Annotated in this window: 102 protein-coding genes and 6 pseudogenes (1 of these 108 cut by a window edge); 48 read left to right on the forward strand and 60 right to left on the reverse strand. The window is 64.4% G+C overall.

Going from position 1 to position 110420, the window contains the following annotated elements:
• The 7 genes from ACFIMZ_RS34105 to ACFIMZ_RS34135 all read right to left on the reverse strand — a co-directional run.
• A protein-coding gene (locus ACFIMZ_RS34105; RefSeq protein ID WP_431823810.1) for a BON domain-containing protein crosses the window boundary here: on the reverse strand, positions 1 to 356 show its 5' portion. 28 nt of this gene lie to the left of the window's left edge; 356 of the gene's 384 nt are visible here — the first part of the coding sequence; its start codon is at positions 354 to 356; its stop codon lies off the left edge, out of view.
• 67 nt (positions 357 to 423) lie between these two features.
• Positions 424 to 1386 (reverse strand): NAD(P)H-dependent flavin oxidoreductase, encoded by a 963-nt coding sequence (locus tag ACFIMZ_RS34110; RefSeq protein ID WP_431823811.1) that lies wholly within the window; start codon positions 1384 to 1386, stop codon positions 424 to 426.
• 35 nt (positions 1387 to 1421) lie between these two features.
• Complete coding sequence (locus tag ACFIMZ_RS34115) at positions 1422 to 3008, reverse strand: class I adenylate-forming enzyme family protein (RefSeq protein ID WP_431825441.1); 1587 nt, start codon at positions 3006 to 3008, stop codon at positions 1422 to 1424.
• Between the two features lie 81 nt (positions 3009 to 3089).
• Positions 3090 to 3866 (reverse strand): SDR family NAD(P)-dependent oxidoreductase, encoded by a 777-nt coding sequence (locus ACFIMZ_RS34120; RefSeq protein WP_431823812.1) that lies wholly within the window; start codon positions 3864 to 3866, stop codon positions 3090 to 3092.
• A gap of 126 nt (positions 3867 to 3992) precedes the next feature.
• Positions 3993 to 5150, reverse strand: coding sequence for an acyl-CoA dehydrogenase family protein (locus ACFIMZ_RS34125; RefSeq protein WP_431823813.1), 1158 nt, complete (start codon positions 5148 to 5150; stop codon positions 3993 to 3995).
• Positions 5151 to 5160: 10 nt separating this feature from the next.
• Positions 5161 to 6402 carry a thiolase family protein gene (locus tag ACFIMZ_RS34130; RefSeq protein WP_431823814.1) on the reverse strand — a complete coding sequence of 414 codons (1242 nt, stop codon included), beginning with the start codon at positions 6400 to 6402 and terminating at the stop codon, positions 5161 to 5163.
• Positions 6403 to 6453: 51 nt separating this feature from the next.
• On the reverse strand, positions 6454 to 7239 hold the full coding sequence (locus tag ACFIMZ_RS34135) for an enoyl-CoA hydratase/isomerase family protein (protein WP_431823815.1): 786 nt from the start codon (positions 7237 to 7239) through the stop codon (positions 6454 to 6456).
• A 290-nt stretch (positions 7240 to 7529) separates the two neighbouring features.
• Between ACFIMZ_RS34135 and ACFIMZ_RS34140 the strand changes: the two genes are divergently transcribed.
• From ACFIMZ_RS34140 to ACFIMZ_RS34170, 7 genes are all read left to right on the forward strand, one after another.
• A complete protein-coding gene (locus tag ACFIMZ_RS34140) occupies positions 7530 to 8585 on the forward strand; it encodes an AraC family transcriptional regulator (protein WP_431823816.1) in 1056 nt (351 codons plus the stop codon).
• A gap of 299 nt (positions 8586 to 8884) precedes the next feature.
• Positions 8885 to 9865, forward strand: coding sequence for an AraC family transcriptional regulator (locus tag ACFIMZ_RS34145; protein ID WP_431823817.1), 981 nt, complete (start codon positions 8885 to 8887; stop codon positions 9863 to 9865).
• A 91-nt stretch (positions 9866 to 9956) separates the two neighbouring features.
• Positions 9957 to 10523 (forward strand): carboxymuconolactone decarboxylase family protein, encoded by a 567-nt coding sequence (locus ACFIMZ_RS34150; RefSeq protein WP_431825442.1) that lies wholly within the window; start codon positions 9957 to 9959, stop codon positions 10521 to 10523.
• A complete protein-coding gene (locus ACFIMZ_RS34155) occupies positions 10520 to 11599 on the forward strand; it encodes an acyl-CoA dehydrogenase family protein (RefSeq protein ID WP_431823818.1) in 1080 nt (359 codons plus the stop codon). Before ACFIMZ_RS34150 ends, ACFIMZ_RS34155 begins: the two co-directional genes overlap by 4 nt.
• A complete protein-coding gene (locus ACFIMZ_RS34160) occupies positions 11596 to 12360 on the forward strand; it encodes an ABC transporter ATP-binding protein (protein WP_431823819.1) in 765 nt (254 codons plus the stop codon). The genes ACFIMZ_RS34155 and ACFIMZ_RS34160 overlap by 4 nt, the downstream gene beginning before the upstream one ends.
• Before the next feature lie 28 nt (positions 12361 to 12388).
• A complete protein-coding gene (locus ACFIMZ_RS34165; RefSeq protein WP_431823820.1) occupies positions 12389 to 13579 on the forward strand; it encodes an ABC transporter substrate-binding protein in 1191 nt (396 codons plus the stop codon).
• Entirely contained in the window at positions 13572 to 14393 is an 822-nt protein-coding gene (locus ACFIMZ_RS34170) for an ABC transporter permease (protein ID WP_431823821.1), read from the forward strand. Before ACFIMZ_RS34165 ends, ACFIMZ_RS34170 begins: the two co-directional genes overlap by 8 nt.
• On the opposite strand, the pseudogene ACFIMZ_RS34175 reads toward ACFIMZ_RS34170, so the two are convergent.
• Together ACFIMZ_RS34175 and ACFIMZ_RS34180 are read right to left on the reverse strand one after the other, a co-directional pair.
• Positions 14360 to 14593, reverse strand: a pseudogene (locus ACFIMZ_RS34175) (IS256 family transposase); the annotation flags it as partial. The gene ACFIMZ_RS34170 and the pseudogene ACFIMZ_RS34175 sit on opposite strands and share 34 nt — an antisense overlap.
• Positions 14594 to 14662: 69 nt before the next feature.
• A pseudogene (locus ACFIMZ_RS34180) lies at positions 14663 to 15693 on the reverse strand (IS3 family transposase); the annotation flags it as partial.
• A gap of 31 nt (positions 15694 to 15724) precedes the next feature.
• Here ACFIMZ_RS34180 and ACFIMZ_RS34185 point away from each other — a divergent pair.
• Together ACFIMZ_RS34185 and ACFIMZ_RS34190 are read left to right on the forward strand one after the other, a co-directional pair.
• On the forward strand, positions 15725 to 16192 hold the full coding sequence (locus tag ACFIMZ_RS34185; protein ID WP_431823822.1) for a hypothetical protein: 468 nt from the start codon (positions 15725 to 15727) through the stop codon (positions 16190 to 16192).
• A 32-nt stretch (positions 16193 to 16224) separates the two neighbouring features.
• A complete protein-coding gene (locus ACFIMZ_RS34190; protein ID WP_431823823.1) occupies positions 16225 to 16806 on the forward strand; it encodes a TetR/AcrR family transcriptional regulator in 582 nt (193 codons plus the stop codon).
• Positions 16807 to 16812: 6 nt separating this feature from the next.
• Here ACFIMZ_RS34190 and ACFIMZ_RS34195 read toward each other — a convergent pair whose 3' ends face one another.
• The 9 genes from ACFIMZ_RS34195 to ACFIMZ_RS34235 form a co-directional block, all read right to left on the reverse strand.
• On the reverse strand, positions 16813 to 17940 hold the full coding sequence (locus ACFIMZ_RS34195) for an iron-containing redox enzyme family protein (RefSeq protein ID WP_431823824.1): 1128 nt from the start codon (positions 17938 to 17940) through the stop codon (positions 16813 to 16815).
• 217 nt (positions 17941 to 18157) lie between these two features.
• Positions 18158 to 19039 carry an FAH family protein gene (locus tag ACFIMZ_RS34200; protein WP_431823825.1) on the reverse strand — a complete coding sequence of 294 codons (882 nt, stop codon included), beginning with the start codon at positions 19037 to 19039 and terminating at the stop codon, positions 18158 to 18160.
• A gap of 49 nt (positions 19040 to 19088) precedes the next feature.
• Positions 19089 to 20825, reverse strand: a complete 1737-nt coding sequence (locus ACFIMZ_RS34205) for a thiamine pyrophosphate-binding protein (protein ID WP_431823826.1) — start codon at positions 20823 to 20825, stop codon at positions 19089 to 19091.
• A gap of 8 nt (positions 20826 to 20833) precedes the next feature.
• Complete coding sequence (locus ACFIMZ_RS34210; RefSeq protein WP_431823827.1) at positions 20834 to 22012, reverse strand: enolase C-terminal domain-like protein; 1179 nt, start codon at positions 22010 to 22012, stop codon at positions 20834 to 20836.
• A complete protein-coding gene (locus ACFIMZ_RS34215) occupies positions 22005 to 22883 on the reverse strand; it encodes an alpha/beta hydrolase (RefSeq protein WP_431823828.1) in 879 nt (292 codons plus the stop codon). Before ACFIMZ_RS34215 ends, ACFIMZ_RS34210 begins: the two co-directional genes overlap by 8 nt.
• Before the next feature lie 21 nt (positions 22884 to 22904).
• Entirely contained in the window at positions 22905 to 24572 is a 1668-nt protein-coding gene (locus ACFIMZ_RS34220) for a GH3 family domain-containing protein (RefSeq protein ID WP_431823829.1), read from the reverse strand.
• Positions 24573 to 24613: 41 nt separating this feature from the next.
• Positions 24614 to 26005 carry an MFS transporter gene (locus ACFIMZ_RS34225; RefSeq protein ID WP_431823830.1) on the reverse strand — a complete coding sequence of 464 codons (1392 nt, stop codon included), beginning with the start codon at positions 26003 to 26005 and terminating at the stop codon, positions 24614 to 24616.
• Positions 25998 to 26711, reverse strand: a complete 714-nt coding sequence (locus ACFIMZ_RS34230) for an SDR family oxidoreductase (protein ID WP_431825443.1) — start codon at positions 26709 to 26711, stop codon at positions 25998 to 26000. The genes ACFIMZ_RS34225 and ACFIMZ_RS34230 overlap by 8 nt, the downstream gene beginning before the upstream one ends.
• A 1-nt stretch (position 26712) precedes the next feature.
• The gene (locus ACFIMZ_RS34235) at positions 26713 to 28668 is read right to left on the reverse strand and encodes an FAD/NAD(P)-binding protein (RefSeq protein WP_431823831.1); all 1956 of its coding nucleotides are present in this window, start codon (positions 28666 to 28668) and stop codon (positions 26713 to 26715) included.
• Between the two features lie 1213 nt (positions 28669 to 29881).
• Here ACFIMZ_RS34235 and ACFIMZ_RS34240 point away from each other — a divergent pair.
• Positions 29882 to 30499, forward strand: coding sequence for a LysE family translocator (locus tag ACFIMZ_RS34240; RefSeq protein ID WP_431823832.1), 618 nt, complete (start codon positions 29882 to 29884; stop codon positions 30497 to 30499).
• A 108-nt stretch (positions 30500 to 30607) separates the two neighbouring features.
• On the forward strand, positions 30608 to 30856 hold the full coding sequence (locus ACFIMZ_RS34245; protein ID WP_010093371.1) for a hypothetical protein: 249 nt from the start codon (positions 30608 to 30610) through the stop codon (positions 30854 to 30856).
• 48 nt (positions 30857 to 30904) lie between these two features.
• On the opposite strand, the gene ACFIMZ_RS34250 is transcribed toward ACFIMZ_RS34245, so the two are convergent.
• The 7 genes from ACFIMZ_RS34250 to pobA form a co-directional block, all read right to left on the reverse strand.
• Complete coding sequence (locus ACFIMZ_RS34250; RefSeq protein WP_431823833.1) at positions 30905 to 32263, reverse strand: MFS transporter; 1359 nt, start codon at positions 32261 to 32263, stop codon at positions 30905 to 30907.
• A gap of 179 nt (positions 32264 to 32442) precedes the next feature.
• On the reverse strand, positions 32443 to 32829 hold the full coding sequence (gene pcaC, locus ACFIMZ_RS34255; protein WP_059655496.1) for a 4-carboxymuconolactone decarboxylase: 387 nt from the start codon (positions 32827 to 32829) through the stop codon (positions 32443 to 32445).
• A 10-nt stretch (positions 32830 to 32839) separates the two neighbouring features.
• Positions 32840 to 33625, reverse strand: a complete 786-nt coding sequence (pcaD, locus tag ACFIMZ_RS34260; RefSeq protein WP_431823834.1) for a 3-oxoadipate enol-lactonase — start codon at positions 33623 to 33625, stop codon at positions 32840 to 32842.
• Positions 33625 to 34998, reverse strand: a complete 1374-nt coding sequence (locus ACFIMZ_RS34265) for a 3-carboxy-cis,cis-muconate cycloisomerase (RefSeq protein WP_431823835.1) — start codon at positions 34996 to 34998, stop codon at positions 33625 to 33627. Before ACFIMZ_RS34265 ends, pcaD begins: the two co-directional genes overlap by 1 nt.
• A gap of 81 nt (positions 34999 to 35079) precedes the next feature.
• Positions 35080 to 35736: a 3-oxoacid CoA-transferase subunit B gene (locus tag ACFIMZ_RS34270; protein WP_431823836.1), complete on the reverse strand. Its 657-nt coding sequence runs from the start codon at positions 35734 to 35736 to the stop codon at positions 35080 to 35082.
• A gap of 16 nt (positions 35737 to 35752) precedes the next feature.
• On the reverse strand, positions 35753 to 36469 hold the full coding sequence (locus ACFIMZ_RS34275) for a 3-oxoacid CoA-transferase subunit A (protein WP_059613633.1): 717 nt from the start codon (positions 36467 to 36469) through the stop codon (positions 35753 to 35755).
• A 142-nt stretch (positions 36470 to 36611) separates the two neighbouring features.
• Positions 36612 to 37841 (reverse strand): 4-hydroxybenzoate 3-monooxygenase, encoded by a 1230-nt coding sequence (pobA, locus tag ACFIMZ_RS34280; RefSeq protein WP_431823837.1) that lies wholly within the window; start codon positions 37839 to 37841, stop codon positions 36612 to 36614.
• 116 nt (positions 37842 to 37957) lie between these two features.
• Here pobA and ACFIMZ_RS34285 point away from each other — a divergent pair, with 116 nt between their 5' ends.
• The 3 genes from ACFIMZ_RS34285 to ACFIMZ_RS34295 all read left to right on the forward strand — a co-directional run bounded on the left by ACFIMZ_RS34285 (position 37958) and on the right by ACFIMZ_RS34295 (position 40418).
• Positions 37958 to 38884 (forward strand): LysR family transcriptional regulator, encoded by a 927-nt coding sequence (locus tag ACFIMZ_RS34285; RefSeq protein WP_431823838.1) that lies wholly within the window; start codon positions 37958 to 37960, stop codon positions 38882 to 38884.
• Between the two features lie 100 nt (positions 38885 to 38984).
• Positions 38985 to 39614 (forward strand): GTP cyclohydrolase I FolE, encoded by a 630-nt coding sequence (folE, locus tag ACFIMZ_RS34290; RefSeq protein ID WP_084907093.1) that lies wholly within the window; start codon positions 38985 to 38987, stop codon positions 39612 to 39614.
• Positions 39615 to 40418, forward strand: coding sequence for an SDR family oxidoreductase (locus ACFIMZ_RS34295; RefSeq protein ID WP_431823839.1), 804 nt, complete (start codon positions 39615 to 39617; stop codon positions 40416 to 40418). It abuts the gene before it with no gap.
• A 73-nt stretch (positions 40419 to 40491) separates the two neighbouring features.
• Here ACFIMZ_RS34295 and epsC read toward each other — a convergent pair whose 3' ends face one another.
• Both epsC and ACFIMZ_RS34305 read right to left on the reverse strand, forming a co-directional pair.
• Positions 40492 to 41412, reverse strand: a complete 921-nt coding sequence (epsC, locus tag ACFIMZ_RS34300; RefSeq protein WP_431823840.1) for a serine O-acetyltransferase EpsC — start codon at positions 41410 to 41412, stop codon at positions 40492 to 40494.
• A gap of 94 nt (positions 41413 to 41506) precedes the next feature.
• A complete protein-coding gene (locus ACFIMZ_RS34305) occupies positions 41507 to 41740 on the reverse strand; it encodes a hypothetical protein (protein ID WP_042585026.1) in 234 nt (77 codons plus the stop codon).
• Between the two features lie 280 nt (positions 41741 to 42020).
• On the opposite strand from ACFIMZ_RS34305, the gene ACFIMZ_RS34310 reads away from it, so the two are divergent.
• The 3 genes from ACFIMZ_RS34310 (at position 42021) to fnr (ending at position 44422) form a co-directional block, all read left to right on the forward strand.
• Positions 42021 to 42431: a DUF3005 domain-containing protein gene (locus ACFIMZ_RS34310; protein ID WP_431823841.1), complete on the forward strand. Its 411-nt coding sequence runs from the start codon at positions 42021 to 42023 to the stop codon at positions 42429 to 42431.
• Between the two features lie 640 nt (positions 42432 to 43071).
• Positions 43072 to 43539, forward strand: coding sequence for a universal stress protein (locus tag ACFIMZ_RS34315; RefSeq protein WP_431823842.1), 468 nt, complete (start codon positions 43072 to 43074; stop codon positions 43537 to 43539).
• A 136-nt stretch (positions 43540 to 43675) separates the two neighbouring features.
• The gene (fnr, locus tag ACFIMZ_RS34320) at positions 43676 to 44422 is read left to right on the forward strand and encodes a fumarate/nitrate reduction transcriptional regulator Fnr (RefSeq protein WP_431823843.1); all 747 of its coding nucleotides are present in this window, start codon (positions 43676 to 43678) and stop codon (positions 44420 to 44422) included.
• 66 nt (positions 44423 to 44488) lie between these two features.
• Here the strand turns inward: fnr and ACFIMZ_RS34325 are convergent, their stop codons facing one another.
• Positions 44489 to 45382 (reverse strand): LysR family transcriptional regulator ArgP, encoded by an 894-nt coding sequence (locus tag ACFIMZ_RS34325; protein ID WP_431823844.1) that lies wholly within the window; start codon positions 45380 to 45382, stop codon positions 44489 to 44491.
• 100 nt (positions 45383 to 45482) lie between these two features.
• On the opposite strand from ACFIMZ_RS34325, the gene ACFIMZ_RS34330 reads away from it, so the two are divergent.
• The 9 genes and pseudogenes from ACFIMZ_RS34330 (at position 45483) to ACFIMZ_RS34370 (ending at position 52170) form a co-directional block, all read left to right on the forward strand.
• Complete coding sequence (locus ACFIMZ_RS34330; protein WP_045564219.1) at positions 45483 to 46103, forward strand: LysE/ArgO family amino acid transporter; 621 nt, start codon at positions 45483 to 45485, stop codon at positions 46101 to 46103.
• A gap of 1 nt (position 46104) precedes the next feature.
• Positions 46105 to 46734: pseudogene (locus tag ACFIMZ_RS34335) on the forward strand (SDR family NAD(P)-dependent oxidoreductase); the annotation flags it as partial.
• A gap of 56 nt (positions 46735 to 46790) precedes the next feature.
• Entirely contained in the window at positions 46791 to 46985 is a 195-nt protein-coding gene (locus tag ACFIMZ_RS34340) for a hypothetical protein (protein ID WP_431823845.1), read from the forward strand.
• Positions 46986 to 47055: 70 nt separating this feature from the next.
• A complete protein-coding gene (locus ACFIMZ_RS34345; protein WP_431823846.1) occupies positions 47056 to 47670 on the forward strand; it encodes a pyridoxamine 5'-phosphate oxidase family protein in 615 nt (204 codons plus the stop codon).
• Positions 47671 to 47761: 91 nt separating this feature from the next.
• Positions 47762 to 48265, forward strand: coding sequence for a NuoB/complex I 20 kDa subunit family protein (locus ACFIMZ_RS34350; RefSeq protein ID WP_431823847.1), 504 nt, complete (start codon positions 47762 to 47764; stop codon positions 48263 to 48265).
• Between the two features lie 205 nt (positions 48266 to 48470).
• Positions 48471 to 49868, forward strand: coding sequence for a sulfite oxidase (locus ACFIMZ_RS34355; protein ID WP_431823848.1), 1398 nt, complete (start codon positions 48471 to 48473; stop codon positions 49866 to 49868).
• A gap of 191 nt (positions 49869 to 50059) precedes the next feature.
• Entirely contained in the window at positions 50060 to 50512 is a 453-nt protein-coding gene (locus tag ACFIMZ_RS34360) for a MarR family winged helix-turn-helix transcriptional regulator (protein WP_431823849.1), read from the forward strand.
• A gap of 88 nt (positions 50513 to 50600) precedes the next feature.
• Positions 50601 to 51152 carry a glutathione peroxidase gene (locus ACFIMZ_RS34365; protein ID WP_431823850.1) on the forward strand — a complete coding sequence of 184 codons (552 nt, stop codon included), beginning with the start codon at positions 50601 to 50603 and terminating at the stop codon, positions 51150 to 51152.
• Between the two features lie 100 nt (positions 51153 to 51252).
• A complete protein-coding gene (locus tag ACFIMZ_RS34370; RefSeq protein ID WP_431823851.1) occupies positions 51253 to 52170 on the forward strand; it encodes a LysR family transcriptional regulator in 918 nt (305 codons plus the stop codon).
• Between the two features lie 81 nt (positions 52171 to 52251).
• Here ACFIMZ_RS34370 and ACFIMZ_RS34375 read toward each other — a convergent pair whose 3' ends face one another.
• Positions 52252 to 52485 (reverse strand): hypothetical protein, encoded by a 234-nt coding sequence (locus ACFIMZ_RS34375; protein ID WP_431823852.1) that lies wholly within the window; start codon positions 52483 to 52485, stop codon positions 52252 to 52254.
• Positions 52486 to 52512: 27 nt separating this feature from the next.
• Between ACFIMZ_RS34375 and ACFIMZ_RS34380 the strand changes: the two genes are divergently transcribed.
• From ACFIMZ_RS34380 to ACFIMZ_RS34390, 3 genes are all read left to right on the forward strand, one after another.
• Entirely contained in the window at positions 52513 to 54066 is a 1554-nt protein-coding gene (locus ACFIMZ_RS34380; protein WP_431823853.1) for a DHA2 family efflux MFS transporter permease subunit, read from the forward strand.
• An 80-nt stretch (positions 54067 to 54146) separates the two neighbouring features.
• Positions 54147 to 55535: a uracil-xanthine permease family protein gene (locus tag ACFIMZ_RS34385; protein WP_431823854.1), complete on the forward strand. Its 1389-nt coding sequence runs from the start codon at positions 54147 to 54149 to the stop codon at positions 55533 to 55535.
• A gap of 71 nt (positions 55536 to 55606) precedes the next feature.
• Entirely contained in the window at positions 55607 to 56242 is a 636-nt protein-coding gene (locus ACFIMZ_RS34390) for a LysE family translocator (RefSeq protein ID WP_431823855.1), read from the forward strand.
• Between the two features lie 205 nt (positions 56243 to 56447).
• On the opposite strand, the gene ACFIMZ_RS34395 is transcribed toward ACFIMZ_RS34390, so the two are convergent.
• The 7 genes from ACFIMZ_RS34395 to ACFIMZ_RS34425 all read right to left on the reverse strand — a co-directional run bounded on the left by ACFIMZ_RS34395 (position 56448) and on the right by ACFIMZ_RS34425 (position 68069).
• On the reverse strand, positions 56448 to 58580 hold the full coding sequence (locus ACFIMZ_RS34395; RefSeq protein ID WP_431823856.1) for a hypothetical protein: 2133 nt from the start codon (positions 58578 to 58580) through the stop codon (positions 56448 to 56450).
• An 11-nt stretch (positions 58581 to 58591) separates the two neighbouring features.
• Positions 58592 to 62434, reverse strand: a complete 3843-nt coding sequence (locus tag ACFIMZ_RS34400; RefSeq protein WP_431823857.1) for an AMP-binding protein — start codon at positions 62432 to 62434, stop codon at positions 58592 to 58594.
• Between the two features lie 89 nt (positions 62435 to 62523).
• Complete coding sequence (locus ACFIMZ_RS34405) at positions 62524 to 63420, reverse strand: MBL fold metallo-hydrolase (RefSeq protein WP_431823858.1); 897 nt, start codon at positions 63418 to 63420, stop codon at positions 62524 to 62526.
• A 5-nt stretch (positions 63421 to 63425) separates the two neighbouring features.
• Positions 63426 to 64424: a ketoacyl-ACP synthase III gene (locus ACFIMZ_RS34410; RefSeq protein WP_431823859.1), complete on the reverse strand. Its 999-nt coding sequence runs from the start codon at positions 64422 to 64424 to the stop codon at positions 63426 to 63428.
• Positions 64421 to 65530 carry a 3-oxoacyl-ACP synthase III family protein gene (locus ACFIMZ_RS34415; protein WP_431823860.1) on the reverse strand — a complete coding sequence of 370 codons (1110 nt, stop codon included), beginning with the start codon at positions 65528 to 65530 and terminating at the stop codon, positions 64421 to 64423. Before ACFIMZ_RS34415 ends, ACFIMZ_RS34410 begins: the two co-directional genes overlap by 4 nt.
• Entirely contained in the window at positions 65530 to 66417 is an 888-nt protein-coding gene (locus tag ACFIMZ_RS34420) for a hypothetical protein (protein WP_431823861.1), read from the reverse strand. The genes ACFIMZ_RS34415 and ACFIMZ_RS34420 overlap by 1 nt, the downstream gene beginning before the upstream one ends.
• Positions 66414 to 68069, reverse strand: coding sequence for an AMP-binding protein (locus ACFIMZ_RS34425; protein WP_431823862.1), 1656 nt, complete (start codon positions 68067 to 68069; stop codon positions 66414 to 66416). Before ACFIMZ_RS34425 ends, ACFIMZ_RS34420 begins: the two co-directional genes overlap by 4 nt.
• Positions 68070 to 68600: 531 nt before the next feature.
• Between ACFIMZ_RS34425 and ACFIMZ_RS34430 the strand changes: the two are divergent.
• Positions 68601 to 68708, forward strand: a pseudogene (locus tag ACFIMZ_RS34430) (RNA-guided endonuclease InsQ/TnpB family protein); the annotation flags it as partial.
• Between the two features lie 121 nt (positions 68709 to 68829).
• Positions 68830 to 69675 carry a helix-turn-helix transcriptional regulator gene (locus tag ACFIMZ_RS34435; RefSeq protein ID WP_431823863.1) on the forward strand — a complete coding sequence of 282 codons (846 nt, stop codon included), beginning with the start codon at positions 68830 to 68832 and terminating at the stop codon, positions 69673 to 69675.
• Positions 69676 to 69712: 37 nt separating this feature from the next.
• On the opposite strand, the gene ACFIMZ_RS34440 is transcribed toward ACFIMZ_RS34435, so the two are convergent.
• From ACFIMZ_RS34440 to ACFIMZ_RS34455, 4 genes are all read right to left on the reverse strand, one after another.
• Positions 69713 to 70924, reverse strand: coding sequence for an alpha/beta fold hydrolase (locus tag ACFIMZ_RS34440; RefSeq protein ID WP_431823864.1), 1212 nt, complete (start codon positions 70922 to 70924; stop codon positions 69713 to 69715).
• A gap of 148 nt (positions 70925 to 71072) precedes the next feature.
• Positions 71073 to 71906: a helix-turn-helix transcriptional regulator gene (locus tag ACFIMZ_RS34445; protein WP_431823865.1), complete on the reverse strand. Its 834-nt coding sequence runs from the start codon at positions 71904 to 71906 to the stop codon at positions 71073 to 71075.
• 141 nt (positions 71907 to 72047) lie between these two features.
• On the reverse strand, positions 72048 to 73937 hold the full coding sequence (locus ACFIMZ_RS34450) for an alpha/beta fold hydrolase (RefSeq protein ID WP_431823866.1): 1890 nt from the start codon (positions 73935 to 73937) through the stop codon (positions 72048 to 72050).
• 519 nt (positions 73938 to 74456) lie between these two features.
• Positions 74457 to 74669: a hypothetical protein gene (locus tag ACFIMZ_RS34455; protein WP_431823867.1), complete on the reverse strand. Its 213-nt coding sequence runs from the start codon at positions 74667 to 74669 to the stop codon at positions 74457 to 74459.
• A gap of 370 nt (positions 74670 to 75039) precedes the next feature.
• Between ACFIMZ_RS34455 and ACFIMZ_RS34460 the strand changes: the two genes are divergently transcribed.
• Positions 75040 to 76788 carry a cholesterol oxidase substrate-binding domain-containing protein gene (locus tag ACFIMZ_RS34460; protein ID WP_431823868.1) on the forward strand — a complete coding sequence of 583 codons (1749 nt, stop codon included), beginning with the start codon at positions 75040 to 75042 and terminating at the stop codon, positions 76786 to 76788.
• Positions 76789 to 76842: 54 nt separating this feature from the next.
• Here the strand turns inward: ACFIMZ_RS34460 and ACFIMZ_RS34465 are convergent, their stop codons facing one another.
• Positions 76843 to 77223: a winged helix-turn-helix transcriptional regulator gene (locus ACFIMZ_RS34465; RefSeq protein WP_431823869.1), complete on the reverse strand. Its 381-nt coding sequence runs from the start codon at positions 77221 to 77223 to the stop codon at positions 76843 to 76845.
• An 82-nt stretch (positions 77224 to 77305) separates the two neighbouring features.
• On the opposite strand from ACFIMZ_RS34465, the gene ACFIMZ_RS34470 reads away from it, so the two are divergent.
• Entirely contained in the window at positions 77306 to 77932 is a 627-nt protein-coding gene (locus ACFIMZ_RS34470; protein ID WP_431823870.1) for an NADPH-dependent F420 reductase, read from the forward strand.
• Positions 77933 to 78075: 143 nt separating this feature from the next.
• Here the strand turns inward: ACFIMZ_RS34470 and ACFIMZ_RS34475 are convergent, their stop codons facing one another.
• From ACFIMZ_RS34475 to ACFIMZ_RS34530, 12 genes and pseudogenes are all read right to left on the reverse strand, one after another.
• On the reverse strand, positions 78076 to 78654 hold the full coding sequence (locus ACFIMZ_RS34475; protein ID WP_431823871.1) for a TerD family protein: 579 nt from the start codon (positions 78652 to 78654) through the stop codon (positions 78076 to 78078).
• Between the two features lie 42 nt (positions 78655 to 78696).
• Entirely contained in the window at positions 78697 to 79272 is a 576-nt protein-coding gene (locus ACFIMZ_RS34480; protein ID WP_431823872.1) for a TerD family protein, read from the reverse strand.
• Positions 79273 to 79397: 125 nt separating this feature from the next.
• A complete protein-coding gene (locus ACFIMZ_RS34485; RefSeq protein WP_431823873.1) occupies positions 79398 to 79847 on the reverse strand; it encodes a tellurite resistance TerB family protein in 450 nt (149 codons plus the stop codon).
• A gap of 49 nt (positions 79848 to 79896) precedes the next feature.
• Positions 79897 to 81081 carry a TerD family protein gene (locus tag ACFIMZ_RS34490; protein WP_431823874.1) on the reverse strand — a complete coding sequence of 395 codons (1185 nt, stop codon included), beginning with the start codon at positions 81079 to 81081 and terminating at the stop codon, positions 79897 to 79899.
• Positions 81078 to 81671, reverse strand: coding sequence for a TerD family protein (locus tag ACFIMZ_RS34495; RefSeq protein WP_431823875.1), 594 nt, complete (start codon positions 81669 to 81671; stop codon positions 81078 to 81080). Before ACFIMZ_RS34495 ends, ACFIMZ_RS34490 begins: the two co-directional genes overlap by 4 nt.
• A gap of 124 nt (positions 81672 to 81795) precedes the next feature.
• Positions 81796 to 82743: an HpcH/HpaI aldolase/citrate lyase family protein gene (locus tag ACFIMZ_RS34500; protein WP_431823876.1), complete on the reverse strand. Its 948-nt coding sequence runs from the start codon at positions 82741 to 82743 to the stop codon at positions 81796 to 81798.
• Positions 82740 to 83837, reverse strand: coding sequence for a cysteine protease StiP domain-containing protein (locus ACFIMZ_RS34505; RefSeq protein ID WP_431823877.1), 1098 nt, complete (start codon positions 83835 to 83837; stop codon positions 82740 to 82742). Before ACFIMZ_RS34505 ends, ACFIMZ_RS34500 begins: the two co-directional genes overlap by 4 nt.
• Positions 83830 to 84588, reverse strand: a complete 759-nt coding sequence (locus ACFIMZ_RS34510; RefSeq protein WP_431823878.1) for a trehalose phosphatase — start codon at positions 84586 to 84588, stop codon at positions 83830 to 83832. The genes ACFIMZ_RS34505 and ACFIMZ_RS34510 overlap by 8 nt, the downstream gene beginning before the upstream one ends.
• Positions 84578 to 85705, reverse strand: a complete 1128-nt coding sequence (locus ACFIMZ_RS34515) for a phosphoribosyltransferase domain-containing protein (RefSeq protein ID WP_431823879.1) — start codon at positions 85703 to 85705, stop codon at positions 84578 to 84580. The genes ACFIMZ_RS34510 and ACFIMZ_RS34515 overlap by 11 nt, the downstream gene beginning before the upstream one ends.
• Before the next feature lie 70 nt (positions 85706 to 85775).
• A pseudogene (locus ACFIMZ_RS34520) lies at positions 85776 to 86937 on the reverse strand (trypsin-like peptidase domain-containing protein).
• 68 nt (positions 86938 to 87005) lie between these two features.
• A pseudogene (locus ACFIMZ_RS34525) lies at positions 87006 to 87221 on the reverse strand (transposase domain-containing protein); the annotation flags it as partial.
• A gap of 359 nt (positions 87222 to 87580) precedes the next feature.
• Complete coding sequence (locus tag ACFIMZ_RS34530; protein ID WP_431823880.1) at positions 87581 to 88198, reverse strand: HAD family hydrolase; 618 nt, start codon at positions 88196 to 88198, stop codon at positions 87581 to 87583.
• A gap of 433 nt (positions 88199 to 88631) precedes the next feature.
• On the opposite strand from ACFIMZ_RS34530, the gene ACFIMZ_RS34535 reads away from it, so the two are divergent.
• The 4 genes from ACFIMZ_RS34535 (at position 88632) to ACFIMZ_RS34550 (ending at position 91104) form a co-directional block, all read left to right on the forward strand.
• The gene (locus ACFIMZ_RS34535) at positions 88632 to 88937 is read left to right on the forward strand and encodes a hypothetical protein (RefSeq protein WP_431823881.1); all 306 of its coding nucleotides are present in this window, start codon (positions 88632 to 88634) and stop codon (positions 88935 to 88937) included.
• A 262-nt stretch (positions 88938 to 89199) separates the two neighbouring features.
• The gene (locus ACFIMZ_RS34540; RefSeq protein WP_431823882.1) at positions 89200 to 89904 is read left to right on the forward strand and encodes a PadR family transcriptional regulator; all 705 of its coding nucleotides are present in this window, start codon (positions 89200 to 89202) and stop codon (positions 89902 to 89904) included.
• 31 nt (positions 89905 to 89935) lie between these two features.
• On the forward strand, positions 89936 to 90754 hold the full coding sequence (locus ACFIMZ_RS34545) for a siderophore-interacting protein (RefSeq protein WP_431823883.1): 819 nt from the start codon (positions 89936 to 89938) through the stop codon (positions 90752 to 90754).
• A gap of 131 nt (positions 90755 to 90885) precedes the next feature.
• Complete coding sequence (locus ACFIMZ_RS34550) at positions 90886 to 91104, forward strand: hypothetical protein (protein WP_431823884.1); 219 nt, start codon at positions 90886 to 90888, stop codon at positions 91102 to 91104.
• Positions 91105 to 91127: 23 nt separating this feature from the next.
• Here ACFIMZ_RS34550 and ACFIMZ_RS34555 read toward each other — a convergent pair whose 3' ends face one another.
• Complete coding sequence (locus ACFIMZ_RS34555; RefSeq protein ID WP_431823885.1) at positions 91128 to 91709, reverse strand: undecaprenyl-diphosphatase; 582 nt, start codon at positions 91707 to 91709, stop codon at positions 91128 to 91130.
• Positions 91710 to 92154: 445 nt separating this feature from the next.
• On the opposite strand from ACFIMZ_RS34555, the gene ACFIMZ_RS34560 reads away from it, so the two are divergent.
• The 4 genes from ACFIMZ_RS34560 (at position 92155) to ACFIMZ_RS34575 (ending at position 95471) form a co-directional block, all read left to right on the forward strand.
• Positions 92155 to 92895 carry an acetoacetate decarboxylase gene (locus ACFIMZ_RS34560; RefSeq protein ID WP_431823886.1) on the forward strand — a complete coding sequence of 247 codons (741 nt, stop codon included), beginning with the start codon at positions 92155 to 92157 and terminating at the stop codon, positions 92893 to 92895.
• Positions 92896 to 92944: 49 nt separating this feature from the next.
• Positions 92945 to 93730, forward strand: coding sequence for a 3-hydroxybutyrate dehydrogenase (locus tag ACFIMZ_RS34565; protein WP_059488351.1), 786 nt, complete (start codon positions 92945 to 92947; stop codon positions 93728 to 93730).
• Positions 93727 to 94944 (forward strand): patatin-like phospholipase family protein, encoded by a 1218-nt coding sequence (locus ACFIMZ_RS34570; protein ID WP_431823887.1) that lies wholly within the window; start codon positions 93727 to 93729, stop codon positions 94942 to 94944. The genes ACFIMZ_RS34565 and ACFIMZ_RS34570 overlap by 4 nt, the downstream gene beginning before the upstream one ends.
• Positions 94945 to 95006: 62 nt before the next feature.
• Positions 95007 to 95471: a signal peptide protein gene (locus tag ACFIMZ_RS34575; RefSeq protein ID WP_431823888.1), complete on the forward strand. Its 465-nt coding sequence runs from the start codon at positions 95007 to 95009 to the stop codon at positions 95469 to 95471.
• 56 nt (positions 95472 to 95527) lie between these two features.
• Here ACFIMZ_RS34575 and ACFIMZ_RS34580 read toward each other — a convergent pair whose 3' ends face one another.
• The gene (locus ACFIMZ_RS34580) at positions 95528 to 96451 is read right to left on the reverse strand and encodes a LysR substrate-binding domain-containing protein (RefSeq protein WP_431823889.1); all 924 of its coding nucleotides are present in this window, start codon (positions 96449 to 96451) and stop codon (positions 95528 to 95530) included.
• A 124-nt stretch (positions 96452 to 96575) separates the two neighbouring features.
• Between ACFIMZ_RS34580 and ACFIMZ_RS34585 the strand changes: the two genes are divergently transcribed.
• Positions 96576 to 97661 (forward strand): tartrate dehydrogenase, encoded by a 1086-nt coding sequence (locus ACFIMZ_RS34585; protein ID WP_431823890.1) that lies wholly within the window; start codon positions 96576 to 96578, stop codon positions 97659 to 97661.
• 411 nt (positions 97662 to 98072) lie between these two features.
• Here the strand turns inward: ACFIMZ_RS34585 and ACFIMZ_RS34590 are convergent, their stop codons facing one another.
• A complete protein-coding gene (locus ACFIMZ_RS34590; RefSeq protein ID WP_431823891.1) occupies positions 98073 to 98552 on the reverse strand; it encodes a DUF1348 family protein in 480 nt (159 codons plus the stop codon).
• A gap of 47 nt (positions 98553 to 98599) precedes the next feature.
• The gene (locus ACFIMZ_RS34595; RefSeq protein WP_431823892.1) at positions 98600 to 99214 is read right to left on the reverse strand and encodes a TetR/AcrR family transcriptional regulator; all 615 of its coding nucleotides are present in this window, start codon (positions 99212 to 99214) and stop codon (positions 98600 to 98602) included.
• Between the two features lie 251 nt (positions 99215 to 99465).
• Between ACFIMZ_RS34595 and ACFIMZ_RS34600 the strand changes: the two genes are divergently transcribed.
• The 3 genes from ACFIMZ_RS34600 to kdpA are packed head-to-tail and all read left to right on the forward strand — an operon-like array spanning position 99466 to position 102406.
• On the forward strand, positions 99466 to 100104 hold the full coding sequence (locus ACFIMZ_RS34600; protein WP_431823893.1) for a GNAT family N-acetyltransferase: 639 nt from the start codon (positions 99466 to 99468) through the stop codon (positions 100102 to 100104).
• Complete coding sequence (locus tag ACFIMZ_RS34605) at positions 100101 to 100547, forward strand: hypothetical protein (RefSeq protein ID WP_431823894.1); 447 nt, start codon at positions 100101 to 100103, stop codon at positions 100545 to 100547. The genes ACFIMZ_RS34600 and ACFIMZ_RS34605 overlap by 4 nt, the downstream gene beginning before the upstream one ends.
• A 47-nt stretch (positions 100548 to 100594) precedes the next feature.
• Positions 100595 to 102406 carry a potassium-transporting ATPase subunit KdpA gene (gene kdpA / locus ACFIMZ_RS34610; RefSeq protein ID WP_431823895.1) on the forward strand — a complete coding sequence of 604 codons (1812 nt, stop codon included), beginning with the start codon at positions 100595 to 100597 and terminating at the stop codon, positions 102404 to 102406.
• A 64-nt stretch (positions 102407 to 102470) separates the two neighbouring features.
• Here the strand turns inward: kdpA and tdh are convergent, their stop codons facing one another.
• Positions 102471 to 103499: an L-threonine 3-dehydrogenase gene (gene tdh, locus ACFIMZ_RS34615; protein ID WP_431823896.1), complete on the reverse strand. Its 1029-nt coding sequence runs from the start codon at positions 103497 to 103499 to the stop codon at positions 102471 to 102473.
• Positions 103500 to 103511: 12 nt separating this feature from the next.
• Positions 103512 to 104711, reverse strand: coding sequence for a glycine C-acetyltransferase (locus tag ACFIMZ_RS34620; protein ID WP_431823897.1), 1200 nt, complete (start codon positions 104709 to 104711; stop codon positions 103512 to 103514).
• 160 nt (positions 104712 to 104871) lie between these two features.
• On the opposite strand from ACFIMZ_RS34620, the gene ACFIMZ_RS34625 reads away from it, so the two are divergent.
• The 3 genes from ACFIMZ_RS34625 to ACFIMZ_RS34635 all read left to right on the forward strand — a co-directional run bounded on the left by ACFIMZ_RS34625 (position 104872) and on the right by ACFIMZ_RS34635 (position 107245).
• Positions 104872 to 105483 (forward strand): helix-turn-helix domain-containing protein, encoded by a 612-nt coding sequence (locus ACFIMZ_RS34625; protein WP_431823898.1) that lies wholly within the window; start codon positions 104872 to 104874, stop codon positions 105481 to 105483.
• 198 nt (positions 105484 to 105681) lie between these two features.
• Positions 105682 to 106062, forward strand: coding sequence for a DUF2471 family protein (locus ACFIMZ_RS34630; protein WP_431823899.1), 381 nt, complete (start codon positions 105682 to 105684; stop codon positions 106060 to 106062).
• Between the two features lie 169 nt (positions 106063 to 106231).
• Positions 106232 to 107245 (forward strand): tyrosine-type recombinase/integrase, encoded by a 1014-nt coding sequence (locus ACFIMZ_RS34635; RefSeq protein WP_431823900.1) that lies wholly within the window; start codon positions 106232 to 106234, stop codon positions 107243 to 107245.
• Positions 107246 to 107384: 139 nt separating this feature from the next.
• On the opposite strand, the gene ACFIMZ_RS34640 is transcribed toward ACFIMZ_RS34635, so the two are convergent.
• Positions 107385 to 108566 carry a DNA-binding protein gene (locus tag ACFIMZ_RS34640; protein ID WP_431823901.1) on the reverse strand — a complete coding sequence of 394 codons (1182 nt, stop codon included), beginning with the start codon at positions 108564 to 108566 and terminating at the stop codon, positions 107385 to 107387.
• Between the last annotated feature and the right edge of the window lie 1854 nt (positions 108567 to 110420).

Raw genomic sequence — 110420 nt, forward strand, 5'->3', positions numbered from 1 at the left:
ATCAGCTTGTTGGTCACGGAGGTCACCCCCGGAACACCCTTCACGATCTCCGCAACCGCATTGACCTGCGAAGCGTCCGTGACCGTGCCGTTCAGCGTCACAGCACCACCTCTTGCGACGATGCTGATATTGCCGGCGCTGATCTCCTTGTGCTTGCCGATCGCGGCATATACCTGCCGGCGCAGCGCGTGATTGGCTTTCCTTGTGCTGACGGGAGCCGCTGGGCGTTCCGCAGCGGATGCAGCCGGCATACCGGCAGGTGCACTGGCCGCCTGGCCCGGCTGCGACCATGCGTTGCCGGACGCGGCCACAATCAATGCGGCAATCGCCAACGCGCGTGCCTGAATACTTTTCATCGAATACTCCGGGTGTGATGAAGGAGGGAATCAGAAGGTGTGGCGGATGCCAAATGCATTCGATGCGTCATTCCCGCTCCGAAGCGCAGGAAAAGCGCGCGATGAAATTGGATACAGCCTCATCGAACTCCGATTTCATGCGTGAAATCAGCTCGGACATTGGCAGAACATCCTTGATGGCCCCGACGCCCTGGCCCGCCGACCATACTTGCTTCCACGGCTGGGCTCCGAGTTCGGCCAATTCTTTTTCGACACTGACAGTCGCGCGGCCTGGAAGATTTCCGGGATCGAAACCGCAGGAGATCAGGGAAGCGTTCAAAAAATTCGCAGGAATACCCGAGATGGCCGGTGTGTAAGTGATATCGGCAGCATGGCTGTCGATGATCATTTGCTTGTATTCCGCAGGCGCAAGGCTCTCTTTGGTATTGATGAACCGGGTCCCGATGTAGGCAAAGTCGGCTTGCATCATGGTCGCCGCGGCGACGTCCGTTCCCGTCGAGAGACAGCCGGACAGAATGATGGCGCCTTTAAAAAACGCCCGCACTTCGTTCAGCAACGCGAACGGATTCTTGTCGCCGGCATGGCCGCCCGCGCCGGCTGTGACCAGGATCAGGCCGTCGACCCCGGCGGCCGCCGCTTTCCTTGCGTGATCCAGATTGATGACGTCGTGAAAGACCAGCCCGCCGTATCCGTGAATCCGGTCGACGACGTCGCGCGCCGCGCCAAGCGACGTGATGACCAGCGGCACCCGGTGACGGATCGTGACCTCGAGGTCGGCGGCCAACCTGGGGTTCGTCTTGTGAACGATGAGATTGACGGCATAGGGCGCGTCGTTCGGCCCCAGCCCCGCGTTGATCGTATCCAGCCAGTCCGAATAGCCTTCGGTGGTGCGATGATTCAATGCCGGCAGCGATCCGATCACACCGGCCCTGCAGGCCGCCAGCACGAGTTCCGGTCCTGAAACCAGAAACATCGGCGCGACGATCACCGGCAATTCGAGGTTCTTGTCGAGGGCGGATGGTATGGCCATGGGTCGACTCCTGTTTACATGTCAAATGGAACTGTCTAGCTGACCCTGCGCTTCATGTTTTGCCAGTACCTATCCTTGACCACGCGCCGCAGCACCTTGCCGACCACCGAGGTCGGCAATTGCTCGACGAACACCAGCGACTTCGGCGCCTTGTAGCTGCCGAGCTTTTCCTTGGCGTGCGCGATAAGTTCGTCGGCCTCGACCGACGCGCCGGGACGCAGCAGCACTTCCGCATGCACGGCCTCGCCCCACTCGGGATGGGGAATGCCGACCACGGCGCACATCATGACGGCCGGATGGGAGGCCAGCGCCGCTTCGACTTCGATCGCATAGACGTTGAAGCCGCCGCTGATGATCATGTCTTTCAGACGGTCGACGATGTGCAGGTAGCCGTCCTCGTCGAGGTAGCCGAGGTCGCCCGATTTCCAGGCTCCGTCGGCAAACTCGGCGGCCGTCGTTTCCGGATTGTTGTAATACCCCTTGATGACGGCTCGGCTGCGGATGCGGATTTCGCCGAATTGGCCTATTGGCAGCGGTTTGCCCCGCTCATCGGTCACGTAAACTTCGACGCCCGGCGTCGGCCGGCCTGCCGAAGACAGGCGATCGAAGCCACCCTCGGTCTTCTGACCGATCTCGTGCTCGGCCTTGTCGAGCGTCGACACGAGCATCGGGACTTCGGTGGCGGCATAGACCTGCGCGAAGATGGGGCCGAAGCACGCGATCAGTTCTTCGAGCTTGGCGGGACTCATCGGTGCGGCGCCGTAGATCAGGGTGTTCAGCGAAGAGAAATCGCGTGGGTTGGCGCGCTGTAGTTCGAGCAGACGGTACAGCACGGTCGGCACCAGGAACGAATGTGTCACGCGCTGCTGTTCGACCGTTTGCCGCCATTGCTCGAGATCGAGCTGATTGAGCGTCAGGTTGGCGCCGCCGGCATAGAAAGTCGGAATGAATGCGACCATCGTGCCATGCGAGAGCGGCGCCACGTGCAACATGCGCGTGCGGTCGTTGAAGCCGAAGTCCGGGTTGCTGAAACCGCCGTCGCGGCAAGCCATCAGATTGTCGATCGAGTACATCGCGCATTTGCCCTGGCCGGTCGTGCCGCCGGTGAAGCGCAACATGAAGATGTGCTCGTCGTCGTCCAGCTCCACGTCGGCATCGAGTTCGGAGGCGGCGTCGACCAGGCTCCAGAACGCGTGCACGCCGGGGCGCGCCGCCTGTTCCGCCGTTGGATCGTCCATGACGACGATCTCGCAGCCGGCCGCACGCAGCATGGCGTAGTAGCCATCGAGCAGGCGCGTTTCAATGAATACGACCTTCGGCTTGACCAGTTCGATCTGGCGCGCATGCTCTTCCGGCGCGTCGCGCAGGTTGGTCATGACCACCGTGCCCTCCTGCTTGAGGACGGTCGGCAGCATCATCAGGCTCAGGCTGTCGTTTTCCAGGATGAGCAGGAACGTGTCGCCTTTGCCGACCCCGAGCGCATTGCGCAGCGCATCGGCGATGCGGTTGGTCAGCAGGTGGTATTCGTGGTAGCTGTAACCGCGGCCGCGCTCCACATTGACGATCGCTTGCCGGTCGCGAAAGCGCAGCGTCATCAGGCGCATGATGCGGCAAAAGTTCATCTTCACGGATGTGTCTCCTCTGTTCTTTTGCCCTCCCTCTTTCTTGAGAGGAAGGGCGGCCCTGTCGCCGGTGCGGCGCGTTCAGCGCGCGCGCAGGCGTGACGCTGCGTCCAGGCGGATCGTGTGCGCGTTGAGGTAGGCGTTTTCGATGATGAAAGCGCAGCAGTGCGCGAACTCGCGCATGTCGCCAAGGCGCCTCGGGGCTTCGATCTGCGTCTTCAATGCAGCGACGATCTTTTCGTCGAGCGTCTGCACCATCGGCGTCAGGAACAGGCCGGGCGCGATGGCGTTGACACGGATGCCGACGTCACCGAGCTCCCGCGCCGCCGGCATGTTCATGCCGAGCAGCGCCGCCTTGGAGGCGGCATAGGCGACTTGACCGATCTGCGCCTCGTACGCGGCACCCGACGAGATGTTGATGACCACGCCGCGCTCCTCGCCGGCTTCCGGTTCGTTCCTGACCATCTGCTCGGCGCATTTCGACATGACGTTGAACACGCCGTTGACGTTGACCGCCGTCACCTGCGCGAATTTGGCCAGCGGCGTGGCCTTGCCTTCCTTGCCCAGCACCTTGCACGGCGTGGGCAGCGCCGCGCAATTGATGCAGACGTGAACCGTGCCGAAGCGGGCAGTCACGGCGGCCACCGCGTTCTGCACCGATTCCTCGCTGGCGACGTCGGTTTGCACGAACATCGCGTGTTCGGCGCCAACCTCCTCGACCGCCTTGGCGCCGGCCTCGGCGTTCAGATCGAAGATGGCGACGCGCGCGCCTTTTTCCTGTACCAGATAGCGCGCCGTGGCGAGGCCGAGACCCGAAGCACCGCCGGTAATGACAACGACTTTTCCTTCAATATGCATGATGTTTCCTGTGGCAATGGTTTAGAGAATGCTGCGCAACTACCGTGAGGTCGTGGCGACGCCTTGCCGTACTACTCATACCGGTTTCGTCGCCATGCATGACCACGCTAGACTCCGCTTAGCCTTCTAGAACGCCGGCACGCCGGTCAAGGCGCGGCCGATAATGAGTTGCTGAATCTGAGTCGTGCCTTCCGGAATCGGCGCGATGATCGCTTCGCGCGCGAGCTTCTCGACGAGGAACTCGGTCGTGACGCCGTTGCCCCCGTGGATCTGCACGGCGTCGCGGGCGATTTTCACGGCCGCCTCGCAGGCGAAATACTTGGCCATCGCCGCTTCCATCTCGGCCGGCACGCCGGCTTCGATCATCGACGCCGCGCGGTAGGTCAAGAGGCGCGCAGCGTCCACGTTGGTTGCCATCTCAGCCAGCATGGCCGCGATCAACTGGTGGCCCGCGATGACCTTGCCGTGCTGACGGCGCTCCTTGGCATAACGAACCGCTTCTTCAAGCGCGCGGCGGGCGATGCCCAATCCTTGGGCGGCGACGAATACGCGCGATCGTTCGAACAGCGAGAGCGTATTGCGCAGTCCCTCGCCTTCGTTGCCGATCATGTTGGAGGCCGGCACGCGCACATCGGTCAGGAAGATCTGCGCGGTGGACTGGCTGTTGAAGCCGATCTTGTGGATGCCGCGTACTTCGTAGGGATGTTCCTTGCGGTCGAGCAGGAAATGCGTGAGCCCCTTGCGCGGGTCATCGCTGGTTCGGCAGGTACAGATCAGGAAGTCCGAATACTCGCCATTGCTGATCCAGGTCTTTTCGCCGTTGATGATGAAATGGTCGCCATCGCGGCGCGCGCGCGTCCTGATCTCCAGCACGTTGGAGCCGACGTCGGGTTCCGAAATGCCCATCGAGACGAAACTGTCTCCGCTCAACAGGCCGGGAAGGTAGCGTTCACGCAAATGCGGGGGCGCGACCTTCTCGAGCAGCACGACGCCAAACGAGTTGATCAACACCGGCACCGACAGGTCGGCCGAGGTGGTCGCCACCTCCTCGAACAGCATCAGCGACGTCAGCCAATCCAGGCCCATGCCGCCGTTGGCTTCGCTCGCGATGCCCGACACCAGCCCGAATTCCGTCAGCCGGCGCATGATGTCGGCCATCTTGTCGCGTGGCACGAACTTGTCGCGGTATTGCTTGCTGAAGACCGGATCGATCTCGGCGTCGAGGAAGCGTTTCAGTCCATCGACGGCAGCCTGCTGCTCTTCGGTGCGGAATACGTGTCCCATATCGGCCTCCTTATTGTTTTCCCAGGATGTTGACGCCGACCACGGCCTCTTCGATGCCGTACAGGCCGCCGCCGTTTTCCTGGATTGCGATGCGTGCGTCTCGAACCTGGCGCTGTCCGGCTTCGCCGCGCAACTGCGTCACCAGTTCGTGAATCTGCCCGAGACCGGTCGCGCCGATCGGATGGCCTTTCGATTCGAGCCCCCCGGACGGGTTGATCGGGATGCGTCCGCCGACCGTAAAGTCGCCGCGTTCGGCCGCGGGGCCGCCTTCGCCGAAGGGCACCAGCATCAGCGATTCGGCGTTGAGGATCTCGCCGATCGCCGAGGCATCGTGCACTTCGGCAACGTCGACGTCCTGCGGCGTGACGCCGGCTTGTTCGTAGGCTTTCTTCGCCGCCAGGTGGGCGATGATCTTGTGCGGCTCGTCGATACTGCGCGTCATGCCGGTCTGAATGACGCTGGCCAGCACGCGCACTGCGCGGCCGGCATCGCCCTGCAGGCGCTTCAGGCCGGCGGCGGTGCAAAGCACGGCGGCGGCGGCGCCGTCGCTGATCGGCGAGCACATGGTCGTCGTCAGCGGGTAGGTGATCGGCGGCGATGCCAGCACCTCTTCGATCGTCATCGGCTGCTGGAATTGCGCCAGCGGGTTATGTACCGAGTGCTGGTGGTTCTTGGCCGCGACCGCGGCGATCTGGCGCTGCGTGGTGCCATAGCGCTTCATATGGTTGCGAGCGATGGCCGCGTAGACATCCATGAACACGCTGTAAGGGCGATCGGACATCGTGCCGGGCGGGGGCTCGACGCCTTCACCCAATGCCAGCAGCGTCTTCTTGTTTTCCTCGACGGTCGAGACGTCCCAGCCGCCATCGAACGCAGCAAACATCTTGGCCTTGTCGGCGATGTTCATCTTTTCGGCGCCGACGGCCAGCGCGACGTCGCAGGTCCCGGCCCGCAGCGCCTGCACAGCCAGGTTGAATGCCGAAGAGCCGGCGGCACAGGCGTTTTCGACGGTGAACACCGGAATGCCTGCGATGCCGAGTCGACGCATGGCGATCGGCCCGGGAATCGCGGTCTGCCCCTGGAACTGACCATTGGTCAGCGTCGCATAGAATGCCGAACCGATGTCGGCGGCCTCCGCGCCGGCGTCTTTCAATGCCAGGGCGACGGCCTCGCCGACCATGTCGTACACGCTGCGATCAAGCAGGCGTCCGAACGGCGTCATGCCGACACCGGCAACATAAATAGTGTTCATATAATTCCCGACAGAGGAATGAGATAGGCAGGATGAAGAAACTGGGCGGGCTCAACGGCCCTGGAATCGCGGCGCGCGCTTTTCGGCAAATGCCTGCAAGCCCTCCTGCAGGTCGAAGCTGCGCAGATGACGACGCAACATGACTTGCTCGTGCAGCAAGGCGTCGTCCCGGCTCTTGTCGGCAGAGGCGCGCGCGACTTCCTTCATGCGCCGCAACACGATGGGACTCTTTCCGGCAATCTGGCCGGCCAGCTTCATCGCAGCCTCGGCCAGTTCGCCATCGGGATGCACTTCAGATACGAAACCGTAAGCCTTCATCTCAGCCGCCGAAAGCGTCTTGCCGGTCAACAGCAGATACATGGCGATGTTCTGAGGAATCAGGCGCGGCAAGACCGCTGCGCCGCCGGCGCCGGGATAGACGCCGAAGTTGGCATGGGCGTCCCCGATGGCAGCGCTTTCCGCAGCGATGACGATGTCGGCGCACATGGCCAGTTCCAGGCCACCGGCCATGGTGACGCCGTTCAGTGCGGCGATCAGCGGTTTGGGGAAATTGCGCAGGCGCGCAAGCGTTGCGCTGGCGCAGTCGAGGAAATCGGCTTCGCCGGCCTCCGCCTTCTGACTGGCCAGCACCTCCTTCAAGTCCGCGCCGGCGCAGAATGCGGGGCCGGCGCCGGTCAAGACCAGCACGCGAATGTCATCGTCGGCGGCGATCTGCGCAAGCCGGCGGTCGAGTTCGGCCAGCAGCGCCATATTCATCGCGTTCATCGCCTTGGGGCGATTCAGCGTCAAGCGCGCAACCGCGCCAGTTGTTTCGAACAGCAATGCCTCTTCGGTCATGATGTCTCCGGGTTATCTGGGAATGTTGTCGTGGCGGAGAGGCACAGACCTGCCCGCGATAGGAACCGATCATAGGCAGGGAGAAATGACCGCGCGGCTCTTTGGAACGAAAAGTACATTCCGCAAAGCGATCCGCGGCGGTCATTTGTGGAACGCGCCGGTGAGCGGGACGAGTGGAAGGACGGCTGTCATTCCAGCACGGACGAAGGGCGGCCGCCGTGAGCGCGCCTTGAGCGATTCAGCGGCAGTGTAGAATCGACGGCATCACCGTCTGTCGACATCGCCGAGCCTTGAAATCCGACCGCCAACCATCCCTCGTCGCAGCGCAAGAAGCGACGACCATTGGGGGGTACTGCACGGCAATCGCCAAGACTCTGCAGGCCAGCGGAATGGACAGCGAGCGCATTTTTCGCTCCGTCGGCGTGCAACCCCATATGGTGAACGGCCCTATGGTCCGGCTGCCTGTCGCCACCCTGTCCAGGCTATACCGTGCCTGCGTGGCGGCCACCAACAATCCGTATTTCGGCTTGTCGGTCGCCCGGCACATCCATATCTCCAATTTGCATGCGCTCGGCTATGCGCTCGCCGCCAGCAGCACGCTGCTCGACTTCTGTCGCCGGCTGGAGCAGTACTTCCGGCTGGTGTCGCAGGCGGCAACCGTTCGTGTCATTGAAGAAGGCGACACAATCGCCCTGCGCGCCACCGATTTCAAGATCGAGGTCTGCGGCGAAACTGAAGACGCATTCGTCGGTTTCCTGGTGCAAACGATGCGCATGTTGTACAAACCGGGGTTCAACCCGCTGTCTGTGGAATTCCATCGTTCAATGCCGCGCGAAGGCGACGAGCCGTACCGCGCGTTGACGCGAGCACCGGTCAGTTTTTCGAATCAGGCCACGACGCTGACTTTCGACAGGCATGAGCTGATGCAGCCGCTCGGCGGAGCCTGCCCGGAATTGGCGCAAGTCAACGACCACATCGCGAATCAATATCTGGCACGGCTGGACAAGAGCGACGTGGTGACCGGCGTCACGCAGAAGATCATCGAATTGCTGCCCTCCGGCGACTGCAGCAGGGAGAAGGTAGCCGAAGCGCTATGCGTGAGCCCGGCTACTTTGCAGGTGCGGTTGGCGCAGCGCGGCACCAATTTCCTGCAGATCATGGACGACACGCGCCGGGAACTGGCTTGCAATTACATCCGGCAGCGAACAGGCTCCGTAACCGAAATCGCTTTCTTGCTCGGATTCACCAGCACCAGCAATTTCGCCCGCGCATTCAAGCGATGGACCGGCATATCACCTACGCAATTCCGCGATGACCCACCTGAGCAGGAGGCTTTGTCGCAGTAGCACAGATCAATCGATCCGATCGTAATCGTCCTTGATCGCTTGGGCACCCCTGATGTGGGCTCTCAGAAATGTTGTCATTGGCGCCCTAGATAAATCAAGGACTTGGACATCTCTTCTGAGACGAGCGCGATGAAACACACCGTCTGTTCGAAATCGGCGCGACGTAGAGCAAAAGCACCGACCTGTCGACACCAACGACCAGGGAGCACATATGCCGCGAACATATATGCTTTCCACGATCGGTTGTTTTACGACGCAACGGTACGACGCTAGGATCAACGTCCGCAGTCGACTTCCCAATGGCTTCGCTGCTTTCGCCCATCATGCCGACCTCCGCCGAACAGGCTGCCGACTGGCTGCTCTCCGGACTCGAACTGCGCAGCACCCTCTTCCACGTGGGTCGGTATTGCGGCGTATATCGTGCATCGACGGCCGGTCATCAGCAAGCGAGCTTCCATCTCGTGCTGGAAGGCGCATGCTGGCTGCACCTGCCCGCCAGGAACGGCCGTGCTGCGCAAAGCACGCGCCTCGTCGCGGGCGATGCGGTATTCCTGATGCACGACATGGCGCATTGCCTCACGCCCGACTCGAACGCCCCGTCCGATGACGAATACACCGTGCGTATCGGCGCAATGACGCCGCTCGCCGCGCACGACCCGTCACAAGATGGCGTCGCACTGGCGTGCGGTTTCTTTGAATTCCGTTCCGCTCTCGGCGATGCGATCACGAGTCTTCTGTCCGATCACATCGTCGCGCGGCACAACGACGTGAAGATGGCAGGCGCGCGCACACTGTTCGATCTGATCCGCGCCGAAGCGGCGCGTGCGCAAGACGCGCCGTCGCCGCTCGTCAACCGTCTGACGGATGCGCTGTTTTTCTACGCGTTGCGTGCGGTCGCGAGCGACGACGATTTTGCGCCTGGCCTGTGGTCAGTCATGCGTCGCGCCGAATTTACGCCACTCGTCAGCGCGATCATCGAGAAACCCGGCGACGACTGGACCACGCACACGATGGCGGCGTTTTGCCACATGTCCCGCGCGCGTTTCTGCAAGCAGTTTGCGCAAGCATGCGGACAGCCCCCCGCCCAGTTCCTGGCGCTGCTGCGCATGAAGGTCGCGGCGGAAATGTTGCGACACGGGGCATCGACGCTCAGCACCGCGGAGCATGTCGGTTATCAGTCGGAATCCGCCTTTGCACAGGCATTCAAACGCGTCACCGGCCTGCCGCCGGGCACATGCCGCCGCGAGCCGGAAAGCATCGGCGCAACACCCGTACATTGACTTGAGACAAACGCGCATGAAAGCGAGACGGCGGCGCATTGCCGGCTCGACCGACGCCAACAACAATGATGGCTTTCCGATCGAGAATGCCATGAGTCGTCTGCCGCTCCAAACCATCGAAAGCGCGCCTGAAGCCAGCCGTCCTTTTCTCCAGAAGTCGCAAGCCGCCAATGGTTTTTTGCCCAATCTGGTCGCTGCACTCGCCAATGCACCGGTTGCGATCGAAACGTACCTGACCGTCGGCGAAATCAATTCGCGCAGCGGTCTCACGCTGGCCGAGCGCGAAGTCGTGCAGATCACCGCCGCCGCGATTCACGGCTGCGGTTTCTGCGTCGCGGGTCATACGGCTGTCGCGCTGAAGAAGGCGCAATTGCCCGAAGCACTCGTCGATGAAATCCGCGCCCAGGGCGCGCTGTCCGATGTGCGCCTGAATGCCGTCGCCACCTTCACACGCGAAGTGATCGCGACGCGCGGCGCCGTGTCCGACGAAGCGCTCGCGGCGTTCAAATCCGCCGGTTACAGCGACGCCGGCGCGCTCGAAGTGATTCTCGGCGTCAGCCTCGCAACGCTTTGCAACTTCGCGAACAACCTGGCGCGCAACGCGTTGAATCCGCAGCTCGAAGCGTATCGCTGGGAGCCGAAGGCGCGGGCGGCATGAACGCGCCGGTGAGCTTCGAGGCGCTCGACGCCTGGCTCGACGCGAACGCCGAGGCACTCGACGTCGACCCGTCCCGCGCGACAGATGTCCTGCCGCAGCTGGTGCGCGCGCGCGCGGTCGCCGTCGGCGTGCCGGAAGCGTTGGGCGGCACGGGCGGCACGATCGCGGACGCGATCGACACGGTGGCCGCCGTCGCGCAACGCTCGTTGACAGCAGCCTTCGTGCTGTGGGGACATCGCACCTTCATCGAATACGTGTTGCAAAGCGACAACGAGGCGCTACGCGCACGCTGGCTGGCGCCACTGCTCAACGGCGAGATCGCGGGAGCCACGGGTCTTTCGAACGCGATGAAGTATCTGTCCGACATCGAGCCCTTGCAGATGCATGCGGCATGCAGGGGAACCGCGTTCGTGCTGAACGGCAGCCTGCCGTGGATCACGAACCTGCGGCGTGAAGGGTTCATCGCCGCGGCTGCGTTCGATCACGACGACGGCTCGCCGCCCTCCATCTTCGCTATACCGCACGACGCGCCAGGCGTCGAGCGCAGCGAAGATCTCGACCTGATCGGCCTGCGCGCGAGCAATACGGCCGCGCTGCGTGTGAGCAACACCGTCCTCGCCGAAACGTATCGCCTCGCGACCAACGCACCGGCCTGGCTTGCACGCTTGCGCCCGGCATTTCTCGGCCTGCAATGCGGGATGTCGATCGGACTCGCGCGACGTGCATTGCTGGCTACGCTGGAGGCGAGCGAGGCGTCGCGCGAATCGATCGGCGCGGAGATTCGCGAACTCGAGACGAAGCTCGCCGATCAGGCAGCGCAACTGAAGCGAGGCGTGCTCGACGGCACGTTCTTCAACTCGCCTGCGGCGATGTTCGAACTGCGCATCGCGCTCGTCGATACCGTCACGCACGCGGTCTCGCTCGAAGTACAGGTCACGGGGGGGCGCGGCTATCTGCGCGGCCAGAGCGGCGGTGCACGACGCGTGCGCGAGGCTTCGTTCATCCCCATCGTTACACCGAGCCTCGTCCAGTTGAAAACGCAGCTCGCGCGGCATCGACGAACGGCGGCGGCATGACGCAAGGCGCGCATATCGTCGCGAGCGACGTCACGCTGCGGTATGCATCGCGCGGCGTGCTGAACGGCGTCGACCTGTCGGTCGCTCCCGGTGAACTCGTTGCGTTGCTCGGGCCGAGCGGTTGCGGCAAGTCATCGCTATTGCGGGCCATCGCCGGTCTGACGCGAACCACATCCGGCACGATTCGCGTCGACGGCGAGACGGTCGACGGACCACGCCCCGAAGTCGCACTCGCGTTTCAGGACCCGTGTCTGCTGCCGTGGCTCACGGTCGAACGCAACGTGGGGTTCGGACTGAGCTTCGCGCGTCAACCTCGATTGACGCGCGCGCGCCGCAAGGAACGCGTGACGAACGCCCTGGCCGCTGTCGGGCTCGAACATGCGCGACACTCGCTGCCCTCGCAGCTTTCAGGCGGGATGGCGCAGCGCGCGGCACTGGCGCGCTGTCTGGCCCGGGAGCCGCGCGCCCTGCTGCTCGACGAACCGTTCGGCGCGCTCGACGAAGTGACCCGCGCCGACATGCAGCAGCTTCTGATCGCCGCGGTGCGAAACACGGGCGCGTCAGCGCTCTTTGTCACTCACGACATCGACGAAGCGCTGCTCGTCGCCGATCAGATCGTGCTGCTCGGCAATCGCGGCACGCTGGTCGGACGCTGGGCAGTCGAACTTCCGCAGCCGCGGCACACGCAGGTGCGCTCGCTCGGCGAGCTGCGCATATCCATTCTTCAAGCGCTGCAGAACTCGATATCAGAGGCGGCTTGAATCCGGCAGACACAAGCGGGGAATCTTCATGTGCAACGTACCTATGTCACGACGCGAATGGCTCAAGCTCGCGTCGCTCTTTACCGCCGCGGGTGCGGCGCCGCTTCTGAAATCGTTCGATGCGCGCGCGGCAGCCGATCCGAATGCGCCCGTGCGCATCGGCTATCTGCCGATCACCGATGCGGCGCCGCTGCTCGTGGCTCACAACAACGGCTATTTCGATGCGGCCGGCATTCAGGCGGAGAAGCCGACGCTCTTGCGAAGCTGGGCGCAACTCGTCGAGGCCTTCCTCTCGGGACAGGTCAACGTCGTGCATCTGCTGTCGCCGATGACCGTGTGGGCGCGCTACGGCAGCAAGGCGCCCGCGAAGGTCGTCGCATGGAATCACGTGAATGGATCGGCATTGACGGTTTCGCCCGACGTGAACACCGTGGCAAACCTCGGCGGCAAGACGGTTGCCGTACCGTTCTGGTATTCGATTCACAACGTCGTGCTGCAGGACATGCTGCGCGCGCAAGGTCTGACGCCCGTGCTCAAGCATTCGGGCTCGCCGGGGCCGAAGGAAGTCAACCTGATCGTGATGGCGCCGTCCGACATGCCGCCCGCGCTGGCCTCGAAAAAGATCGCGGGATATATCGTCGCCGAGCCGTTCAATGCGGCGGCCGAGCAACTGAACGTCGGCAAGATTCTCCGCTTCACGGGCGACGTGTGGCGCAACCACGCATGCTGCGTGATCTTCATGCACGAGCAGGACCTGACGCAACGCGCGGCATGGTCGCAGAAGGTCGTCGACGCGATCGTCAACGCGCAACTGTGGACGCGCGCCAATCCGCAAGAGGCGGCAAAACTGCTGTCGAAAGAAGGCCCGAATCGCTACACGCCGCATGCATCGCAACTGCTCGCACGCGTGCTCGCGCCGCAAGCCGCCGATCAGGGGCGCTATCTCGGCGATCGGGCGATCCAGCACGCGAACTGGGGCTCGAAGCGCATCGACTTTCAGCCGTATCCGTATCCGAGCTACACGGAAGAACTCGTGCGCCGGCTGAAAACGACACAAGTGGAAGGCGCGAGCCAGTTCCTCGCGTCGCTCGATCCGAAACGGGTCGCAAGCGATCTGGTCGATGACCGCTTCGTGAAGAAGAGCATGGACGCATTGGGGGGCTTGGCGGCGTTCGGTCTCGATACGGGTTATACGCGCAAGGAGACGATCGTTGTCTAGCGTGCTTGTCCGGGAAACGTCGTCGTCCGCGCGGCGCCGTGCGCCTGCGTCCACGCATTGGCGCAGCGTCGTGCTGGGGGGCGCGGGGTTGGCGGCCGCATTGGCGCTCTGGTGGCTCGCCGTCACGCTGCTCGCGGGCCACAATGCGATGGCCGCGCAGTTCGCCCCGCAACGGGCCTTTGAAGCCCTGCCCTCGCTCGTAGCCGAAGATCAGTTGCTCGTGCATGTGGCGACCAGTCTCAAGCGCATCGCTGTCGGGCTTGGGTGGGCGCTCGTGGTCGGCGTGCCGTTGGGATTCGCGCTCGGTCGTCTGCGCTGGCTCGAACGGACGCTCTCGCCGACGCTGCAGTTTCTCCGTATGATCTCGCCGCTTTCGTGGATGCCGCTTGCGGTGATGTCGCTCGGCGTCGGCGATCGTGCGGTGTATTTTCTGCTCGGGTTCGCCGCCGTCTGGCCACTCGTGATGAGCACGGCATCGGGCGTCGCGCATCTCGACCGGCGCTGGATCCAGCTTGGCGAAAGTCTTGCCGCCACGCGCGCGGAAATGCTGTGGCACATCTACGTGCCGGGCATCGCTGCGCATGTGCTCACCGGCGTGCGCCTCGCCATCGGCATCTTGTGGATCGTGCTGGTCCCGGCGGAAATGCTCGGCGTGAGCGCGGGACTCGGCTATCTGATTCTCGACACGCGTGACCGGCTGGCGTATTCGGAACTGACGGCCGTCATACTCGTGATCGGCGTACTGGGCTTTCTGCTGGACCTGGCAGCGCGCGCTATCGCTGCGCGCCTGTCGAGCGACGTGACCGTGCGGTGATTCGTGCTGCCAGCCGGCTTGACTTCGCCCTTCTCGTAGCCCAAGTGGTGGGTCAACTCACCGCCCAGTGCGCGTTCGAAGATCGCCTTCTTGAGCGCGGCAAGCTGCTCGTTGATCGTCGCCCGGTCCAGCGTCCCGGGCACCAGTTGCTTGATCAGTTCCGGGTCAAGGTTCAAGCCCTTGCCCGGTTCAATCGTCACTTCTTCCTTGCGTTTGCGTGGCATAAAGTGGCTCCTTGGCCATCAGTTTATGCCTCACACACAAAAGATCGGATAGGCTCCGTTATAGTACGTGCGCCAGTCGTCGATTTTGCTCTGCGCGTCGGCCAATGACAAGAACCAATGCGCGTTCAGGCATTCCTGCCGGAAGCGCCCGTTGAAGCTTTCGACCTTGGCATTGTCCATGGGCGTGCCCGGTCGGCTGAAATCCAGTTCAACGCCATGTTCATACGCCCAGCGATCCATGGCCTTCGAGATGAACTCGCTGCCATTGTCGACCTTGATCGTGGCAGGATGCCCGCGCATGGCGGTGATACGCGTCAGCGCTTCGACCACATGCTCCCCCTTCAGACTTTGTCCGACCTCGATCGCCAGGCATTCCCGTGTGTAGTTGTCGACGACCGTCAGTGTCCGAAGACGTCTCCCGTCGAACAGCGCGTCTGCAACGAAGTCCATGCTCCAGATCTCGTTGATCGTGGTCACGAGATGCTTGGGCTGTCGCAGCCGAGCCGACTTGTTGCGTCGTGGCCGCTTATGCCGCAGCGACAGGCCTTCCTCACGATACAGCCTGTAGACCCGCTTGCAATTGTCTCGCCAGCCTTCCCGTCGCAGGACCACGTGAACGCGTCGATACCCGTAGTGCACGCGCGTGGCGGTGATCTCCTTGATACGCATTAGCAGCGCCGAAGAATCGCGCGCGACTGACTGATACCGATACACCGAACGAGACATGCCAAACAACGCGCAGGTCTTCGTCAGACTCGTTCGATAGCGATCGCGCAATTCATCGATCAACATGCGCCGACGGGCAGGCTTCAGAGCTTTTTTGCGAGTACGTCCTGCAGCATGGCCTTGTCCAGGCTCAGGTCCGCCACGAGCCGCTTCAGCTTCGCGTTTTCCTCTTCGAGCTGGCGCAATCGGCGTAACTCAGAAGGCCCCAACCCTCCGAATTTCTTCTTCCAGTTGTAGAAGGTCGCCTCGCTTATTCCGAGCTTGCGGCAGATCTCGTCGACCTTCGTGCCCAGCTCCGCTTGCTTCAGTGCAAATGCGATCTGCTCTTCCGTAAACTTGCTCGTCTTCATGGCATGGCCTTCGTGTCCGCTTGGACACATCATGCCGAATTTCTCTACTTTTGAACCGGACTATTTCTTGGGTCAGCGTCACTCGCACCATCAGCAGCATACGTTGCAAACACCAACGGGACCGGCCCCGATGGTGACGGACGGCGTACCGATCGACATCCAAGGCTCATCACGTCGTGTTCCGGTGAGTGAACGGCGGGCATTTTCCCCTGTCGGCCCCGCGTCATCGACCGTGCCCGTCGTTTTCCCTGTACTGCCACCGAACAGGTCGTTGGTGGTGCTCTCGTTACATGTTCGCCTGTCGAGTGGAGTCGAATTTGACCTTGGCGAGGCGATTGTCGACGACTTGCCTACGGTGATCCAGATGTTCGGGAGGCTGACATGTTTCGGTTCGACGAAGGGGCTGAAGGCCTACCGTAAGCGGTCCGATAACAACACCACTCAACTGCTTGGGATAGTCAGAACCCACGCCCCATCGGATGGTCTCGCGCCGCTATAATCGTGAGACGATCAGGTTGGGGAAAGCATCGCATGGCCACAAGTTCAAAACGTCAGGCGATCGTCGATACGGCGACACGATTATTTACGCAATACGGCTACCACGCCGTCGGGATCGACAGAATCATCGAAGAAGCAGGAGTGGCGAAGATGACGCTATTCCGATACTTCTCGACCAAGAACGATTTGATCTCCGAGGTTCTGACTCAGCGCGCGCACAGTGCACTGGGTTCGATGGCCAGTGCAGTTGCTAGCCGGAACACACCGATTGAACGGTTAAGGGAAGTGTTTTCCTGGCACGATCGCTGGTTCAATGCACGCGACTTTGGGGGCTGCATGTTCACCAGTGCACTCTCGGAGTTTCACGCCGAACCATGCGAGATTATTCGCATCTCGACCAAACAGAAAGTTCAGCTCCGTCTCTTCATCCAGAACCTGTTGCGTGATCTTGTACCCGCAACGTCGATCGAATCGACGGCTCGCCAAGTCGTCATGTTGCTCGACGGCGCGACACTAGCCGCCGTGATCGGCGACAAGACCAATGCCGCCAACGAAGCATGGCAAGCAACGGAGTGTCTGCTGCACGCGGTCCAAGCCCCCGTCGCCATGCTATGACACGTATCAGGCAGCCATCGAAGCCTGCTCGCCCTCCTGTTGTTGCCCCATTTCGATCAACCGGGCCAGCAGCGCATCGTAATAGTCATTGCAGGTGGCCATTCTCAGCGACGCGCCCACCAGGATGTCCTTCGCCACGGTCGGCGTTTCGTCGACGATTGGAACAATGACGTTTGACAGCCATCCTTCCCCATGAATCACGTCAATCGTCACGTGCTCGTTGTAGTAGTCAAGCTCAGCGCCACGACCTAGCCCGACACGCCGGCACCCGCGCGCCAACTTTTCGTACTGTGACGGGTCAAGCAATTCGGTCATTGCCATAATGCCTAGCAGCTTGAAGTAATGCTGCCGATTCACGCTCGACAGCATGAACAGGTTGTAACCTGCCAATCCTTGCCACCCAAGTTCGCTGACATGGTCGTCGGGCGCGCTACTCGCTCCAACCGTGCTGAGCAAGCTCCGGAATAGCGTCACATGGCTGCGCGCGGCGTCGCCGCGTCCCGATTCGTCCCAGAAATTCTGCGCCAACTCGCGTCGCACTCCTTCACGCGATCCGATCATTGAATACACCAGCAGATCGAAAAAGCGAATATTGAGCGCACTGTCACTCTTGAAGAATGCGACGATCTGCTCGAGCGACGCGCTCCTTTCCAGATAATCGAACAACGGGTGCGAAGCGACCGGATGTTGTGCCCACAAGCGCTTGAGCCTTTGCGTAAGTGCTGAGCCGTCGAGATGCGCCGGGCATTCATCGCCGACGCGACGCATTTCATTGTCGAGCCACGCCCGCTCGATACACCGACGTACACGCGTCAGCGATGGATTGAACTGATTGGCGGCACGTGGCGACGTGCCGTCTACAACGTGTAGTTCATACAGCAGGAACAACGTTCGATGAACTGCATTTGCAGCGTCCGTGTCGCGCTCGATAAACGCACGCTCGAGCGTATCGCGTACACGCTGCAGGAAGACTTCCTCCCATTCCGGGTGCGATTCCGCTTGTTCCTCGAGCAGCATAGTGTCGAGCAATCCCGATACCGCCTGGTCCAGCGGGAGCGACAGTGAGGTCAGCAGAGGTACCGGCACTGCCGCTATGTCAGGGAAAGCATTCCTGATGTATTGCTCTTCGAGCATGTTGCTTCCTTTCTACTTGTGAAAAAGCGCTACTTCACGCGATGTAATAAAAATCAGGGTGGTCGAATAGTTCAACAAGCGCGCGCCTGCCAATCAACGGTGAAACAAATGCGAGCCCCGCTGGCAGAATCTCGATCGCCTCCCACCGAAGGCAACCAGACGAAAGCCGGTCGAACCTCTGTCCGGCTTCTCCGACATACTGCTACCTCGATGACAACTAGGCAAACTGAACCTGATTCGAAATAACAACGTCGTGGCTTGCGAAATTCAGAACAATTCGATCGCCTTCCTTGATGCTGAAGCCAGCATGAAAGCTGCTCCGATCGGCACCAATGAATACATAATGAATTCGCCCTGGATGGCTCAGCGTCGAGTAGGAAAACAAATGATCGACCATATCCGTCAAGCGGTAGCCGAGAGCATTCAGCCCCGTCTTGAAGCTCCCGTTCCAAGCGACCGTGCCGTCGCGCTCGATCGATACTTCACCCTGTACGCTTAGCGGTGGCGGGGCGATATGAAACCAACTGGAAACTGCAGCGTCACATAGCTTCGCATATGCGAGGTGGCCCGGGTTCCGTTTGAAGCGGCCGATATCCGTCAGGTCGTTCCCGAATGTGTAACCACAGTATTCCGGCCGCCCATCTTCGTTACTGCGGTAGACGAGGACGACCTCAGCTTCTTCGCACAACGCCAGAGCCTGCTTAGGTGCGCGCAGTGGTTGACCGGACAATTTCACGGATGACCCCAGCCCCTTGACAAACCAATTTGGCAACACAATCTCGCCATGGTCATCGCGCGCGGATTCGATCTTGACGTTGTGGGTCTGCATGAATCCGCTGGCCACCGCGTCCCCGGCCGCGTCGGGGAAGAGCGGCGGCAACGGCGAAAAGTCGATCATGTCTTGATCCGAAAATTTCGCCGACGACACGCTTTTCGACAGATACTCCTTTGCAACGACCGCGTCAGCCGTGCCGCCAGTCGCTTCGCACAGTTTTGCCAACGAGATTCGATAGAGCTCGTTCGGCAGTGTCACACCTGACTCGACAAATCCCACAAAACGCTCTCCGCGGAGTACGCCTTCCATAAACTTGATAGTCATTTCATAGCCTTTTTTCTGGATGATGATTTTTCGATTTCAGCCACGGGGCTTACTTCATCAGGATTTCGACTAGTGCAGGCTTGCGCTGAGTCACAACGTAATGTGCCGCCTCACCGACAATTTGCTCGATTTCGCTTGCTCGATCGATGCGAGGAAACGACTTGATTCCGAACCCTTCGGCGATCTTGACGAAATCGACTGGTGTTTCGAAGAAACTCGTCGCAACGTGTGACAGATCCTCAACGCGATTCCGGGCCTTCGCGATACGTTCAGCATGCTGTGTTGAATTCAGGTACAACCTGTTGTTCATAACGATGACCAGCAACGGAACGTCGTACGAACTCAATGTCCAGAGTGCACTGGGTGTATAAAGAAAATCGCCATCCGCCTGCAGGTCGATGCATAGGACATCATCGTTACGATGCGCGATTGCCGCCCCGATGGAAGCGCCCAGCCCGTATCCCAATCCGGCACCACCGTTCAGCCCAAGATAGGAACCCGGTCGTTCAATATCCCATAGCTTCTTGACCCAGCCATCGATGGTGAGACTCCCCGTATTCGCGAGTATCCAGTCTCTGTCTTTCACCACCTGGAATACCTCTCGCACTGCCGTCGCGACATGGATCTCGTTGTCTTCGACGCGAAGTTGCCGTGCGCCGGCGTCCCATTCCCTCCGCACGCGCTCGTGATGTACCGCCAATGCGCGAACTCTCTCTTCCCGTTCAGGACGAGCGCGTCTGCCGACGGTATCAGCTACGGAGCGTTCCAATGCTTCAACGGTTGTCCGAGTGTCGGCGATCGCGCCCTGGCTAACCGGGACAAACTGTTGATAGTCGGCAGCCCATTTGCTTGGCAACGTGTCGCTCGCGCTTAACGTAATCACGGTGACATCCTCAATAGAAGGCATACCGTCGGTTACGGGAAGAAACGCCCCCAAAGCACCGGCAAGGTCCTGGACTTCGATCGCTAACACCAGATCGGCCTCCTTAAGCATGTCCGGTGGTGCGTTGGACACATTCAACGGGTGAACATTGGGAAAATTGAATCGATTACCACGATCGATCACCGCCATCCCGACCCGTTCCGCCAACGAGATGAGCGGCGCGACGGTTGCCGGATCTCGCCCACTGAAATCAACGATCAGAACCGGCATGCGCGCCGACAGCAGCTTTTCCGTCAGATTCTCAATGAAGGGGGCATCGGCTGCCGGTAGCCTGCTAGGGGTGGTCGCGGTCGGCGGCAGCAGTTGCGCCGCACTTTCGACGTCCTGTTCCTGAACATCAAAGTCGACAGCCACGTAACACGGGGCATGCATCTCCGTGTTCATCAACTTGAAGGCTCGATAAAGTGACTCGACTGTTGCCCTCTGACTGGTTGGTTGATCGCACCATTTGACGAAATCCTTGACGGCCGCCTCAATGTTTTGCGACGTATGGATCCAGTCAATCCACGGTCGCCGCTTTGCGGCATCAATCGGCCCGTTACCACCAATCAGCAACAGTGGCACCCGGTCGCACCATGCATTAAAGATCGCCATTGATCCGTGCAGAAGCCCAACGTTCGCGTGCAAGAACACTGCCATATGTCGATTGCAGGCCTTGTAGTAGCCGTGCGCCATGGCTACCGCAATCTCCTCATGACATGCCATAAGGATCTCGGGAGAATCCTCTCGATGCACCAACGAGTCGTGGATTCCCCGGAAGGAGGCACCGGGGTTGAAGGCGACGTACTCGATTTCTTGTTGTTTGAGAAAGTCTACGATCAGATCCGAAAAATAGCGTTTCATGTCGAATGTCAAGCCTCGGTATAGTGGGATGTCGCGGTCCATTCATCTGTTGATCGGCTGTAGCCGAAAGCCAGATACTTGGAAATCTCCGTCGAATTCGATAGTCCCAACCCGAATCCGGCTGGTGGCGGAACCGTGCTTCTTGCCCTGTCAAAACTCGGCTCAGGAGAAACGATCATGCTGTCGAAGAAGCGATCGGCTTGCCCTCCCTCCACCGCAATTGCATCTCGGTGCAGGGAAGCAAGCAATCTTCCGGCCTGGATCAGCGGCCCGCACTCGGCGACCTGCACACCGATCTGGAACTGGATACCGAAGTTCTTGGCGAGCTCGATCATTTCGATGGACCGGAGTACCCCCCCGCATTTCGACACGCGTACATTCACCGCATCACAACTGTCGCTACCTATGGCGCGCCGCAGATCATCTAACGTTGAGATCGACTCATCGAGCATGATCGAGATCCCCGTCTGAACGCGCAGCTCATGCAATTCGGTCCAGGATCTCTTCGCGAATGGCTCTTCAACCATCGTCAATCCGGCTTCACGAAGCTTTCTCACGTGCTCGACAGCCTCGATAAGGCTCCAGCTCATATTGGCGTCTATGACGATCGGTGTGTCGCCCCCGATGGCCCTTCTGATCTCTGTCACGGTCTCGAGATCTTTCGCTCTATCACGATGAGCCTTGATCTTGACGAAATGAAACGGACCTCGCTCCCGCAAGAAATCCTTGACTGTCAGATTCTGATCAAGAACCTGCGATATCTTGATTGGCGCGCTGCTCTCGGCCAAAGAAGCACCGTTACGCAACATCGCATTCAATGAAGCCCGGGTCCGCTTGCCGATCCAGTCAAGAATCGCAAGCTCCACGATGCATACAACGTTGTTGGCTGCCGTGAAATCGAAGGCGGCCTCAATACCCAGCCGCCTGATGCGATAGAGAATGTCATTCGGCGACTCGCTCAGCAATTCGTCGATGATGCGCGCCAGCGGAAGACTCCTCAACGCATCACAAACAGTCACGCACGTCTCTCCCGTGACGTAACTTCGCGGCGCGCATTCGCCAAGACCCACGCAACCCGAGAGATCCAGTTCGAGCACCACACTTTCGGACGTCGTGCGTGTGGCTGCAGGGTGGCCGAACCCAACCCGCATGGGCTGCTGCACGTGATAGACGCGGACATCATGCATAGACTTCTCGAGCCTGAAGTAAAACGAACGCTGACGCCCAGTCAATCAGCTCACGCCTGACCTCGGTGTAGAAAAGGTAGTGCTTGTGGGTCGGCAACTTCAGAACCGACCCGCGAGATTGCGTCATCCTGAGGAAGGCGTTGTGGGCGCTCTCGAGGTCGATAATCGGATCAGATGTTCCAGACACATACGCCATCGGAACCGAAGGCAAATCCCCCTGAGCGTCAACGTACAGTCGCTCGATCTCAATCAGCGAACGCCTCGATCTCTTGGTGATCTCCCTGATCGCGAGATCATCCTCGTCGATGAATGCTTGATATTGTCGGGAGTCGGTGAAATCCGAAGAACGCAACCCTGCATCCCACATTTCATCGCTGCTTTCTGCCGCAATCTTCTCCAGCTCGCTTTCGGACAAGCTCGCATGCAACTTCCCAAGCCAAGTGGAACAAAATATGGCTGCATCGTACGGGACGTCGAATGACGGGTGATGCATCACGGCCGCCATGAACGACCCGCCGAGACAGTGGCCAAACAAGCAAAGAGGCGTATCGTCGCCGATGAATTCGCGGACCCATTTCAGGGCAGCAACATAGTCGGCTACGACCACTTCCGCCGGCGGAATGTCGCCTCGATCTCCGTCGCTTATCCCGCTCCCGCGCCTGTCCAGAACGAATACCGACACGTCGTTGTTTGCAAACTGGCGCCCGGCCTCCCACAGCCAGCCGGCATGGCTCTGCAACCCATGAAAGTAGAACACTGCTGCCTTGGGGTTTTCAGGCAGCCACGCGTGCATGGCGAGCTCCGTCTGGCCACGACGAATCTTCCTGATTTCCCTGCGCAGATTGGAGGGATGTGTCTTCAATTCGAGCATGATTTGATGTTCCGGTAGTCGTTACTGGCCTGACAGTTCGCCAAGAAATTCCGTATCTTTCTGGAACGGCTTGTACTTGTATTGGTTCGCGTTTCCTTTCTGGCGCTTTCTCTCGACAAACGCCTGAATGCTGTTCTCCGGAACCACATGAACCTCGATCGGCCCCAAGCGGTTCGACACGCGCTTGGATTCGTATTCGATGCTGATGTCTTGTAACGCACTTTCGACATGGCGCGAGAGGGTTGCACCAAGTGTGACATCGGCGCCGCGGGCCTCAGCCACGACGACATAGCTCGGCGGCTGCCCCCAACGTGGGCCGCACAGATAAAGACCAATCTGCCGGTCCGCTGCTGCAAAGCCCTGTCTCAACGCGGCCGTGACTTGGTGTTCGGTCAGCTTTTCACCAGTGAACGAATGAAATACGCCGTCGCGATGCAGGAAATGGATCCACGGCGTGCCATCCACGACGCGATCTACGTGGTAGATATCTCCGGTCCAAAGACGATAGAGCCCGTTGGCCTGAGACATGATCACGTGATAGTTCTTTCCCGCCGTCAGTTGGTGTGCCAGTAGCGTCTGCGGTTTCTCTCCACGCTCTACAAGTTCTCCCAAGGGTACGTCGTCTTCCACAAACTCAAAAAACGCCTGGTTGATCGCGAGCGGCTGGCTATATGCGTCTTCGCTGACCGGAATCGTAACCACCCCTTCCGTTCCGCAGCTCATGAACGGCAGCCGCGCGACGCCCGGAAAGATTTCTTCCAGTGCTTGTTGATACAAGCCAGCGGATGCCGACAACCAGCATGCGTACAAACCCAAGGTCGGCCAAATATCCTTCAACGTGAAGCCGGGGTTCGCAAGAACCTTCTCGAGCCGATCGGCCTCGTGCGAATCCGCGTTGCACAATGGCTGTCCATCGATCGTCCCATTCCTGACATCGGCAACCAGCTTCTCCTTACTGGCGTCGATGTGGTCTCGAAGCGAAAGCAACGTACTTGGATTAATGGCGTTGATGAAATACAGGTCCTTTCCCACGAGGTGCCGAACCCTGCAATACATCTTGTCTTCGAAAGAAACCGGAGCGTTTTCGCAAAACCAAGGCGCTTCGTACCACGGCGGATTCCAATCCATGCTGTTCATCCGTGGATGACGATTGCTGACCGCCTGGAACGGAACACCATGGATGTAGTCCTGCGCATTCTCGCGAACGGTCTGCGTATCGAGCGTCGCATAGGGATTGGACAAAAGCTCCGGGTGGAGCCGACTATAGGTTCCCCACATCGCTTTCATTGCCGGGATCCGGTAGTTCAGTACCCAATGCAGGGTATAGGGCACACGCTTCGGCGTACCAGTCGTCCCGCTTGTTTTGAGCCATCGCATCACCGGGCTGCAGGTCAGCACTCCACCTTTTGTACGAATCTCGCGATCGATGAGGGGGACGAAATCGTCGTAGCGCATGATCGGCAACGTGCTGCGATAGTCATCGACCCCCGACACGCTTGAGTATCCGCACTCTTGCCAATGCAACGAATCCTTACTTACGGAGATCACGTCTCGAAGCACGTCTTGTTGGGTGCCCTGAGGATGGCTGGCGGCCGTCTCGAATCGCTGCAACTCTGCGAGACATTCGGAAGCAAATGCGTCTTTCCGACTCTCCCAGTACTTCATCCATTCATTAGTAATGCTATTCATATTAATCAACCTCATCCAAGAAAATGGACAATTAGTTAAATTTACTTACGAATTCGCAAAGCGGTAACCAACAATGCGCCAGCAAACAGAACAGATGCAACCCCGAACGCCAGATGCATGCCATATTCGAAATTCGAGCTCAGTCCAATCAGACCTCCAAGGACAGCGATTCCCATCACACTACCGCTCTGACGGGCTGCGTTGATCACGCCGGATACGATACCGGCCTGTCCGGCTGGAGCCGCCGACATGCCCGCCGCAACAGTCGCCGGCGCAGTAAACGACATGCCGAAACCAACCGCGAGCATCGGTATCAGAACGGAAACGTATGAGCTATTTCCGTTTGCGAAGGTCAATCCGAATAGGCCGAGCGCACCGGCAAGCAGGCCGACTTTCATCGGGAAACCTGGCCCGGTTCGCGCCGTGACTCGTCCGCAATAAAAGGCGGTAAGTGAGCAAACAATCGCCTGAGGCAGAAGTGCCAAGCCCGTGTCCATCGTCGAGTATTTGCAGATCTGCTGAAAATACAGGCTCAGTACAAACAGCTGTCCGTAGAACCCGAAATTGATGATCATCCCCACAGTCGTCGCCGCCGAAAAGATTCGTGACCGGAAGATCCCTCGCGGCAACATCGGATTGGCAGAGAATCGTTCAATCGCAAGGAACAGGCACGTCGCAATTGCGAACGCGGCCGCCGCGATCTGCACATCGCGACTCGACCATCCATGTGCGCCGGCGGAAATGAACAGAAACGCGAGTGCGCCCAGTGCGACGGCGGAAAGCAACTGTGCCCCAAAGTTGATCCGGCGAGCCTCCCCCGGCATCTTCGGCAAATAGCGCGTTGAGAGGATCACGCCAAGGATGCCGAAAGGCACGTTGACCAGAAATACGGAGGGCCATCCGAACGTCGAGATGAGGAAACCACCGAGCACCGGACCGGCGGCCACTGCCACGCCACCGACCCCCCCCCAAACTCCGAACGCACGCGCGCGGTCAGCTGGTTCAACAAATATTTTCTGAAGAAGCGACAGCGACGTCGCGACAAGCAGGGCGGCCCCAACGCCTTGGAGAACGCGTGACGCAAGCAGTGCACTCAGACTTGTCGACAGCCCGCACAAGGCAGATGCCAACGAGAAAACGATCAGACCGACATTGAATACTTTCTTGGGCCCGAAGATATCGCCAAGCGCGCCAGCGCTTAGCAGCAGAGCTGCAAACGCCAGCGTGTAAGAGTCCACCGTCCACTGCAATCCGCTCAAACCAACGTGCAGGCTGAGGCGCAGGCTGTTCAACGCAACATTGACGACAGTGGCATCCAAGCTGACCATAAAGAAGCCAATGCAAACCGTGATCAGGGCACGCGACTTGACGATTTCTCGCGACTGAGCATCGGCTTCTTCGATCGTGGACGTAAAGAGACTATTGTCAGACAAGGGAACCTCCTCCATCGACGACCAATGTCGTACCCGTGATGTGCTTGTGATTCGCCAAGAATACAATTGCATCTGCTACAAGCTCTGGAGTGCCGATTTTCTCGACGGGGAGACGCGCACCAATACTTTTTCGTTCTTCCTCGTTCAGATGTACCAACATCGACGCATTGCCAAGTATTCCAGGCGACACCACGTTCACGCGAACAGGAGCCCGCTCGAGCGCCAACCCTTTTGCCAGGCTCTCCAATGCCGCGTTGATTGCTCCGATAAGCGCAGTAGTCTTCGTAGGCCTCGACGCAAGAATTCCCGACACGAACGTCAACGACCCGCCCTGATTGATTTTTACATCTCTGGCGATTCGATAAGCACCCCAGAATTTTGAGTTCATCGCACCATACGCTCGGTCGAGAGGAATCGACTTGATACTCCCTGTAGGAAGCGGCGTGGACGCAGTAGTAACTACTACATGATCGAACGCATCCAACGACGCGATCGCATCGGCAACGCTTTCATCATCGCAAACATCCACCACAGCGCCTGACGCATTGGCACCGATGATCGGAAGCGAACGATCAATACTCGCAGCCGATCTCGACATGACAGTAACGTCGGCACCACCCATGGCGAATGCCCGTGCAGCGGCCAGGCCGATTCCCGACGTTCCACCGACAACCAGAATTTTCTGCTTCTCGGCCCCGCTTTTCATCTCAGACATCGACATGCTCCTTTTCATTATCGGTAACGACCGGAGTATTTGTGGCGGCCAACGTATCCAGAAACGCAGCAATGACACTTTCGGCTACCGCGTCAGCATCCTTCGTAAACTGACCCCAAGGACCAGGTCGCCCAGACCCAAACTGCATGAGCCAACGTGTGTGCTCGACTGGAATCCCGATCACATGGATCGCGCTGTCCGGTCCTTCTTTCGACATTGCATTGAACGGTGCGCGCGTCACGGCCACACCGCCTGTATCGAATGTGTCTTGATCAAGCGAATTCGTAAAACTTGTCACGGTTCCAGACGCAAGCAAATTCCGAAATAGAGGTGAACTATCGGCGTGTACGTTCTGAGGAGGGATCCGTGCGTCGACTAACGTGCTCGCCCTAAACACATCACCCGATACCTGAGGTGACGACACGACGAACGCTTTCTCCGCGGCGGACACCGAAAATTCTGCCTTCGGCCCTGCAAAAGTCAGGATATTCGCGCGGATGAGTGCGAGGACTTGCTTCAATCGCACCGCCGGCGGTCCCGCCGACAGCATCGAATAGATCGCGACAAACGAACCGAGAAAATCGTGTTGGTGGGAAACAGGGGTCAGCCCGGCATAGTCGACTGCATATTTTAGGATCGGACGGATGTCTCTCAATACGTCAGTGGCTGCCTTGACGGCCCCTCTGACATTGCCTTTCCCCGCATTCTCGATATCGTTTCGAATCCATTTCTCCAGGTCATTCGAATATTCTTTCGCATTACGAAACAATCTGCCACCAAAAGGCCGAGACCATTTTTCCAGGTCTACTCCTTCGATTCCGTGAGCACCGAACGATTCGGCGGTCTTTCGGATGATGTCCTTCGGTAGGAGTGCATCGATATCCTCGCCGACGTTGTTCACGGCCTCATCGACAAATCCACTCGCGTGCACTCGACCTCGGGTCTCCCTGAGAATGCATGCGAAATAGACCAGTTGCATCTCGCCCTCGAGCCACGGCAGGACGTCCCGACGGAAATCCAGTTTGGTTGCCACTCGAGCCAGTCGAATCTGCTGCATTCTCGACTCGGTGAGCAACCGTGGCGTGTATTGATAGTCAGCGGCTTTTTCATTCGTGGCGCGAGCCGGAAACGGAACTCCGCTACGCGATCCGGCATGAATTCTCGGCTCCTTGCCGCTCGGAATGTAGACCAGATCACCATCAGCTGCAGTTTCGTACCGACCGCCACGCCCCTCGGTGAGGCTAGCCATAACGTCGTAGAACGCGAGGCCACAGCCAATGACGCCTACTCTCTCTCCCGGCTGAATCGCAGAAAGTTGCATATCCGCGGCCGAATTTCCTTCGATGTACCTCAAACCGGGATGCTGCCTTGCAAAGAGAGAAAACTCCAGCTGTGAGGCACTCAATTCCGGAACAGGATGACCAGTAGCGAGTACAACTTTGTCTGCATCAAATGTAGAACGATCGGAAAGCATGACAGTTCGCCTTCCATCGCTTTTTTGTACATCGATGACAGCATCCGTAATCACACGGACATCCGCATGACGCGACAGGTCATTTATTATTCGATCAAAGGCAAATTTAAGATATTTACCATATACGTATCGTGGTGCCAGGCCATTTGGCTCGGCATTATCAGAATCGACCTCAGCCCACCATTCAGCCAGTGATGGACCCGCCATCGGGCGAACGTCGCCGCCGTCCGGTGGACCGGAAAATATTGTTGTTTCCTTTGCTGGGGTGTTCATGAGTAACCAACTGGGCTGGTCCGGACGCCAAATGCGACCGCCACCGATTTCATGCGCGTCAACCACGTATATGCAAATATCGCCAATGACCGGCGAAGCATCGCGTTCATTCGCCAATCTCGCCGCAATCCGCTCCAAGACGGATATGCCACGAGGACCGCAGCCGATCACTGCAATTGTGAAAGGCACAGCTTTGCCCATGGATGGTGCACGACCCGTACTCATCACGTTTCTCTCAGAGGATTATGAATGATTTTATTGATACTGAACTGCATGGCGAGCGATTTACGCATTCCCGATTTCTCGCCGCAATATACAGATCTGTCTACCTGCGCAATCTACATGAGTTTTTGCGGCTCCGCAACAATGTGAATAAATAATGTTTTAGTAATAATTGTTTAGAAAACGTAATGATTGGCTGTTAAAAATAACAGGGGGAAACTCAGCATGATCAGTGTCCCGGCTAATCAGAAGCGACTGGCATTTCTCTGGCGCATGACCGGTCGCGACTGCTCGAGCGCATGGATCGAGACAAGGCGAGAAGCGGTTTTAGAGGGGGTCATATAGGGTTGTCAAATTTCGCCGCGAGTTGTTAGCAGGCATCGGAACAAGCGAGACGGAGGAGATGGGCACGCCGATCATCAAGGGGCAGTTGTGGGCAGCGATCGATCCGCTGCTGATGCCTGCCACGTTGCGCCGTGAGAAAAGCCCAGGTCGCCAGCTTGTTTCGAATCGCCTCGTGCCGACTAGCGTCGTGTTCACATTCGAGACCCTACTGTGCTGGCTCGACTTGCCCTCCAAAGTTGGATGCCCATGCGTGAAATGTTGGCTAGGGCTAGACAAATGGCAGGCTCCTGTTTTGTCGATCGCGAGAGGACGACCTTCTAGACGCGGAAAATTGTCGACACTCCCAACAGGGGTGTCCGGAACCTCAATGATTCAGCGGTTCGGGGCAATTACCTCCTCGAATAGCGAAACACTGCGCGAGGCAGTCAAAACGTAATTGCATGCTGCTCGGGGTTCGGTGTGCCGACGGAACATCAACTCCGCCGCAAGTTCACGCAGACGGACCTCAGGAGCGGATTGGCGGTTGAGTGCCGTCTAAGGCGGCCGACTGCGACAGGCATCCCTGGTCGAATATTGCCACGAACCAATTCATGGCAGCATTTTTACCGAATATTTCTCTAATCCAAGAGCAGAACGCATCAATTGAGCGAGAATCATTGCCTTTTATTCAAAGACAACTTATTGAGACTGCGGACATCTTTTCTGAGAGACAACAACCAGCACAACATCATCATCACCACGCCCCCTCTCCGTACCGGCATCCGTCAAACCAACTGTACCGGTACTGTACAGACAACTGTCGCTAGACTGCCTCCATCCCCCCGCCTCACCGATGGAGAGTCACGCAATGGAATTCCTCACCCTGAGCGCGCTGCCCGCCGGCATGCTGTTCGCGCTCGTCACGTCGATCACGCCCGGCCCGAACAACACGATGCTGCTCGCGTCCGGCGTCAATTTCGGCTTCCGCCGCACGATGCCGCATCTGTTCGGCATCAGCATCGGCGTCGCGATCCTGATGCTGTGCGTCGGCTTCGGTCTCGGCGAGGCGTTCAAGCGCGTCCCGACGCTGTACACGATCCTCGAGATCGCGAGCGTCGCGTACCTGCTGTATCTCGCGTGGCGGATCGGCACGTCCGGCGAGGTCAGCGCGCACGGCGGCAAGGCGCGGCCGATGACGTTCGTCGAAGCCGCCGCGTTCCAGTGGGTCAATCCGAAGGCATGGATGATGGTGCTGACCGCCGCGACGACGGTCCGGCTGTCCGCCGACTACGGGATGAACGCCGCGTGGATGGCCGTCGTGTTCATCCTGATCGGCTTTCCATGCATCTGCCTGTGGGCGGCGTTCGGCCAGGGCCTCCGACATTTCCTGTCGAACCCGCGCGCGCTGCGCATGTTCAACGTCACGATGGCCGTGCTGCTGATTCTGTCCCTGTATCCGCTCGTCGCGCACCTGCTGCCGCAATGAGCGGCAACAAGCGCGCTCGTTGAGATTCACGGCACGCTGGCGTACGCTTGGATTCCGGGCGTGCCAAACCGCTCCGCCGGTAGAGCCGCTGCTGTCGGGAGACAACCGATGAAGCCAACGCTGAGAGCAGGCGAGCACATAGAAGGAATGCACTGGGTCGCCGAATATCACCAGGAGACCCACCATATCCGGATTCTGCGCGAGGACATCGAGGTCGGCACGTATAGCGCGCCGCCGAGCCTGTTCGGCGAGGAGGACGACGTGGGCGCCCCCAACCTCGCAGATCATCGCAGCCGCGATGCCGCACTGCTCGCGTATCTGCGCAACTTCGTCAAGGAGCACGACGCGGAAGAATAGCGGCACTGCCCGGCGCTACCACCCGGCAGCGCCCCCGCTCTTCCTCGATCAATGCCCGAGCGGCTCCGCGTTGCCCGACGACGGCGCGGCCTCATACGGCCGCGCGGTCTGCTTGATCAGCAGCGCGACGCAGGACAGCACGCCTGCAACGGCGATCGTCGCGAACACGCCCGCGAACGTGAAGTGGCGGCGCGTCAGCTCGGCGACGAGAAACGAGCCGGCAATCCCGCCGAAGCGCCCGACGCCGAGCATCCACGCGACGCCGGTGCCGCGCCCCTCGGTCGGATAGAACGCCGCCGCCAGCGCGGGCATCGACGATTGCGCGGTGTTCATCAGCACGCCGGCGACGAACACGATCAGCACGAGCAGCCCGACATTGCCGACCGCCTGCCCGATCGCGTACACGCTGACGGCCGTCAGCGCATAGCACACGGCAATCACACGGTTCGCATTGAAACGGTCCATCAGCACGCCGCACAGCACGGCGCCGACGCCGCCCAGCGGGAACAGCGCCGAGATCAGCGTCGCGCTTTTCGGGGTCAGGCCGGCCTCCTTCAGCAGGATCGGCATCCAGTTGATCGACGCGTAGAAGATCACGAGGCCCATGAAGTAGGCCAGCCACAGCATCACGGAACCGACGACGTACGAGCGCGACAGCACGACGCCGATGCCCTTGCCGCCCGTCTGCGGCGCCGTCTCCGTCATCACGAACGAGGCGGCGTTCAGCGCGTCGCGCGAAATGCGCGCCAGCGTCGCGCGGATGCGCTCGACGGGCTGGCTGTTCGCGACCATGAAGCGCACCGATTCCGGCATCTTGACGAGCAACAGGACGCCGAGCAGCAACGGCGTCACGCCGCCCAGCATCAGCACGCTGCGCCAGCCGAAATGCGGAATCATCCACGCGGCGAGGAAACCGCCGAACGCGGCGCCGAGCGGAAAGCCGCAGAACATCAGGTTGATCACGGTCGCGCGGCGCTGGTCCGGGCAGAACTCGCCCATCATCGTGACGGCGTTCGGCATCGCCGCGCCCAGGCCGACGCCGGTCACGAAACGCAGGACCGTCAGCTGTTCGATGCCGGACGAGAACGCGGAAACGAGACACGCCGCGCCGAACAGGAACACCGAGCCGAGCAGCAGCGCGCGGCGCCCGAGGCGATCGGACAGCGGGCCCGACACGAGCGCGCCGCACGCGAGGCCGAACAGCGCGGCGCTGAGCACGGGCGCGAGATCGGGCTTGGTGAGATGCCATTCGGTCAACAGCGACGGGGCAATGAAGCCGATCGCGGCGGTGTCGAAACCGTCCAGCAGGACGATCACGAAACACATGAGGAAGATGAGCCACTGGAAGCCGCCGAACGGCTGTTCGTTGATGAAGGTCTGTACGTTGACGACCGGGGCGCGATTCATCGCTAGTCTCCTGATATATAAACGACGCGGCTCATCGGCCGCGCCCTCCTTTGCTTGCACATCCGGAACGATGCGCTGCGCGCCGATGCACTGTCGGCACGTTTTTTTTAAGCCCGTTTGCACGGGCCTCGTCGTCGGCATCCGGCAGTTCGTCAGCCAGGCGCACCTGGCCAGCCGTCCTAGGCGGCCCCGTCCTGCTCCTTGAAGATCCTGTCCGCGAGATGGAACGCCGAGTTCGCCGCCGGCACGCCACAGTAGATCGCGGTCTGCAGCAGCACTTCCTTGATCTCGTCGCGCGTCACGCCGTTGTTGCGCGCCGCGCGCAGATGCAGCGCGAGCTCCTCGCCACGGTTCAGCGCGACCATCATCGCGATCGTCAGCAGGCTGCGCGTGTGGCGCGGCAGCCCGTCGCGCGTCCAGATCTCGCCCCATGCATAGCGCGTGATCAGGTTCTGGAATTCCTCGGTCACCTCGGTGCGGTTCTCGATCGAACGGTCGACGTGCGCGTCGCCGAGCACCGCGCGGCGCACCTTCATCCCCGCTTCGTATCGTTGCTGGTCATCCATCGCGGGCTCCTCAGGCGGTCAGGAAATCGAGCAGCGCGCGGTTGAAGCCGTCGGTGCACTCGATGTTCGAGATGTGCGCGGCGTCGAATTCGACGTGCTTCGCGCCGGGAATCGCCGTCGCGAGCGCGCGGCCCTGGTCGGGCGGCGTCGACATGTCGTGCACGCCCGTCACGACGAGCACCGGCAGCGCGATGCCCTTCACTTCGTCGCGCAGGTCGGCCGCGTTCAGCGCGTCGCAGTTCGCCGCATAGCCGTCCTGGTCGGTATGCACGAACGTGTCGCGAATCGCGTCGATCAGGCGCGGCTCGCGCTCGACGAACGCGGTCGTGAACCAGCGCGGCAGCACCGCGTCGGCGAGTGCCGTCATCCCTTCGGTGCGCGCCTTCTGCGCGCGCGGCGCCCACACTTCCGGCGAGCCGATCTTCGCGGCCGTGTTCGCGAGCACCGCGCGACCGATCCGCGCCGGGAAGCGCGCGGCGAGCGCCGCGCCCGTCAGGCCGCCCATCGAGATCCCGCAGAAATGCGCGCGTGCGATGCCGACGTGATCGAGCAGGCCGATCACGTCGCCCGCGAGCTGGTCGATCGTGTACGAGCCGGCCGGCGCGGCCGAATGGCCGTGGCCGCGCGTGTCGTAGCGCAGGATGTTGAAGTGCTGCGCGAGCGGGCGGATCTGCGGCGCCCACATCTGCAGGTCGGCGCCGAGCGAGTTCGAGAAGACGAGCCACGGCGCGTCGTCGCGCGCGGCGCGATCGATCCGGTAATGCAGTTGCACGCCGTTGACAGTGGCGAAAGGCATCAGTGTTCTCCTTGAAGGTTCGCGCTCGCGCAAGCGGCAAGCACGGCATCGACATAGGCATGCGCCTCGCCGACGTAATGGGCGGGATCGAGCAGGCTTGCGAGCGCGTCGCGCGACAGATGGGCGGACACGGCCGGATCGGCGGCGAGCACGTCGAACAGCGTCGCGTCGCTGCGCACCGCCTCCTTCGACGCCTGTTCGACCACATGGTGCGCATCGAGCCGGCCGATCTTGTCGCCGAGCGCGAGCATCACCGCCTCGCCGAGAATCAGGCCGCGCGTCAGGTCGAGATTGGCGGCCAGGCGTTCGGTATTGACGTCGAGGCCCGCGACGATCTGCGCGATCTGCGCGAGCGCGCCGCCCGTCAGGCGCGCGAGGTCGGGCAGCGCATCCCATTCGGCCTGCCAGCCGCCGAGCGCGCGCTCGTGCTCCTGGACCATCCCCGCGAACACCGTCGCGACGAGGCCCGGCGCGCGCACCGCAGCCGTCAGCACGGCCGCGCAGCCGACCGGGTTGCGCTTGTGCGGCATCGTCGACGAGCCGCCCTTGCCGGCCGCGGCCGGTTCGCCGAGCTCGCCGACTTCGGTCTGCATCTGCAGCGACACGTCGCGCGCGATCTTGCCGAGCGTGCCGGTCAGCATGCCGAAGCACGCGGCCGCCTCGGCGATGCGGTCGCGCTGCGTATGCCACGGCACCGCCGGCAGTGCGAGCTTCAGGTCATCGGCGAGCGCGGCCGCAACGCCCTGCGCATGCTCGCGCAGGCTCGCGAGCGTGCCCGCCGCGCCGCCGAACTGCAGCACCAGCGCTCGCGCGCGCAGCTCGGCGAAACGCGCACGGTGACGCAGCAGCGCGTCGAGCCATTGCGCGAACTTCAGGCCGAGCGTGATCGGCAGCGCCTGCTGCAGCCACGTGCGGCCGATCGCCGGCGTCGCGCGATGCGTGCGCGCGAGCTCGGCAAGCGACGCGCAGGCCGTGTCGAGCAGCGGTTCGAGCACGTCGAGCGTGTCGCGCAGCTGCATGACCGTCGCGGTATCGATGATGTCCTGGCTCGTCGCGCCCCAGTGCACGAATTTCGCGGCTTCGGGGTCGTCGGCCTTCACACGCGCGGTGAGCTGCTTGACGAGCGGAATCGCGAGGTTGCCGCCGAGCGCGGCATCGCGCGCGAGCGCGTCGGCGTCGAGCCGGCCCGCGTCGCACGCGCGTTCGATCGGCGCGACCGCGGCAGCGGGAATCACCTGCTGCGCGGCGAGCGCGCGCGCGAGCGCCGCCTCGACGTCGAGCATGCGCTGGATCGTCGCGCGAGGGGACCAGATCCGGTTGAGCGGCTCGGTGCCGCAGATGAGGGAGGTCAGGCGGGCGCTGTCTTCGAGCATGGCGTCAGGTCGGGATACAGGGTGCGCTTATTGTCCAACGAAGCGCGCCGGCGTGCGCGGGCGTGCACGCCGGCATCCGGTTCAGGCCGCAGCCTTGCGGGTCGCGTCGATCAGCGGCACGCCGGTCAGCTCCTGCAGCGCGTCGAACGACAGGTCGGTGAAGATCTCCGTCACCACGAGGCCGTCGCGCGTCACGTCGAGCACGGCGAGGTCCGTATAGATGCGGCTCACGCAATTGATGCCCGTGACCGGATACGAGCATTGCGCGACGATCTTGCTCTCGCCCTGCTTCGTCAGGTGCTCCATCATCACGAACACCTGCTTCGCGCCGATCGCGAGGTCCATCGCGCCGCCGACAGCCGGAATCGCATCCGGCGCGCCGGTGTGCCAGTTCGCGAGGTCGCCCGTCGCGGACACCTGGAACGCGCCGAGCACGCAATAGTCGAGATGGCCGCCGCGCATCATCGCGAACGAATCGGCGTGGTGGAAATACGCGCCGCCCGTGAGCAGCGTCACGTGCTGCTTGCCGGCGTTGATCAGCTCGTCGTCTTCGTCGCCGGGCGCGGGCGCCGGGCCCATGCCGAGCAGGCCGTTCTCGCTGTGCAGGAAGATTTCCTTGCTCGGGTCGAGGTGGTTGCCCACCAGCGTCGGCACGCCGATGCCGAGGTTCACGTACGCGCCTTCGGGAATGTCCTGGGCGACGCGCTTGGCCATTTCATCGCGGGTCAGTCGTTTCATGTCGGTTTTCCTCGAATCAGGCAGCTTGGGACGCGGCGCGTTCGGCGGCCAGCTCGGCCGCATGCGCGGCCTGCGGCACTTCGACGATCCGCTGCACGAAAATGCCCGGCGTCACGATGTGCTCCGGGTTCAGCCCGCCGAGCGGCACGACTTCCGACACCTGGACGATCGACACCTTCGCCGCGCTGGCCATGATCGGCCCGAAGTTGCGCGCGGTCTTGCGGTAGACGAGGTTGCCCCAGCGGTCGCCCTTGTACGCCTTCACGAGCGCGAAATCCGCGTGGATCGGCTTCTCGAGCACGTAGAGCTTGCCGTCGATCTCGCGCGTTTCCTTGCCTTCGGCAAGCTTCGTGCCGTAGCCGGTCGGCGTGAAGAAGCCGCCGATGCCGGCGCCCGCCGCGCGGATGCGCTCGGCGAGGTTGCCCTGCGGCACCAGCTCGAGCTCGATCTCGCCCGCGCGGTACAGCGCGTCGAACACCTGCGAATCGCTCTGGCGCGGGAACGAGCAGATGATCTTGCGCACCCGCTTCGCCTTCAGCAGCGCGGCGAGACCGGTCTCGCCGTTGCCCGCGTTGTTGTTGACGATCGTCAGGTCGCGCGCGCCCTGCTCGATCAGCGCGTCGATCAGCTCGGACGGCATGCCCGCCGTGCCGAAGCCGCCGATCATGATCGTCGCGCCGTCGTGAACGTCGGCGACCGCCGACTGAAGCGATTCGAAAATCTTGTTGACCATGTCTCTTCCTGATATGTGCCCGCGGCACGAGGCGCGGCCTGTCGAGGGAACACGCGCGTCTCGCGTGCCGCGCCGGGCCCGTGTCCGGACCCAGCTTTGTTCGCTATTCGAACCTAGATTCGATTAGCGAACGATTGGCCGATCATAGAGTCGCGCACAGCGCGTTGTCAAGGCGGGATGCCCCGGGAGTCTCGTCGTCGAACGGCAGCCCCACGTAGTTCTCCGCAAGCGCCTGCGCGGCGGCCCGGGAACGCGTCACATACTTGAGTTCGGCGAGCTTCAGGCGGTTCACGAACGGCGTGTCGTCCTCGGACGGGTGCAGCATGTTCGTCATGAAGTATGAGAAATGCTCGGCGCGCCAGATGCGGTCGAGGCAGGTCGCCGAATACGCGTCGAGCAGCGCCGCGTCGCCATCCCGGTAGCGCGCGCCGAGCGCGCGGGCCAGTGCGCGGACGTCGGCGACCGCGAGATTCATCCCCTTCGCACCCGTCGGCGGCACGATGTGCGCGGCGTCGCCGGCGAGGAAGAGGCGCCCGTACTGCATCGTCTCCGACACGAAGCTGCGCATCGGCGTCACGCTTTTCTGCGTGATCCGGCCCTCGGAAGGCGTCCAGCCCGTGTCGTTCGAGAAGCGCGTGTGCAGTTCGTCCCAGATCCGCGCGTCGGACCATTCATCGACGTTCTCGTCCGGCCGGCATTGCAGGTAGAGGCGCGTGACGGCGGGCGAACGCATCGAGAACAGCGCAAAGCCGCGCGCGTGGTGCGCGTAGACGAGCTCGTCGAGCGACGGCGCCGCGTCGGCGAGGATGCCGAGCCACGCGAACGGGTACACGCGCTCGAACGTGCGCTGCCGCTCGGCGGGAATGGTCTGCCGCGCGATCCCGTGGAAGCCGTCGCAGCCGGCGATGTAGTCGCAGTCGATGCGGTCCGCGCGTCCGTCTGCGTGCTTGAAGGTGACGAACGGCCGGTCGCCGTCGACGTCGTGCAACGCGACGTCGCTTGCGTCGAAGTGCATTTCATGGCCGTGCTCGACGCCGGCCGCGATCAGGTCGCGCACCACTTCGTGCTGGCTGTAGACGGTGATCGCGCGCCCGCCGGTAAGCCCGGTCAGGTCGATGCGGTGACGCTGGCCGCCGAACAGCAGCTCGATGCCGTGATGCTCGAGCCCTTCGCGGCGCATCCGGTCGCCGAGGCCGGCCGCATTCAGCGTGTCGACCGTGCCCTGCTCGAGCACGCCGGCGCGGATCCGGTTCTCGCAGTATTCGCGCGACCGCGCCTCGACGAGGATGGAATCGACGCCTTGCAGGCGCAGCAGATGGGAAAGCAGAAGGCCGGACGGGCCGGCGCCGATGATTGCGACCTGGGTGCGCATTGTTCGTCTCCTGAACATTGATTCGAATAGTGAAACGAATTTCAGCGCTTTCCCGACTATGCGGCAACGCGATTCAGGAGATAAGTTGTATACGTTTCGCGAATATTGGTGCCGTGATGGACGCGCTCGATCTGAACCTGATTCCCTACCTCGTCGCGCTCGACGACACGCGCAACGTGAGCCGCGCCGGCGACCAGCTCGGCGTCAGCCAGCCGCGCGTGAGCGCGGCGCTCGGCCGCCTGCGCGAATACTTCGGCGATCCGCTGTTCGTGCGCACGTCGCGCGGGATGGAGCCGACGCCGCGCGCGCTGGCGCTGCTGCCCGCCGCGCGCGACGCGCTCGCGCAGATCGAGCGCGGCCTCGTCGCGCCGCACGACTTCGATCCGGCGGCGAGCACGCATACGTTCTCGATCGCGCTGTCGGACGTCGGCGAGATCGTGTTCCTGCCGAAGCTGCTGCAGGCGTTCGCGACGCGCGCGCCGCATGCGAACCTGCGCTCGGTGTCGCTCTCGCATGACGAAGTCGGGCGCGGCCTCGAAGCCGGTTCGCTCGATCTCGCGGTCGGCTACTTCCCCGATCTCGACGGCAACAACTTCTTCCAGCAGCGGCTCTTCACGCACCGCTTCGTGTGCCTGATGCGGCGCGGCCATCCGCTCGAACAGGCGCGGCCGTTCACGGTCGAGCAGTACCTCGCGTGCGGGCATGCGGTGGTGCGCGCGGAGGGACGCAGCCAGGAAGTGCTCGAGAAATATCTCGCGAAGCAGCGGATGCACCGGCGCGCGGTGCTCGAGACGCCGCACTTCATGAGCCTGCCGTTCATCCTGAGCCGCACCGACCTGATCGCGACGGTGCCGCACGCGATCGGCTACGCGTATGCGGCCGAGCACGCGTTCATCACGCCCGTCGAGCCGCCGCTGGCGCTGCCGCGCTTCGACCTGAAGCAGCACTGGCATCGCAAGTTTCACAACGATCCGCGCACCGCGTGGCTGCGCGGCGTCGTCGCGTCGCTGTTCAACGACGAGCAGGACGAGTGGCCGAAGTAAGCCGAGCGTGCGGTTGCCGCGCGACGCACGACCGCCGAAAGCATGAAACAATGCTCCCCATTGCGCTGCCGCAGGCGGCCGTACTCGATGGAGCGAATACATGGGTAAAAAATCCTCGCGGCCCGAACCGGCCGCGTCCCGGCCGAGCCGCTCGGAGGCCGAGGAAGCCGTCCGCGTGCTGCTGCGCTGGGCCGGCGACGATCCGGCGCGCGAAGGCCTCGTCGACACGCCGGCGCGCGTCGTGCGCGCGTACGAGGAGTTCTTTTCCGGCTATGGGCACGAACCGCGCGACATCCTCGCGCGCACGTTCAGCGAGGTCGACGGCTACGACGAGATGATCGTGCTGAAGGACATCCGCTTCGAAAGCTACTGCGAGCACCACATGGTGCCGATCATCGGCCGCGCGCACGTCGCGTACCTGCCGAACCACCGCGTCGTCGGCATCTCGAAGCTCGCGCGGCTCGTCGACGCATTCGCGAAGCGTCTGCAGATCCAGGAAAAGATGACCGTGCAGATCGCCGACACGCTGTTCGACGTGCTGCAGCCGAAAGGCGTCGGCGTGATTCTCGAAGCCGCGCACCAGTGCATCTCGACGCGCGGCATCCACAAGCCGGGCGTCGAGATGGTCACGTCGCGCATGCTCGGCACGTTCCGCACCGATCCGTCGACGCGGCGCGAATTCCTGTCGATCGTCGCGAATCCTTCTTCAGTGAACCTGACGAATACGTAAATGGAGCCTACGAAGCAGACGGCGGATGCGCCGGTGGTGCTCGTGACCGGCGCGGCGCGCCGGGCGGGGCGCGCATTTGCCGAGTATTTCGCCGCGCAGGGCTATCGCACCGCGATCCACTTCGACCGCTCGGGCGACGCCGCGCACGCGGCCGCCGCCGCGATCGCCGAACGCGGGCCCGACTCCGTGGCGCTGCAGGCGGACTTGTCGGATGCCGGGCAGGTGGCCGCGCTGATCGACGCCGTCTATGCGCGCTTCGGCCGCCTCGACGTGCTGGTCAACAACGCGTCGGTGTTCTGGCAGGACCACTTCCCGAGCTTCGACCTCGCCGCGCTCGACCAGGCGTGGGCCGTCAATTGCCGCGCGCCGATCCTGCTCACGCGCGCGTTCTACGAGCGGGCGCGCGCGGCGGGTGCGCAGGGCGTCGTCGTGAACGTGGTCGACCAGAAGATCAAGGAGAACTTCCATCGCGACCACTTCAGCTACACGGTCGCGAAGGCGGCGCTGGGCAACCTGACGCGGATGCTCGCGCTGTCGGCCGCGCCGGTGCTGCGCGTGAACGCGGTGTTTCCGGGCCTGATGCTGCCGAGCGACGACCAGACCCAGGCCGACTTCGAACACGCGAGCCGCGCGTCGACGCCGCTCGCCCGCATCGCGGGGCCGGGCGACGTCGCACGGGCGATCCTGCTGCTGACCGGAGCCGCATACAACGGCGTGGATTTCGTCGTCGATGCGGGACAGAACCTGATCCGCGTCGATCAGGACGTGCTGTACAAGCACCGTTCGCCGTCAGGCACGCGCTGACGCGCGCGCCGCTCCGTAAAGGAAGTCGACGCGACCGCGACGCGCAGCCGGCGCCGTCTGTTCCGCGTCGCCGTTACGGCTTCTCCGCGCGGTCGCCCTCGCGCGCCTTGCTCTGTGCGACGCTCGTGCCCGGCGGCACGCTGTGCGTGAGCCACACGTTGCCGCCGATCACCGAGCCGCGGCCGATCGTCACGCGGCCGAGAATCGTCGCGCCCGCGTAGATCACCACGTCGTCCTCGACGATCGGGTGCCGCGCATTGCCCTTGACGAGCGCGCCGTCGCCATCGGCCGGGAAGCTCTTCGCGCCGAGCGTGACGGCCTGGTACACGCGCACGCGCTCGCCGATGATCGCCGTTTCGCCGATCACGACGCCGGTGCCGTGGTCGATGAAGAAGCTCGGCCCGATCTGCGCGCCGGGGTGGATGTCGATGCCGGTGGCCGAATGCGCGATTTCATTGATGAAGCGCGCGAGCAGCGGCACGCCGAGCCGATGCAGCGCATGCGCGAGCCGGTGATGCATCATCGCCAGCACGCCGGGGTAGCACAGCAGGATTTCCGTGATGTGCTGCGCGGCCGGATCGCCCGCATACGCGGCCTGGATGTCGCTGACGAGCAGCGCGCGGATCGCCGGCAGTTGCTTGCCGAACTTGCGCGCGATGTCGAACGCGCGTTCCTCGAGTTCCGCGGCCGGCGTATCCGCATACTCGGGCAGGAACGGCAGCGCGCGGCGGATCTGCTCGGACAGCACGCGCAGCGTGCTCTCCAACGTGTGGCCGACGTAATAATCGACGGTCTCGTCGGTCAGGTCCGGCGCGCCGTAATGCGTCGGGAACATCGACGCGCGCAGGCCGGTCACGATCTTGCAGATCGCATCGCGGGACGGGAGTTCACGGATGCCGCGCGGATGGCGCGTGCGATGCAGTTCCTCGCGCGACTCGCGCAAACCGGCGACGATCTCTTCGAGGCCCCACTGACGGGCAAGCGATTTCGACATATGCAAAAAGCAGGCAGCCGGCGCTGCGCGCGCGGCCGCAAATAAAAGTGACGGGTCTGCCAAGATTACCGCGTTTTTCAGCGGGAGGCCGGCGTCAGATCGTGACGCTGCTCGCGTCGATCCAGCGCACCGCCCAGTCGCGCGCGTGCGCGATCGCGGCGTCCGCGTCGTTGAACTGGAGATCCGACGGGAAGAAACGATTGGCGACGAGCTCCCCGTCGCTCGATCGCGAGATCACGACGTAGGGCTTGAACGAACCGTCGCCGGCGCGCGCGGGCGCGCAGTTCAACAGGTAACCGCGATGCGTGAAGGCAGTAGTCGCTTGCATGAGTCCGCCACCTCAAGTCCCTTGCTTTCTTTTGTTCACTATCCGTCCGTAAGGGTGTTGCGGCGCCCTGGTCGGGGCGGAAGCGGCCATACTGCATCCCCTGTCGCCGCTTCGTCGGAAAAGAATCATACTCTGTAGAAAACGCATCTTCTAGCTGAAATAAATCATGACAAATCAGCGCGCGCCGCACGGCCGCGGCGACCGCGCGCGCGCCTTTTCCCGTCGCGTCCGGAACGGGACTTGCTTCGATCCGGAGAGATTCGCCGCCAGGAGATCCGCGATGCAATCGTCTGCACAAATGCGTTCCACGCATCCGCGCAGCATCGAGCTGTACAACGACGACGCTCACGACAGCACCGTCGACACGGACGGCAAGAATCGCGAAGCGGCACGCCTCGCGCGGGGCGAACCGATGTCGCCCGACCAGGTCACGACGAGCAATGCGTCGCTCGACAACGCGATGCCCGAATCCAGCGACGGCCTCGCGGGATACGACAGCCGGCCGGGCGGCAATCATCCGGCGCTTGCGCTGCGCGCGGGCTACGTGATGATCGAGAAGGGCTTCGATGCGCCGCAGCCGCTCGACGAAGAGGCCGTGAGCCCCGTGCACCGGATGCGGGGGCGCGAGCACTGGCCGGGCCATGCGCGCCGGCCGGAACGGGTGATCGAGCTGAAGACGACGCCGCGCTAGCCGCGGCGTTTGAAGCAACCGTTTGCACCATCATTGCCGCGCGCGTCGCGACGTCGACGTGCCGTGAAACGACACGCACCATCATGGCGCGGCGGCATGCGCGCGCTCGCGGCGGCGGCCGCGCCAGCAGACATTTTGACGTTCGAACGGCGAACCGGACGGCCAGTCCAGCACCGTCGCGGCGCCTGAACACCGGACGCTGCGACGTCCCGTCGCACCTTCACGCTCCCTTCCATCGCCGGCGCCCTGTCCGCCGCTTTCCTAGCATGTCCGTGCCGCATCCGGCATGTCGCCGCGCGGTTCCGACGTGCACGTCGTTTGATCGACGTCAGGTCGCGTGACGTCATTTGCGATTCAATGGCGAAGCCCGCGAATCGTCGATCCGGCGATCGTTGCACAGGCACCCAACACCGACGTGCTTATCGTCCTGCGACGGTCCTGCGAAGCAATCGGCCGCGGCGTTGCATGCGGCGTGCACACGCAACGGCCGCGACTCGCCCGATCGCAACCGACGTCGGCGTCGTGCTGCACGGCCGACGGCACTGCAAGGCCGCCGGCATTCGTTTAATCTGCGTCGCAGCAGCGCGCCGTGCCACCGGCCTCCGGCCGGTTACCTTTCAACCCGCATCTCGGAGAAACCATGTACAAGCGTATTCTGGTTGCCGTCGACGGCAGCGATACCTCCCGCCACGCGTTCGATGCCGCGCTTGCGCTCGCGCAAGCGCACGGCGCGCAGCTGCAGCCGTATTACGTCGTCGAAAACGCCGCGATCTACTACAACGTGCCCGGCTACGATCCTTCCGTGCTGCGCGATCAGCTCGTCGAGCAGGGCAACGCGCTCGCGAAGGAATACACCCAGCGGATGCAGGCCGCCGGCGTGAAGGGCGAGGCCCGGTTCGGCGAAGCGACGTCGCTCACGGATGTCTCGTCGCTGATCCTCGAAGGCGCGACCGCATTCGGCGCCGACCTGCTCGTGCTCGGCACGCATGGCCGCCGCGGCTTCCGCCGGCTCGTGCTCGGCAGCATCGCCGAGCAATGCGTGCGGCACGCGTCACTGCCCGTGCTGCTGATTCCCACCGCCGCGCACACCGGCGAACAGCCGAACTGAACCCCGGCCGGCGCGCGCAACGGACGCCGTCGCGCCGCCGGTCATGCCTACAACGAATCGCGACGTTTTGTCACCCGACCGCCCCAACTTGCGGTGGGACAATGATTCCGTCGATTCAACGCCGGAGAAACCGATCATGTTGACGCCCGTCGCCACACGCCACGCCACCGCGACTCACACCGCCGGTTGGGCACCTCGCCAGGCTGCGCACTGCTCGTCGTGCGCGATGCGGCACCTGTGCATGCCGCAGGGCCTGGCACCCGAAGCGCTCAGCCGCCTCGAGACGGTCATCTGCGCCGCGCGCGCGGTCAAGCGCGGCGAAGCGCTGTTCCGCGAAGGCGACACCTTCGACAACCTGTACGCGGTGCGCTCGGGTTCGCTGAAGACCGTCGCGACGCGTCACGACGGCCGCGAGCAAGTCACCGGCCTGCACCTCGCGGGCGAAGCGCTCGGCCTCGACGGCATCTGCGACGACACGCACCCGCGCACCGCGGTCGCGCTCGAAGACAGCTCCGTCTGCGTGATTCCGTACAGCGCGCTCAAGTCGCTGTGCTCCGAAGCCGGCTCGATGCAGCTGCGCATGCACAAGCTGATGAGCGAGCAGATCGTGCGCGAAACGTCGCAGACGATGCTGCTCGGTTCGCTGAACGCCGAGGAGCGGGTCGCCGCGTTCCTGCTCGACGTGTCGTCGCGCTACCTGAAGCGCGGCTATTCGCCGACGGAATTCAACCTGCGGATGACCCGCGAGGACATCGGCAGCTACCTCGGCATGACGCTCGAAACGGTGAGCCGCACGCTGTCGAAATTCCAGAAGCGCGGCCTGATCGAAATGCACGGCCGCCTCGTGCACATCGTCGACTTCGACGGCCTGCGCCACGTGTAACGCCGAACCCGGCCGCACGAACCGCGTGCGGCCGGTCGCGGCGCGCGATGCGTCACCGCTCGCGCGTCAATCGAGAAACAGCGCGGCCCGCGCCTTGAGCGCCGCGCTGAAATCGTCGAGCCAGCCGATCGACAGTCGCCAGCTCTGCCAGTACAGCTCGATGTCGACGGTGCGTCCCGCCGACATCTCGATGAGTTCCCCCGCCGCCAGCTGGCGCTCGATCATCCGGTCCGGACACATCCCCCATCCCAGCCCCGTTTCGCACGCGCGCAGATAGCCCGCGACGTGCGGTATCCAGTGCTGCGGCGGATCGATATCCGCGCGCGTCACGCGCCGGATGAAACGCGCCTGCAGCCCGTCCTTCGGATTGAACATCACGCACGGCGCGCGGCGCAGCGCATCGCGATTGATCCCCGCGCTGAAATAGCGCGCATGGAACTCGGGCGAACACACGGCGTGATAGCGAATGCGCCCGAGCCGCGTCGAGCGGCAGCCCTGGATCGGCTCGGCCTGCGCGGTCACCGCGCCCTGCACGCTGCCGTCGCGGATGCGCGCCGCGGTGTGGTCCTGATCGTCGATCACGAGATCGAGCAGCGTCTCGCGCTCCGCGCAGAACGGCGCCACCGCGTCGATGAACCACGTCGCGACGCTGTCGTCGTTGACCGCGACGCGCAACGTCGGCCAGTCGGCCGCGAGCGCGCCCGGCAGCGCGGGCATCCGTCCGGACAGCTCCGCTTCGAGCAGCTGCACGCGCTCGGTATGGCGGCACAGCAGCGCGCCGGAGGTGGTCGCGACGCACGGCTGCCCGCGCTTCACGAGCACGCTGCCGACGCGCTCCTCGAGCAGTTTCACGCGCTGCGATACCGCCGACGGCGTAACGTTCAGCTCCTTCGCCGCCCGTTCGAACGAGCCGTGCCGGATCACCGCCGCGAGCGCGTCGAGCAATGCATAGTCGAGCATCAGATTTCCTTAATCACCATTAGCTGATTTAGCTTTTCTTAGCCGGTCAGTCCTCGCAGACTAGCGTCACTCGATTCTTTCGTCTACTGCTGTCACCATCATGAACTGGCTCGCTTTTTCCCATGGCGCGGCGCTGTGCGCGTCGCTCATCGTCACCATCGGCGCGCAGAATGCGTTCGTGCTCCGTCAGGGCATCATGCGCTCGCACATCGGCAAGATCGTGCTGCTGTGCGCGCTGTCCGACATGATCCTGATCGGCGCGGGCGTCGGCGGCGCGTCGGTGCTCGTCGAACGCTATCCGACGTTCGTCCACGCGGTGCTGTACGTCGGCCTCGCCTATCTCGCGTGGTTCGGCCTCAACGCGTTGCGGCGCGCGTTCAAGCCGGGGCACGCGACGCTCGACGTGCGCGGCGACGGCGTCGCGCCGCCGCCGCAGAGCGGGCTCGCCGTCGTGCTGATGACGCTCGCGTTCACGTGGCTCAACCCGCACGTCTATCTCGACACGTTCCTGCTGATCGGCACGGCCGGCGCGCGCGAGCCGGAAGGCGCGCGGCTCGCGTTCGCGATCGGCGCGATGACCACCAGCGTCGTGTGGTTCCTCGGTTTGGGGTACGGTGCGCGGCTGCTCGCGCCGTGGTTCCGGAAGGCGGTCGCGTGGCGCGTGCTCGACGGCGCGATCGGCAGCATGGTGCTGTTTCTGGCGGCCGTGCAGCTGCGGTGATGCGTCAGCCGTGCGCCGCTTCGCGGATGCGGGCGCATCGGTCGTCGCGCTCGGGCTCGATGCTGCGGGCGCGCATGCGCCCATTCATCCGCGCGTTTGCCGCATCGAACTCGACGTCGCCGACGTCGAAGCGCTGTCGCGCACAATCGCGTCGCTGCCGCGGCTCGTCGCGCTCGTCAACGGCGTCGGCATCAGCCGCGACGCGAACGAATACCGGATGGACGTGTTCGAGCACGTGCTGAACACCAATCTGACACCGGTGATGCGCGCGTCCGGCGCCGCGTTGCCGGCGCTCATGGCAGGCGGCGGCAGCATCGTCAACATTGCGTCGATGTTCTCGTATTTCGGCAGCAAGGGCGGCATCGCGCAGCTCACGCGTTCGCTCGCGCAGGCCTGGGCCCGCCACGGCATCCGGGTGAACGCGGTCGCGCCCGGCTGGATCGATACGCCGTTGAGCCGCCACCTGATGGCCGATCGCCTGGCGTCGCAATGCATCCTCGAGCGCACGCCGCTCGGACGCTGGGGCAAGGCCGACGAGGTGGCGGACGTCATCCTGTTCCTGTGTTCGCCCGCCGCGCCGTTCGTCACCGGCGCGGTCGTGCCGGTCGACGGCGGGTATTCGACGGCCTGACGCCGGTCCACGCCGCTCGTCACGAGCCGGCCACCAGCGCGTGGCGGCCGTCGCCGGTGTCGGTGGTCGACGCGAGCTACACCTACACGAAAGGCAACGGCGCGCTCGACAACGCGCATGCGCACCAGGTCAGCGCAGCCGTCCAGTACCGGCTGCCGAAACGCACGATGCTCTACGTGGCGGCCATCCATCAGCGGGCAAACCGGTCGCACATTGCCAAAATTGTGCACGACGTATACAGTTGCACATAGTGCATTGAGTATGCACTCCCTGCCGGACCGGCTGGCTTCTACGGCAGGGTCTGTCGCATGCGGGACTTTGATGCTCAACCCTCACCATTGGAGCGACTACTCAGACACTCAACGTGATGTTGGGTCAATTTCCGTTGGTTTTCGTGGTCTTCCTGAAACCCTGCCGCACATCATCATGAATGCAAGTCAACTCCTTCAACAAGCGCACGAAATCGTCAGCAATTGCACCTTCTGCTTTGTGTCTTCGAACGACGCTTCCGGTCAGATCAACTCCAGGGTTGTCGAGATTCTGGAGATCGGAACGGATCTCACGATGCGTTTCATGACCGACTCGAGAACGCGCAAAGCGATGGAGATTCGCCAGGGGAAGACGATCAGCCTGTCCTTCCTCAGCATGGCTGATCGAGGATACGTAACGATCGGGACCGCCCCGAAAGTCTCCGCGGATACTGCTCTAAAGCAGCGTATCTGGAAAGAATCGCTGCGCACCTGGTTCCCCAACGGGCCGGACGACCCCTACGTGATCACCGTTACCTGCGAGCCGGCCTGGGTTGAACTGTGGTCGCGCATGCGGGGAATTGCGCCCGCTCCACTCGGCCTCAACTCGGTTCGACTGACTCGGAAGGATGGCGACTGGCAAGCACATCAAACGTTTCCAACCGACGGTGAACCGTTGCCTCTCTGACGACCCTCATCCCTTTGCCGGTGCGGGCGTTTGATTTGAACTGCATCGCAAATGCCCCACCCGGCGGGAAACCGATCTCCATTTTCCAACCATGATCGACCAACCATTTACGCCGGAGAAAGACGGCTTCATCGTGACCTCGCTCGAGGCCGTCCTGGCGGCCGCACAGAAAAACAGCCTTTGGTACATGACGTTCGGTCTCGCATGCTGCGCAGTCGAAATGATGCATGCCGCGGGGGCCCGATATGACATGGATCGCTTTGGCATGATCCCTCGCGCATCACCGCGACATTGCGATCTGATGATCGTTTCCGGCACATTGACCAACAAGATGGCTCCGGCCATGCGCAAGGTCTACGATCAAATGGCCGAACCGCGATACGTCGTGTCGATGGGGTCGTGTGCCAACGGCGGGGGCTACTATCACTACAGCTACTCGGTGGTGCGCGGCTGCGACCGGATAGTGCCGGTGGACGTCTACGTTCCGGGCTGCCCGCCGACTGCCGAGGCGTTGATCTATGGATTGATGCAGCTGCAACGCAAGGTCATGGAAAAGAGCACCCACAGCCAGCCGCGCGTACTTGCGCGGCGATGAGTGAATTCTCGTCAATCCGACAATCCCCCCGAGCGACTACTGAGGTCCCCCACCGGGTCGTATCGTTACCGGCGTACAAGTCGCCGTTCACGTCGGAGCGGCAACCCGGCAGTCGAGGACTGCCCGCGATGATTGAACCGGCGGACGGTTTCGGGGCATCGGACCTAGAATTTAAATTCGATCGAACCGAAGTCCGGGGGCAACCATGGCACTGTTCGTTGTCCGGCACCAGCACCCCGCCGAGCGCTGCCCGGCTCAGGATCCCGACATGGGAGCCATGCTGCTGAATCACCTGAGCCGTCCCAATGTCAGACAATACGGGGTGGAGATTCGGGGCGAGGCGGTCGTGCGGAACGAGCACACCGCGTACTTCATCGTCGAGGCGGATGACGAGAACCGCCTGCGGGAGTTCATGAAGCCGTTCGAGATGGCGGGAAGCCTCGACATCTATCCCGCCTCGACGTGCGCGCGCGTAATCGCAAGCGGCGGCTGCGGCGCAGCGATGCCGGTGAGCGAGATCGTGCCGGCCGTGGATCCCGAAGAAGCCTGCCAGAACGCCCTCGAGGACGGCCTGCTCGTCCATCGCGCGCATCCGCTCAACTGCGAGACGTCGATTCCGGCGCTGATCGGCGGCGTGGTGATGCCGAACGCGCACTTCTACGTGCGCAATCACTTCCAGATTCCACGACTCGACCCGGCGGCCTTTCGGCTCACCGTCGGCGGTCTGGTGGAGCGACCGCTCAGCCTCGGCTTGCGCGACCTTCACAACATGCCGTCGCAGACGCATGTCGTCACGCTCGAGTGCGCCGGAAACGGTCGCACGAGGTTTCATCCCGCCGTCGAGGGCGAGAAATGGGACCTGGGCGCCGTCAGCACCGCGGAGTGGACCGGCGTGCCGCTGGTGGAAGTGCTGGACCGGGCCGGCGTGCGTCCGACGGCGCGCGAGGTGCTGTTCCGGGGCGCCGACGGCGGAACGGTAGAAGGTCTCGCGGAGCCGATCCGCTTCGAGCGCAGTCTCCAGCTTGGCGATGCACGCGATGCGGACCTGCTGCTGGCCTATGCGATGAACGGCGAGCCACTGCCGATTCATCACGGCTATCCGCTGCGCCTCGTCGTTCCGGGCTGGTATGCCGTCGCATCGGTCAAATGGCTGTCCGACATCCAGCTCATCGACCAGCCCTTTGCCGGGTATTACCAGACGACCAAGTATTGGTATGAATGGACACGCAACGACGAGGCCGTCCGGGAGCCGGTCACGCTGCAGCACGTGCGGGCCCTGATCACCGAGCCGGCGCCCGGCCAGGAGATCCGCCACGGGGAACTGGCGATCCGCGGCGTGGCATGGTCCGGCGCCGCGCCCATCGCGCGCGTGGAAGTGAGCGTAGGCAGCGGAAGCTGGCAGGAGGCGCATCTCGTCAGCGAGCGCAAGCGTCACAGCTGGCAGTGGTGGGAACTGATCACCCAGGCCCGCGAGCCGGGCGTCGTCACGCTGCGCGCCCGGGCCACCGATCTTGCCGGCCGGACTCAGCCCGCGTGCGCCGAGTGGAACCGGCTGGGGTACGGCAACAACGATATCCACGAGGTTCCGGTTCAGATCGTGTGAGTGCGCTGTTCCCGCCAGCGGCATCGCACATACATGGCTTGCCAATATATCGCTAGCCATATAATATCGTCGTCACCCGATGCGACGGATGGCTCACGCCGACGCGGCCCGTCCGTGACAGCGCCGTCGGCCATGGCCGACCGATCAGTCCGTCGCCACTTGCACCCGGCACCTCACCGGCACGAAGATCGATGAAGCAACCCGAGACTTACGACGAACTGAAGCTCGACCGGCAGGTCTGCTTCCCGCTCTATGCGGCGACCAACCTGTTGCAACGCCTTTACAGGCCGCTGCTTGCGCCGCTTGGCCTCACCTATTCGCAATATCTGGTGATGATGGTCCTCTGGGAGCGGGGGCGCGTGACCGTCGGCGAGCTGCGATCCTGCCTCCATCTGGACAACGGCACCCTCACCCCGCTCCTGAAGCGGATGGAACTGGCCCGGCATATCGTTCGCTATCGGGACGCGGATGACGAACGCCGGGTACTCGTCGAGTTGACGCCGGAGGGCCTCGCACTTCGCGAGGCGGCCCGCGAGGTGCCCGTGGCGCTGAGTCGTCAACTGGATCTCGAGCGCGGGCAGCTGAGCAGCCTGCAATCCACCGCGCAGGATCTGGTTCGCATGCTTGCCGACCACGTCCAATAGCGCTCGTGACGCGAAAGAGCACGCGTCGCCGCACGATTCCCGCCATTAGCCTTGGCACGCCTGACCTGAAAACAGGAAGAACTCCGATATGAACTCAACGATCTACGATATTCCCTTGACCGCCATCGACGGTACGCCGACCACGCTGCGCCCGTTCGAGGGCAAGGTGCTGCTCGTGGTGAACGTCGCGTCGAAGTGCGGACTGACGTCGCAATACGAGGGCCTCGAAGCACTCTACGAAGACAAGCGCGAGCACGGCCTCGAAGTTCTCGCGTTTCCGGCGAACAACTTCAAGGGCCAGGAGCCGGGCACCAACGACGAGATCCACGCGTTCTGCACCGCGACGTTCGGCGTGAAGTTTCCGCTGTTCTCGAAGATTTCGGTCGCGGGCGACGATCAGCATCCGCTCTATCGCGCGCTCACGCAGGCCCAGCCGCAGGCCACGGACGACGGTCCGTTCCGCGAGCGTCTGAAGGGGTATGGCATCGAGCCGAACCCGGCGCCGGACGTGCTGTGGAACTTCGAGAAGTTCCTGGTGGCCCGCGACGGCACGGTGGTGGCGCGCTTCGCGCCCGACGTCGGCGCGGACAATCCCGCGCTCGTCGCCGCGATCGACGCGGAACTGGCCAACGCAAACTAAGCAACGGGCAAGCCGCCCCGGTCCGGCGCTTCAGCGATGCCCTGCGCAAGCGGACCTGCCGGAAAGCCCCCCTTCGCGACGCCTCTTTCTACGGTCTGCAATGGAGTACATCGATAGCTTACGGATCTTCTGCTCGGTCGTCGAAGCGCGCAGCTTCAGGCGCGCGGCGGATATCCTCGGACTTTCCGCGCCGGTGGTGTCGCGCGCGATCGCCGGGCTCGAGAAACGGCTCGGCATCCGGCTGTTCAATCGCACGACGCGCCAGATCTCGCTGACGGAAGCCGCCGAACAGTTCTACGAAGGGTGCATGCGCGTGCTCGCCGATCTCGACGCGCTCGAGGAAGGCGCATCGATGCTGGCGCGCGAGCCGACCGGCGTGCTGCGCGTGATCGCGCACGCAACGGCCGCGACGAGCCGCATCACGCCGCTGCTGGCGGGCTTCAAGCGCAAGCACCCGAAGATCGACATCGACGTGACGCTGGCCGAGCGCCCGGTCGATCTCGTCGCGGAGGGCTTCGACGTGGGCCTGCTGCTGCCGTTCATGCTGACGTCCGACACGGTCGTCACGCGGCTCGTCGAGCGCATTCCGTTTACGCTCGTCGCATCGCCCGACTATCTGAAGCAGCACGCGGCGCCGCAGGCCCCTGCCGACCTCGATGCGCACGTATTCGTCGCGATATCGCCGTCGATCCGCAAGGCCGAGCTGACGTTCCGCGTCGGCGACGACGACGTGGCCGTACCGTTTCGCTACGAAATCGCATCGAACAACGCCGTCTTCAACCTCGGCATGGTGCTGCAGGGCTTCGGCCTCGGCCTGCTGCCGAGCCCGCTGGTCCAGGACGACCTGGCGTCCGGCCGGCTCGTCCGCGTGCTCGAGCCGTTCAGGATCGTCGACGCCGCGACCGAGCTGCGTCTCGCGTACAGTTCGCGCACGCTGCTGCCCGCCAAGGTGCGGGCGTTCATCGAACATGCCGTCGCATTCTTCGACGCGCTGACGCCCCATTCGCCGCCCGCGTGACGGCGCTCGCCGCCCGCTCGCGTCATCCGGGCGCGGCCGCCGTGCCGCGCCGCTCCGGAACGATTCTTGCCCGTATCGTGATTAATTGATGTCGGCGCCGACATTGATGGCGCGCGTGCGCGTCACTAGTCTGTGCGGATGTCCGAACACGGTGACGATGGTCATGCGCCGAAGCCGGCCGCACGACATCGCCCCCAGCGCCGCGCACGCCGTCCGCCGCGCGCGGGCGTGATGTTCAAGCTGCTCCGCTCCGCCCCCCGCCGCGCCCGCCACACGCAAGCACGCGAAACCGGCCGCCCGCCGCTCGCGTGACATCACACTATCCCGAGAAACCAGGCCGACATGTCTTCCCACTCCACTCCGCGTCCCCTGACGGGCGGCAAGCTGGCGCTCGGCACGCTGGCGGTATCGCTCGCCATGTTCATGAACGTGCTCGACTCGTCGATCGCAAACGTCGCGATTCCGACGATTTCCGGCGATCTCGGCGTCTCCGTCGACGAAGGCACGTGGGTCATCACGATCTTCGCGGCCGCGAACGCGGTGTCGATCCCGCTGACCGGCTGGCTGACGCAGCGCTTCGGCCAGGTGCGCCTGTTCGTCGCGTCCATCCTGCTGTTCGTGATCGCGTCGTGGATGTGCGGGATCGCGCCGAACCTGCCGACGCTGCTCGCCGCGCGGATCCTGCAAGGCGTGGTCGCGGGGCCGCTCGCGCCGCTGTCGCAGGCGCTGCTGCTCGGCGCGTGGCCGAAGCAGAAATCCTCGAGCGCGCTCGCGCTGTGGTCGATGACGGCGCTCGTCGGCCCGATCGCCGGGCCGTCGCTCGGCGGCTGGATCACCTACGACTACAACTGGTCGTGGATCTTCTACATCAACATCCCGGTCGGCATCTTCGCGGCCGCCGTCACCTGGGCCGTGTTCCGCGATCGCGAATCGGCGACGCGCCGCCTGCCGATCGATACGGTCGGCCTCGTGCTGCTGGTCGTCTGGGTCGCGTCGCTGCAGATCATGCTCGACAAGGGCAAGGACCTCGACTGGTTCAACTCGCCGGTGATCGTCGCGCTCGGCATCGTCGCGCTGATCGGCTTCGCGTTCTTCCTCGTCTGGGAGCTGACCGAACAGAATCCGGTCGTCGACATCCGGCTGTTCACGCAGCGCAACTTCGCGGGCGGCACGATCGCGATCTCGGTCGCGTACGGGATGTTCTTCGGCACGCTCGTGCTGCTGCCGCAATGGATGCAGGGCTATCTCGGCTACCGGGCCGTCGATTCCGGGCTCACGACCGCGCCGCTCGGCCTGTTCGCCGTGGTGCTCACGCCGATCATGGGCCGGATCCTGCCGCGCACCGATCCGCGCTACATCGCGACGCTGGCCTTCATCGGCTTCGCGGTCGTGTTCATGATGCGCACGCAGTTCTATACCGACGTGGCGCGCTGGGACCTCGTGCTGCCGACGCTGCTGCAGGGGATTCCGATGGCGATGTTCTTCGTGCCGCTGACGTCGATCATCCTGTCCGGCCTGCCGCCGGAGAAAATTCCGGCGGCGGCGGGCCTGTCCAATTTCGGCCGGACGTTCTGCGGCGCGGTCGGCACATCGGTGATCGGCAACGCATGGAACAACCGGACCATCCTGCATCACGTGCGGCTCAGCGAGCAGGCGAGCGTCAACAATCCGGCGTTCACGCAGCAGATCGACGCGACGCGCTCGATGCTGCACCTGAACCCGGACTCGGCGCACGCGCTGTTCAACGCCTCCGTCGACGCGCAGGCGGCCGTGATGGGGCTGAACGACATCTTCTACATTTCGGCGGTCGTCTTCATCGCGATCATCCCGCTGATCTGGATCACGAAGCCGTCGAAGGCGGCGGGCGGCGCCGACGCGGCGGCCGGCGCGCACTGACGTTCGGCGGCCGTTTCCGGGAGGGCGGCGGGCCTTCCCGTTAAAATCCTGCACTTTCCATCCCGACCGGCCGCTCCGCCATGCAACCCGCCTCCCTCGACCAACCCGCTTCCCACGGCGCCGACGACGCCGAACCCGCCCGCGACCTCGTCTACGGCCCCGACGACCGGCCGGCCCCGACCGTCGCCTTCGTCGCCGCCCTGCAGCACCTGCTGGCGATCCTGGTGCCGATCGTCACGCCGGGCCTGCTGATCTGCCAGGCCCTCGGCGTGCCGAGCCGCGACACGACGCTGATCGTGTCGATGTCGCTGGTGATCTCCGGCATCGCGACCTTCGTCCAGTGCCGGCGCTTCGGCCCGCTCGGCGCGGGCCTGCTGATCGTGCAGGGCACCAGCTTCAACTTCGTCGGCCCGCTGATCGCCGGCGGCAGCCTGATGGTCAAGCAGGGCACCCCGGTCGAGACCGTGATGGCCGCCATCTTCGGCGTCGTGATCGCCGGCTCGTTCGTCGAGATGGGCGTGTCGCGCATCCTGCCGTTCATCAAGCGCCTCATCACGCCGCTGGTCACCGGCATCGTGGTGCTGCTGATCGGCCTCACGCTGATCAAGGTCGGCCTCGTCAGCATGGGCGGCGGCTACGGCGCGATGGCCAAGGGCACCTTCGCCAGCATCGACAACCTGACGCTCTCCGGGCTCGTCCTCGGCACCATCATCCTGCTGAACCGGGTGCCCGTCGTCTGGGTACGCAGCACCGCGCTCGTGATCGCGCTCGCGGTCGGCTATCTCGCGGCCGCGTTCATGGGCCGGCTCGACTTCACCGGCGCACACGAAGCCGCGCTGTTCCAGATCCCGACCCCGCTGCACTTCGGCATCGGGTTCTCGTGGCCGCTGTTCGTGCCGATGCTGATCATCTACCTCGTCACGTCGCTCGAGGCGATCGGCGACGTCACCGCCACCAGCAAGATCTCGAAGCAGCCCGTCGAAGGCCCGCTGTGGATGCAGCGCATCAAGGGCGGCGTGCTGGTGAACGGCGCCAACTCGCTGCTGGCCGGCGTGTTCAATACCTTCCCCAGTTCCGTGTTCGCGCAAAACAACGGCGTGATCCAGCTCACCGGCATCGCGAGCCGCCACGTCGGCCTCTGGATCGCGGGCATGCTCGTCGTGCTGGGCCTGTTCCCGCCGGTGGCCGGCGTGCTGCAGGCCGTGCCCGAGCCCGTGCTCGGCGGCGCCGCGATGGTGATGTTCGGCGCGGTGGCCGCGTCCGGCATCAACATCCTCGCGGGCATCCGGCTGGACCGCCGCGCGCTGCTGATCATCGCGGTGTCGCTGGCGCTGGGCCTCGGCGTGTCGCAGGTGCCGGAGATCCTCGCCAGCCTGCCGCACGCGCTCAAGAACGTGCTGGAATCGGGCGTCGCCACGGGCGGCATCTGCGCACTGGTGATGAACTGGTTCCTGCCCGAGAAGAAATGACGGACTGACGGCGCGGCCGGGATAGCGGGCCGCGCAGATCGGCGCTTGTCCACCCATTCCGGAGCCGAAACGTGAATTCAACGACACTTCTGCTGTACGTGATTACGGTCTCGGCCGTCACCATCACGCCCGGCCCCACGATGCTGCTGGCGCTGAACAACGGCGCGACGCGCGGCCTGCGCGTCGCGGCCTACGGCATCGCCGGCGCCGCCTTGTCCGATCTGATCCTGATCGGCGCCGTGGGCTGCGGGCTCGGCGCAATCCTGCAGGCATCGGAGCAACTGTTCGCCGCGGTGAAATGGCTTGGCGCCGCCTATCTGCTGTATCTCGCGTGGGCGCTCTGGCGCGCGCCGGCGACGCTCGCCCGCCCCGACAAAACGGAGACGGTCGCGGCATATGACGGCTGGTCCGCCTTCAGGCGTTCGCTGTTGGTCGCGTTGTCCAATCCCAAGGGCCTGCTGTTCTTCTCCGCCTTTCTGCCGCAGTTCATTCATGCGCGCGCGGCTGTCGCGCCGCAGTACGTCACGCTCGCGATCACGACCGCACTGATCGATATCGCCCTGATGAGCGTGTACGCAATCGGCGGGCACCATGCGATGAAAGCGCTGTCCGGGCGCGCATTGCGATGGCTCAATCGCGGCTGTGCCGGCATGCTGGCGGGGTTGGCCGTGGCGCTGAGCCTGTATCGGCGCAACGCGGGAAACTAGCCGGATCCGGCTTCATCCGGCACCCGCAGATCGCTCCGCCGCCTGCCTGCGCGACCGTCCCGCCCGCCGACAAGGCGTATTCGGGACGGGCCGGAGCACGATGCCCTCGCCGCAGGGTTCGATCCGCGTCGGTGCGCCGGCGCGCGTCTGCCACCGGATCACGGGACATCGGCAACACCGGCCACGACCGTGCGCGCAGGTCCGCCTAGCGATTCATCCCGATATCGGCAACGTAATTTGCAATACTGAAAAAGCGATAGTCGCTCAGCAGATCCGGCCCCGGGAACCCCTCCGGATGAATCCGCCCATGGATCGCGCTGCCGGGACGCAGGCCGGCGAGGGTCAACGCGAGCATGAATTCATTGAACGGCGCCATGAACTGGCGCGACACGAAATGCATGCCCCAGTTGAACACCGACGGGAGCTGCTCGGTGCGCAACCACCCGTCCGGTCCGCCCTGCGCGTTCGCGCAGAGATTTTCCGCCCACGGACTATGTCCTTCGACGATGAGAAAGCCGTGCTTCGCGTGGCGCTTCCAGCGGGTCAGGAAATCGATCAGATCCGCCGCCGCCACATAACCGGGCACGAGGCCTTCCGCATCGCTGTACGCCACCTTGAACGCACGCTTGATCTCGTCGAGCGCAACCGGGTATTCGGCCTGCTCCGATACCTTCAGGAGGCCCGGATAGTACTGGTCGACGACCGCGCGCAGGCTGGATCGATCGACGGTGCGGAGATGGCGCTCGAGTATCGCTTCGGCCGCATCCTCGCGCCGGATGCTCAACCGGCGGTTGTGGACCAGGAACATGAAGGTATGCAGCAGATCGCTCAGCCGCACCGGGCGCACGCTGCCGTCCGGCTGCCTGACGGTCAGGCCGCTTTCGGCCACCGCTTCGTCGTAGCGGTCGGGCTGGGAAATGTCGGCGGCGATCACGCGCGCCTGGACGCCGGGTATGTCCTTCAGCGCGGACAAGGTGGCGGCGGCCCGGCCTCGCGCGGATTCGTTGTAGTCCGCGCCGATCACCAGCAGCGGATAGTCCGCGAGGTGCCGGCCGCGCCGCGTCGAGTTGATGACGTATTCGGCCAGGCGCTTCACCGCGCTGCCGTCGCCGCAGCCCATGTCGGCGATGCCGGCCGGCTGGCGATCCAGCGGCGTGTCGTCGAACAGCTCGCGCAGGATTTTCGTCGTGATTTCCTGCGACGCCGGCCCCGACCCGGCGCCGCTCGACGCATACACGTTCATCACGCGATCGACGTGGCCGTCGCTGTCGATATCGAGCGGATCGGGATTGCCGAACAGGAGTTCGTCGAGCAGCGCATACGAACGCAGATAGGACGCGGGCAACCCGGCGTAAGGCGCGGCGATCGGCCGGTGAATCCGGCCCGACTCGGTGAGGCGCACCTTTTCCCGATCGATTTCCGCCATGCCGAACTTGCACATCAGCGACCACGCCGCGTGCAGGACGACCGGGTCCGCATGCATCCAGGCGCCGACCGCGACCCCGCCGGGCTGCTCGTCGAGCTTGTCGAAGATGCCGGGCGCCGACTGCGAATACTGGCCATCCGGCTGCTTGTCGAACACCGGCATATCGAGCGCGACCCAGGTCGGACCGAGCAGCAGGCCGTCCATCGCGGTGCGCAGCTGTCCATTCACCTGGCGCTCCAGATCGCTGGCCGGGACCGGCAGCTCCGGCCAGCCCGCCACGCAGATCCGCGCGAGCTGCGCATACAGCACGCTCTCGTCGGCCGCCGCGCGTTTTCGATGACACAGCGCGTGCAGATGCTGGAGCACCGACGTGGCATTCGCCAGTTGCTCGAACAGCGGTCGGGCGCGCTCGACGCACGCGACGACATATTCGCCGGCCGGGGTGAGCGCATATTCGGCGTTTTCGTCGCCGCGATCGAGGGTCAGCCAGCCGGCCAGGCTCAACAGGTTGAGGGCGCCCCACAGCACCCCCAGGTTGCGGGTCGGGTCGGGCTGGCGGGCCATCGCGAACGCGCGCATCGCGCGGGGCGTCCCGGCCCGCAGGCCGCGGAACGCGCCGGCGAACACCAGGCGCGCCAGCGTCGGCACCAGCACGATGCCGTTCGCCCAGTTGCAGCTGCGCGTATAGGCCATCACGCGCTGCGCGTCGCGCCGGCCGATGCGCAGCGTCGCCGCATGCGTGTGTTGCTCGAGCCTGACCGGCAACTCCTTGTCGAGCACCTCGACGCCGATCGCGGTGCCGGCCGACAGGCCGAGCAAGGCGCGCGTTTCGTTGGGATACGCGTCGAGATAGTGTTCGAGCTGCCGGGCCAGGACGGTAGGGGATTCACCAAAGTCGAATCGGGTGCGCATGTTGGGCGGTCTCACAGGGTCGAAGGTTGGGCTGCAATGGGCGAATGGACATCGGAATCGGCGTGCGCTTCGGCAACCGCCGGCGCAGCGCCGCGAAGCCGGGGCGCGAGATGGGCGGCCAGCGCGCGAATGGACGGGTAATCCCAGACCGCCGACGGATCGACGGTCACGCTGAACGTCTCGCTGACTACCATCGTCATTTCGACGGCGAGGATCGAGTCGAAGCCGATCTCGGCGAACGTCGACTCGCGCGTCAATCGAAGCTTGCGGTGCTTGAGGCGCTCGCCCAGCCACGCAATGAACCATTGTTCGAGGGCATGAACCTGCTGGCGATCGATCAGGCTCGCCGGCTCGGTCACGATCGGAGCCGCCGCCGAACCGGCGTCTTCGCCGGCGCGCTCATAGCGCTCATCAGGCTCGCGGGAGACCGAAGGCGCGCCTGCCGCGGCGTCCAGCAACGGATCGACGGGTTGGCTCGCGCCCGGGATCGTCTGTTCGATCGAGCCGACCTCGAACGCGTTGCGCGCCGCCCAGTCGTTCAATTCCGCCGACGTGGACAGGGCGGACCGCAGGCCGACCTGACGCTGGGCAGCCTCGATCGCGAGTTCGTACTGGCTCTGCACCCAGCGCAGCGCCCCGTCGCCGATGCGCTGCTGCGCAGCCGCACGCTCGATCACCGCCAGCAGCAAGCCCCATTGAGCGACCGTGCCGAGCCAGTAATTGACCCAGACCGCGGCATGCGCGGCGCCGTCGAGCTTCGACGCATTGGCGAGCCCGTCTTCCGACAGCTGTTCGCCCAGCCGGCGCAGCTCCCTGGCCAGCACGCCGGCGCCCAGCGCGGTCTCCAGATAACGCAGCAGATCGTCGCTCCCGTTGAGCAGGCGGCTGCCCAGGTGAACCAGCAGCGTTTCGGTCGGCCCCTCGAAGATGCGGGTCAGGCGCGCGTCCCGGAAGATCTGCGGTGCGAGGTTGGTCTCGATATAGCCCCGGCCGCCCAGGAACTGCATCATCTCGTCGGCCGATTGCGACAGCAGCTCGGAGCCGAGAATCTTCGAAATCAGCAGGCAGTCCTCAGGCACCGCGACGCCGAGGTCCAGCTCGGCGGCCAGGTGCTCGACCAGCGCGTCGAGCCCGTCGATGCGGTGCCGCAGCTCGCCCAGGCGCAGGCGGCTCAGCGGATTGTCCAGCAGGAGCCCGGTCCCGATCTGGCGCCGCGCCCCGTAGCGATGCATCAGCTGCGCGCAGCGTTTCATGCCGCCCACGCTGACGGCCGCGATGCCGAGGCGCGCAATGTTCATCGCGTGCTGCGCCACGAGCATCCCCTGCCCGACGTCGCCGAGCCGGTGCGCGTCGCTGATCCGCGCCCGATCCAGATGCAGCGAATTCTGGATCATGCCGCGCACGCCCATCGTCAGCTCCTCGGCGCCGATCCGCACGCCCGGCGTGCCGGGGCGCACCGCCAGGCCGACCATCCCCGCGCCGTCGGCCTGCCTGGCGAACACGTTGATGATCCCCGCCCATGCGGACGAGCCGCTCCAGCTCTTGTTCCCGGTGACCAGCCAGTCGCCGGTGTCGATGCGCTGCGCGCGGGACGCGATCGCGCGCAGGTGGGAGCCCGCGGCCGGCTCCGTGATCGCGAACGCGGCGAGCATCCGGCCGCTCGCGAGGCTCGGCAGCAATTCCTCGCGCAAGGCCGGCTGGGCGTGCTGCATGATCGGCAGGATCCCGAGCGTGTTGTTCAGGACGACAAAGAAAGCCAGCGTCGAATCGATCGCGGCCAGCTGCGCAAACACGCGCGACATGTCGCGATGGCCGAGGCCGAGGCCGCCATACGAACGGTCGATCGGCATGCCGAGGAGGCCCTGGTTCCCGAAATCGAGCACGACGTGCGGCGGAATGGTGCGACGCTCGTCGATGGTTCGCGAATCGATCCGCGTGCGCGCGTAGTGCTTGAGCCAGTCGTTCAGTTCGTCGACGGTGGCGCTGTCGTGCCGCCGGCGGTCGTTGGCCGCCGGCTTGTCGATGCCGGATGCCGCTCGCGCGGATTGCTGGCGATCGGGTTGTTGTCGAGCGTGTTCCGGCGCGTGCGTGCCGGCCTCGACGTCCCATTGCGCGAGGATCGTCAGTGCGCCGTCGTGCAGCTGCGTGCGGCACGTGCTGCGGCGCACCTTGCCGCTCGACGTTTTCGGCACGCTGCCGGGCGATACCAGCACGATCGCGCTCGGACCGATGTCGAGGCGGTTCCAGATCGCCTGGCGAATCGCGTCGATGAAGCCGTCGAGATTGCCCTTGCGCTGCGTGCGCTCGACTTCCGCCACGACGATCAGGCGCTCCGCGTCGACCTGGTCGTCCATGAAGGCCGCGCAACCGTTCGGCACCAGTTCCGGCACGCCGACGATCAGCGCGTACTCGATGTCTTCCGAGTAGTAGTTGCGGCCGGCCAGAATCACCATGTCCTTGAGCCGGCCGGTGACGTAAAGCTCGTCGCCGAGAATGAAGCCGAGATCGCCGGTCCGCATGAACACCTGATCCCGATTGCCCGCCAGACTGTGCCGGAAGGTCGAATGCGTCTGCTCGTCCAGATTCCAGTAGCCGGCGGCGACGCTCGGGCCGGCCACGCAGATTTCGCCGATGGTCCGCTCGGCGCAACGCTCGTTCGTCTCCAGGTCGCGCACGATCACCTGTTGTTCGCCGTCGGTGCGGCCCACGCTGACCAGAACCCGTTCGCCCGGCCGATCCAGCGGTTGCGGCGACACCCCCAGGAACTCGCTGCGCAGCACCACGGATTGCCGCTGGAGGGCGGCCTGGTCGACGCACAGCGTCCGGATCGGATGCTTCTCCGTGCGGCCGGCGACGTACAGCGTCCCCTCCGCCAGCCCGTAGCACGGCAGGAAGCCGTCGGCGGCGAAGCCCGCGGCGGCGAAGCGCCGCGCAAAATCCGTCAGGGTGCTGGCGCGCACCGACTCGGCGCCGTTATAGGCAACCCGCAGACACGACAGGTCGAGCGTCGCCAGTTGTTCGTCGGAGATCCGCCGGCAGCACATCCGGTAAGCAAAATCCGGCGCGCCCGTCAGGTCCGCGCGGTACCGGCTGATCGCGCGCAGCCACAGGTACGGATGCTGGATGAAGCGCTCCGGGGCCATCAGCACGCTCCGGAAGCCGCCGTAGAGCGACGTCAGGATCACGCTGATCAGGCCCATGTCGTGATACGGCGGCAGCCAGCTGACGATCGTGCTCTGCTCGTCATAGGCCAGCCATTCGCGCATCAGCCCCAGGTTATGCATCAGGTTGCCGTGCGACACCATCACGCCCTTGGGGCTGCCGGTGGTCCCCGACGTGTATTGCAGAAACGCGATGTGCGACGGCGGCACGCCGGCTGGCGCGTGCACGGGATCCAGCGCTTGCGCGCCGCCGACATCGAGCAGCGTGCTGCCGGATGCGTCGGTATCGGCGAGCCAGGTCGTGCAGCGCGCATGGTCCTCGGCCGAGCACAGAATCGTGTGCGCGCCCGCGCTCTCGACGATGCCGGCAATCCGCACCATATGTTGCCTGTTGCGCGGCGGGTACGCGGGAACCGCGACGGCGCCCGCATACAGGCACCCCATGAAGGCGCTGACATAGTCGAGCCCCGGCCGGCACAGCAGCAGGACCCGGTCGCCGATGTCGACCGCATTCTGTTGCAGCAGCGCGGCGACCCGGCGGGCGCGTGCGTCGAGCTCCGCGAAGGTCATCGATACGGCCTGTTCCTGTTCGGGCGGGCCGCTCAGGAACACGTAGGCGGTTTGGTCGCCGAGTGTGGCGGCTCGGGTCTGGAGCAATTCGCTTAGCGTGGTCGGCAAGGTCGCAGTGGTCATGATGTCGTCGGAAGAGGAATGAAAACAGCGAGCAGCGGCCCGGCGCCGGCCGGCGCCCATGCCTTGCTGCGGCGGGAATCCGGATACGGCTATTCGGCGCGATGGAACAGATCGATCATGCGCATCATGCTTTTGAGATGCAGGGAGCGCGGCACCACTCGTTCGCTCCTTGCCGCGTAACGCGCGGTCCAGCGGTGGGCCAGCTCATGCGCGGCGGCGGCGTTGCCGCGCACGGCGCACGCGTCGGTCTCGCGCGCATCGAGGCAGGCGCGCGCATGCCGCACGGCCGATCGGGCGAGCTCGCCCGTGAGGATGCCGTGGTGCCCCAACGCGAGCCTCGGCGCCTCCAGTTGCTCGATGACGTCCAGCGAGTGCCGATACGCGAACAGGTCCTGAAAGACCAGCGGCAACCAGGTGGCGGCGCCGTGAAACTCGCCGAGCGCATCCGACACGAAACCGATGTCCAGTTGCGGGCAGTAGTAGCCGAACTGGCAGCGGCTGTGGCCCGGGAGCGCGATCGCCTGAATCTCCATGCCGCCGCCGATGTCGAGCCGCTTGCCCGGATTGACAGGGTAGAACGGCAGCTCGGGCAACGCGGTGAAATCGATGCCGGCGGGAGGGTCCCAGGACTGCGACGCGTGCGCGTCGAGCTGGCGGATGGTTCGGCAGGCCGACGGGCTCTGGAACGCATCGAACGCATCGGGAGACCCGGATACATGGAGCCACGGCATGCGCGACTTGAGCGTCATCAGCAGGCTGCAATGGTCATAGTGCGAGTGGGTGATCAGCCAGTAGCGCAGATGCCGGATGCCACCGAAGTCCCGCAGCAGGTCGTGAAGCTGCCGCCACACGAGCTCCGTCATGCCGCTGAGGCCGCCCTCGATCAGCGTCGCGGCCTCGTCGTTGACGATCACGTACAGCGGCACGTCCGCCGTGCCGACGAGCGCCAGCCGCGAATCGATCCACCCCGGGGAATCGTTCAGCATGTCGTTCAGCTCCGATAGAGGGCGCAGGCCCATGTCGCGCCCGCGCCGTAGGTCACCAGGAGATTGAGCTGCCCGGCCGGCATGCGGCCTTGTTCGCGCGCGATGGCGAGCGCGACCGGAAACGCCGCGCTTGCCATGTTGCCCAGCTGATCGACGGAAATCATGCAGCGCTCGCGGGGCAGCCCGAGTTGCCCGATGACCGCGTCGAGGATGCGCAGGTTCGGCTGGTGCGGCACGACCAGGCCGATATCCGCGATCGTCAGCCGGTGCTTGTCGAGCATCTGCCGGCACGCGTCGACGATCCGCCGCGTCGCGTCTTCGAACATGGGCCCGCCTTTCATCCGGAAATGGTGCCGGCCGGCCGCGATGTCGTCGTCGTCGATGAAGCGCGGGCGTCGCGCGCCGGGCGCTTCGGTGCTGAGCAGGTCGAACTGGGTGCCGTCGGCGCCGAGCGTCAGGTCGACCAGCCCGTGCGCCGGGTCGTCCGTCGCCTGCAGCAGCAGCGCGGCGGCGCCGTCGCTCAGCAGGATCGACAGGTTGCGGCCGCCGTTGCTGGTATCGATCCGCCGCGACAACGCCTCGGCGCAAATCAGCAGCACGTTGCGATACAGGCCGCTCGCGAGGAAATGGCGCGCAATCTCGATCCCGTAGAGCCCGCCGCTGCATTGCGCACGGATGTCGAAGCACGGAACCTCCCGCAATCCGAGCCGGGGCTGGATGTAGCACGCTTGCGACGGATCGTGATGATCCGGCGACAGCGTATTGACGATCAGCAGGTCGACGTCGTGCGCCGTCACGCCGGCGTCGGCCATCGCCCGTTCCGCGGCCGGGCACGCGAGATCCGCCAGATGCTGATCGGGGGCGAGATAGCGTCGCGCCACGACGCCGGTGCGTTCGCGAATGAACGCGTCGCTGGTGTCGATCATGCCGGCGACTTCGTCGTTGCTGACGATCCGTTCCGGCAGCGCGTGGCCCATGCCGGCGATGACGAGTCTGGCGCTCATGCCCGGACCTCCTGTTGCGTAACGGCGGCGACGGCGTCGCCCGCATCGGTTACAACGGTTTCGCCCCAGCGCCACAATTGCGCGCCGAATCCCCAGCCGGCGCCCGCACCGGCAATCACCACCGACGAGCCCGGCCGGATCACGCCCTGCCGGATCGACTCGTACAGCGCAAACGGCACGGCGGCCGACACGAGGCATGCGCAATCGGCCACGCGAATCACGTATTGGTCCGGCTTGAGCCCGAGCCGCTGCGCCCATGAGCGCACGAGCAGCGCCGACGGCTGGTGGAACACCATCGCATCGATGTCGGCGGTGCCGAGCCCGCTCCGGTGCAACAGCCGCTCGACGATATCGGGAATGGCCACCGGCATGAAACGCGAGATCGCCTCCTGCGCTTCGGGCTTGAGCGTGAAATACACGCCGAACGGGTTGTCGGCGTCGCTTGCCGCGTCGTCGTCGGCCGGGGCCCGGGCGTTGCGCCACTGCATCGTCACGAGGTCGTAGCGCGTTGCATCGCTGTGATACGCGGCATCCAGCCAGTCGGCGCCGTCGGGATCGGCCGGCTCGGCGACGAGCACGGCCGCAGCCGCGCCATCGCCGAAATTCGTCGACGATTTGCTGGTGTAGTCGACCACCGCCGACATGCGCTCCGACGAGCACACCAGCGCCCGCTTCACCCGGCCCGCCTTGATGAGGTTGGTGGCGATCTGCAGTTGCAGCACGAAGCTCGCGCATTCCATCTCGACATCGGCGTCGAGCGCGCGCGTGGCGCCGAGCCGGTCGCGCAGCGCACGTGCCAGCCGCGGCGCGAAACGGCGCCGGCCGTCGGCGTGCGAGACGATCGGCGACGTCATGTTGAACAGCACCAGATCGAGTTCGGCGGCTTCCACGCCGGCACGGGCGAGCGCGTCGCGCGCCGTGCGCTCGGCCAGCGCAAGCTCGGATTCGCCGGCCTCGGGATCGATCATGTAGCGCGATTCGATGCCCCAGAACTGCCACCATTCCGCCGGAATGGGCTCGACGCCCGCGAAGACGGGATCGTCGTTGGGTACCTGGCGCGCCGGCAAACGGCAGGCGAGGCTTGCGATTCGGACGTTGTGCACCATCAGATCTCCATCGTGCTGCAGGCGATGCGCGGCCTGAACGGATCCAGTGTCATGGCGACCACCGTATGTTCATCGTCACGCAACGACATCGAATCTGCGACGCGGGACGCGAGCCACGCGGGCAGCTGGAACGGGTTCGGGATGTCCGCCGGACCGGCGACGACATCGGCGCGCAAATCGCCCCCCGCGCCGGCGGCAACCGATGCCCATCCACTCAGCCACGATTCGCAAAAGAGCGTGGCGGCACGCCGGTCGGTGCGGCTTTGCGCCGCGTCGACCATCGCGCGCACCGCGGCCGCCGCATTGGCGGGTTCGACGTCGAATCGACCGGTTGCGTGATCGAATTGGCTCTCGAACCGGGCCAGCGACAGGGCGCCGTTCACGCGCCGTGCGGGAAGCGCGTCGAGCGTCGCGAACGGGGGCGACTCGAGGTCCGCGTAGCTGCTCGCATAGCCGCGGTCATGGCCGGAAGGCGTCAGGACGATCGCACCCGCGCCGTCGGCGAAGCCGCTCGTGGCGACCTGCTCGACGTCCGCGAGCGCTTCCGCGCGAACGACGAGGGCGCGCCGATAGCCGAGCTGCCGGCAATGGCTCTGCGCGAGATCGAGGGCGAGCGTCCAGTCCGCGTCGAGCAGGTCGAACACGGCCGCATGCCGCGCGCGCAGGTCGCGCTGCACCGGGTGCGCGAGCCGCGGCCCGGCGATCGACGGCGCGTCCGCGATCCGGCTGGGCGAAATCGACAGGCTGACGATCAGATCGAGTTCCGACGGCAGGCAACCGGCTTGCAGCAGCGCCTGCCTGGCTGCCTTGATCGCGTAATCGTTGGCATAGGGTTGCGAAGCGGTCGCTGCGCCCGGCAGCGCCACCGCGGCTCCAAGAATTTTCATAGGGCTTGCTCGTTTCGGACGGGGTGATTCGGAGAACGCATCGCGCCGTTGGCCTGTTGCCTGAGCGCGGCGCGCCGCAACTTGCCCGATTCGTTGCGCGGCAAACCGCCGGCGTGGTACGCAACCCGATGCGGACACTTGTACGACGCAATCACGCCCTTGACGTGCTGCTGCAGCTGCGTCGTCAACCCCTCCGAGCCGTCGACTCCCGGCTGCAGCACGACATGCGCGCAGATGAGCGTGCCGCCCCATTCGTCGATCTGTCCGACGACCGCGCATTCGGCGACATCGGGATGGCGCAGCAACGCCTGCTCCACTTCGCCGGGCGACACCGTGTAGCCGGAGCTGATGATCATGTCGTCCGCGCGCGCCTGATAGAACAGGTAGCCTTCGTCGTCCAGGTAGGCGGCGTCCCCCGTCAGGTTCCAGCCGTGCCTGACGTAGTCGCGCTGCCGCGCGTCGTTCAGGTAGCGGCACCCGGTCGGTCCCTGCACGGCCAGATAGCCGATCTGGTTGGGCGGCAGACATTGGCCCTGCTCGTCCACGATCGCCAGGCGGTAGCCGGGCACCGCCTTGCCGATCGCGCCAGCCTTCGACTCGGTGTCGCCCGTCGACGCGAAGATATGCAGCATCTCGGTCGCCCCGATTCCGTCGATCAGGTGCATGCCGGTCCGCTGGCGCCATGCGTCGCGTGTCCATGGCGGCAGCGCTTCGCCCGCCGCGACGCATTTGCGCAGCGACGACACGTCGTGATCGTCGAGATGGTCGAGCATGACCCGATAGGCCGCCGGCGCCGTAAACAGGATGCTGACCCGATGCCGGGCGACGGCCGCCAGCAGGCGTTCCGGGTTGGCTTTCGGCAACAGCACGACGCTCGCGCCGACGCTGACCGGAAACAGCAGCAGCGCGCCGAGGCCAAACGTGAACGCGAGCGGCGGCGATCCGCAGAAGACGTCATCGGCCGTGGGCTTGAGCACGTGCTGCGGAAAGCAGCGGCAGGCCGCCATCACGTCGCGATGAAAATGGACGGTTGCCTTCGGTTCCCCGGTCGTCCCCGACGTGAACGCGATGAGGCAGGGATCGTCCGCGCGCGTCCCGGCAGCGGCGAATTCATCCGAATAGTCGCTGAGCCAGCCGTCGCCCGGATGAACGTCGTCCGTCTCGTAGCGCCGAACATCGCCACGCCACTGCATGCGCGCCATTGCCGCGTCGAGTTCGGTCGACAGCGCGGCTTCGCAGATCGCGTGCGTGACCTTGGCCCGATCGAGGACGGTCGACAGTTCGCCCGCGCGCAGCTTCGGCATCGTCGTGACGACCACGCCGCCCGCCTTGACCACGCCGAACCACGCCGCAGCAAGGAACGGGTGATTGGTGCCGTGCAACAGCACCCGATTGCCGGCCACCAGGCCGGCGTCATGGACCAGCATGTTGGCGATCCGGTTGCTCGCATCGCGCAATTCGCGATACGACCACGTCACGCCCGACTCGGTCGTGATCGCAACGCGTGCCCCCCAGCCCCGCTCCTCGACTGCGGCATCCAGCAGCGCGGCGGCGCAATTGAGAAATTGCGGAAACTGCAGCCCCGGCAAATCAAAGACAAAATTCGGCCAATCCTCGATCGGGGGCAAGTTCGCGCGGCAAAAGTCGTCCATTGTCAGCGCTCGCAAGAGTGTGAGTTCAAAGTCCGCGATAACGGCATGGCGCCGGCCGGGCACGATGCTCGCGCCCGTCCCGTGCAGCCTGAATCGCGATGGCAAAAAGGAGTTGTCGAAGCGGCAGGCGCATGTCATCCCCGGGTGACGCACGGCGCACCCGGTCATTCACATGACGGCCTGTTGATTCACTTGCAGATATTCCGTCGCACCTTTTTTGAAAAACAAACAAGCACGACGAAAGCAATTCAATCAATTTATTTAAACGCAACAAACTCAGGATTCCGAATTCTCATGTAAACAATTTCGAAATCGAAGTAATGATCTTGCAAGCTTAGCGGCATTCTAAATGCATGGCGCATATCAAGCTAGATGGATCATTCAAATCTTTGCGCGGAACCGATATCATCAAAATCAAAACGATTACGAATCGCACTACTGAATTAAATTATTTCGCAAAGCAGAGGCAATGATTGATCGATCGGCCGCGCGCTTGCGGCACGACGCGGCCGAAGACTGTGAATGGCGGCGTGGGGCTGCAACGGCTGTAGTGTCGTGCATGATCGTGATATCAACGCTGCGTTGAACATTCTCCGATGCGGACGTGCATCGCCAGTGGCGGGAATCGCCCGCCTTTAGGGGCGTGAAGACGTCAACGGCTGTCCCGGCTATCCGTTACAGACGCATCTGTGGCCGGGTGTTCAAATCATGTCGGCAGCCTGCGCGCGAGCGCTGGTTCAACGTCACCAGGAATGCTTTCATGGCGTTCAGCAGACTGTTCGCACATGTCGGCGAAGCGATCTCGAGCAGCGGCAGCCGACGCTTTCCCCGGATGATGTACAGCTTGATCTTCGCGGCGGTCCCCGTCGACGAGATCCGCATATCTGAGCTCGCGGTCGACGGCGCACACAACGGCGATCTCAAGGTGCGCAGCATTGGCGCCGTCGGCGAGGCGCTCGCGCCATCCGGCCCGGCGAGCGCCGCCGGCTACCGGCCGCCGGCTCCGCTGGCGGCAACGGGCGAGAGCCATCCGCATGTCGACGACACGCTCACCTGTCACGGCCAGACCCACGCGCTGCTCGACCGCTTCTTCGACACGCATGCGGCAAGCGCGCCGCCGCTCTGCGCGCAGTTCCATCTCGCGACCCGCAAGCGGGGCCACTGCTACCTGATCTCGCTGTATCGCGCGAATGCGTTCGATGATTTCTCGCCGCAGGAGCGCACCTTCCTGAAGGATTTCTCGCACGTGCTGTTTCCGATCGTCACGAGCCATGTCGCGGCGCTCGATTCGGACGCGCCCGCCGGCCGCCCCGCCGCCACGCCCGCGGCGACGCAATCCGGCCGCGAGCGCCTCGCGCGACGGTTCGCCGAGCGCCTGCGGCAAGCCGGCGTCAGGCTGTCGACACGGGAAATCGAGGCGTGCACGGCGCTGCTCGCCGGCGACACCGTGCCCGCCATCGCCGGGCGCTTCGCACTGCGCGAAAGCACCGTCGAGACCTATCTGAAGCGGGCCGCGGTCAAGCTCGGCTTCGGCGGACGTCACGGGCTCACCCGCTGGATGCTCGACGAAACGGGCGACGTCGCGGCGCCGCCGGTCGGAACCTGAGGCACCTGAACGCTCGCGCCCGGCCGCGCTTCGCGCGTCACGCGTGGCCCGCAAGAAACTGCAGCGCGCGCGCCGCCGACACGGGCGACGCGCGAAACAGCTTCGGATGACTGCCGCCCACCTCCACTTCGAGCCGCGCGCCCGGAATCCGCCCGGCGACGAACACCGACCCGCCGCAATGCGCAACCTCGTCGTCGTCGCCCGTGACGACCAGCGTCGGCACGCTGACGCGCGGCAGCAACGCAAGCGCGTCGACCTTGTTGAGCGCATCGCTCAGCTTCGCATACCGATACATCAGCTCCGCATTCGCATACGGATAGAGCGCCGCGTGCGCGATCTCGGCGGGAACGGTCACATGCGTCGACGAATCGGCGAACATGCGCTGCAGTTCCTGCGCGACGTCGCGCCCCTGCGCGGCGGCTTCCATCAGCCACGCGTAGTTGCACTGATGCTTCGTCCGCAGCGCGTCGTCCGACAGGTTGTAATCGCCGTACCACAGGTTCAGCGACGCCGCCCGCGCCGGCTGCGCGAGCGCTGCCTGCAGCGCGACGACGGCGCCGCCGCAGATGCCCATCAGGTGCGCGCGATCGACGCCGAAGCGGTCCATCACCGCGAACAGGTCGTCGACCTGCGCGTCGATGTCGGTGCGCGCCGCGTCGAATGCGTCGCACGCGCCGAACAGCGCGCGCGTCTCCCAGGTCAGCACGAAGTGGCGTTCGGCAAGCACGTCGAACCAGCGCTGGCACAGGTCGAGCGGCATCCCGCACGGCAGCGCGAGCACGACCGCGGGCCGGTCGCGCCGCGAGCCCGCATACGCGGACAGCGCCACGCCCGCTTCGCGCGCGATCTGCACCCGCTCGACGCCGGCGCTCAGCGCATCGAAATCGAAATCTTCCGCCTCGCGCTGCGCGCAGGCCAGACGCTGCGGCGTGTCGAAATGATCGTAGCGGTAATCGAACGCCGCGCTGATGCGCCGGCTCATCAGCAGTTCGAACGACGACAGGCGCGCCGCGCCGTCCGGTTCAAACTGCACGTCGCGCGCGCCGATGCGCGCGAACGCGATCGCGACGACGCGCTGCGCGTCGCGCGCACCGGACGCCGGGCGATCGGCCGCATCGTCGAACAGACAAAGTCGAACCGGCCCCGGCAGGCTCGCGGCGAGATGCCGGAACGCGCGAATCGTGCTCAGCACGCGCAAGTCGAGGGTCGAGTCGGAGTCGTCCAGTACGGCGGCGGTCGATTCGTGCATGAAGGGATTCCAGTCGATCGATGACGGAAGAGGCGCGCCGGGTGCTCCGCCCGGCATGTCGATTGAAGCACCCGTGCGCCGGAATGTCTGCAACGGAAAGCCGGGACAAATGCGGCCGTTGCGATCGCCGCCGTCCCGCGGCTGTCCGTCATGCAGCCGACGCGCATGGCGCGCATTCGTCGATCATCCATTTCGTGAGCCCGTGCCGCCCGCTGATGCCGAGCTTGACCGCCGCGCGCTTGATGTACGTCTCGACCGTGCTCTCCTTCAGGCCGAGCTCGCCCGCCATCTCTCGCAGCGTCTTGCCCGCGAGCAGGCCGAGGCACACTTCGCTTTCGCGCGCCGACAGCGCGACCGCCGCGCGCGCGAGCCGCGATTCGAAGTCGCGGCGTAGCGCCTCGACACCCGGCGCGCCCGCCGCCGGATCGCGCGGCGCGACGTTTGCGACTATGCCGTGACGCCACGTCAACGCGTGCCACTCGACGAGCGGCAGCAGCGTATCGGCGAAGTTCTTCAGGAACGACATCTCCTGCAACGAGAAGTCGCAATGCGACGACGTGCGATGCAGCGAGATCACGTAGCGGCGATTCGCCTTGCGCGACACGAGATAACACTGGAATCCCGCGCCCGTCCCGCGCAGCGGCATCATGTCGCTGCCGTCGCCGCACCGCGCGGGCGGGTTGATGTGAATCAGTTGCCGGTCGCTCGCGCTCACGATCCAGTTCACCAGCGGATGCCCGGACGGGTCCCGCTCGACCTGCGCCGCGGGCGGCACCATCCGCGGATCGTCGCGGGGTGCGCCGGACGCGCCGAGCGATTGCACGTCGACGACCTTGCCCGCCGGTTCGTTGAGCGTCCATTCGCTGATCCCGGTGATCGCGAGCGGAATCGACTCGGCCAGCAGCGCGTGCATGTCGGATGCGAACCGCTCGCTTCCCGCGCTCGAGATCACCTTGCCGAGCTTCGCGAAGATTTCGACCATCTGGCTCTCCTTGTATTGCGTGCCTGAGGGCAGCGGCGCGCCGCCGGCGCAATCGCGCCGGCGCGGATCGCGCTGCGCCACCGCTGCCATCGCACGCCGTCCGGCTTGCGCCGGACAGCGTGCCCTTTCTCTTTCTATCTGTCAGTTCGCCAGTCTGAGCGCGGGCCCGGCGGCGGCCACGGCAAGATCGCCGTCGCCGCGCACCGCCTGCTGCCACCATTGCGCGAAGCGCTCGACGTGCGGCGGCCGAATCATCGTGTAGTGATTGCCCGGACAACGCCACATGGCCATCCGCGGCGCGAAGCGCCGCCAGCCGGACAGCACGTCGTCGGGCACGAAGCCGCGCTCCGCGTCGTCGCAATCGGCGGCGAGCACGAGCGTCGCGCGCCCCGCATAGACATCGGCCGGGCGGTACGCGGTGCGCAGCGCCGTCCCGTAGGTGCGCACGATGCCCTGCACGTCGCGCGGCCCGGAGCCGCTGCGAATGATGCGGGCATCGACCATGCCGCGATGGAGCATCGCCCATTGCCCGCGCCGGTCCGCGCGAAACAGCGCATCGCGCTCGATGCCGAGCGGGCGGCCCGTGGCCTGTTCGAGCGCGCGGACGAGGTTCCACACGACGCTCGCGAACGTGTACTGGCGACCCAGCCGGCCTGCCGACACCGGTGCCTCGGTGTCGACGATCGTCAGCGACGCGGGCGGGCGGCCGCTCGCCTGCAGCCGGCACGCGATTTCCATCGCGACCCAGCCGCCGAACGAGTGGCCGATCAGATGCACCGGCTCGCGCGCGTCGGCCGCGAGCCGTTCGACGACGGGCAGGTACGCCGTTGCGGCGGCGGCGACGCTCGCATGCGGCACGAGCACGCCGTCGAGGCCGCGCGGCTGAAGGCCGTGCATCGGCCAGCCCGGCTCCGCCGCGATCGTGAACGGCACGAACGTCGCGACGTTGTCGCCTGCGCCCGGAATCAGCACGACCGGCTGGCGGCCCGGCGCCCCGCGCTGGATCGGCAGGTGCGGCGGATAGCTCGCCTCCGGCGGGTGCGCCTTCCGCTCGCCGCCGCTGGCCGCCGCGCGGCGCTCGTCCAGCAGCGCATGCGCGATCGCGCGGCCGAGCGCCGGCGCAGCGCCGCCCGCCGATGCATGCCGCGCCGGCACGTCAACCACGCAGATCTCGCCGGGCTCGAGCCGCGCCGCCCAGCCGTCCGCGCGATCCGGCAGCGCGGCGGCGCCCGCGCCGGCACTGCACAGCTCGAACCAGTGAACCGGCATCGACAGCGAAAACGGCTCGTAGTGCGCGAACGCATGATCGAGCGCCGCCCAGCGGTCGAGCCATCGCTGCAGCTGCGCATCGCTCAGGCCGCGCAACCCGGGCGGCAGCAGCCCCGCGTCGCGGCACCGGGACGCGATCTCGGCAAAATCCGACGTCGCCGCGTCCGCGAACAGGTCGCGTGGATCGATCGCACGTGTGCCGGCAGCGCCGCCGTCCGCTTCGCCATCGAACAGCCGCAGCCATTCGGCCCGCCGCATGTCGCGCGAACGGGCGGCAATGCCGCCGGTCGCATTCGATTCGGCGACCAGTTCGACGAGACGCTCGCCGGCCGGCGCGTCGGCGGCATGCCCGGGCCGGCCGGCCGCGTCCGCCGTCGACAGCGACGCATCCGCGATGCCGAGAAACGCGACGGTCTCGTCCCGCCCGGCCAGCTGGGTCGCCACTTCATAGGCGAGCAGGCCGCCGGACGCCCAGCCCGCGAGCCGGTACGGCCCGCGTGGCTGGAGCGCGACGATGCGTTCGAGCAGGCGCGCGGCGAGCCATTCGACGGTCGGCGGCCCATCGCACGACGGGTCGGCGTCCAGCTCGCACACGCGCCAGCCCGCGCCGAGATGCTCGGAAACGCGCCGCGCGCCGTCGCTCAAGCGTGCATAGCCCGCGATCCAGAAGACGCAGTGCTCGTACGATCGATCTTCAGGCGCGGCGACCGCGGCCCCGTCATCGACGATCGACAAGCCCGATGACAAGCGTGAAGCAGACACGATGTTTCCTCCGTGTTCGACGGCGCCATGCCGGCGGCGTCACGTTGATCAACGATCGTTACTGGCAAATGCTGCGAAAAACCGACGAGACGACTTCCGTCATTGAGCTTTGCTGACTGGCCGCCCGGCCGACAGGCCCGACGGAAAATCGTTTCCGCAAAACGAAACGATTATTCCCATTGAATTTGGCTCACGCACATCCTAGTCGAGCATGATAGCGATGAATTTAAAATTTTGCATTTAGTAAAACGTTTATTTTTATATAACTAAACAACTTAGTCACCGAACACCAGGGGATTTGCAAACGATTCACTCATTCAACCACCGTCAAATCGGGAAAATTTTCCTTTACGCGCAGCAAAATTCGGTAGAAAACTCTTATGCATGCGCAAAAACAACCATTTCAAAGACGTCTTATTCAGAAAAATTAAGGCTTAATGCGATAAACATGAGACACGCATCAGCAAACGCCAGACCATCTCTTTCCAGCTGACTATTTCGATTCACTCAACGATCAATTCAATCTGCCACGCAACCCGACATGAATTGCTCGCCCCGCTGCCCGGCGTCGGCTCGATCACGCGCCCAGCCCCGAGGGACGTCCCGGATAGCATTTCCGATGAATATGACATCGACGTTGCAGAACACGCATAAATCAGGTGATTGTTTCTTGACACAAAACTTCGCATAGAAACGGTTGCCTTGAGTGTTCTCGAAATTGGCAATAATCATGGCGATAACCGACGGGACTTGCCGACAGCAATCCGATTTCCCCCGATCACCCCACGACTTGCCGCAGCGAATACAAGTTGCTAACCTTGGCAGGCTGCAAAAATCGAATCATTGACCGATCTAAAACTGCTTCCGAATTTATTTAATAATCCGAAAACATGAAAACAGGCATTCCCAGACCATCATTATTCTGACGGCCATCGGAAGCAGTCTTTCGAGATATTCCAGAACGCCTCGTTTTTCAATCCCGGCCAGCCAACGCGCGAATCTGCGCGCGCATCCATTCCGCTGAAACAGCACCACCTGCAGTCTCAACTCGTTGTCCTTTGCCTTTCCATCTGCAAAACAATTCCAATAGTTGGAGCACATGATGAATCACGATTTCCGAGACGAATCCAAGCCGCGTCGCGCGTTCCTCGCCGACATGGCCAAGCTCGCCGCCGCCGGTGTCGTTGCCGGCTGGACGCCGATCTATCAGGTTGCCGCGAACGCGGCGACGGCCGGCGCGACGCCGCCCGGCTTCCCGGCCGACATCCCGCTCTACAAGCAGGCATTCCAGAACTGGAGCGGCGAGATCGTCGTGCAGGACGTGTGGACCGCCGCACCGCGCTCCGCCGACGACGTCGTCGCGACGGTCAACTGGGCGCGCGCGAACGGCTACCGGGTGCGCCCGCGCGGCTACATGCACAACTGGTCGCCGCTGACGCTCGATCCGGGCGTCGCCCCCACGAACATCGTGCTGCTCGACACGACGAAGTCGCTGACCGCGGTGTCCGTCGACACGTCGACGCGGCCGGCGCGCGTCACCGCGCAAACGGGCGTCTCGCTGGAGACGCTGCTCGCGAAGCTCGAGGATTACGGCCTCGGCGTCATCGCCGCGCCCGCGCCGGGCGACATTACGCTCGGCGGCGCGCTCGCGATCGACGCGCACGGCACCGCCGTGCCCGCGGCCGGCGAAACCTTGCAGCCCGGCCACACCTACGGCTCATTGAGCAACCTGGTGCTCTCGCTGACCGCGGTCGTGTTCGATCCCGCCAGCCGGCAATACGCGCTGCGCACGTTCCAGCGCAACGATCCCGACATCGGCGCATTCCTCGCGCACATCGGCCGGGCGCTCGTCGTCGAGGTCACGCTGGCGGCCGGGCCGAACCAGCGGCTGCGCTGCCAGAGCTTCATCGACATTCCGGCCTCCGAACTGTTCTCGGCCAACCCCGCGCAGGGCCGCACCGTCGCGTCGTTTCTCGATCAGTCGGGACGGCTGGAAGCGATCTGGTTCCCGTTCACGACTTGCCCATGGCTCAAGGTCTGGACCCTGAAGCCGAGCAAGCCGCTGCTGTCGCGCGCCGTCACGCAGCCGTACAACTATCCGTTCTCCGATTCGATCCCGCAATCGCTGTCGGATCTCGTCAAGCGGATCATCATCGGCGGCGAGGGCGCGCTCACGCCGCTGTTCGGCCAGACGCAATACGCGATCACGACCGCCGGTCTCGGGCTCACGCTCAGCGTGGACATCTGGGGCTGGTCGCGCACCGTGCTGCAGTACATCCGCCCGACGACGCTGCGCGTCACCGCGAACGGCTACGCGGTGCTTGCGCGGCGCGCCGACGTGCAGCGCGTGGTCAACGAGTTCGTCCAGTACTATCAGAACCGCATCGACGCGTACAAGGCGCGCGGCGAATACCCGATGAACGGCCCCGTCGAGATCCGCATCACCGGCCTCGACAAGCCCGCCGATGCCGGCGCCGGCGCGGCGGTCCCGACGCTGTCCGCGCTCAAGCCGCGCCCTGACCATCCGGAATGGGACGTCGCCGTCTGGTTCGACATCCTGACGCTGCCGGGCACGCCCGCCGCCGATCGCTTCTATCGCGAGATCGAGCAGTGGATGCTCTCGAACTACAGCGGCGCGTACGCGACGGTGCGTCCCGAATGGTCGAAGGGCTGGGCCTACACCGACACGGCCGCATGGCAGGACGACACGATGATCACCACCACGATCCCGAATCTGCAGAGTGCGGGCCAGCCCGCCGCGAGCAACTGGGAGACGGCGCGCGCGACCCTCGAGCGCTACGACCCGCAGCGGATCTTCCGGTCGCCGCTGCTGGACCGGTTGATGCCGTAGCGGTATCGGTGGGTGTCGGCGCTGCGCTTCGGCTTGCGCGCAGCGCCGACGATGTCAGGCCGGATATTTGCGATCGAACGCGTGGTTGTTCGCCTCGATCGTGTGCAGCGCATCCTCCGCCCAGGCCTTCAGCGCGACGACGAGCGGCAACAGCGTGAGCGCCAGCCCGCTCAGCATGTACTCGACGCGCAATGGCAGTTCGTCATAGACGTTCCGCTCGATCAGGCCGTCGCGCTCCATCGCGCGCAGCGTCTGGGTCAGCATCTTTTGCGACACGCCTTCGAGGCGGCGCCGGATGTCGCCGAAACGCATCGGCCCATTCTGCAGTGCGACCATGGTCAGCACGGTCCATTTCTGCCCGATGCGAGACAGCACCGCGCGGGACGGGCAAACCTTCAGGAACGCATCCGGCGGCAGTTCGATCTTCTTCGACATGGTTACCTTCAGGTACCTAATTGATTGTGGAAACCATCATTGAAAGAATGATGCCACTGACGCAATCGTGAGGAACAGAACCTTGAAGATCGCATTTCTCGGTGGTGGAAATTTCGGCGGGAATCTGGCCGAGCTGCTCGTCGCGGCCGGACATGACGTGGTGGTCGGGCTGCGCGACCCCGGACGGGCACGGCCTCGGGCGCGTTACCGGGTTGCGTCGCTGGAGGAAGCGGCGGCGCACGGAGACGTCGTCGTCATCGCGGTCCTCTATCAGGCATGCGCCGAGGTGTTGCCGCCGCTGGCCCGGCAGCTGGCCGGCAAGATTGTTGTTGACGCAACCAATGCGCTACGCGACGACTGGTCGCCCCTCCCGCTGGGCGCCGACGGCTCCGCCGCGCAGCAGATTGGCCGCTTGTTGCCGGGCGTTCGCCTGGTGAAGTGCTTCAACACGGTGTTCGCCGACATCATGACGCCGGAGCGCATCGATCGCGCCGGACATGCGGTGACCGCATTCATCGCGGGCGACGATGCCGAGGCCAATGCGGCAGTCGCGGAGATCGCCGCGAGCGCGGGGTTTGCGCCGCTCGTTACCGGAGCGTTGAGCAACGCCCGCTATCTCGAGGCGATGGCGCATCTCAACATCCAGATCGCGGTCGTTCAGCGTGGCGGAACGAATGCGGGCTTCGTGTATCACCGGGTCGGCGGCTAGGGCCGAGCGCCACGGCTCAAGTCAAAACCAAAAGGGCCGAGTCCCGTGCAACACGGAACCCGGCCCAGCCAGCCCCGGCCGTCAAGACGGTCCGACTTTGCGGAGCCGGCTCGGACCACCGGGGCTTTCTCCATCAACGGTCGTTAGCCGATGTTCACGCCATGGGCTTCAGCCAGAGGCTTCAGACCGCCGGCGAAACCCTGGCCGATCGCCTTGAACTTGAACTCGTCGTTGTGACGGTACAGCTCGCCGAAGATCATCGCGGTCTCGGTGGACGCATCTTCGGACAGGTCGTAGCGGGCAATTTCCTTGCCATCTGCCTTGTTCACGACGCGGATGTAGGCGTTGGACACCTGGCCGAAGGACTGCTTGCGGCTTTCGGCGTCGTGGATGGTCACGGCGAAGACCAGCTTCTTCACGTCGGCCGCCAGGCCGGTCAGCTTGACGACGACTTGTTCGTCATCGCCTTCGCCCTGGCCGGAACGGTTGTCGCCGAGGTGCTCGACCGAGCCGTCGGCGGACTTCTTGTTGTTGTAGAAGATGAAGCCGGCATCGCTCAGGACCTTGCCGCTCTCGCCGGTGATGAAGACGGAGGCATCGAGGTCGAACTCGGTGCCGTCGGTGACGCGCGGGTCCCAGCCCAGGCCGACCAGCACTTCACTCAAGCCCGGGGCCTCTTTCGACAGGGAGACGTTACCGCCTTTGGACAGACTTACAGCCATGGTGAGATTCCTTGTTCAGTTGAATCGAGTTGCGTTGCGCGATCAGAAGCTCATGCCGTAGCCATTGGCCAGCGCGCGCAGGCCGCCGGCGTAGCCTTGGCCGACGGCGCGGAACTTCCACTCGTTGTTGTGGCGGTACAGCTCGGCGAAGATCATCGCGGTTTCGACCGAGGCGTCTTCGGCGAGGTCGTAGCGGACGATCTCGGCGCTGTTGGTCTCGTTGACGATGCGGATGAACGAGTTGCCGACCTGGCCGAAGTTCTGCTTGCGAGCGTCGGCGTCGTGGATGGTGACGGTGAAGGCGATCTTGTCGACGTCGGCCGGAACGCGGCTCAGGTCGACCTTGATCACCTCGTCGTCGCCGTCGCCCGCACCGGTGCGGTTGTCGCCGGTGTGCTCGACGGAGCCGTCGGGGCTCTTCAGCTGGTTGTAGAAGATGAAGTCGGCGTCGCCGCGGACCTTGCCGTTGGCGCCCAGCAGGAAGGCGCTGGCGTCCAGGTCGAACTCGGTGCCGTCCGTGGCGCGCGGGTCCCAGCCCAGGCCGACCAGGATCCTGGTCAGGCCAGGGGCCTCTTTGGACAGGGAGAGGTTGCCGCCTTTTTGAAGAGTCAGTGCCATGAGTACAGTTCCTTGTGGTTGCTACGGGTTACGGGTTTTCGGCCGATGCTTCGGCATGGCCGAGTGGGCGATCAGCGATGGGAAGTCAACGTGAGCAACGTGAGTCGACGCCACGTTTCTGTGCCTTAGAGCTCGAAATCTGCCGGGTTCAGGCCCAGTTCCAGGCAGATCAGGCGACAGGCAGCCTTCTCCTTGTCGTCGAAGTTGCCGTCCGAGCCGCCGACGGCAATGCACACCCGCACCAGCAGGCGAGCTTCGCCGTCCTTGCCCTTGATCTTGCTGATGGTCTTCAGCGCCTCGGCCTGGCCGATCTGAAAGTCGAATTCGAACTTCGCGCAGGCGTCGGTGAAGACCTTGATCACATCGGTCAGGTTGAAGACCTTGAGCTCCGGGGAGTTGTTGATGAAGCCGACCATCTTCATCTTCTCCTCGGACTGGATCACGCCGTCGGCCGCGGCGATAAGCGCGCAGCCATTGGCCACCGCTTCCATGAAGGTCCGGTTCTTGAACTTGGCGACTTCCGTCGTCAGGGTTTCGCGCGCTTTCGCCGCGTTGGTTTTCAGCCACTCGAGCATGGTTTCCTCCTCGTTGAGGCGAGGCCCCTCGGCCCCGCCAGACAGGTCGCTATTTGGAGCCGGCGCGCCAGCGCATCCCCCATCCGTAGGCACGGTCCATATCGTCATGCCCACGGTGGAAGTCGACCTGGCGGGTGACCTTGACGGCGCCGCCCGCGTTTTCAAGCAGCGCGATCGCGCACATGCCGTGGCGGCCGCCCTCCTCGTTCAGCCGCACCTCGATCTCGGGCTGGCCGGGCACGAAAACGGTCACCACGCCGTCGGTCGACTTCCAGTTGGGGGCGCCTTCGTAGATGAACGCGAAGACCAGGATCCGCTTGATCTCGCTCCACTGCTTGCCGTTGATGTGCAGCCATTCGCCGCCCGCGACGGAGCCGGTGCGGTCGTCACCCATGAGCTGGATGTAAGGCTCGTCATTCAGGTTGCCGAAGCAGTTGCCGAGTGCCTGGACTACGCCCTTGTAGCCGTCCTGCAGTTCGAACAGGCAGCCGACGTCGAGGTCGACGGAGCTGCTCTTGCCGAAGATGCCGCCCAGCAGACCACCGCCACTGCCGCTGCCGCGGTTCCAGTTCAGGTTCACCTTGATCTCGCCGAAGCCGGCTGCCGGCTTGTCCAGGCTGATGCTGGAGCGCGTCTTGTCCAGCGTGACCTTGCTCAGGCTGACCGTCGGTTTCGGCGGTGCCGGAGGAACGGGCGCCGGGGCCGGCGTCGGCGCGGATGCCGGCGCCGGAGCGGCAATATCGACACCGAAGTGCTTGGCCAGCGGCTCCAGGCCACCCGCGAAGCCTTGACCGACGCAGCGGAATTTCCAGGCGCCCTGGCGGAGATAGAACTCGCCGAGGATCAGCGCTGTCTCGTTCATGCCGCCAGTCGGGATCTGGGCTTCGATGCCACCGGTGACGGCCAGCGCCAGGGTCGACACGCGATCGAAGGAGGCTTTGTTCTCGTAGATGGTTGCGGTCAACGCAACCTTCTCGACCGCAGGGTCGAGACGGCCGAGGTCCAGCGTGAATTCGGCACGACCTGCGGCGCTGCCGGTCAGCTGGACAGCTCCGCCCAGGATGCTGGTCTGGCCGTAGAAGCACATGTCGCCGTCACCACGGACTTTGCCCGTGCTGGTCAGCGCGAATGCGGAGATGTCGATATCGGCGCCCGGGATCGGCGCGTAGTTGATGTCGACGCGAAGTGGGCCGGTGGCGACCGGCGCATTGCCGCCAGGAAGCAGCGTGGTCATGCACGCACCGCCTGAATGGCCAGGTTGACGAGGTCTTCGGCGGTGCGACCGTTGGTGGACTGGCCGATCGCCTTGAACTCCCAGCCGCTGCTCGCACGGCTCAGGCTGGCCATCACCACGCCGGTGTGGCGGCCTTTCTCGGCCAGGTTGAAGCGCGCGAGCTCCTTGTTGCTGGATTCGTTCAGGATGCGGCAGTACGCGTTCTCGACCTGATCGAAGGTCTGGCCGCGGAAGCTGTTCACGGTGAAGACCAGATGCGTCGCGCTGGCCGGCAGGCGCTGCAGGTCCACGTAGATGGTTTCGTCATCGCCATCGCCGTCGCCGGTCAGGTTGTCGCCGGAGTGTTCGATCGAGCCATCCTTCGATTCCAGCTGGCGGAACCAGACGACATCGATAGGCGCGTAGTCGCCATCCAGAACGATGCACGAAGCATCGAGGTCGATCGAGTCGCTACCGCCGCCCAGCATCCTGGAGAGGAAGCCGCTGGGCTTCACGGGGTCCCAGCCCAGGCCCAGGCTGACGTTGCTCAGGCCGGTACCGGCCGTCTTCTCCAGCGAAATGCTCTGATTCTTGCTCAGGGTGAGTGCCATGATTACGCTCCTTGTTGATCTTCGGTGTTCGGTCGGGGTTGAGAGGTCAAGGCGCTCCCCTGGCGCCCGATTTCTTGAACCGCGGGCGGGATCGCCGCCACCCAGGATGAAAATGTCGCCGGCATCAGTTGGCCTCCGCCAGGCGGAGGTTGGGCTCGCCGCCGCCGGCCTCGGCGGGCTTGACCCCAAGCCATTTGGCGCGCTCGAGGATGTTGGCTGCCCACTTGTGATGAGTGGCGGGTTCGCACATCGCGTCGTTGTGCTTGAACACGGCCTGCGCACCCTGATCGACGATCAGCCTGGCGGCGTTGAGATCCTCCAGGCTGACGCGAAGCGTGTCCTGGATGAAACCGATCTGGCGGGGGTGTATGGCTGTCTTGCCCACCAGGCCATGACAGATATCCAGCTCCAGTTCGGCTTTCAGGAGTTCCGGAGCGGCCAGCTGTTCGAACACCGGGGCGGTCAGCGAAAAACCTTGAGCGCCCATGACGCCAGCCAGCATGGGGATGACGTAACTCATCGGGGTGTCGTAGAGCGTCCTGGTCGGATTGCGGCGAAGCCCGAGGCACCCCATGAGGTCGTTGCCGCCGATCCGTAGCGCGATGATGCGTTCGTTCAGGCTGGCTTTCAGCGCCTGGCCCAGTTCGACCATTGCCCCCGGGTTGTAGACGTCGGCGGTCTCGAGCGTGGGCATGAGGAGCAGGTCCGGGTTGCTGACCGCTTTCTCCCAGAAGCCCAGGCGCTTCAAGGTCAGCTTCGGCACCACGAAACCGTCCACGTGCTTCATCAAGGGCCAGTCGTTCAGCACGGCCGCCATGCCCACATCGCGGGGCCGGACGAACACGAGCGGGCCTTCCGCAGGACGTCCGCCGCGGGCGTCGATCTGCGTGAGCAACGCCTGCAGGTTCGCCAGCGCGCGCTCGACATCGATCTCCGCCACGGCGTCTTCCAGGCAAACCACCAGCGAGCGAAGCTCGGGGAGCTTGCTGCCGAAGACCACTTCCAGAATGTCGCTGCGGGTGGCCGGCATGTACAGGGTCGCCCCGAGGGCGAACGGCGAAATGGCTTTCATCCGTTCACACTCCGGATGAGGGTCACTGCACGGTACGGGCCCAGGACCGAACCCGCTTCTTCGACGGTCACGCCGGCGCGCTCGGCGAGGTGCATCAGCAACTGCACGTCGCTGTCGCCGCGATCACGGACCAGGACGTGGTCAGGCACGCGGCGAAGGACGGCGCGCGTCGCCTCGGCGATGCCGGGCTTCACGCGGTTCATGTTGGCGATCTCGAAGCGCGCCGCGAGCGAATGCACCACGCTGTCTGCTTCCGCCTGAAGCGTCAGGCGCTGATCGGCAGTCCAGGGAGACGCCTGCGGCACCTCGCCTAATGCGCAGCGCGCGGTCTCGATCCGCTCGATGAAGTCGCGGGTGACGTCGTGCTCACGCAGGTGGTCGCACACCACACAGCCATGCAGACCGCCTTGCGCCGGCCAGATGGAACGCGATACCAGTCCGGATACGGTGGCGCCCAGAATGCCGGATGGAATCACCCAGTCCTCGGCCGACGCTGCCAGCCAGGCGCGGCCGCACGGGTCCGCCAGCACGACGAGGCGCGGCTCTTCCGGGAAGCGCTTGTCCGCGCCGAGCGTGCGCTCGAGTTCGCCGGAAATCGCGCCCTTGCCGGTCCAGCCATCCACGAAAACGATGTTCTCCGCACCGTGGAGACGGATGATCGCTTCGAGGGCAACCGTGTCTATGCCTCGGTCGCGGATGATGCTGACGCCGTAGTGGTGGGCATCGCGCCCCATCGCCACCAGTGCGCGGCGCAGCAGGACACCAAGCGGCAGTCCGGCGCGCACGAAGGAGACGAGCGCGATGCTCGGGCCGGCATAGGCGGCATTCAAGGCCAGCGCCAGCGACTGCACGTCAGTGGCCATGCGCTTGCCGTTCTGCGCCAGGGCACGCGCATAGAGGCGCTGGTGCAACTCGGTTGGCGCATGCTCCATGCTGATCATCTCGGAGTAGTGCTTGCGGTTCGTCTGGATCAGGCGCTCCTTCTCCCGAACGTCCGTCACTTGCATCTGCATGCGCTGCAGGAGGAAATGCACGTCGTCCGGCGCATAGCTGCCGCTGCCGACGGTCATGAGCGAGGCGAACGGATCACGCATGGATCAGGCCTTCCGCCAGCTTCGCCAACTGGCTCCGGACCGGTGTGGCCCACATGTGGCAGAGGCCCATGAAACCGAGGTCGGTGATGCTGTCGCCCAAGCCCAGCACCGGGCGTTCGCCGTTGAGCTCGCGGTCGCGGCGCAGCCATTCCAGAGCGGCCACGCGCTTGGCCAGCCCGTCGGGCAGGAAGGCCAGATTGTTGCCGTTGGCGTGGATGTGCATGCCATCCAGCAGCCCTCGGGCCTGAACTTCGGCAAGCACCCTGGCGAGCACTGCGTCGTCCGATTCGTTGTGCTTGGTCACCACGTAGTGGCACAGCCCTTCCTCCGCCACGACCCAGCCGCGGAGGGCGTAGCCAAGCTCGCGCCCGATCCGCAGCGTGGTTTCGCTCAGCGCCGGCAGGCGATCCTGGAAAGCCCGGAGCGCTTCCGCCATCCGGCCGTGCCAGTCCTGATCGAGCGTGCCGTCGGCGCGCAGGATCACGCCCCCGTGGGAGCAGATTGCGCCGTGCGTGAACGGCAGCTTCACGCGGCTGTAGGCCTCGACGCTGCGCGCGGTGACCGGAACGACGTCGGCGGAGGCCAGCAGCCAGTTGATGAAAGCCTGTTGCACCGGGGTCATGTAGCCGTTGGGCTGGCCGTGACCATCCACGGTTGCCGGAGTGCGCGGGATGCCTTCCGGCATCTTGCGTTCGGTCTGGAACAGTGTGTCGTCGAGATCGACGAGCACCAGCGGACGATTACTGCTCATCGACGATGACCTCCGCGCCCAGGGCCTCGACCAGCTCTGCGGGCAGCGCCTGCGCGGGGGTTTCGGTGCAGATCAGCACCCGGTCGAACTGGCCGGGCTTCACGTTGTAGAGGAAGTTCGGGATACCGAGGCCGTAGTTGTCCGAGAAGGAAAGCGCGTGCTCGATGGCGTGGCCCAGGGCGATGGGGGAGCGGGTGGTGGAGCTGAAGTGGACGTCCGCGCCGGCGCGCTTCAGGCGCTCCGCCAGCAGGAAGGGCCGCCACACGAATTCGCCGGTGCCGATCACGATGACCTTCTCGCCCGGCGCGACCTGAAGGTCCGGCGCGAGGGTGTCTTCCACGTTGCGCACGCCCAGGCGTCCCCAGTCGTTCCGAGGGGAGAGCCGCCATTCACCGACGGAGACCGCGCCCACGTCCGGCATGTCCGGCAGCGGCGCGGACGGGTCTTCATGGAACCGGTAAGACCCCTTCATGAGCGACACCGACGTGGCCGATTCGCCGATGGCTTTGCCGACGGCCCCTGCGGACCAGTCGGTCAGCACGCAGGTGACGACCCGCTCGATCGTCGTCAGGCCGGCATCCACCAGCGCGCGATGCAGGTTGACGAAGGTCTTGCCGGTGGACGCTTCATCGTCCACCAGCACCAGCGATCTGGCCTGGAGCATCATCTGCCGGACTTCGGGCTCGACCGGCATGTGGATCAGATGGGCGCTGGCGTGGCTATGCTCTTCCTCGAATCGAGCGAAGAGCTCGGTGCCGAGCGGATGGCGAGTGCTGACCAGGTAGACGGTATCGGAACGCGTTGCGCTGAATGCACGGTGCACGCCGGCACCGAGCCCGACAGCGGTTTCTGCCATGCCGATCACGAGCACCGGGCCGGGCAGGTCCGCCGGGATCTCTGCCGCCAGGCTCTCGAAGCTGGCGGACATGACGGACGGCCGAACCGGTATGTGCCGGCCCAGAACCTTGGACACGAACAGGAAGGCCCGCTTGGGGTTACGGCGCTCGGCGAAGCCGAACAGTGCGGACGGAGGCAGGACGGCGTCGTCGACTTTGACTTCGAGCAGTCCCCGCATCAGCTGTGCGCGGAGGGACACGGGTACGACATGGCTTTCCATAACTGCTTCCTAGCTGGGCGCGCGGTGGCGAACCTGACGCCGCTTCCTCGGGATTCAAGTCAACGTGCTTCTATGGATTCCGCGCCTCGATGCGCCATAGAAATTGCTGGGCCTCACGGGATATCTGGGCGGTGGTGAAGGTCTTGCCTGACGGGGTTCTGGAGGCGATCACGCCGCAGGCGTCCAGGAAGGCCAGCGCGAGGCCGGCCTTCACCGCGAAATTCATGTTCTGGGCATCCGGGACCGTCGAGGTGACCATCCCCACGACCGCACCGGACGTATCGAACAGCGGACTGCCGCTCGATCCGGGCTGGATCGGGGCCGTGAACTGCAGCAGGCTGGCGTCGTTGTGCAGGCCGAACAGCGCGGAGACGCCCCCCCTGAGTGACCTGCACGCCCCCGCCGGTCAGGCCGGCCAGCGGGAAGCCCATGGCGACCACCTGCTCGCCCAGGTCGCAGCCCGTGCCGTCCCTGAACGAGACTTGCTTGAAGACGGGCGCCCCCTGGACGCGCAGCAGCGCCAGGTCGTTCCGGCGGTCCACCACCACGGGCTCCGCGCGGTGTCGGCCCTCGAGGGAAGCGATGTGGATTTCCTGCATGTCCTCGATGACATGCGCACAGGTGAGGACGTGCGTCGCGCTGATGGCGAAGCCGGTGCCGCTGGCGGCGCGACACGAATCGGAGGAGCGTGGACGCCGATCAGGATGGGCGTCGTCGATGGCCAGCCCGATCCTGCGGCCGAGGGCGGAGAGTCCGTAGGCCGAGCCTTCGGCCAGCGCGCGGAACTTCCACTGCTGGTTACGGCAGTAGAACTCGCCGATGATGATCGCGGATTCGCCGTTCCCGGAGAGGTTCAGGCTGAACTCGATTTGGTCGTCGACCTGCAGGCGAAGGGAGCGGAGCTCGCTCACCGGGCCGACGGCCGAGAAGGTGTACACGACAACGAGTACACGGTCGGCGCCGGCCGGAAGTGCGGAAAGGTTCAGTCGGCAGCCGATTCTCTCCTGGCTGCCGCTCCACGCCATCCAGCCTCGTTCGACCTGGAACAAGGCCGGATCCCCCTTGGGCTGACGCTTGTCGTCAACCGGGAGCAGAGCGACTGCAGCATATTCCCCGAAGGCCGAGGTGTTCGCGCATTCCAGCGTCCAGGAGCATTGAGGTGCCCCTAAAGCGGTGTTTGCGCCAGGCGCCAGCACCATCATTCCTGCTTCGCTCCTTGAGTCCGAACCCATACAGAAACAATACAGAATCTATTCAACATTCATACGAATACGGGCGCCATGGTATCAAACTTAAGGCTTTATGTAAGGAAGACGCGTGGCGAACCCGTCTCGACGGTTCGGGCGACATGGCGGGGCCGGTCTGCTGCCGGCGAAGAGGCAGCAATGCCGCTGGCCCTGCGGGTCGGCAGTCGTGTGAGGATGTCCTTCAGATACGCGTTCGGGTCGTGCCCGTGGCGTTGCGCAGAGCGCGTCGGGCTCGTGATGGCGGTTGCGCGTTGCCCTGCTCGCAACGCCCTCTTTGCCGGTTCCGACAGCGGAGGTGTAAGCGTGTGGCCAGTAGCGCTTCGACAGCGTCGGCCGTTATGCCGACGTAGCGTGATCCGGGGTGCGTGCGAGCACTGACGCTACCCCAGGCATTCGTCCCGTCCGGCAACACGACAGGCACCGCCGTCTCACGAAGCTCGGGTCATGAGGCGACGGTGCACGTGCCGTTGCGTGTCGTTGGTCGAAGCCTTGGCGGGTGTCTCGGGTTGTCAGCAATAGCGGAATCGGCATCGGCGCAGTTGCAGTTCACGACCCGTTGCCTGCAACGACTCGATGCCCATTCCGGGGATGCTATTGAAGCGTGCGCTGACTGCCGGCTCGGGCCATTTCATTCTGGCTCGCGAAATCCTGGTGCATGGTCGGTCAGGTTGCGCAGCGTCATGATGGTCGGCACTGGCCGGTCAAACACACCCTTGCGATCCAAATGCAATGCACGGATGCCGGATTTTCGCGCGCCTTCGTAGTCTGCGTCGAAAGTATCGCCAACCATCACGACCTCTTCGGGCGACAAATCGAGCATTTCCAATGCCGCGGTGAATATTGCCGAATCCGGCTTCAAAGAGCCAACCGAAAACGACCATGCATAGGCGTCAAAGTCGAACGGCAATAATCGTAGTAGCGGCTCTGCATAAGGCTGAGCCAGGTTAGAAACAACACCGAGCCGAAGGCCATTGGCACGCAGGTGCTCGAGCACTTCGGGAACTTCCTCGAACAGTTCGATACTGGCTAGTTCGGCAGCCAGATCGTCTTCCAGCACATCAAGATCCAGACCATCCGCGTCAAATTCGCGTGCGGCTTCACGCAGATCGAACGGTCGCGTCATGACGAGATCGCGCGCGCGCTGGAGATCCGAGCTCGCATGGACCAGCTTCGCAAACGGCCGCCGCTTGTCGCGAATATCGCAAAGCGTGCCGTATGCATCGAACAGAATACCCTTGATGCCCACTCGGTTTTCCCCCACGGTGATTGACCTGCCTCCGCTCTTGCACCACTCCGACAAAAAGTTCAGGCGCTCATTTCGGGATTCTCTTGGCGCGCACTCCGCGCGAGTACGGCAAGGAATGAGGCTTCAACGTTTTCAAATCAGATACGGAACTCTGTGAACAAGAGAAGACAGGCATAAACGGTTAATGTATCAGCCATAGCCCTTCTTGGTGAGGAGATTCACTAAGCAATTGCTGCAGTCAGTGGGCAGCGCCGAGGCAATACGAAAAAAAGCGCGGCGTAATCTGTCATGACCTTGGCTGCCTGCGCCGCGCATACGAACGGATCGGCCAGTTCGTGAGTTCGCCAGGTTCGAAGCCTTTCGCGCAGGCTTTCTCCCCGATCGGGCCATCATTGAACAGGAGTATCAAAAGCTCCTCCGATTGCACGGGCTCATGATCCAGCCCGATATCATCATTCACGAACCTTTTGATCCGAGCCGGCACCGCTCCCCCGACGAAGGGAACCTCGCAGTCATGGAGCTGAAACGAACAGCGACACCTAAAAGCGCTGCGGCAGACATGGAAAGCCTGGTGCAAATGATTGAAATCCTTGGATATCCGCTGGCTGTCTTTATCAACCTTGAGTCCGAGGACACCCAGGCCAATGCGGTACCGGCAGCATGGCGGAATCGAATTGTCTGCTTTGCCGTAAGCCTGCGCGATGGGAAGGCTCATGTGATCCGATCCGAAGCTCTCTGAGTGTGAGTGGCCGAGCGCCGAACGACCGCGTAACGCGACAACGTTGGCCGGCCATGCCCTACGGTCAGGAAACAGCCTTACGACTCATAGCGTATTCCTATCAATTTTCACATTCAATATGTGAGAAATGGCTCACAATCATTGAGAACCTACAAACGCCTCGAAGCACCGCAGCCCCCATCCAACCCCAAATACTCAGCATTGACTTCCTATCTTTCGATATATATCTTTAGATATGTTTTTCGACATATAGGACTCGATCATGCGACACAGCCACTTCCGCGGCCATGCCCGTTGCGACGGGTACGGTGCGCATTCCGCTCCCGCGTGGTTCACCGGTTTCTGGCATGCGATCGGCCGCCATCGGCGCGGCCGCGATCCGTTCGGCGGCGGGCCCTTTGGCGGCGGCCCCGGCGGTTTCGGGGGATTCGGCGGCGACGATGCGATGCCGCGCGGCCGCCAGTTCAGCGCCGACGACCTGCAACTGATGCTGCTGGCGCTCCTCGCCGACCAGCCGAGCCACGGCTACGAGCTGATCAAGGCGCTCGACACGCGCTCGAACGGCTTCTACAGCCCGAGCCCCGGCATGGTCTACCCGGCGCTGACCTACCTGGAGGAAGTCGGCTTCGTCGCATCGCAGGCGGAGGGCAACCGCAAGCGCTACGCGCTCACCGACGCCGGCCGCGCGCACCTCGACGCGCAGCACGAACGCGTCGACATGCTGTTCGCACGCCTCACCCACCTCGCACGAAAGATGGAATTCATGCGCCGCGCGTTCGCCGGCGAAACGGCCGGCGAAACGGCGGACGAGTCGCACGGCGGCTGGCTGCCGGAATTCGTTGAAGCGCGCGTTGCGCTGAAGCACGCGCTGCTGCACAAGAGCGGCGCGTCCACCGACGAGCAGCGCCGCATCGCCGCGATCCTGCGGCGCGCGACCGCCGAAATCGAAGGCCGCACCGGCGAGTAAGCCGCATTGTCTCAGCAAGGAGTGCAGATTGATGCAACACAACCCCGACCTCACCGTGACGCGCGTGCGTCACCCCCTCAAGTTCCGCATGCTGCAGGTCGCGCGCATTCACGCGGTGACGCCGCACCTGCTGCGCGTCACGCTGAGCGGCCCCGATCTCGCGGATTTCGAATCGGCGTCGTTCGACGATCACGTGAAGGTGTTCCTGCCGCCGCCCGGCGCCGAACGCCCCGCGCTGCCGTCCCTGGGGCCGGACGGCCCCGTGTTCCCCGACGGCGAGCCGAAGCCCGTCGCGCGCGACTTCACGCCGCGGCGCTTCGATCGTACGAAGTGCGAACTGGATCTGGAATTCGTGCTGAACCACCCGGGCCCGGCGTCGCAGTGGGCCGCGCAGGCGCGCGTCGGCCTGTGGCTCGGCATCGGCGGCCCGCGCGGTTCGTTCGTCGTGCCGACTGGTTTCGACTGGCATCTGCTGATCGGCGACGACACCGCGCTGCCGGCCGTCGCCCGACGCCTGGAAGAGCTGCCCGCGGGCTCGCGCGCGGCGATCGTGCTGGAAGTCGCGGACCGCCGCGCGCAAATCGCGTTCGACACGCGCGCGGAAGTGCATGAGATCTGGCGTTTCCGCGACGACGCGCAGGCCGGCGGCGGCGACGCGCTGCTGGACGCCGTCCGCGACCTGCCGCTGCCGACCGGCGACGGCTACGTGTGGGCGGCCGGCGAAGCGCTCGCGATGCGCGCGGTGCGGCAGCATCTGACCGGCGAGCGGGGCGTCGACAAGGCGCGGATTCGTGCGGCGGCTTACTGGAAGCGCGGCGCGAGCGCGGTGCACGAATCGCTGGACGACTGACGCATTCGGACTCCCGACATCGGGGTTCCGGCGCGCGGACGGCCTGGCATTGGCGCGACGGCTGGTATATACCTACGTCTGCGACGCCGCCGCCAGGCAGTCGACGCTGTCCGCACCAGGAGCGCCCGGTCATGACAAACGAAAGCCACGCTGCGCCTTTCCTTCGCCACCTGAAGATCGCCGGCTATTGCGGCCTCGCGGCCGTCGCGCTTGCGCTGTTCGTCGCGATGTGCGCGATCCTCAACGAAAGCGCGCTCGAGCGCGACGCCGCGCAGCAGCCGGCAGACACGGCCGAACTGCACGACAGCGCCGCCCCGGCGGCGGCCGAATCGGCGAGAACGCCAGGCTGACCGCCCCGGTCCGATCCTTCCCGTTACGGCGCGTGCAGACGCCCCATCACGACCGCATGCACCGACTCGCCGATGCGCTCGAGCATCGCCGTGACGGGCCGCGCATACAGGTGCGCGGCCAGCGCGCCGGCGGTGCCGACCAGCACGCCGCCCGCCATGTCGAACGGCCAATGGACGCCGGCATAGATCCGCCCCCACGCGATTGCGGCGGCCACCGCCGCCATCACGAGGCCCGTCACGCGCGTCGCGCCGCCGAGCAGCATGCCGACCGCCACGCTCCAGACGAACGTCATGTGATCGCTCGGAAACGAGCCGTCCGGCGCATGCGGGATCAACTGCGTGCCGACGCCGGCCATGAACGGCCGCGGCGAGAACCAGAAATGCGACAGCACCTGCGCAAGCGCGAGCGCCACGCACGCGCCGACACCGGCTTCGATGGCCTGGCGCCGCGTCGTGCGCACGCCGAACAGCCAGGTCAGCAGCAACATCGCCGGAATCGCATAGACGAGCCAGTCGGCGGCGAAGATCGCGAGCTTCGCAACACCCGGTTGCGGCGCCGCGCCTGCGTTGATCGCGGAAAAAAGGGTGAGATTGAGGTTCTGCATGTATCGGAATACGTGGGGCGGGAATGCGCGACCGGCCATCCGGTCACGCCCGATGCTAAAAGCGGCTCGCTTAAGCAATGCTTAACGACGTCCGGCACCGCGACGGGCGATGCCCGGCCATCCGGCCGCAAGGACGCTCTTAGAACGTGCTTTGCAACACAAGTTCACACTGTTGCAATATTTCGCGCGGAGCGTTTCCCGTAAAGCCTCACCTTGCACCCCGAAAAGGCTCACCTTCGGTCACATCGCGGCGTCATCGACACCTGCGACGATCGGTGTGCTGAGCGCCCATCGGGCCATTGGCGCCGTTCGCATCAACATTTGCGTAGTCAATTCATCGATTCCTGCAACAATTTATTCCAGTTGCGGCGTCGCACAACGACGGCGCGCAGGCATACGATTACGTGCACTCATCAACGAAGCCGATCAACAACAAGGAGTCCGCATGAAACCCAGCGATGTCCGATCGAAAGCGTTTGCGATGCCGTTGACCAGCCCTGCGTTCCCGATGGGCCCTTACCGTTTCGTCGATCGTGAGTTTCTGATCATCACGTATCGCACCGATCCGGATCGTCTGCGCGAAATCGTGCCCGAACCCCTGCAGGTCACCGAGCCGCTCGTGCATTACGAATTCATTCGCATGGCCGACTCCACCGGCTTCGGCGACTACACCGAAAGCGGCCAGGTGATCCCCGTCGAATACGACGGCCAGCCGGGCAGCTATACGCTCGCGATGTACCTCGACGACCATCCGCCGATCGCCGGCGGCCGCGAGCTGTGGGGCTTCCCGAAGAAGCTCGCGTCGCCCACGCTGCAAGTGAACACCGATCACATCCTCGGCACGCTCGACTACGGCAAGGTGCGCGTCGCGACCGGCACGATGGGCTACAAGCACCGCGAGCTCGACATCGCCGAGCAGGCCAGGCGCCTTGCCAGCCCCAATTTCCTGCTGAAGATCATTCCTCATGTCGACGGCTCGGCGCGCGTCTGCGAACTGGTGCGCTACTACATGAAGGATATCCAGATGAAAGGCGCATGGACCGGCCCGGCCTCGCTCGAGCTGTCGCCGCATGCGCTCGCGCCGGTCGCCGACCTGCCGGTGCTCGAGATCGTCGAGGCCCGGCATATCGTCGCCGATCTGACGCTCGGGCTCGGCGAAGTCGTCTACGATTACCTCGCGCAGTAACGCCCCCGTCCTTTCCACCTTTTGCACCCTTGATTACGGAAACCCGAACATGAGCAATCTGAATGGCAAGACCGCAGTCGTCACCGGCGCCGCAAGCGGCATCGGCAAGGAAATCGCGCTGGAGCTGGCGAAGGCGGGCGCGGCAGTGGCGATCGCCGACCTGAACCAGGACGGCGCAAACGCCGTGGCCGAGGAAATCAAGCAGGCGGGCGGCAAGGCGATCGGCGTCGCGATGGACGTGACCAACGAGGACGCCGTCAACAGCGGCATCGACAAGGTGGCCGAAACATTCGGCTCGATCGACATCCTCGTGTCGAATGCGGGCATCCAGATCGTCAACCCGATCGAGAACTACTCGTTCGCCGACTGGAAGAAGATGCAGGCGATCCACGTCGACGGCGCGTTCCTGACCACCAAGGCGGCGCTCAAGCACATGTACAAGGACGATCGCGGCGGCGTCGTGATCTACATGGGCTCGGTGCACTCGCACGAGGCGTCGCCGCTGAAGTCGGCCTACGTGACCGCGAAGCACGGGCTGCTGGGGCTTGCGCGGGTGCTGGCGAAGGAAGGCGCGAAGCACAACGTGCGCTCGCACGTCGTGTGTCCGGGCTTCGTGCGCACGCCGCTTGTCGACAAGCAGATTCCGGAGCAAGCGAAGGAGCTCGGGATCAGCGAAGACGAAGTGGTGAAGAAGGTGATGCTCGGCAACACGGTCGACGGCGTGTTCACGACGGTGCAGGACGTCGCGCAGACAGTGCTGTTCCTGTCGGCATTCCCGAGCGCCGCGCTGACCGGCCAGTCGTTCATCGTCAGCCACGGCTGGTTCATGCAATGAAGCCGCACGCCCGCACCGAAAGGCAGGCCGTCGATGCGGCGGACCTGCATCACGAGGCCGGCGCGCCGGTCGCCGCCCGCACGCTTCCCTACGAGACGATCGCACTCGTGCTGCAGGGCGGCGGCGCGCTCGGCGCCTATCAGGCCGGCGTGTTCGAAGGCTTGCACGAAGCGGGCATTCCGCTCGACTGGATCGCGGGCATCTCGATCGGCGCGCTCAACACCGCGCTGATCGCGGGCAATGCGCCCGAGCATCGCGTCGAGCGGCTGCGTCAGTTCTGGGAAACGATCTGCCAGCCGGCGTTCTTTCCGGCGGTCCCGGCAGTATTCGAGTTCGCGCTGTTCAACAGCATCGATCAGATCCGCACGTTCTTCACCGCGTCGCAGGCCGCGAGCGCGATGATGCAGGGCCAGCAGGGCTTCTTCGTGCCGCGCTTCCCGCCGCCGCTGCCGGGCGTGTCCGATCATCCGGACAAGGTCAGCTGGTACGACACGTCCGCGCTGCGCTCGACGCTGCTCAAGCTGTGCGATTTCGACCGCATCAACTCGGGCGAGACTCGCGTGTCGGTCGGCGCGGTCAACGTCGGCACCGGCAACTTCGTCTACTTCGACAACGCGCGCATCCGCCTCGAGCCGGAGCACTTCATGGCGTCCGGCGCGCTGCCGCCCGCGTTCCCGCCGGTCGAGATCGAAGGCGAGTACTACTGGGACGGCGGCGTCGTGTCGAACACGCCGCTGATGGAAGTGCTGCGCGCGCGCCCGCGCCGCGACACGCTCGCGTTCCAGGTCGACCTGTGGAGCGCGCGCGGGCCGCTGCCGCGCTCGATGGCCGACGTTACCGAGCGCACGAAGGACGTCCAGTACTCGAGCCGCACGCGTTTCGTCACCGATACGCTGCAGCGCGAACAGCGCTATCGCAACGTGATGCGCCAGGTGCTCGACAGGGTGCCGGAAGAGCAGCGCAAGACCGATCCGTGGTGCATCGAGGCGGAAGCGATGTCGTGCGGGAAGAAGTACAACATCCAGCACCTGATCTATCAGCAGAAGGCGTACGAGCATCACTACAAGGACTACCAGTTCGGTCTGTCGACGATGCGCGACCACTGGGCCGCGGGTCTCGACGACATCCGCAAGACGCTCGCCGTCAAGGACGGCCTCGCGTTGCCCGTCAACGACGCGGGCTTCGTCACGCACGACATTCACCGCAAGCGGTGACGTCGTGCCCGGGCGGACCGGCGCGCTGCCTGCGCCGGTCCGTTCCTCTTTCCGAATCCGACATGCCGATTTTCATTGCCCTGTTCGCGCTCATCGCTCTCGCGTGGGGCGCGGTTCATACTTTTCACGTGATCGCCGCGCAGTTCGGCGAGCCGGTCGCGGTGGCCGCCGCGGTGCTTGCCGCCGCGCTGCTAATGGCGCTGGTCGCGTGGTGGATCAAGCGCCGCCGCGACATCGCGCCGAATACGAAGGAAGAAGGCTGGACCCACATCGTGCATCGCGCGTGGGGCGAACTGCGCGTGTCCGCGACGCAAGGGTTGCTGTGGCTGTCGCACGATGGCGCGGACGGCCGTTATACGCTGTCGCAGCTCGACGGCTGCCAGGCCGCGCCGATCGGCGGGCGCTGGCATCTCGTCGTCCGGGTCCGCGATGCCGCGCGCGGCGAATGGAAGCTGCCGATGATGGACAAGCGCGACGCGCAGCGCTGGGCGCGCGTGCTCATGCTGGCGAAGGACAACCGGCTGTGACCCGGTGCCGGCCGGCACTGAATCACGATCCCGCAAAAGCTCACCTTTGGCACGCATCATGCGATGCCGTCGCTCGCCGTGTCGTTCAGATGCGCAAACTCATCCGTGAGAAAGTCGACGCATACGCGCACTTTCGCGGATGTCGCGACCCGTTCCGGATAGACGGCCCACACGTTCGCGGGCTGGGTCGCGTCCGGCACCACGCGACATAGCGCGCCGCGCGCGATCAGCGGCCCCGCTTCCCAGATCGACCGCAGCACGATCCCGCGCCCTGCGAGCGCCCATTGCACGGCAACTTCGCCATGATTCGTCGACAGCGCGCCGCCGACCTTCACGGTCTGTGTCTCGCCGCGCACGTTCATGCGCCACACGCCGAGCGGATGATCGCGCTCCTTGATCGCGAGGCATTCGTGCGACGAAAGATCCGCGAGCGTGCGCGGCGTGCCGCGCCGCGCGAGATAGGCGGGCGACGCGCACAGCACGCGATAGTTCGACGCGAGCCGGCGCGCGATCAGGTGATCGGCGATCTCGTCGCCGATCCGGATGTCGAGGTCGAACCCTTCGCCCGCGACGTCGACGAGCCGGTCGAACAGATCGAGCCGCACGTTCAGTTGCGGATAGCGTTCGGTAAACGCGAGCAGCGCCGGCGCGACGACGTGCCGGCCGAAGCCGAAGCTGCTCGAAATGCGCAGCGTGCCGCGCGGCACCGTGCGCGTGGTCGACACGTCCTCGACGAGATGATCGACGTCGTCGAGAATCTTCTCGGCGCGCGCGAGCACGCGCTCGCCGGCTTCCGTCACCGCGACGCGGCGCGTCGAGCGGTGCAGCAGCCGCGTGCCGAGCTGCGCCTCCAGTTGCGCAATGCGCTTGCTGACATATGCGGGCGACACGCCGAGCTGCTCGGCCGCCGCACTGAAGCTCGTCAGGCGGACGACGACGCTGAACACGCGCAGGTCGTCGAGGTTCGGCGATTTGTTCACGATTCGTGGAAAGTCGGTTAACCTTTTCAGCGATTTTAATCAGGGCGGAAATAAATAAAATAACGTCGTCTGCCGCTGCGCGCGTTGTCCGCGGCGGCCCGAATCGATCTGGAGGAGCATTCGCATGAGCGACAGGATTTACAAAATCGCCGTCATCCCCGGCGACGGCATCGGCCGTGAAGTGATGCCCGAAGGCTTGCGCGCGCTCGACGCGGTGACGGCCCGCTTCGGCATCCGCTTCGACTTCACGCACATCGAATGGGCGAGCTGCGACTACTACGCGCAGCATGGCCGGATGATGCCCGAGGACTGGAAAGCGCAGCTGTCGGGCATGGACGCGATCCTGTTCGGCGCGGTCGGCTGGCCCGCGACGGTGCCGGACCACATCTCGCTGTGGGGTTCGCTGCTGAAGTTCCGCCGCGAGTTCGACCAGTACATCAACCTGCGTCCCGCACGCCTGTTCGACGGCGTGCCGTCGCCGCTCGCCGGCCGCCGCGCCGGCGACATCGACTTCATGATCGTGCGCGAGAACACCGAAGGCGAATACTCGTCGGTCGGCGGCACGATGTTCGAAGGCACCGACCGCGAGGTGGTCGTGCAGCAATCGATCTTCACGCGGCACGGCACCGAGCGCGTGCTGAAGTTCGCGTTCGAGCTCGCGCAGCGTCGCGCGAAGCGCCTCACCGTCGCGACGAAGAGCAACGGCATTGCGATCAGCATGCCGTGGTGGGACGCGCGCGCGGCCGAGATCGCCGAACGCTATCCGGACATCGTCTGGGACAAGCAGCACATCGACATCCTGTGCGCGCGCTTCGTGCTGCAGCCGGACCGCTTCGACGTCGTCGTCGCATCGAACCTGTTCGGCGACATCCTGTCGGATCTCGGCCCCGCATGCACCGGCACGATCGGCATCGCGCCGTCCGCGAACCTCAACCCCGAGCGCACATTTCCGTCGCTGTTCGAGCCCGTGCACGGTTCGGCGCCCGACATCGCGGGGCAATACGTCGCGAACCCGATCGCGATGATCTGGTCGGCCGCGATGATGCTCGACTTCCTCGGCAACGGCGCCGGCCGCGAGCGCGATGCGCACGACGCGATCGTCGCCGCGATCGAGGACGTGCTGCGCACGGGGCCGCATACGCGCGATCTCGCGGGCAGCGCCGGCACGCAGGAAGTGGGCGAAGCGATCGCTGCGCGGATTGCGGGATGACGGGCGATGGGCTGGGCGACGCTCGCCGTATGCAACAGAGGTGAGGTGATCGGCACGACGTGTCGCACGCTTGGCGCGACCACGTGCCGATCTCGCACACGGGTGAGAAGCACGGCGGATCGACGCGCACCGACTTGTGCATCCGTACGACCGGAATGCGGCCTGCGGTGAGAAACACGGCATGCCGATACGCACCACCATGCGCTTCGGCAGCGTCACGTCGCGTATTCGCACTGGACGCGATCGGTGAGCAGCACGTCATGTCGATGCGTCACCGAAGCGACTGATGCGACGGCGTTTTCACCTGCTCCCGCAAACGCTCACCTTGAACGAACCAGCCCCCGTATTTCCTCACCAATCGATCGACACGGCGGCGTTCGCAGAGCCGCCGCGTCCGTCCGTGCGACGCGCTTACAGACCGAGATCGGACAAGCCCGGATGATCGTCCGGACGGCGGCCGAGCGGCCAGTGAAAGAGCCGGTCCGCTTCGCGGATCGGCATGTCGTTGATGCTCGCGTGGCGATGCGCCATCAGGCCGTTGTCGTCGAACTCCCAGTTTTCGTTGCCGTACGAGCGGAACCAGTTGCCGGCATCGTCATGCCATTCATACGCGAACCGCACCGCGATGCGGTTGCCCTCGAACGCCCACAACTCCTTGATCAGCCGGTAGTCGAGCTCGCGCGCCCATTTCCGCTGCAACAGTCCGACGATGGCGTCGCGGCCGGTCACGAACTCCGCGCGGTTGCGCCAGCGGCTCTGCGGCGTATAAGCGAGCGACACGCGGTGCGGATCGCGGGTGTTCCACCCGTCCTCGGCGGCGCGGACCTTCTGTCGCGCCGTCTCCAGCGAAAAGGGCGGAACGGGCGGGCGGACTTCGGCTGATTCAGACATCGTTTTCTCCAGTCAGGGTTCGGCCGCGCAAAGCCGCGGCCAGCTTGCTACCTCGACGGCCGCGACACGGCGTCGAGCAACAGTTCGGCAGTGGCGCGCGCGTCCCGGGCGGCCGTCGCGTCGCCGCTCACGAGCGCAACGCCGATCGCGCCGTCGATCAGCACGAGCCACTGGCGCGCGACGCGCGCGAGCGTGCGGCGCTCGATCCCCGCGTCATCGGCCAGCGCGTCGAGCCGTTCGCGCACGAACGCCAGCAGTCTCGCCTTGTGCGCCCGCGCGACGATCCGCACCGGATCGTCGGCGTCCTCGATCTCGCCCGACGCGTTCAGGAACGCGCATCCGTGAAAATCGGGCTGCAAGAACCAGTCGCGCAATACGTCGAACATGCCGAGCAGCTGCGTGCGCGGCGTCTTGCCGCGCGCGCGCGTCGCATCGACGAACCAGCGCATCCAGCGTTCGTCGCGGCGTTCGAGCGCCGCAACGACCAGCGCCTCCTTCGATTCGAAGTGCGAATAAAAGCTCTTGCGCGCCGCGCCCGACCGCTTCACGATCGCGTCGACGCCGGTTGCATGGATGCCGCCCGAATAGATCAGCGCCTCGGCCGCATCGAGCAGACGGTCGCGCGCGCCCGGTTCCCCGGGCTGAGGTTCGTATGAGGTCATGGTCGGTCAAACGGATCGGTCAGGGTTCGAGTTGATGCGTTTACTGTAGAACGATCATTCTCCCTCGTCAAGCAGAATGCAGAACGATCGTTCTACCATAACCGATGTTTCGATCGCCGCCGGACGCGTTGGCGTATGCGTGCCGCGGCGGAATGCGTCGATGTCGGTCCGCAATCTTTACGACATTTTTTCTTGATGCCGGCATTCGCGACTCACTACACTGCGTGCACCTTGTTGGGCCTGAGGATGTCATGCCGCATTCCGAACCCGCACGTCGCTCTCGTACCTATGCCGCTTACGCGAAGCAGCTCGACGAGCGCGTCGTGCTGAGACGTTTCGATCCGCGCATCGACTCGTATGAGTCGCTGGCCGCGCTGCTGCAGCGTGCGTTCGCGCCCCTCGGCGCGCTGGGCTTCCCATACCCGGCCGCAGACCGTTCCGCCGCCGGGACGCGCGAGCGTGCGCGCGCCGGCGAGTGCTTCGTCGCGCTCAGCAAAGGTCATCTGGTCGCGACGCTGACGATGCGCGTGTCCGATCCCGATTCGCCGTGCGATCCGTATCGCAGCCGCCGGGTCGCGACGATCCGCGAGCTTGCGGTCGATCCGGTCTGGCAGGCGCGCGGCATCGGCCGGTCGCTGCTCGCGTTCGCCGAACAGTGGAGCGCGTCGCACCGAGCCAGCCATCTCGCGCTCGATGTGCCGCAAGAGGCCGGCCGGCTCGTCGCGTTCTGCGTCGGCGAAGGCTTCCGGCCGATCGACGTCATGCGCTTCGCGGGCCGCGGCTATGACAGCGCCGTTCTCTGCAAGCCGATCGGCGCGACGAACCGCGTCGCCGCGATGCAAGACGCCATCGCGATCCGGCCCGTTCGCCGGCAAGCGGCTTCGTCATGAAGCGCGACCCGCTCCCGGGCCGCGACTCGTCCGGCCCGCCCATCCCATCCGTCCCGCCGGACGAAGCCGCGCGGCTCGCGCTGCGCAACGCGCGCCTTCGCGCCGCGATCCGGTTGCGCGGCCTCGCAAAGCTGGCGCTCGTCACGATTGCCGTCGCGCACCTGCTGACGCTCGCGTTCGAACTCGCGCTCGTCTCGGCGGGGTTCGCGCCGGAAGCCGCGACGCTGCTGCTGTTCCGCTTCATATCGTGCGCGCTCGTCAGCTACTGGCTGCAGGCCGACGCGCTACGCGCGTACCGCCATGCGCTCGAACACGGCTTCATCGCGTTCGGCGGTCCCGACGAAGAGCCGGTCCGCGTCGCGCCGCGCTGTCCGAGGCGCTGGCTCGTGCTCCTCAACCTGCAGCTCGATCCGCAGTGGATCGAGAACAAGCCGCTCCGATAGCGGTACGCGCCGCGTCATGCATGCGATGAAATGAAACGATCCATTCGATGCAGGCCGGCTGCGCCGGCCTGGGAGGCAGCGTGATCGGCAATGCCTGGACACAGGTTGGCGTGTTCCTGTTTGTTCTCACCTTTCTGGTCAAACCCGTCGGGCAGTACATCGCCCGTGTCGCGCTAGGCGACTTGCCGGCGCCGCTGCGGCGCCTCACCGCTGTCGAAAACACGCTTTACCGGCTGGCCGGCGTCGCCCCCGACGAGGAAATGGACTGGAAGCGCTATGCGGTCGCGCTCGTCGCGTTCAATGCGCTCGGCGCGGTTGCGCTCTACCTGCTGCAACGCATCCAGGTCTGGCTGCCGCTCAATCCGCAGCACTTGCCGAACGTCGAGCCGGGGCTCGCGTTCAACACGGCCGTCAGCTTCGCGACGAATACGAGCTGGCAGGCGTATGCGGGCGAGATGACGCTCAGCCACCTGACGCAGATGCTCGGCATCGGCGTGCAGGCGTTCCTGTCGGCGGCGAGCGGGATGGCCGTCATGCTGGCGCTGATTCGAGGGCTCGTGCGCAGGGGCAGTCGAACGATCGGCAACGTCTGGGTCGACCTGACGCGCATGACGCTCTACGTGCTGGTTCCGGTGGCGGCGTTGTTCGCGGCGGCGTTCATCGGGCAGGGCGTGCTGCAGAATTTCTCGCCGGATCGCAACGTCGCGATCGTGCAGCCGCCCCAGCCGATGCCCGCCGCGAACGCGTCCACGCAAACGGCGCAGCCCTCTTCCACGACCGTGCAATCGCTGCCGATGGGGCCCGTCGCGTCGCAGGAATCGATCAAGCTGATGAGCGGCGACGGCGGCGGATTCTTCAACGCGAATTCCGCGCATCCGTACGAGAACCCGACACCATTCGCGAATTTCCTGCAGATGCTGGCGATGCTGATCATTCCGGCCGCGCTCTGCCACACGTTCGGCACGATGATTCAGGACCGTCGGCAGGGGTGGACGATCTACGCCGCGATGCTGACGCTGTTCGTCGCGGCGGCCGCGATGGCGATCCGGGCGGAGCAGACTGCCAGTCCGGCGCTGCATGCGCCCGGCATCGATGCAGTCGCGTCGGCGAGCCAGCCGGGCGGCAACATGGAAGACAAGGAGACGCGCTTTGGCATCGTGTCGTCGGCCTTGTACGCGACGGTGTCGACGAGCAGCGGCGACGGCGCGGTCGATGCGATGCACGATTCGTTCACGCCGCTCGGGGGCCTCGTGCCGATGGTGCTGATGCAGACCGGCGAAGTCGTGTTCGGCGGCCCCGGTTCAGGCCTGTACAGCATGCTGATGGTGGTGCTGCTCGCGGTGTTCGTCGCCGGGCTGATGATCGGGCGCGCACCCGAATACGTCGGCAAGAAGATCGAAGCATACGAAATGAAGATGGTATCGATCGCGATTCTCGCGACGCCGGCGATCGTGCTGGTCGGCACCGCAATCGCGGCCGTGACGCCGGCCGGCGTCGCCGGACTCGGCAATCCGGGCGCGCACGGCTTCAGCGAGATGCTCTACGCGTTCTCGTCGGCCGCGAACAACAACGGCAGCGCGTTTGCGGGCCTGTCGGCGAACACGACGTTCTACAACACGTCGCTGGCCGCCGCGATGTGGTTCGGCCGCTTCACGGTCATCGTGCCGGTGCTGGCGATCGCGGGCTCCCTCGCTGCCAAGCAGCGACGTGCGCCCGGCGCCGGCACGCTGCCGACGCACGGGCCGCTGTTCCTCTGCATGCTGCTGTCGACCGTGGTGCTGGTCACGCTGGTGACGTTCCTGCCGGCGCTCGCGCTCGGCCCGATCGCCGAGCATCTTGCGATGACGGCCGGCCGGTGACGCTTCCGTGCTCACGGCCGACGCCGACGCCGTGAGGCGCGGCGCGGCAACGCAGGGAACGCGTTCAGGCCGTCCAGTCGAGAATCACCTTGCCGCTTTCGCCGGACAGCATCGCCGCGAAGCCCTTCTCGTAATCGTCGACGGCGAAGCGGTGCGTGATGATCGGCGACAGGTCGAGACCGCTTTGCAGCATCGCGACCATCTTGTACCAGGTCTCGAACATTTCGCGGCCGTAGATGCCCTTGATCTCCAGCCCCTTGAAGATCACCTGGTTCCAGTCGATCGCTGTCTGCGCGGGCGGAATGCCGAGCAGCGCGACCTTGCCGCCGTGGTTCATCGCCTCGAGCATGCTCGTGAACGCGCTCGGCACGCCGGACATCTCGAGCCCGACGTCGAACCCCTCGGTCATGTGCAGGTCGGCCATCACGTCGCGCAGCGACTCGCGCGCGACGTTGACCGCGCGCGTCGCGCCCATCTTGCGCGCGAGTTCGAGCCGGTAGTCGTTGATGTCGGTGATCACGACGTTGCGCGCGCCGACGTGCTTCGCGATCGCGACGGCCATGATGCCGATCGGCCCGGCGCCGGTGATCAGCACATCTTCGCCGACGAGGTTGAACGACAGCGCCGTGTGCGTCGCGTTGCCGAACGGATCGAAGATCGACGCGAGATCGTCGGAAATCTCCGGCGGGATCTTGAACGCGTTGAACGCGGGAATCGCCAGGTATTCGGCGAACGCGCCCTCGCGATTGACGCCGACGCCGATCGTGTTGCGGCACAGGTGCCGGCGCCCTGCGCGGCAGTTCCGGCAGAAGCCGCACGTGATGTGGCCTTCGCCGGACACGCGATCGCCGATCGCGAAGCCGCGCACTTCCTGCCCCATCTCGACGATCTCGCCGACGTATTCGTGACCGACGTGCATCGGCACGGGAATCGTCTTCTGCGCCCAGTCGTCCCACTTCCAGATGTGGATGTCGGTGCCGCAGATCGCCGTGCGGCGGATCTTGATCAGCACGTCGTTGTGCCCGACCTCGGGACGCTTCACGCGCGTGAGCGACAGGCCGGGACCGCGTTCGAGCTTTGCCAGTGCTTTCATGGCCGGCCTCCGTCAGACGATGCCGAGCGACTTGCCGACGCGCACGAACGCGGCGACCGCCTGGTCGACCTGTTCGGGCGTATGCGCGGCGCTCATCTGCGTGCGGATGCGCGCGCGTCCGCGCGGCACGACCGGGAACGAGAAGCCGATCACGTAGACGCCTTCGGCGAGCAGCGCATCGGCCATGTTCGTCGCGAGCTGCGCATCGCCGAGCATCACCGGGATGATCGGATGCACGCCCGGCACCAGCGTGAAGCCGGCCTCGGTCATCTGCTGGCGGAAGCGTGCGCCGTTCTCGCGCACGCGCTCGCGCAATTTCGCGCCCTCGTCGCTGCCGAGCAGTTCGAGCACCTTGAGCGACGCCGCGGCGATGCTCGGCGTGAGCGTATTCGAGAACAGGTACGGGCGCGAGCGCTGGCGCAGCAGCTCGACGATCTCCCGCCGCGCGGCGACGTAGCCGCCCGACGCGCCGCCCAGCGCCTTGCCGAGCGTGCCGGTGATGATGTCGATGCGTCCCTCGACGCCGCAGTATTCGGGCGTGCCGCGCCCATGCTTGCCGATGAAGCCGACCGCATGCGAATCGTCGACCATCACGAGTGCGCCGTAGCGGTCGGCGAGATCGCAGATGCCCTTCAGGTCGGCGATGATGCCGTCCATCGAGAACACGCCGTCGGTCGCGATCAGCTTGTGGCGCACGCCCGCCGCGTCGGCTTCCTTGAGCTTCGCTTCGAGATCCGCGAGGTCGTTGTTCTTGTAGCGATACCGCTGCGCCTTGCAAAGGCGGATGCCGTCGATGATGCTCGCGTGATTCAGCTCGTCGCTGATCACGGCGTCTTTCTCGTCGAGCAGCGTTTCGAACAGCCCGCCGTTCGCGTCGAAGCAGCTCGAATAGAGGATGCTGTCATCGGTGCCGAGGAATGCGGCAAGCGCGCTTTCCAGCTGCTTGTGCACCGTCTGCGTGCCGCAGATGAAGCGCACCGACGCCATCCCGAACCCGTCCTGGTCGAGACCGGCCTGCGCCGCGGCGATCAGGCGCGGATCGTTCGCCAGACCGAGATAGTTGTTCGCGCAGAAATTCAGCACGCCGGCGCCGCCGGCGAGCCGCACGGCCGCCGCCTGCGGGCTCGCGATCTCGCGCTCGGTCTTGTAGAAACCGTCCGCGCGGATCTGGTCGAGCGTCCCGCGCACCTGGGCGAGAAAGGCATCACGCATCGCAAAGCTCCTGACATGAATCGCAACCCGCCGGCCGCCGCTCGTGGCGGCGGCCCGGCGGCCTGCTACTGTTATAGTCGGTCGTTCGGTTGACCGCTCTTTTCCGTTATTCCGAACTAAAATTCGGAATATCGAACAACTCTAAGCGAACGGAATTCAAATGGCAAGCTCCTCCGGTTCGCGGCGCACACCCGCCGACGCCGCACCGTCGCCGGCCGCCGCGACGCCGCCGCGCGTCGGCGAACAGATCCAGCGCCTGCGCAACGAACGCAAGCTCACGCTCGACGACCTGTCGCGCGCGGCCGGCGTGTCGAAGTCGATGCTCTCCGAGATCGAGCGCGACAAGGCGAACCCGACGATCGCCGTCGCGTGGCGGCTGACGAACGCGCTCGGCATCACGCTCGACGAACTGTTCTCGCAGCCGAAGTCGCAGGAGACGATCCGCGTCGACGGCCCGCACGACATCCCGACGCTCGCCGGCCACGACGGCCGCTACCAGCTGCGCGTCTGGGGCCCGATCGATCTCGCCGGCCGGTTCGAGTGGTACGAACTGACGCTGCCGGGCGGGGGCGCGCTCGTCTCGAACGCGCACGAGCCGGGGACACGCGAGCACCTGACCGTGCTGCAGGGCACGATGGAAATCGAGGCCGCGGCGGCCGTCCGCCGCCTGAAGAGCGGCGATACCGCACGCTACCCGGCCGACACGCCGCACGCGATCCGCAATCCCGGCAAGGCCGAAGCGAGAGCGTTGTTGATCGTGATCCATCGCTGACGGGCCGTCGAGTCGGCCAAACGGCCAGTTGCGGAAAATACTGTATGTTTGTACAGTATACGGACATTCCGATTTGCGTCGGCCAGAGTACAAAGCATGGGGTCGCCCCAGGCGCTAAAGCGCCAACTCTGGCCGACCGCGAAGCATGGGGCCAGAGTAAGACGCCAAAGCGCCGACTCTGGCCGACAGGAGCCTGCGATGACCGAAGAACAAGATTTGGCCGCGCTCAGCTTCAAGGCTGCTGCGCATGACCTCGAACAGATCGTTCGGCATATTGCCGAGCGCTACATCCGCCAGGAGGTGCCGCTGACGTGGCGCCTGCTGCATGCGATCGAAGCCGAGGCATTGGCGGATCTCGGGTTTGCCAGCCGGCACGAGGCCGGCATGCGTCAACTGTTCGAACGGCCGTCGGACATGACGTTTCCCGAAACGGACGACCCGACCGACTTCGGCAAGTCCAACGCGCTGCCGGCCGTATTCTCGTTCGCGGTCATCGCGTATGAGGCTGCGGCAAGCAAGCGCGACGCGCAACCACCGTCCGTCAATACCGCGCGCATGGCCAAGGGCTGGCGCGGCTGATTGCCGGCCGTGCGCAGCTTGCCGGCAGCCGTCGCTGCGGTCGGGCGAACGAGCGAGCGCAATGCAGTGCGGCGACGGATGCGCGTCCCGCGTATCGAGCCTTTCCGTTCATCCCGCCCGGGGTGTTGCAAAAAGGGCTACCATGCACGCAACTAACGGAACAATTAACATGTCCCTTCCTTCACCCACGCACACGTCATTGCCAACGGAAGAAAAGGATTTGTTCGACCGTTGCGCATCGGACTGGATCGCATCGCCCGAAGCAGCGTTCGACGCATGGCTTGCCATGCAGGACTACCGCCGGTCGTCCGCCGACGTCTATCGCGCGCAGTGGGGCGCGTTTCTGACCTGGCTGCGCACGCATCAGAAAAATCTCGCGTCGGTCGACACCGCATCGATCGCACACTTCGTCGGCGAGTTGCCGATCAAGAAGACGCAGCGAATGCGCTATTTGCGGCTGATCGAGCGCGTGCTCGATCATATCCGGCGCAGCGAATTCGGATCGACCAACCCGGCACGCTTCATTGCTCAGGATGGCGAAGCGACCTGGCGCAAGGCGCGCGACAACGAGCCGACCGGCTTTCTCGCGCCGGCCGAGCGCGCGAAGCTGCTTGCCCACCTGTTTTCGCCGATCGGCGCAACTGGCGCCGCGCACTGGAAAGAGCGTCGCGACCGCGCGCTCGTCGCCGCATTTCTCGGCGCCGGCGTGAAGACCGGCGAAGCCCGTGTCCTTACAATTAGTTGCATCAATCCGGGCGGCACATCGCTGCAGATTCCGTCGACGCATCCCGATTTCGCACGGGAAACGCACCTGGCGTCATTCGCGATCGCACTGTTCGATGCGTGGCTCGCGGAACGCAAGCGTGAGGACATTCCGGGCGATCTCGTCTTTCCGGCATCGCACTCGGGGCGCCCGATGCACAAGGCGACGATGTTGCGTGCAGTCGACGCAATAGTCGAGGCGGCAGACATCGCGACGTCGCGCACTGCACGGGCAAGCCCGCAAACCTTGCGCAACACCTATGCCGCGGAATTGTTCGAGAACGAAGTGCCGACCGAGCGGGTCGGCACGTGGCTGGGCTTCATGCAGCCGATCTCGTCGAATCGCCTGCACCGCGCGTGGAAAAACTGGCGTGACAGCTTGATCGAGGGTGAGGTGCCATCCGAGCCCGAATCTCACTGATCCGGATCTTGCCGCACGCAGCGGGCGATGCGTGAGCGCCTTGCGCGGCAGGGCCTCACCCTTTCAACGATCCCGAAAAACCTCACCTCAAGCTTCCCGGAAAACCTCACCTTTGACTGTGCGTCCGGATTGAACGCGGTCAATTGCTTCCAAAACGGGTGACCGCTTCGAAGCGCGAGGGCCACGCGCCCGACGCGTATTCGCACTCCGGGCACGACACTTCGAAACCCTCATCCGTGTGCGACAGCTCCGGTTCGCCGTCGCAGCGCGGACACTGGTTCGGCACCGGGATGTCGGAATCCAGTGTCGTGCCGATTGCCGTGAATGCGTCTGCGTCGAGCTTGCCGGCATCGGCCAGGCGCCGGATCAACCCGGCAATTTCCGGATTCATCCCGCGATTCGCGCGCAGCGTGTTCATTTCTCGCGTCGCCGCGGCCAATTCGTCGCTCTGGCTGCGCAGTTGTTCCTCGAGGCGGTCCGCGCGAGTCTTCGCAGCACTCAATTGCTGCAGAAAATCGAATTCCTTGCGCTGCACGTCGCGCAGCCCGGCCTGATACGTCGACGCCATGCTGCGCAACGAGTCCAGCTCGACCAGCATCGGCTTGACCCGGCGCTCGGCCTCGGCCACCGCATCCTTGATCTGCTGTGCGTAATGCTCGGTTCGTTGCTGCAACTCGGCTTGCAGCGCATCGATGCGGTCGCGCAGCGCCGCGTTCTGCGTCTGTTCGGCATCGACGCGGCTGGTGGCCGCGGCCAGATCCCTTTCCAGACGGTTGGCTGTGGTGAGCAGCGTGGCCTCGTTTGCCGAACCATGGGTGCTTTGGGACGCCAGCTGAACTTCGAGCTCGGTCACCCGCGCCTGAAGCTGCTCGTTGCGGGTTTCGCCGCGTGAGATGGCCGCTTCGAGCGTTTCCTGACGAACGGCCGCGTCGCGCAGCTGCTGTTCGGCTTGCGCGATGTCGGTGCGCGCCTGTTCACGGTCCGCATCGAGACTGTCGCGCGCAACTTTCAGGGCTTCTTCATAGAGTGCGCCGAGCAGGGCGCCGGCTTTTTCCTCGACGGCTTTCGGAATCGCGGCGCCTTCGAGACGAACCTTCGATGCCGAGCGGATCCGTTCCCAGAAATGGTCGATGTCCTTCGGAATGTCGCTGGCGCTGCCGGTCTGGGTGAGATCGCGGACATTGGCGGCTGACGGCCGGATGCCGAGATCGAAAAACAGTCGCTTGCACGCATGCAGCGACAACTCCTGGCGTCGTGCACCGGCAGCGCGCAATGATTCCAGCTCTTCTCGGATAACTTGACGCATCTCGTCCAGGGTCATGACGTCTCTCACAGGCATTGAGTGTCGCAATCATAACGAAATACGTATTGATCGATACCGATTTTTGACGGGCGTTGCGAATTTACGTCGATGAGCACAGGAAGCGCTGCTGTGGCGGTCTGTGACCGACGAAGAGCACGATCTCCGTGAAACAAAGCGAAGAAAACGAGCTAAGCGATTGTATCGAAAGCGTTTTTGAACCAATACCGAAAATTCGGCGTTGTTTCACATGACGCAGGTACCAAGGATCGGTGGGTGTTGGGGTAAGGGGTGTCTGTGGAAAACTCAATCCCCGAAGTGTTGAGAGTAATAGAAGTAAACACCTTTGAACCCTTAGTTAAAAACGTTAACGCCACGGCACAGCCTTATGTGGCAAGGGTTTCCGGCCGACAAGGTGAAGCTTTACGGGAATCAAGGTGATGTTCTCCGGGAGCCGACGTGATGGGGTTCGGGGAGCTGCGTGAGCCCTTGCAGGAAAGGTCGTGAGCGGATTCAGGACCACAGTGAATCACAGGAATTTTCAAAGGTGAGGGTTTTCAGGACATCACAGCCGCGAAACGCCTGCTGTGCCTGAGGGCACAGTTTTTTGCCTGTGAGGGCGTCGGTGAGTCTTTTCGGGACCTTCGTTTGCAGTCGATTCTGCCCTTCTTTTAGGCAATTTGGATGAAAGGTGAGATTCCACGGGATTCCACACAGTTTTGATGTGAGGATATCCGGGACGCGAACGCGATTTTGCACCGCAAAAGTCCATTTGCGGGCCTGTGAACCTCAAAAGGTGAGAATTTTCGGGAGCAAAGCGGCGGGTTTCCTGGCCGGACCGGCTTGAGGTGAGCTTTTTCGGGGGCGTGGCTGAAGAGCGACCTGCGGACCCAAAGGTGAGCGTTTTCGGGAACGGTATTTGCTCGAAAAATGGTCAAGGGTGAGGCTTTTCGGGAGCTGTGAGCGTCCACTTTCGCTGAAAACCCCGCCAGCACTGGATGGTGAGCCCGTTTTCACAGGCGTTTTTTGGGCAAAGGTGAGATTTTTCGGGACTCGTCGCGCAGCTGTCGTACGAATGGACGCTGTGGATAGGTGAGGCTTTTCGGGGGCTGGTGGGATTGGGCCGGGCATCCGCGAATCGCGCTAAGTATCGGAGAACATTGGTTTTTTTGAAACCGCGGAGGTTACGGTGAGGTTTTTCGGGAGTCGCCCGGATGTCTGCTTTCGCGGCGTTTTTGTCGGTAAGGTGAGGGTTTGCGGGAGGTGCAAATGATCGATCCCGCGCGCGACGGGCGTCCGCCGCAGATCGGTCGCCAAGGCTGTGCGAATCACAGGTGAGATTTTTCGGGGGCCTGTGACGATGGTGCACTGTACAATGCGCGCCCGGGCTGTCGAAGCATGGGGGCGATACCCATCGAAACACGCACAGGCCATGCCGGGTCTGGTCGTTCATGCGCTGGATGCGTGCGTCTGTCCGGACTTCTGACACAGTGTCGATTGTCCGACCGGCTTCGCCTGTACATGCATACAGGCGGTTGTGCACAGGTTTTTCGTGATCGGTCGGGTGCAGTGAAAACACTGTGCAGCGCTCACGAAATGCAGTCGCAAATTTGCGACAAAGTCACAGGTGAGCCGATACGGGAGAGTGCGGCGCACGTATCGTGCACAGGCGAAAAACTGTGATTCCGCGTCTCCCGCGACGCGTAAAGGTGAGTCCCGCACAGGCCGATTCTGGACCGGTGAGGCTTTACGGGAACCGATTGGGGTGAGTGCCGTTTCGCCGCCGCGCTTCACCGGCTATGGTGAGCATGCCGTTCTGGACGCGCATCACCACAGGCGCTATCCTTCCGGGAAACTTCTCCTCCGACCCGACGC

This window comes from Burkholderia sp. F1 (assembly GCF_050813845.1).
In the GTDB taxonomy this organism is placed as follows: domain Bacteria; phylum Pseudomonadota; class Gammaproteobacteria; order Burkholderiales; family Burkholderiaceae; genus Burkholderia; species Burkholderia ubonensis.

What these genes read in the sequence shown, in the direction of transcription:
- ACFIMZ_RS34110 (WP_431823811.1), bottom strand. Translation starts at nt 1,386, where the DNA reads ATGGCCATACCATCCGCCCTCGACAAGAACCTCGAATTGCCGGTGATC.
- ACFIMZ_RS34115 (WP_431825441.1), bottom strand. Translation starts at nt 3,008, where the DNA reads ATGAACTTTTGCCGCATCATGCGCCTGATGACGCTGCGCTTTCGCGAC.
- ACFIMZ_RS34120 (WP_431823812.1), bottom strand. Translation starts at nt 3,866, where the DNA reads ATGCATATTGAAGGAAAAGTCGTTGTCATTACCGGCGGTGCTTCGGGT.
- ACFIMZ_RS34125 (WP_431823813.1), bottom strand. Translation starts at nt 5,150, where the DNA reads ATGGGACACGTATTCCGCACCGAAGAGCAGCAGGCTGCCGTCGATGGA.
- ACFIMZ_RS34130 (WP_431823814.1), bottom strand. Translation starts at nt 6,402, where the DNA reads ATGAACACTATTTATGTTGCCGGTGTCGGCATGACGCCGTTCGGACGC.
- ACFIMZ_RS34135 (WP_431823815.1), bottom strand. Translation starts at nt 7,239, where the DNA reads ATGACCGAAGAGGCATTGCTGTTCGAAACAACTGGCGCGGTTGCGCGC.
- ACFIMZ_RS34145 (WP_431823817.1), top strand. Translation starts at nt 8,885, where the DNA reads ATGGCTTCGCTGCTTTCGCCCATCATGCCGACCTCCGCCGAACAGGCT.
- ACFIMZ_RS34150 (WP_431825442.1), top strand. Translation starts at nt 9,957, where the DNA reads ATGAGTCGTCTGCCGCTCCAAACCATCGAAAGCGCGCCTGAAGCCAGC.
- ACFIMZ_RS34155 (WP_431823818.1), top strand. Translation starts at nt 10,520, where the DNA reads ATGAACGCGCCGGTGAGCTTCGAGGCGCTCGACGCCTGGCTCGACGCG.
- ACFIMZ_RS34160 (WP_431823819.1), top strand. Translation starts at nt 11,596, where the DNA reads ATGACGCAAGGCGCGCATATCGTCGCGAGCGACGTCACGCTGCGGTAT.
- ACFIMZ_RS34165 (WP_431823820.1), top strand. Translation starts at nt 12,389, where the DNA reads ATGTGCAACGTACCTATGTCACGACGCGAATGGCTCAAGCTCGCGTCG.
- ACFIMZ_RS34185 (WP_431823822.1), top strand. Translation starts at nt 15,725, where the DNA reads ATGCCGAATTTCTCTACTTTTGAACCGGACTATTTCTTGGGTCAGCGT.
- ACFIMZ_RS34190 (WP_431823823.1), top strand. Translation starts at nt 16,225, where the DNA reads ATGGCCACAAGTTCAAAACGTCAGGCGATCGTCGATACGGCGACACGA.
- ACFIMZ_RS34195 (WP_431823824.1), bottom strand. Translation starts at nt 17,940, where the DNA reads ATGCTCGAAGAGCAATACATCAGGAATGCTTTCCCTGACATAGCGGCA.
- ACFIMZ_RS34200 (WP_431823825.1), bottom strand. Translation starts at nt 19,039, where the DNA reads ATGACTATCAAGTTTATGGAAGGCGTACTCCGCGGAGAGCGTTTTGTG.
- ACFIMZ_RS34205 (WP_431823826.1), bottom strand. Translation starts at nt 20,825, where the DNA reads ATGAAACGCTATTTTTCGGATCTGATCGTAGACTTTCTCAAACAACAA.
- ACFIMZ_RS34210 (WP_431823827.1), bottom strand. Translation starts at nt 22,012, where the DNA reads ATGCATGATGTCCGCGTCTATCACGTGCAGCAGCCCATGCGGGTTGGG.
- ACFIMZ_RS34215 (WP_431823828.1), bottom strand. Translation starts at nt 22,883, where the DNA reads ATGCTCGAATTGAAGACACATCCCTCCAATCTGCGCAGGGAAATCAGG.
- ACFIMZ_RS34220 (WP_431823829.1), bottom strand. Translation starts at nt 24,572, where the DNA reads ATGAATAGCATTACTAATGAATGGATGAAGTACTGGGAGAGTCGGAAA.
- ACFIMZ_RS34230 (WP_431825443.1), bottom strand. Translation starts at nt 26,711, where the DNA reads ATGAAAAGCGGGGCCGAGAAGCAGAAAATTCTGGTTGTCGGTGGAACG.
- ACFIMZ_RS34235 (WP_431823831.1), bottom strand. Translation starts at nt 28,668, where the DNA reads ATGGGCAAAGCTGTGCCTTTCACAATTGCAGTGATCGGCTGCGGTCCT.
- ACFIMZ_RS34240 (WP_431823832.1), top strand. Translation starts at nt 29,882, where the DNA reads ATGGAATTCCTCACCCTGAGCGCGCTGCCCGCCGGCATGCTGTTCGCG.
- ACFIMZ_RS34245 (WP_010093371.1), top strand. Translation starts at nt 30,608, where the DNA reads ATGAAGCCAACGCTGAGAGCAGGCGAGCACATAGAAGGAATGCACTGG.
- ACFIMZ_RS34250 (WP_431823833.1), bottom strand. Translation starts at nt 32,263, where the DNA reads ATGAATCGCGCCCCGGTCGTCAACGTACAGACCTTCATCAACGAACAG.
- pcaC (WP_059655496.1), bottom strand. Translation starts at nt 32,829, where the DNA reads ATGGATGACCAGCAACGATACGAAGCGGGGATGAAGGTGCGCCGCGCG.
- pcaD (WP_431823834.1), bottom strand. Translation starts at nt 33,625, where the DNA reads ATGCCTTTCGCCACTGTCAACGGCGTGCAACTGCATTACCGGATCGAT.
- ACFIMZ_RS34265 (WP_431823835.1), bottom strand. Translation starts at nt 34,998, where the DNA reads ATGCTCGAAGACAGCGCCCGCCTGACCTCCCTCATCTGCGGCACCGAG.
- ACFIMZ_RS34270 (WP_431823836.1), bottom strand. Translation starts at nt 35,736, where the DNA reads ATGAAACGACTGACCCGCGATGAAATGGCCAAGCGCGTCGCCCAGGAC.
- ACFIMZ_RS34275 (WP_059613633.1), bottom strand. Translation starts at nt 36,469, where the DNA reads ATGGTCAACAAGATTTTCGAATCGCTTCAGTCGGCGGTCGCCGACGTT.
- pobA (WP_431823837.1), bottom strand. Translation starts at nt 37,841, where the DNA reads ATGCGCACCCAGGTCGCAATCATCGGCGCCGGCCCGTCCGGCCTTCTG.
- ACFIMZ_RS34285 (WP_431823838.1), top strand. Translation starts at nt 37,958, where the DNA reads ATGGACGCGCTCGATCTGAACCTGATTCCCTACCTCGTCGCGCTCGAC.
- folE (WP_084907093.1), top strand. Translation starts at nt 38,985, where the DNA reads ATGGGTAAAAAATCCTCGCGGCCCGAACCGGCCGCGTCCCGGCCGAGC.
- ACFIMZ_RS34295 (WP_431823839.1), top strand. Translation starts at nt 39,615, where the DNA reads ATGGAGCCTACGAAGCAGACGGCGGATGCGCCGGTGGTGCTCGTGACC.
- epsC (WP_431823840.1), bottom strand. Translation starts at nt 41,412, where the DNA reads ATGTCGAAATCGCTTGCCCGTCAGTGGGGCCTCGAAGAGATCGTCGCC.
- ACFIMZ_RS34305 (WP_042585026.1), bottom strand. Translation starts at nt 41,740, where the DNA reads ATGCAAGCGACTACTGCCTTCACGCATCGCGGTTACCTGTTGAACTGC.
- ACFIMZ_RS34310 (WP_431823841.1), top strand. Translation starts at nt 42,021, where the DNA reads ATGCAATCGTCTGCACAAATGCGTTCCACGCATCCGCGCAGCATCGAG.
- ACFIMZ_RS34315 (WP_431823842.1), top strand. Translation starts at nt 43,072, where the DNA reads ATGTACAAGCGTATTCTGGTTGCCGTCGACGGCAGCGATACCTCCCGC.
- fnr (WP_431823843.1), top strand. Translation starts at nt 43,676, where the DNA reads ATGTTGACGCCCGTCGCCACACGCCACGCCACCGCGACTCACACCGCC.
- ACFIMZ_RS34325 (WP_431823844.1), bottom strand. Translation starts at nt 45,382, where the DNA reads ATGCTCGACTATGCATTGCTCGACGCGCTCGCGGCGGTGATCCGGCAC.
- ACFIMZ_RS34330 (WP_045564219.1), top strand. Translation starts at nt 45,483, where the DNA reads ATGAACTGGCTCGCTTTTTCCCATGGCGCGGCGCTGTGCGCGTCGCTC.
- ACFIMZ_RS34345 (WP_431823846.1), top strand. Translation starts at nt 47,056, where the DNA reads ATGCTCAACCCTCACCATTGGAGCGACTACTCAGACACTCAACGTGAT.
- ACFIMZ_RS34350 (WP_431823847.1), top strand. Translation starts at nt 47,762, where the DNA reads ATGATCGACCAACCATTTACGCCGGAGAAAGACGGCTTCATCGTGACC.
- ACFIMZ_RS34355 (WP_431823848.1), top strand. Translation starts at nt 48,471, where the DNA reads ATGGCACTGTTCGTTGTCCGGCACCAGCACCCCGCCGAGCGCTGCCCG.
- ACFIMZ_RS34360 (WP_431823849.1), top strand. Translation starts at nt 50,060, where the DNA reads ATGAAGCAACCCGAGACTTACGACGAACTGAAGCTCGACCGGCAGGTC.
- ACFIMZ_RS34365 (WP_431823850.1), top strand. Translation starts at nt 50,601, where the DNA reads ATGAACTCAACGATCTACGATATTCCCTTGACCGCCATCGACGGTACG.
- ACFIMZ_RS34370 (WP_431823851.1), top strand. Translation starts at nt 51,253, where the DNA reads ATGGAGTACATCGATAGCTTACGGATCTTCTGCTCGGTCGTCGAAGCG.
- ACFIMZ_RS34375 (WP_431823852.1), bottom strand. Translation starts at nt 52,485, where the DNA reads ATGTCACGCGAGCGGCGGGCGGCCGGTTTCGCGTGCTTGCGTGTGGCG.
- ACFIMZ_RS34380 (WP_431823853.1), top strand. Translation starts at nt 52,513, where the DNA reads ATGTCTTCCCACTCCACTCCGCGTCCCCTGACGGGCGGCAAGCTGGCG.
- ACFIMZ_RS34385 (WP_431823854.1), top strand. Translation starts at nt 54,147, where the DNA reads ATGCAACCCGCCTCCCTCGACCAACCCGCTTCCCACGGCGCCGACGAC.
- ACFIMZ_RS34395 (WP_431823856.1), bottom strand. Translation starts at nt 58,580, where the DNA reads ATGCGCACCCGATTCGACTTTGGTGAATCCCCTACCGTCCTGGCCCGG.
- ACFIMZ_RS34400 (WP_431823857.1), bottom strand. Translation starts at nt 62,434, where the DNA reads ATGACCACTGCGACCTTGCCGACCACGCTAAGCGAATTGCTCCAGACC.
- ACFIMZ_RS34405 (WP_431823858.1), bottom strand. Translation starts at nt 63,420, where the DNA reads ATGCTGAACGATTCCCCGGGGTGGATCGATTCGCGGCTGGCGCTCGTC.
- ACFIMZ_RS34410 (WP_431823859.1), bottom strand. Translation starts at nt 64,424, where the DNA reads ATGAGCGCCAGACTCGTCATCGCCGGCATGGGCCACGCGCTGCCGGAA.
- ACFIMZ_RS34415 (WP_431823860.1), bottom strand. Translation starts at nt 65,530, where the DNA reads ATGGTGCACAACGTCCGAATCGCAAGCCTCGCCTGCCGTTTGCCGGCG.
- ACFIMZ_RS34420 (WP_431823861.1), bottom strand. Translation starts at nt 66,417, where the DNA reads ATGAAAATTCTTGGAGCCGCGGTGGCGCTGCCGGGCGCAGCGACCGCT.
- ACFIMZ_RS34425 (WP_431823862.1), bottom strand. Translation starts at nt 68,069, where the DNA reads ATGGACGACTTTTGCCGCGCGAACTTGCCCCCGATCGAGGATTGGCCG.
- ACFIMZ_RS34435 (WP_431823863.1), top strand. Translation starts at nt 68,830, where the DNA reads ATGGCGTTCAGCAGACTGTTCGCACATGTCGGCGAAGCGATCTCGAGC.
- ACFIMZ_RS34440 (WP_431823864.1), bottom strand. Translation starts at nt 70,924, where the DNA reads ATGCACGAATCGACCGCCGCCGTACTGGACGACTCCGACTCGACCCTC.
- ACFIMZ_RS34445 (WP_431823865.1), bottom strand. Translation starts at nt 71,906, where the DNA reads ATGGTCGAAATCTTCGCGAAGCTCGGCAAGGTGATCTCGAGCGCGGGA.
- ACFIMZ_RS34455 (WP_431823867.1), bottom strand. Translation starts at nt 74,669, where the DNA reads ATGATTATTGCCAATTTCGAGAACACTCAAGGCAACCGTTTCTATGCG.
- ACFIMZ_RS34460 (WP_431823868.1), top strand. Translation starts at nt 75,040, where the DNA reads ATGAATCACGATTTCCGAGACGAATCCAAGCCGCGTCGCGCGTTCCTC.
- ACFIMZ_RS34465 (WP_431823869.1), bottom strand. Translation starts at nt 77,223, where the DNA reads ATGTCGAAGAAGATCGAACTGCCGCCGGATGCGTTCCTGAAGGTTTGC.
- ACFIMZ_RS34475 (WP_431823871.1), bottom strand. Translation starts at nt 78,654, where the DNA reads ATGGCTGTAAGTCTGTCCAAAGGCGGTAACGTCTCCCTGTCGAAAGAG.
- ACFIMZ_RS34480 (WP_431823872.1), bottom strand. Translation starts at nt 79,272, where the DNA reads ATGGCACTGACTCTTCAAAAAGGCGGCAACCTCTCCCTGTCCAAAGAG.
- ACFIMZ_RS34485 (WP_431823873.1), bottom strand. Translation starts at nt 79,847, where the DNA reads ATGCTCGAGTGGCTGAAAACCAACGCGGCGAAAGCGCGCGAAACCCTG.
- ACFIMZ_RS34490 (WP_431823874.1), bottom strand. Translation starts at nt 81,081, where the DNA reads ATGACCACGCTGCTTCCTGGCGGCAATGCGCCGGTCGCCACCGGCCCA.
- ACFIMZ_RS34495 (WP_431823875.1), bottom strand. Translation starts at nt 81,671, where the DNA reads ATGGCACTCACCCTGAGCAAGAATCAGAGCATTTCGCTGGAGAAGACG.
- ACFIMZ_RS34500 (WP_431823876.1), bottom strand. Translation starts at nt 82,743, where the DNA reads ATGAAAGCCATTTCGCCGTTCGCCCTCGGGGCGACCCTGTACATGCCG.
- ACFIMZ_RS34505 (WP_431823877.1), bottom strand. Translation starts at nt 83,837, where the DNA reads ATGCGTGATCCGTTCGCCTCGCTCATGACCGTCGGCAGCGGCAGCTAT.
- ACFIMZ_RS34510 (WP_431823878.1), bottom strand. Translation starts at nt 84,588, where the DNA reads ATGAGCAGTAATCGTCCGCTGGTGCTCGTCGATCTCGACGACACACTG.
- ACFIMZ_RS34515 (WP_431823879.1), bottom strand. Translation starts at nt 85,705, where the DNA reads ATGGAAAGCCATGTCGTACCCGTGTCCCTCCGCGCACAGCTGATGCGG.
- ACFIMZ_RS34535 (WP_431823881.1), top strand. Translation starts at nt 88,632, where the DNA reads ATGATCCAGCCCGATATCATCATTCACGAACCTTTTGATCCGAGCCGG.
- ACFIMZ_RS34540 (WP_431823882.1), top strand. Translation starts at nt 89,200, where the DNA reads ATGCGACACAGCCACTTCCGCGGCCATGCCCGTTGCGACGGGTACGGT.
- ACFIMZ_RS34545 (WP_431823883.1), top strand. Translation starts at nt 89,936, where the DNA reads ATGCAACACAACCCCGACCTCACCGTGACGCGCGTGCGTCACCCCCTC.
- ACFIMZ_RS34550 (WP_431823884.1), top strand. Translation starts at nt 90,886, where the DNA reads ATGACAAACGAAAGCCACGCTGCGCCTTTCCTTCGCCACCTGAAGATC.
- ACFIMZ_RS34555 (WP_431823885.1), bottom strand. Translation starts at nt 91,709, where the DNA reads ATGCAGAACCTCAATCTCACCCTTTTTTCCGCGATCAACGCAGGCGCG.
- ACFIMZ_RS34560 (WP_431823886.1), top strand. Translation starts at nt 92,155, where the DNA reads ATGAAACCCAGCGATGTCCGATCGAAAGCGTTTGCGATGCCGTTGACC.
- ACFIMZ_RS34565 (WP_059488351.1), top strand. Translation starts at nt 92,945, where the DNA reads ATGAGCAATCTGAATGGCAAGACCGCAGTCGTCACCGGCGCCGCAAGC.
- ACFIMZ_RS34570 (WP_431823887.1), top strand. Translation starts at nt 93,727, where the DNA reads ATGAAGCCGCACGCCCGCACCGAAAGGCAGGCCGTCGATGCGGCGGAC.
- ACFIMZ_RS34575 (WP_431823888.1), top strand. Translation starts at nt 95,007, where the DNA reads ATGCCGATTTTCATTGCCCTGTTCGCGCTCATCGCTCTCGCGTGGGGC.
- ACFIMZ_RS34585 (WP_431823890.1), top strand. Translation starts at nt 96,576, where the DNA reads ATGAGCGACAGGATTTACAAAATCGCCGTCATCCCCGGCGACGGCATC.
- ACFIMZ_RS34590 (WP_431823891.1), bottom strand. Translation starts at nt 98,552, where the DNA reads ATGTCTGAATCAGCCGAAGTCCGCCCGCCCGTTCCGCCCTTTTCGCTG.
- ACFIMZ_RS34595 (WP_431823892.1), bottom strand. Translation starts at nt 99,214, where the DNA reads ATGACCTCATACGAACCTCAGCCCGGGGAACCGGGCGCGCGCGACCGT.
- ACFIMZ_RS34600 (WP_431823893.1), top strand. Translation starts at nt 99,466, where the DNA reads ATGCCGCATTCCGAACCCGCACGTCGCTCTCGTACCTATGCCGCTTAC.
- ACFIMZ_RS34605 (WP_431823894.1), top strand. Translation starts at nt 100,101, where the DNA reads ATGAAGCGCGACCCGCTCCCGGGCCGCGACTCGTCCGGCCCGCCCATC.
- kdpA (WP_431823895.1), top strand. Translation starts at nt 100,595, where the DNA reads ATGCAGGCCGGCTGCGCCGGCCTGGGAGGCAGCGTGATCGGCAATGCC.
- tdh (WP_431823896.1), bottom strand. Translation starts at nt 103,499, where the DNA reads ATGAAAGCACTGGCAAAGCTCGAACGCGGTCCCGGCCTGTCGCTCACG.
- ACFIMZ_RS34620 (WP_431823897.1), bottom strand. Translation starts at nt 104,711, where the DNA reads ATGCGTGATGCCTTTCTCGCCCAGGTGCGCGGGACGCTCGACCAGATC.
- ACFIMZ_RS34625 (WP_431823898.1), top strand. Translation starts at nt 104,872, where the DNA reads ATGGCAAGCTCCTCCGGTTCGCGGCGCACACCCGCCGACGCCGCACCG.
- ACFIMZ_RS34630 (WP_431823899.1), top strand. Translation starts at nt 105,682, where the DNA reads ATGACCGAAGAACAAGATTTGGCCGCGCTCAGCTTCAAGGCTGCTGCG.
- ACFIMZ_RS34635 (WP_431823900.1), top strand. Translation starts at nt 106,232, where the DNA reads ATGTCCCTTCCTTCACCCACGCACACGTCATTGCCAACGGAAGAAAAG.
- ACFIMZ_RS34640 (WP_431823901.1), bottom strand. Translation starts at nt 108,566, where the DNA reads ATGACCCTGGACGAGATGCGTCAAGTTATCCGAGAAGAGCTGGAATCA.